Source organism: Thermogemmata fonticola (genome assembly GCF_013694095.1).
GTDB classification, from domain to species: Bacteria; Planctomycetota; Planctomycetia; order Gemmatales; family Gemmataceae; genus Thermogemmata; species Thermogemmata fonticola.
Genome location: NZ_JACEFB010000011.1, coordinates 1 through 115343 on the forward strand (window position 1 = coordinate 1; position 115343 = coordinate 115343).

At 61.9% G+C, this 115343-nt stretch carries 87 protein-coding genes (1 of these 87 running past the window's edge); 35 read left to right on the forward strand and 52 right to left on the reverse strand.

The genetic code is table 11. The features are described from left to right. Positions 1-548, forward strand: a 548-nt coding sequence (locus tag H0921_RS17985) for a hypothetical protein (RefSeq protein ID WP_228499671.1), incomplete at its 5' end; no start/stop codon positions are given. 57 nt (positions 549-605) lie between these two features. Beyond that, positions 606-1835 carry a site-2 protease family protein gene (locus H0921_RS13280; RefSeq protein WP_194538941.1) on the forward strand — a complete coding sequence of 410 codons (1230 nt, stop codon included), beginning with the start codon at positions 606-608 and terminating at the stop codon, positions 1833-1835. A 34-nt stretch (positions 1836-1869) separates the two neighbouring features. Here the strand turns inward: H0921_RS13280 and H0921_RS13285 are convergent, their stop codons facing one another. Beyond that, the gene (locus tag H0921_RS13285; RefSeq protein WP_194538942.1) at positions 1870-2382 is read right to left on the reverse strand and encodes a PH domain-containing protein; all 513 of its coding nucleotides are present in this window, start codon (positions 2380-2382) and stop codon (positions 1870-1872) included. Between the two features lie 246 nt (positions 2383-2628). Here H0921_RS13285 and H0921_RS13290 point away from each other — a divergent pair, with 246 nt between their 5' ends. The 4 genes from H0921_RS13290 to H0921_RS13305 all read left to right on the forward strand — a co-directional run bounded on the left by H0921_RS13290 (position 2629) and on the right by H0921_RS13305 (position 7334). Then, complete coding sequence (locus H0921_RS13290) at positions 2629-3801, forward strand: M24 family metallopeptidase (protein ID WP_194538944.1); 1173 nt, start codon at positions 2629-2631, stop codon at positions 3799-3801. Positions 3802-4254: 453 nt separating this feature from the next. Further along, positions 4255-4821: an acetyl-CoA carboxylase biotin carboxyl carrier protein gene (gene accB / locus H0921_RS13295; RefSeq protein ID WP_315851901.1), complete on the forward strand. Its 567-nt coding sequence runs from the start codon at positions 4255-4257 to the stop codon at positions 4819-4821. Positions 4822-4954: 133 nt separating this feature from the next. Next, positions 4955-6319, forward strand: coding sequence for an acetyl-CoA carboxylase biotin carboxylase subunit (gene accC / locus H0921_RS13300; RefSeq protein WP_194538948.1), 1365 nt, complete (start codon positions 4955-4957; stop codon positions 6317-6319). 319 nt (positions 6320-6638) lie between these two features. Next, positions 6639-7334 carry an HAD-IA family hydrolase gene (locus H0921_RS13305; protein WP_194538950.1) on the forward strand — a complete coding sequence of 232 codons (696 nt, stop codon included), beginning with the start codon at positions 6639-6641 and terminating at the stop codon, positions 7332-7334. Here H0921_RS13305 and H0921_RS13310 read toward each other — a convergent pair. Then, positions 7238-7894, reverse strand: a complete 657-nt coding sequence (locus tag H0921_RS13310; protein ID WP_194538952.1) for a protoglobin family protein — start codon at positions 7892-7894, stop codon at positions 7238-7240. The genes H0921_RS13305 and H0921_RS13310 overlap by 97 nt on opposite strands. Positions 7895-8109: 215 nt before the next feature. On the opposite strand from H0921_RS13310, the gene H0921_RS13315 reads away from it, so the two are divergent. The 3 genes from H0921_RS13315 (at position 8110) to H0921_RS13325 (ending at position 10447) form a co-directional block, all read left to right on the forward strand. Beyond that, the gene (locus H0921_RS13315) at positions 8110-8571 is read left to right on the forward strand and encodes an RrF2 family transcriptional regulator (protein ID WP_194538954.1); all 462 of its coding nucleotides are present in this window, start codon (positions 8110-8112) and stop codon (positions 8569-8571) included. Positions 8572-8877: 306 nt separating this feature from the next. Continuing rightward, positions 8878-9420 (forward strand): CAP domain-containing protein, encoded by a 543-nt coding sequence (locus H0921_RS13320; RefSeq protein ID WP_194538956.1) that lies wholly within the window; start codon positions 8878-8880, stop codon positions 9418-9420. 346 nt (positions 9421-9766) lie between these two features. Beyond that, entirely contained in the window at positions 9767-10447 is a 681-nt protein-coding gene (locus tag H0921_RS13325) for an SDR family oxidoreductase (RefSeq protein ID WP_194539076.1), read from the forward strand. 78 nt (positions 10448-10525) lie between these two features. Here the strand turns inward: H0921_RS13325 and H0921_RS13330 are convergent, their stop codons facing one another. From H0921_RS13330 to H0921_RS13355, 6 genes are all read right to left on the reverse strand, one after another. Continuing rightward, positions 10526-11245, reverse strand: coding sequence for an ABC transporter ATP-binding protein (locus H0921_RS13330; RefSeq protein WP_194538958.1), 720 nt, complete (start codon positions 11243-11245; stop codon positions 10526-10528). Continuing rightward, positions 11242-12105, reverse strand: a complete 864-nt coding sequence (locus H0921_RS13335; RefSeq protein ID WP_194538960.1) for a hypothetical protein — start codon at positions 12103-12105, stop codon at positions 11242-11244. The genes H0921_RS13330 and H0921_RS13335 overlap by 4 nt, the downstream gene beginning before the upstream one ends. 181 nt (positions 12106-12286) lie before the next feature. Continuing rightward, positions 12287-13405 carry a cyclic dehypoxanthinyl futalosine synthase gene (mqnC, locus tag H0921_RS13340; RefSeq protein WP_194538964.1) on the reverse strand — a complete coding sequence of 373 codons (1119 nt, stop codon included), beginning with the start codon at positions 13403-13405 and terminating at the stop codon, positions 12287-12289. Continuing rightward, a complete protein-coding gene (locus tag H0921_RS13345; protein WP_194538965.1) occupies positions 13402-14232 on the reverse strand; it encodes a menaquinone biosynthetic enzyme MqnA/MqnD family protein in 831 nt (276 codons plus the stop codon). The genes mqnC and H0921_RS13345 overlap by 4 nt, the downstream gene beginning before the upstream one ends. Positions 14233-14398: 166 nt before the next feature. After that, a complete protein-coding gene (locus H0921_RS13350; protein WP_194538966.1) occupies positions 14399-16396 on the reverse strand; it encodes a hypothetical protein in 1998 nt (665 codons plus the stop codon). 413 nt (positions 16397-16809) lie between these two features. After that, entirely contained in the window at positions 16810-19074 is a 2265-nt protein-coding gene (locus H0921_RS13355) for a protein kinase domain-containing protein (RefSeq protein ID WP_194538968.1), read from the reverse strand. Between the two features lie 40 nt (positions 19075-19114). Between H0921_RS13355 and H0921_RS13360 the strand changes: the two genes are divergently transcribed. Further along, entirely contained in the window at positions 19115-19252 is a 138-nt protein-coding gene (locus H0921_RS13360; RefSeq protein WP_194538970.1) for a hypothetical protein, read from the forward strand. A 214-nt stretch (positions 19253-19466) separates the two neighbouring features. On the opposite strand, the gene metK is transcribed toward H0921_RS13360, so the two are convergent. From metK to csx2, 4 genes are all read right to left on the reverse strand, one after another. Further along, complete coding sequence (gene metK / locus H0921_RS13365) at positions 19467-20732, reverse strand: methionine adenosyltransferase (RefSeq protein ID WP_194538973.1); 1266 nt, start codon at positions 20730-20732, stop codon at positions 19467-19469. A gap of 522 nt (positions 20733-21254) precedes the next feature. Beyond that, positions 21255-22133 (reverse strand): TIGR03000 domain-containing protein, encoded by an 879-nt coding sequence (locus H0921_RS13370; protein WP_194538975.1) that lies wholly within the window; start codon positions 22131-22133, stop codon positions 21255-21257. Positions 22134-22591: 458 nt separating this feature from the next. After that, the gene (thrS, locus tag H0921_RS13375) at positions 22592-24436 is read right to left on the reverse strand and encodes a threonine--tRNA ligase (RefSeq protein WP_194538976.1); all 1845 of its coding nucleotides are present in this window, start codon (positions 24434-24436) and stop codon (positions 22592-22594) included. A gap of 340 nt (positions 24437-24776) precedes the next feature. Beyond that, positions 24777-26063 carry a TIGR02221 family CRISPR-associated protein gene (gene csx2, locus H0921_RS13380; RefSeq protein WP_194538977.1) on the reverse strand — a complete coding sequence of 429 codons (1287 nt, stop codon included), beginning with the start codon at positions 26061-26063 and terminating at the stop codon, positions 24777-24779. A 112-nt stretch (positions 26064-26175) separates the two neighbouring features. On the opposite strand from csx2, the gene H0921_RS13385 reads away from it, so the two are divergent. Further along, positions 26176-26472, forward strand: a complete 297-nt coding sequence (locus H0921_RS13385; protein WP_194538978.1) for a hypothetical protein — start codon at positions 26176-26178, stop codon at positions 26470-26472. A gap of 179 nt (positions 26473-26651) precedes the next feature. Beyond that, complete coding sequence (locus H0921_RS13390; RefSeq protein WP_194538979.1) at positions 26652-28565, forward strand: kelch repeat-containing protein; 1914 nt, start codon at positions 26652-26654, stop codon at positions 28563-28565. A gap of 365 nt (positions 28566-28930) precedes the next feature. Here the strand turns inward: H0921_RS13390 and H0921_RS13395 are convergent, their stop codons facing one another. From H0921_RS13395 to H0921_RS13405, 3 genes are all read right to left on the reverse strand, one after another. Further along, the gene (locus tag H0921_RS13395) at positions 28931-30643 is read right to left on the reverse strand and encodes a TolC family protein (protein WP_194538980.1); all 1713 of its coding nucleotides are present in this window, start codon (positions 30641-30643) and stop codon (positions 28931-28933) included. A gap of 52 nt (positions 30644-30695) precedes the next feature. Further along, positions 30696-32168 (reverse strand): HlyD family secretion protein, encoded by a 1473-nt coding sequence (locus H0921_RS13400; RefSeq protein ID WP_194538981.1) that lies wholly within the window; start codon positions 32166-32168, stop codon positions 30696-30698. 207 nt (positions 32169-32375) lie between these two features. Next, positions 32376-34619: a peptidase domain-containing ABC transporter gene (locus H0921_RS13405; protein WP_228499680.1), complete on the reverse strand. Its 2244-nt coding sequence runs from the start codon at positions 34617-34619 to the stop codon at positions 32376-32378. Between the two features lie 270 nt (positions 34620-34889). Between H0921_RS13405 and H0921_RS13410 the strand changes: the two genes are divergently transcribed. Next, the gene (locus H0921_RS13410; RefSeq protein WP_228499683.1) at positions 34890-37208 is read left to right on the forward strand and encodes a S46 family peptidase; all 2319 of its coding nucleotides are present in this window, start codon (positions 34890-34892) and stop codon (positions 37206-37208) included. A gap of 168 nt (positions 37209-37376) precedes the next feature. Then, on the forward strand, positions 37377-38801 hold the full coding sequence (gene lpdA, locus H0921_RS13415) for a dihydrolipoyl dehydrogenase (RefSeq protein ID WP_194538982.1): 1425 nt from the start codon (positions 37377-37379) through the stop codon (positions 38799-38801). A 62-nt stretch (positions 38802-38863) separates the two neighbouring features. Here the strand turns inward: lpdA and H0921_RS13420 are convergent, their stop codons facing one another. Next, on the reverse strand, positions 38864-39727 hold the full coding sequence (locus H0921_RS13420; RefSeq protein WP_194538984.1) for a TIGR04283 family arsenosugar biosynthesis glycosyltransferase: 864 nt from the start codon (positions 39725-39727) through the stop codon (positions 38864-38866). Between the two features lie 77 nt (positions 39728-39804). Further along, positions 39805-41178: a tryptophanase gene (locus H0921_RS13425; protein WP_194538986.1), complete on the reverse strand. Its 1374-nt coding sequence runs from the start codon at positions 41176-41178 to the stop codon at positions 39805-39807. A 213-nt stretch (positions 41179-41391) separates the two neighbouring features. Between H0921_RS13425 and H0921_RS13430 the strand changes: the two genes are divergently transcribed. Next, positions 41392-41859 carry a GNAT family N-acetyltransferase gene (locus H0921_RS13430; protein WP_194538989.1) on the forward strand — a complete coding sequence of 156 codons (468 nt, stop codon included), beginning with the start codon at positions 41392-41394 and terminating at the stop codon, positions 41857-41859. 197 nt (positions 41860-42056) lie between these two features. On the opposite strand, the gene H0921_RS13435 is transcribed toward H0921_RS13430, so the two are convergent. The 3 genes from H0921_RS13435 to H0921_RS13445 all read right to left on the reverse strand — a co-directional run bounded on the left by H0921_RS13435 (position 42057) and on the right by H0921_RS13445 (position 46588). Then, complete coding sequence (locus tag H0921_RS13435; RefSeq protein ID WP_194538991.1) at positions 42057-42881, reverse strand: 3'(2'),5'-bisphosphate nucleotidase CysQ family protein; 825 nt, start codon at positions 42879-42881, stop codon at positions 42057-42059. Between the two features lie 2 nt (positions 42882-42883). Further along, positions 42884-45049, reverse strand: coding sequence for an ABC transporter ATP-binding protein (locus H0921_RS13440; RefSeq protein WP_194538993.1), 2166 nt, complete (start codon positions 45047-45049; stop codon positions 42884-42886). Between the two features lie 483 nt (positions 45050-45532). Beyond that, complete coding sequence (locus H0921_RS13445; RefSeq protein ID WP_194538996.1) at positions 45533-46588, reverse strand: glycosyltransferase family 4 protein; 1056 nt, start codon at positions 46586-46588, stop codon at positions 45533-45535. Between the two features lie 99 nt (positions 46589-46687). Here H0921_RS13445 and H0921_RS13450 point away from each other — a divergent pair, with 99 nt between their 5' ends. Further along, positions 46688-47665, forward strand: a complete 978-nt coding sequence (locus tag H0921_RS13450; protein ID WP_194538998.1) for a DUF58 domain-containing protein — start codon at positions 46688-46690, stop codon at positions 47663-47665. 381 nt (positions 47666-48046) lie between these two features. Here H0921_RS13450 and H0921_RS13455 read toward each other — a convergent pair whose 3' ends face one another. The 4 genes from H0921_RS13455 to H0921_RS13470 all read right to left on the reverse strand — a co-directional run bounded on the left by H0921_RS13455 (position 48047) and on the right by H0921_RS13470 (position 53236). Then, positions 48047-48562 (reverse strand): DJ-1/PfpI family protein, encoded by a 516-nt coding sequence (locus H0921_RS13455; protein ID WP_194539001.1) that lies wholly within the window; start codon positions 48560-48562, stop codon positions 48047-48049. A 243-nt stretch (positions 48563-48805) separates the two neighbouring features. Continuing rightward, positions 48806-49396, reverse strand: coding sequence for an ankyrin repeat domain-containing protein (locus tag H0921_RS13460; protein WP_228499686.1), 591 nt, complete (start codon positions 49394-49396; stop codon positions 48806-48808). A 182-nt stretch (positions 49397-49578) separates the two neighbouring features. After that, the gene (locus tag H0921_RS13465; protein ID WP_194539003.1) at positions 49579-51069 is read right to left on the reverse strand and encodes a DUF1501 domain-containing protein; all 1491 of its coding nucleotides are present in this window, start codon (positions 51067-51069) and stop codon (positions 49579-49581) included. 373 nt (positions 51070-51442) lie between these two features. After that, positions 51443-53236: a hypothetical protein gene (locus H0921_RS13470; RefSeq protein ID WP_194539005.1), complete on the reverse strand. Its 1794-nt coding sequence runs from the start codon at positions 53234-53236 to the stop codon at positions 51443-51445. A 480-nt stretch (positions 53237-53716) separates the two neighbouring features. On the opposite strand from H0921_RS13470, the gene truD reads away from it, so the two are divergent. Then, complete coding sequence (gene truD, locus H0921_RS13475; protein ID WP_194539007.1) at positions 53717-54793, forward strand: tRNA pseudouridine(13) synthase TruD; 1077 nt, start codon at positions 53717-53719, stop codon at positions 54791-54793. 295 nt (positions 54794-55088) lie between these two features. Here truD and H0921_RS13480 read toward each other — a convergent pair whose 3' ends face one another. Both H0921_RS13480 and uvrB read right to left on the reverse strand, forming a co-directional pair. Then, positions 55089-56633, reverse strand: coding sequence for a hypothetical protein (locus H0921_RS13480; RefSeq protein WP_194539008.1), 1545 nt, complete (start codon positions 56631-56633; stop codon positions 55089-55091). 113 nt (positions 56634-56746) lie between these two features. Next, positions 56747-58828, reverse strand: a complete 2082-nt coding sequence (gene uvrB / locus H0921_RS13485) for an excinuclease ABC subunit UvrB (RefSeq protein WP_194539009.1) — start codon at positions 58826-58828, stop codon at positions 56747-56749. A gap of 455 nt (positions 58829-59283) precedes the next feature. Here uvrB and H0921_RS13490 point away from each other — a divergent pair, with 455 nt between their 5' ends. Continuing rightward, a complete protein-coding gene (locus tag H0921_RS13490) occupies positions 59284-61920 on the forward strand; it encodes an Ig-like domain-containing protein (RefSeq protein WP_194539010.1) in 2637 nt (878 codons plus the stop codon). 23 nt (positions 61921-61943) lie between these two features. Here the strand turns inward: H0921_RS13490 and dtd are convergent, their stop codons facing one another. Further along, entirely contained in the window at positions 61944-62420 is a 477-nt protein-coding gene (gene dtd, locus H0921_RS13495; protein ID WP_194539011.1) for a D-aminoacyl-tRNA deacylase, read from the reverse strand. A 231-nt stretch (positions 62421-62651) separates the two neighbouring features. Further along, complete coding sequence (locus tag H0921_RS13500) at positions 62652-64124, reverse strand: hypothetical protein (protein WP_228499689.1); 1473 nt, start codon at positions 64122-64124, stop codon at positions 62652-62654. A gap of 674 nt (positions 64125-64798) precedes the next feature. On the opposite strand from H0921_RS13500, the gene H0921_RS13505 reads away from it, so the two are divergent. From H0921_RS13505 to H0921_RS13520, 4 genes are all read left to right on the forward strand, one after another. Further along, positions 64799-65992: a hypothetical protein gene (locus H0921_RS13505; protein ID WP_194539012.1), complete on the forward strand. Its 1194-nt coding sequence runs from the start codon at positions 64799-64801 to the stop codon at positions 65990-65992. A gap of 168 nt (positions 65993-66160) precedes the next feature. Further along, positions 66161-66886, forward strand: a complete 726-nt coding sequence (locus tag H0921_RS13510; RefSeq protein WP_194539013.1) for a hypothetical protein — start codon at positions 66161-66163, stop codon at positions 66884-66886. Positions 66887-67126: 240 nt separating this feature from the next. Next, positions 67127-68035: a hypothetical protein gene (locus H0921_RS13515; protein ID WP_194539015.1), complete on the forward strand. Its 909-nt coding sequence runs from the start codon at positions 67127-67129 to the stop codon at positions 68033-68035. Positions 68036-68189: 154 nt separating this feature from the next. Further along, positions 68190-68495 (forward strand): hypothetical protein, encoded by a 306-nt coding sequence (locus tag H0921_RS13520; RefSeq protein ID WP_194539016.1) that lies wholly within the window; start codon positions 68190-68192, stop codon positions 68493-68495. A gap of 156 nt (positions 68496-68651) precedes the next feature. Here the strand turns inward: H0921_RS13520 and H0921_RS13525 are convergent, their stop codons facing one another. Next, positions 68652-70487, reverse strand: coding sequence for an L-lactate permease (locus H0921_RS13525; RefSeq protein ID WP_194539017.1), 1836 nt, complete (start codon positions 70485-70487; stop codon positions 68652-68654). Positions 70488-70914: 427 nt separating this feature from the next. Between H0921_RS13525 and H0921_RS13530 the strand changes: the two genes are divergently transcribed. Further along, the gene (locus tag H0921_RS13530; protein WP_194539018.1) at positions 70915-71358 is read left to right on the forward strand and encodes a hypothetical protein; all 444 of its coding nucleotides are present in this window, start codon (positions 70915-70917) and stop codon (positions 71356-71358) included. A 279-nt stretch (positions 71359-71637) separates the two neighbouring features. Next, on the forward strand, positions 71638-72531 hold the full coding sequence (locus H0921_RS13535; RefSeq protein ID WP_228499692.1) for a hypothetical protein: 894 nt from the start codon (positions 71638-71640) through the stop codon (positions 72529-72531). Positions 72532-73081: 550 nt separating this feature from the next. Here H0921_RS13535 and H0921_RS13540 read toward each other — a convergent pair. From H0921_RS13540 to H0921_RS13575, 8 genes are all read right to left on the reverse strand, one after another. Then, positions 73082-73441 (reverse strand): hypothetical protein, encoded by a 360-nt coding sequence (locus H0921_RS13540; RefSeq protein ID WP_194539019.1) that lies wholly within the window; start codon positions 73439-73441, stop codon positions 73082-73084. A 5-nt stretch (positions 73442-73446) separates the two neighbouring features. Continuing rightward, the gene (locus tag H0921_RS17990) at positions 73447-74076 is read right to left on the reverse strand and encodes a hypothetical protein (RefSeq protein WP_228499695.1); all 630 of its coding nucleotides are present in this window, start codon (positions 74074-74076) and stop codon (positions 73447-73449) included. A gap of 449 nt (positions 74077-74525) precedes the next feature. Next, complete coding sequence (locus H0921_RS13550) at positions 74526-74966, reverse strand: hypothetical protein (RefSeq protein WP_194539020.1); 441 nt, start codon at positions 74964-74966, stop codon at positions 74526-74528. A 30-nt stretch (positions 74967-74996) separates the two neighbouring features. Beyond that, on the reverse strand, positions 74997-76262 hold the full coding sequence (locus H0921_RS13555; protein WP_194539021.1) for a hypothetical protein: 1266 nt from the start codon (positions 76260-76262) through the stop codon (positions 74997-74999). Positions 76263-76821: 559 nt separating this feature from the next. Then, positions 76822-77142 carry a hypothetical protein gene (locus H0921_RS13560; RefSeq protein WP_194539023.1) on the reverse strand — a complete coding sequence of 107 codons (321 nt, stop codon included), beginning with the start codon at positions 77140-77142 and terminating at the stop codon, positions 76822-76824. 116 nt (positions 77143-77258) lie between these two features. After that, positions 77259-78614: a bifunctional folylpolyglutamate synthase/dihydrofolate synthase gene (locus tag H0921_RS13565; RefSeq protein ID WP_194539025.1), complete on the reverse strand. Its 1356-nt coding sequence runs from the start codon at positions 78612-78614 to the stop codon at positions 77259-77261. Between the two features lie 333 nt (positions 78615-78947). Continuing rightward, positions 78948-79397 (reverse strand): hypothetical protein, encoded by a 450-nt coding sequence (locus tag H0921_RS13570; protein WP_194539027.1) that lies wholly within the window; start codon positions 79395-79397, stop codon positions 78948-78950. A gap of 301 nt (positions 79398-79698) precedes the next feature. Next, the gene (locus tag H0921_RS13575; RefSeq protein ID WP_194539029.1) at positions 79699-80796 is read right to left on the reverse strand and encodes a DUF1559 domain-containing protein; all 1098 of its coding nucleotides are present in this window, start codon (positions 80794-80796) and stop codon (positions 79699-79701) included. A 477-nt stretch (positions 80797-81273) separates the two neighbouring features. On the opposite strand from H0921_RS13575, the gene H0921_RS13580 reads away from it, so the two are divergent. Continuing rightward, positions 81274-82698: a DUF1501 domain-containing protein gene (locus tag H0921_RS13580; RefSeq protein WP_194539031.1), complete on the forward strand. Its 1425-nt coding sequence runs from the start codon at positions 81274-81276 to the stop codon at positions 82696-82698. Positions 82699-82766: 68 nt separating this feature from the next. Here the strand turns inward: H0921_RS13580 and H0921_RS13585 are convergent, their stop codons facing one another. Then, entirely contained in the window at positions 82767-83966 is a 1200-nt protein-coding gene (locus H0921_RS13585) for an aldose epimerase family protein (protein WP_228499698.1), read from the reverse strand. Between the two features lie 360 nt (positions 83967-84326). On the opposite strand from H0921_RS13585, the gene H0921_RS13590 reads away from it, so the two are divergent. Next, a complete protein-coding gene (locus H0921_RS13590) occupies positions 84327-84962 on the forward strand; it encodes a hypothetical protein (protein ID WP_228499701.1) in 636 nt (211 codons plus the stop codon). On the opposite strand, the gene H0921_RS13595 is transcribed toward H0921_RS13590, so the two are convergent. After that, positions 84954-85910, reverse strand: a complete 957-nt coding sequence (locus H0921_RS13595) for a DNA-methyltransferase (protein ID WP_194539033.1) — start codon at positions 85908-85910, stop codon at positions 84954-84956. The two genes, H0921_RS13590 and H0921_RS13595, sit on opposite strands and share 9 nt — an antisense overlap. A 329-nt stretch (positions 85911-86239) precedes the next feature. After that, on the reverse strand, positions 86240-87268 hold the full coding sequence (locus H0921_RS13600; RefSeq protein WP_194539035.1) for a sugar phosphate isomerase/epimerase family protein: 1029 nt from the start codon (positions 87266-87268) through the stop codon (positions 86240-86242). Between the two features lie 383 nt (positions 87269-87651). On the opposite strand from H0921_RS13600, the gene H0921_RS13605 reads away from it, so the two are divergent. Beyond that, positions 87652-88800 carry a serine/threonine-protein kinase gene (locus tag H0921_RS13605; protein ID WP_194539037.1) on the forward strand — a complete coding sequence of 383 codons (1149 nt, stop codon included), beginning with the start codon at positions 87652-87654 and terminating at the stop codon, positions 88798-88800. A gap of 123 nt (positions 88801-88923) precedes the next feature. Here H0921_RS13605 and H0921_RS13610 read toward each other — a convergent pair whose 3' ends face one another. Beyond that, a complete protein-coding gene (locus H0921_RS13610) occupies positions 88924-90567 on the reverse strand; it encodes a BBP7 family outer membrane beta-barrel protein (protein ID WP_194539039.1) in 1644 nt (547 codons plus the stop codon). A 745-nt stretch (positions 90568-91312) separates the two neighbouring features. Here H0921_RS13610 and H0921_RS13615 point away from each other — a divergent pair. From H0921_RS13615 to H0921_RS13630, 4 genes are all read left to right on the forward strand, one after another. After that, positions 91313-91612, forward strand: coding sequence for a MazG nucleotide pyrophosphohydrolase domain-containing protein (locus H0921_RS13615; RefSeq protein WP_315851903.1), 300 nt, complete (start codon positions 91313-91315; stop codon positions 91610-91612). Between the two features lie 24 nt (positions 91613-91636). Beyond that, entirely contained in the window at positions 91637-94126 is a 2490-nt protein-coding gene (locus H0921_RS13620) for a hypothetical protein (protein WP_194539041.1), read from the forward strand. A 2-nt stretch (positions 94127-94128) separates the two neighbouring features. Continuing rightward, entirely contained in the window at positions 94129-95064 is a 936-nt protein-coding gene (locus H0921_RS13625; protein WP_194539042.1) for an ABC transporter ATP-binding protein, read from the forward strand. A 417-nt stretch (positions 95065-95481) separates the two neighbouring features. Further along, a complete protein-coding gene (locus H0921_RS13630; protein WP_194539044.1) occupies positions 95482-96075 on the forward strand; it encodes a PilZ domain-containing protein in 594 nt (197 codons plus the stop codon). A 167-nt stretch (positions 96076-96242) separates the two neighbouring features. On the opposite strand, the gene def is transcribed toward H0921_RS13630, so the two are convergent. From def to H0921_RS13680, 10 genes are all read right to left on the reverse strand, one after another. Then, on the reverse strand, positions 96243-96806 hold the full coding sequence (gene def / locus H0921_RS13635) for a peptide deformylase (RefSeq protein WP_228499704.1): 564 nt from the start codon (positions 96804-96806) through the stop codon (positions 96243-96245). 212 nt (positions 96807-97018) lie between these two features. After that, entirely contained in the window at positions 97019-99145 is a 2127-nt protein-coding gene (locus tag H0921_RS13640) for an elongation factor G (protein WP_194539046.1), read from the reverse strand. A 290-nt stretch (positions 99146-99435) separates the two neighbouring features. After that, positions 99436-99912, reverse strand: a complete 477-nt coding sequence (gene rpsG / locus H0921_RS13645) for a 30S ribosomal protein S7 (RefSeq protein WP_194539048.1) — start codon at positions 99910-99912, stop codon at positions 99436-99438. A 78-nt stretch (positions 99913-99990) separates the two neighbouring features. Then, entirely contained in the window at positions 99991-100365 is a 375-nt protein-coding gene (gene rpsL / locus H0921_RS13650) for a 30S ribosomal protein S12 (RefSeq protein ID WP_194539050.1), read from the reverse strand. 369 nt (positions 100366-100734) lie between these two features. Next, positions 100735-105297, reverse strand: a complete 4563-nt coding sequence (locus H0921_RS17995; protein ID WP_228499707.1) for a DNA-directed RNA polymerase subunit beta' — start codon at positions 105295-105297, stop codon at positions 100735-100737. Between the two features lie 142 nt (positions 105298-105439). Then, positions 105440-109189, reverse strand: a complete 3750-nt coding sequence (gene rpoB / locus H0921_RS13660) for a DNA-directed RNA polymerase subunit beta (RefSeq protein WP_194539052.1) — start codon at positions 109187-109189, stop codon at positions 105440-105442. 954 nt (positions 109190-110143) lie between these two features. Continuing rightward, on the reverse strand, positions 110144-110557 hold the full coding sequence (rplL, locus tag H0921_RS13665) for a 50S ribosomal protein L7/L12 (RefSeq protein WP_194539054.1): 414 nt from the start codon (positions 110555-110557) through the stop codon (positions 110144-110146). 161 nt (positions 110558-110718) lie between these two features. Beyond that, positions 110719-111258 carry a 50S ribosomal protein L10 gene (gene rplJ / locus H0921_RS13670; protein ID WP_194539056.1) on the reverse strand — a complete coding sequence of 180 codons (540 nt, stop codon included), beginning with the start codon at positions 111256-111258 and terminating at the stop codon, positions 110719-110721. A gap of 24 nt (positions 111259-111282) precedes the next feature. Continuing rightward, positions 111283-112158 carry a 50S ribosomal protein L1 gene (gene rplA, locus H0921_RS13675; protein ID WP_194539058.1) on the reverse strand — a complete coding sequence of 292 codons (876 nt, stop codon included), beginning with the start codon at positions 112156-112158 and terminating at the stop codon, positions 111283-111285. Between the two features lie 196 nt (positions 112159-112354). Further along, positions 112355-113083, reverse strand: a complete 729-nt coding sequence (locus H0921_RS13680) for a 3-keto-disaccharide hydrolase (RefSeq protein ID WP_194539060.1) — start codon at positions 113081-113083, stop codon at positions 112355-112357. Positions 113084-113451: 368 nt separating this feature from the next. Here H0921_RS13680 and panD point away from each other — a divergent pair, with 368 nt between their 5' ends. The 4 genes from panD to H0921_RS13700 all read left to right on the forward strand — a co-directional run bounded on the left by panD (position 113452) and on the right by H0921_RS13700 (position 114972). Then, on the forward strand, positions 113452-113832 hold the full coding sequence (panD, locus tag H0921_RS13685) for an aspartate 1-decarboxylase (protein ID WP_194539062.1): 381 nt from the start codon (positions 113452-113454) through the stop codon (positions 113830-113832). Positions 113833-113910: 78 nt separating this feature from the next. Beyond that, positions 113911-114405: a dTDP-4-dehydrorhamnose 3,5-epimerase family protein gene (locus H0921_RS13690; RefSeq protein WP_194539068.1), complete on the forward strand. Its 495-nt coding sequence runs from the start codon at positions 113911-113913 to the stop codon at positions 114403-114405. Positions 114406-114541: 136 nt separating this feature from the next. Next, the gene (locus H0921_RS18555) at positions 114542-114739 is read left to right on the forward strand and encodes a type II toxin-antitoxin system HicB family antitoxin (protein WP_390622566.1); all 198 of its coding nucleotides are present in this window, start codon (positions 114542-114544) and stop codon (positions 114737-114739) included. Continuing rightward, a complete protein-coding gene (locus H0921_RS13700) occupies positions 114736-114972 on the forward strand; it encodes a type II toxin-antitoxin system HicA family toxin (RefSeq protein WP_315851904.1) in 237 nt (78 codons plus the stop codon). Before H0921_RS18555 ends, H0921_RS13700 begins: the two co-directional genes overlap by 4 nt. A gap of 231 nt (positions 114973-115203) precedes the next feature. On the opposite strand, the gene H0921_RS13705 is transcribed toward H0921_RS13700, so the two are convergent. Next, positions 115204-115343, reverse strand: partial view of a zinc ribbon domain-containing protein gene (locus tag H0921_RS13705; RefSeq protein WP_194539069.1) — the final stretch only. Its footprint extends 1771 nt past the window's final position; only the last 140 of its 1911 coding nucleotides appear in the window; the start codon falls outside the window, past its right edge — the gene reads right to left on this strand; the stop codon is at positions 115204-115206.

A 115343-nucleotide genomic window follows, 5' to 3' on the forward strand; every position in this document is an offset into this window, starting at 1 on the left:
CCGACCCCTTCTCCCACGCTGGGGCGGTGCCCTCATCCCCCGACCCCTTCTCCCACGCTGGGGTGGTGCCCTCATCCCCCGGCCCCTTCTCCCACGCTGTGGGAGAAGGGGAGGAAGAGGTGGGGGAAGGGGGGACGCTGTGGGAGAAGGGGAGGAAGAGGTGGGGGAAGGGGGGACGCTGCGGGAGAAGGGGAGATAATCGAGGCGCGGCTGGTTTGTGTCCTCACATTGTCGGGCGCCTCTGTCCTTGTCCGTTCTTATCCGTCATCGAGGATCGAAGATGGCGTTACTGGGGAGTATGGGGGCGGTCCCAACCGGAGCGGTCCCGTCGGGGGGAAGAGTTGGTACAAGTCTTATCCGTCATCGAGGATCGAAGATGGCGTTACTGGGGAGCAGCAGGGCGGTCCCAACCGGAGCGGTCCCGTCGGGGGGAAGAGTTGGTACAAGTCTTATCCGTCATCGAGGATCGAAGATGGCGTTACTGGGGAGCAGCGGGGCGGTCCCAACCGGAGCGGTCCCGTCGGGGGGAAGAGTTGGTACAAAAATGACGAAGGCTGCCGGTGGCAGTGAAGTGATCCCAACGATGGTCAAGGGAGCCGCGAACGATGCAAGGGGACATTTATTTGGGCCGGGTGCTGGGGATACCGTTTCGGGTGCACTGGAGTTGGTTTGTGGCGGTGTTGCTGATTGCTTGGACGCTGGCGGACCATTACTTCCCGCAGATGCTGCCGGAGCACGGGGAAGCGGGCCGGGGGTGGTTTTGGATGTGGGGTGTGGCGGCGGCGTTGGGGTTATTTGTGTCGGTGCTGCTGCATGAGCTAGGGCATGCGCTGGCGGCCCGATTTTACGGGATTGCCACGCGGGGCATTCGGCTGTTCATTTTCGGGGGCGTGGCGGAACTGGGGGGCGAGCCGCGCCGGCCGATCCACGAGATTGTCATCGCCGTGGCCGGGCCGGCGGTGAGCGTGCTGCTGATCCTCGTGTTTTCCTTCGCCGTCAGTCTGGTGGTGCTCGGCAGCGGGTTGACCTTCGTGGCGCTGGAAGACGGCAGCGGCTGGCAATTGCTCGGCGGCTCGCGCTGGGTTAGTGCCGTGGCCGCCCTGTTCTATTACCTGGCCATGATCAACACCGTCCTGGTGCTGTTCAACCTGATTCCGGCGTTTCCGCTCGATGGAGGGCGTGTGCTGCGCGGCGTGGTGTGGCTCGTGAGCGGGGATTATCTCGGCAGTACCCGCCTGGCAGCGATGGTGGGGATCGGTTTTTCCTGGCTGCTGTTTGTGGGCGGATTTTTCCTGGCGATGCTGGGGCATTTCCTGGCGGGACTGTGGTTTTTCTTCCTGGGGATGTTTTTGCAGAATGCGGCGACCTCCAGCGTGGCCTATGCCCAGATGCAGCAGTTGCTCCGCGGGGTGCGGGTGGTGGACATTCTCTGTCGGGACCCGATCGTCATGCCGGCGGGTTTGACCGTGCGCGAAGCGGTGGAGCTGTTCTTCCTGCGGCGGCCCTACAAAGCTTATCCGGTGGTCCAGGCGGATGGCCGCTTTGTCGGCATGCTCAATCTGGCGGATGTCCAGCAAGTCGAGCCGGCCCAGTGGGAGCAAACGACCGTGGGGGAACTGGCTGCGCGGGGGGAGCGCGTGCCGGCCGTGCGCCTGGATGAACCGGCGATCCGCGCCTTGCACAAACTGGCGGAAAGCGGCCAAAGCCGCCTGCCCGTCCTGGAAAACGGCCATCTCGTGGGTTTGGTCTGCCGGCGCGATCTGATGAACTACATGGAAATCCGGGCCGGATTGATCGCTCCGCGGGAGTGGGCTGTCTCCAGGGCCGAGGAGTAGGGCCGCGGCAGTTCCTGGGCGGCTGTCGCTTTGCTCAGGCGCCGCTTTTTCCCTCGCCGATTCTGACGGAACGGTCCCGATGGCGCAGGTGTTCCAAGCGCCGCACGAATGCCTCTGGCTGGCGCACGCCGGGCAAGATCAAGCGACGATTGGCCGCCTGAATCTCGATGGTGCCAATTCCCAGGCAGCGTCCGAATACCCCCCGGCGGATTGTCACCTGGCGAATCTCGTCCAGCGGCAGCGGCGGCTGATACGGATGCCAAAAGCCAAAATCGACCAGTAAAGCCCGATCTGTCAAGCGGTAGGTATAGGTGACGGTGCGGTAGAAGAAGAGGGCCGCTAAGATCGGCCAGACGGCCCAGGCCAGGAGGAAGACGGCCAGCGCCCCCATGCGATCCGCCAAGCCGGAGAGGTCTTCAAAGTACCACCGGCCCAGCCAGACGCCCCAGGAGAGGATCGCCGTCCCCGCCACAAGCACCGCCAACGCCCGCGGATCGTAGCCATACCAGGCCAGGTCCCGATGCGCCGGATCGGAAGAATCGGCCATCGATTCATTCTCCCAGAACGTACAATCGACCGAAAGCGTCTCTTCTATTCTCTCGATATTATTTGTCAGTGGGATGCCAGAGGATTGCGAATCCAGAGAACCGAGTCCTGTAAAAACAACCGAACTTATCAAGTTTTTTGTGGCAAGCCTCTTCTCTCAGGAATATAATTGGAATAGACTTGTCAGGAAGCGAGCGGCAAGTGTGTATGTTACCTTTCCCTGTCTCTTTCCAGAGGTGGTGATGCCATGAACTACATTCAACAGCGCCGTCAGACATTGACGCAAAGTTTGAAGAAGCACGGGGTCGATGCGTTTTTAGTCACGGCCGTGCCGAACGTCACGTATTTGACGGGTTTTACGGGCGATTCGAGTTATTACATCGCCACGCACCGGCACAATTACATTGTCAGCGACGCGCGCTACGAGGAGCAAATCCGCGAGGAGTGCACGGAGCTGGAAGTCATCATCCGCGGTCATGACAAGACGACATTGGAAGCGGCGGCGGAAGTGCTCAACAAGAGCGGGGCCAAGAATGTCGCGGTAGAAGGGAATCGGATCACGGTCGGGGAGTTGGAGCAGCTCAAGAGTTTATCGCCGCGGATCACTTTCGTGCCGATCAACGGCGAGGTGGAGTCGATGCGGCTGATCAAGGACCCGTCCGAGGTGGAGCAGATCCGGGCGGCGGTGCGGATCGCGGAGCGGGCCTTCCAGATGTTCACGGCCACGCTGCGGGAGACGGACACGGAGAAGGAGATGGTGGATGCCCTGGACGGGTACATCCGCCGGGCGGGGGGTCGAGCGCCGGCCTTCCAGCCGATCGTCGCCGTGGGCGAGCGCGGCGCGCTGCCCCATGCTCCGCCGACCAACAAGCAGTTGGGCGAAGGGAGCAAGCTGGTCATCGACTGGGGCGTGGACCTGATCTACAAGTGCGATCTGACGCGGACGATCCGCAGTCCGTTTACCACGATGCCGATGCGCAAGAACAAGTACGAGCGGGTGGGGGTGAACTTCGAGGAGGTGTACAACATCGTGCTATCGGCCCAGAATGCGGCCCTGGCGATGATCAAGCCGGGGGTGAAGGCCAAGGATGTGGACGCCGCCGTGCGCAAGGTTTTCGACTCGGCCAAGCTGCGGCGCGGCCCCAAGGATGTCAAACTCAGCGACTTCTTCACCCACGGACTGGGCCACGGCATCGGCCTGGAACTCCACGAAGCGCCCCGCATTCGCGCCAACTCCAACGACGTCCTCGATTCCGGCATGGTCATCAGCATCGAACCGGCGCTGTACATCCCCGGCTGGGGCGGCGTGCGGATCGAAGATAACGTCCTGGTCACCCACAACGGTTGCACCTTGCTGTCTTCCGTGGCCCGGCAGTTGCCCGCCGGCGTGGAACAGGAGACGGAAGAAGCCGTCGAGTGATAGCTCCCCTCCGTCCTGAGCGAACCGGAGCGATCGCGTGCGGGTTGCCCGGCGCCCTGTCCAAACCTTTCCGTGGCGGGCAGGAGCCTCGGGGACCTGTTTTGGCTGGATTCAGCCGCTTGGACCTTCCCCGCTGCCATGCACGGTCCAGTGGTGCCGTGTTCTGCGGCCGGTGGGCGGGGCCAGGCGGGTTCGACCACCGCTGCCGCCGAGGGTTCCGATCACTACACTAATGCCCCTAACGGGAATGCCGAAGTGAGGGTCAGGCGCCGCGCCTCCGCGACGGTCCAGGTGCTGCCCATGTGCACCGGCGGGCTGGCAGCGGAGGACAGCGGTTGAGCCGCCCGTGGCAGAGCCGGTGGTGTCTGCCCGACACAGCCGCGCTAGCCGAGACCGGCGGGCGGCCTCTGGCAGCGGAAGGCCTCCTCTGAGCGGATGTGTGAGGACGAGACTGTGGCGGAAAGTAATGACAAACACGAATCGCCCCGGCCGTTCGATGTGCGGACGGTGGAATATCTGCTCAAGCTGATGAGCGAGCATGATCTGAGCGAAGTGGACCTGCGGGAAGGGGACCAGCGCATCCGTTTGCGGAAAGGTCCGGCGCCCGCTTCGGCGGCACCGTATGCTGCTCCTCTCCTTCCTCCCGCTCTCGTTTCCGCTCCGACGGCGGCCCTGTCTGCGGAGTATCGGCCCGCCGCCTCGAATCCGCCCGCGGCGGTCGCCGATCCCCCGGCTTCGGCTCCTGCTTCCCCGCCTGCTCCCCCGGCGACGAGCCGCAAAATCCACGAAATCCGTTCCCCCATGGTCGGCACCTTCTACTCCAAACCCAAGCCGGACAAACCCGACTACGTCACCGTTGGCTCGCGGGTGTCGCCAAATACCGTCGTCTGCCAGATCGAAGCGATGAAGCTGTTCAACGAGATCACGGCCGATTGCAGCGGGACCATCGTGGAGGTGTGCGTGAACAACGGCGACTTTGTGGAATACAATCAGGTGCTCTTCCGGGTGGAGCTGGATTGAGAGACGGCCAAGCGGCGGCAAACCGCCTGGTTCGGTAAGGGGGGGCAGAGGCCGAGCCGGTCCAGGTCCGGCGGGCGGCTGAAGGGAGCGGACGCCAGAGCAAGTCGCAGCAGAGGAGCACAGGTCCTTGCCCATGTTCCAGAAGATACTGGTCGCGAATCGAGGGGAGATCGCCCTGCGGGTGATCCGGGCCTGCCGCGATCTGGGGATTCAGGTGGCGGTGGTGTATTCGGAGGCGGATCGGGGAGCGCCGTATTTGGAGCTGGCGGATCAGGCGATTTGCATTGGTCCGGGTCCGGCGCCGGAGAGTTATTTGAAGATTCCGCGGATCATCGCAGCGGCGGAAGTGGCCGGGGCGCAGGCGATTCATCCGGGCTACGGCTTTCTGTCCGAGAACAGCAAGTTTGCGGAGCAGTGTCGGGAGTCCGGGATCGAGTTCATCGGTCCGCCGGTCTCCGCGATGGAGAAGTTGGGGAACAAGGACAAGGCCAAGGAACTGGCCCGAGCGGCGCGGGTGCCCACGGTGCCGGGCAGCGACGGGATCGTCACCTCGGATGAGGAAGCGCTGCGGGTGGCGCGTGCGGCAGGATACCCGGTGTTGATCAAAGCGGCGGCGGGCGGCGGCGGCAAAGGGATGCGCCTGGTCCGGGAGGAAGCCGCCTTGCTGCCCCTGCTCCATCAGGCCCGCGCCGAGGCTGAGGCCGCCTTCAAGGATGGCAGCGTCTTCATCGAAAAATATCTGGAACGTCCCCGCCACGTCGAAGTGCAAATCCTCGGCGACCAGTACGGCAACGTCATCCACCTCTTCGAGCGCGATTGCTCCCTCCAGCGGCGGCACCAAAAACTGGTGGAAGAATCCCCCGCGCCCCACTTGCCTGACAGCGTCCGGCAAGCGATTTGCGAAGCGGCGGTGCGCCTGGCCAAGGCCGCCGGCTACTACTCCGCGGGCACCTGCGAGTTCCTCGTCGATCAGCAGTACAATTTTTACTTCATCGAGGTCAACGCCCGGATCCAGGTGGAGCATCCGGTCACGGAGCTAGTCACCGGCGTGGACCTGATCCGGGAGCAGATTCGCATTGCCGCCGGGGAGAAGCTGCGCTACCAGCAGGCGGACATTGTCCAGCGCGGCTGCGCCATCGAGGCGCGGATCAACGCCGAGAACCCGGAACAGGACTTCCGGCCCAGTCCGGGTACGGTCACCGTCTGGCGGCCCCCTGGCGGACCTGGCGTACGCCTCGACACCCACGTGGTCACCGGCTACCGCGTTCCCCCGAATTACGACTCTATGGTCGCCAAACTCCTCGTCTATCAGCCGACGCGGGCCGAAGCCTGCGCCGTCATGCGCCGGGCCTTACGTGAGTTCATCGTCGAAGGCATCCACACCACCATCCCCTTGCACCGGCAAATCTTCGAGCATCCCGCCTTCCTCGAAGGGCGCGTCTATACCACCCTCATCGAGCAGGAAATCCTCCGCCCGCGCCGCTCCGCCTCCGCCTAGTCCGCCGGCTTTAGGTTTGGCCGGCAGGGTCCCGGTGTGTCCCGCCCCGGGATGGGGCTTAGCCGTCATGGGATTAAGCTTCCCTCCGAGCGGGAGAGGAACACGCTTCTCCATTCCTTCACGTTTGCTCCACGGAAAATGTCCCTTCTGGATTCCTTCACGTTTGCTCCACGGAAAATGTCCCTTCTGGGGCTTCCGCCGCCGGAAGGTGTGAAGAGGCCGTGAGACTTGGATGGATTCTCGGCGCTCCGCCCGTCTTGCTCTCGCAGAAAGCTATCAGACCGTTGTAGGATGGAATAAAGCCGCCGGAGAAACAACGATGCGCTTTTCCCTGCTGATCTGGGATTTTGATGGCACGCTGGCGGATTCGTTAGCGCTGGCGCTGGAGTTGTTCAACCGCTCCTCGGCCGTGTGGGGGTACCGTCCGGTGACGGACGTGGAGGCGGTGCGGCATCTGTCGGCCCGGCAGTTTATGCGGCAGCATGGCATCTCCTGGTGGCGTCTGCCCCGGCTGGTGCGTTACTTTCATGCGGAGGCGGCGGCCTACGCCTCCCAATTGCGCCTGTATCCCCCGGTGGCGGAGATGTTACCCCCCCTGCGCGAGGCAGGCTTGCGCTTCGGCATCCTCTCGTCCAACAGCGAGGCGAACATTCGGGCCACATTGCGGGCCAACGGCCAGGAAGAGGCGTTTGAGTTCATCGCCTCCTGCCCGCGCCTGTTTCGCAAGGGTTCCGCCTTGAGACGGCTTGTCCGCCGCCTGGACGTGCCCCGTGAGCGCATTCTCTATCTAGGGGATGAAGTGCGGGACATCACCGCGGCGCGGAAGGCCGGCGTCGCCATCGCGGCGGTGAGCTGGGGGTTCCATGCTCTGCCAGTGCTGCGGGCCGCCCAGCCGGACTTCCTCCTGACGCATCCCCATCAGTTGTGGGACGTACTTGCGGCCGTGCCGGCGAGCGCGGAGCGCGCCCCTGGTGTTTCCCCCGGTGCCGCTCGGCTTCCCTCTCCCGCGGCGTAATGCCGGTGGATCAGATCATTTTGAATCCAGAGCAGTTTCTGGAAGGCCCGCACCAGCCGCTGCTCCGCCGCCTTTCCCAAACCCAGGCCGAAAATCGCCGCCGTCACGGCATCCGCCACGAATCCCATCAGGGCGTTCATCTGGACCTGCGGCACGTGAATGTTCGGATTTCCCGCCTGCCGCGTGTGAATCTTCCCCACCATGTCCAGGTATTCCACCATCTTGCCGTCGTAAGGACGCGTGACCAGGGCGCTGAGATAGCGGGCCAGGTGCTGCTTGCGATAGCGAATCTGGGGGTGGTCCATCGTCAGCTCGGCGAGAGACGGGGGCGTGGGGCCTTCATAGCCGTGCTGCCGGGGCAGAAAATGCCGCCAAGTGGCGTCCTGCTGGATCAGCTTGTCATACACGGCATCGACGAGTACCGGAACCAGCGGAGCCAAAGACGCCGCCGCCTCATGCAAAGCCGCCTCATCGTCTGGACCAAAACCGATAAAGTCGGCCAGATAACGATAACGGTACCCCAAGTCCCGTTCCAGGCGGGCTTCGTCGATCTGTCGCATGGCTGTCACTCCTTTCTCGGAAGGTGCAGGTGGGACCAGAACAACTCCAGGCGGGGACCCGAACCGCAGGCGGGATTTCCAGGTGCGGCGGGCCAAAGTGGAGGGAAAGAGGATATAGGAGTATTTTATCCTCTTTAGTGGGAGTGTAGCGTCGTATAATGGAAAGTCAAGGGGCAGGTGGTAGAAATCCGAAAAAAAAGTGGGGAGGCCGGTCGATGTTGTCTCAGACGGCGGAGTATGCTTTGCGGGCGGTGGTGTATCTGGCCTACGAAGCACCGGAAGCCCGCACGACGGAGCAGATTCATCAGGCGACGCTGGTCAAGCGGGCCTATTTAGCCAAGATTTTGCAGGGGCTGGCCAAGAAGGGGATTGTCACGACGCAGCGTGGGGTGGGAGGGGGCGTGGCCCTGGCGAAATCGCCGCAGGAATTGACCCTGCTGGAGGTGGTCAACGCCGTGGAGCCGCTCCAGCGCATCCGCACCTGTCCGTTGGGGATAGCCACCCACGGCAGCCGGCTGTGCCCGCTTCACCGGCGGATCGATGCGGTTTTGGCCGTCGTCGAGGAACAATTCGCCCGCACCACCTTGGCGGAAATTCTCTCCGAACCCGGCGCCAACATGCCGCTGTGCGAAACCCCTCGCCCGGTCAAACTCCAACTCCTCAAACGCCCGACCTGATCGGTTCCAACGTCCTCGCTCTCCCGGACCGGCCTATTCGGCCTGTGGGCCGTTTCCGCCGCCTGCTTTGAGCGGCTTCTGTGCTCCTCTCTGTTCCTTCATTTTCTCTCGTTTTCCCCGTTGTTCTCACATTTCCTCTTCTGCTACCCATTTTGGGGTGAGTCTCTCATTTGTCGCTCATTTTTGGACTTTTCTCCATGTGATGACTTTCCATTTTCGTCTAGTTTTGTACAATTGCATTTCCGTTTTTGGCTTTCCGTGACACGCGAAGTCAGGAAAAGGATGTCCACCCAGGAGGAAGCAGCCATGAGCATGGGAAAGCTGGCCGTGATGGCGAGGCTGGGGAAGCTGGTGGTGCTGGCCGGTCTAGCGGCGGGATGGTGGCTGGGGGGAGCGGCGGCGGTGCAGGCGGCGGAGGGGAACGGGGCCGAGAAGTCGGAGCGCAGCGAGGAGGAGGTACAACTGACGGAGGAGGAGCAGCAGTTGCTGGAGCTGACGAACGCCGAGCGGCAGCGGTGCGGTTTGCGGCCTTTGCGTCCCCATCCCCTGTTGATGCTGGCGGCCCGGCGGCATGCGCAGAACATGGCTCGCCAAGGCCGGTTGTCCCACACGCTCGATGGCAAGACCTTTGCGGATCGGGTCAGCGAAGTCGGCTATACCTATCGGCATCTGAGCGAGAACATCGCGTGGAATCCGGCGACGCCGTTGGCTGCCCTGCGCTGCTGGCTGGCTTCGCCGGGCCATCGGGCCAATCTGCTCGGACCTGGTGAGGAAGTCGGGCTGGCTGTGGCGACCAACGAGCGCGGCGAGCGTTACTGGGTCCAAGTCTTCGGCACCTCGGCCCGCTGAAGGCGGGGTTTTTCGCACCGGCGTTTTTGGTCCGCCGCTGGGTCTGCCTGCTGTCAACGCACTGCCCCCCGTTCCGCTTCCCCCGGCTGTTCGCCTTCCTTCCCTTGTCAAGAGGGCTGGATCGGGTGGAAGGGAAGGGTTTCGGCTCGACAGGGGCGGGGTTGGCCGCAGGGATGGCGGTGGGACTACAATGGGGTCGAAAGCGGGGGCGGGGAATGGCCCTGGCGACGGCCGCAGGGTGCCGGGCGATAGCCGCAAGCTGCCGCCGGATGCTGCTGGTCGAGAAAAAGCTGTCAGCAGGCAGGGAGCGGCACCTCCCCCGTCAAACGGAGAAGGGTCAAGCGACATGGGACGTGTCATTGTCATCACGGGTGTGACGCGGGGTTTGGGCCGGGCGCTGGCGGAGGAGTTTATCGCCGGGGGCCATGTAGTCGCCGGCTGCGGGCGGGATGCGGGGCGGATCGCGGAGTTGCAGGAGCGTTACGGCACGCCCCATCTCTTGGCCGCGGTGGATGTGCAGGAAGAAGCCGCGGTGCGCCGCTGGGCCGGAGATGTCCTCGCCCGCCTCGGCCCGCCGGACCTGCTGATCAACAACGCCGCCGTGATGGCCCGCCCCGCTCCGCTCTGGCAGTTGCCTGCCGAGGAGTTCCGCCGCTCGTTTGCGGTCAACGTGGCCGGCATGTTCTATGTCTTGCAAGCGTTTTTGCCCGCGATGGTGGAACGGCGCCGCGGTGTTATCGTCAATCTGTCCAGTACCTGGGGCCGCAGCACTGCGCCGCGCGTCGCCACCTACTGCGCCACCAAGTATGCCGTGGAAGGACTCACGCTGGCCCTGGCTCAGGAACTGCCCCGCGGCATGGCGGCCATCCCCCTCAATCCTGGCATCATCGACACGGACATGCTGCGCTCGATCTGGGGTGCCAACGCCGGCCGCTATCCCAAGGCCGAAGCCTGGGCCAAACGCGCCGCTCCCTTCCTCCTGCAATTGTCTGCCGATGACAACGGCAAGTCCCTAACTGTGCCGTGATCAAGCGCCGCTCATCCTGAAGCCGAACCTCTCTTGAATCGCGGCCCCGCGGAGGCGAAACTCCGAAGCGGAGAAGGATCAGGAGACCAGGGAAAAGAACAGCTCTTCCAGGTCGTTCTGACGGTAGTATTCCTGCAAGTCGCGGAGGGTGCCACAGGCGACGATCTGGCCGCGGGACATGATCGCGACCCGGTCGCAGAGTTTTTCCACCTCGCGGAGGATGTGGGTGGAGAAGAGGATGGTTTTGCCCTGGCCGCGGAGTTGTTGGATCGTCTGGAGCACGGCGCGCTGGACCAGGACATCGAGGCCGACGGTCGGTTCATCGAAGATGAGCACCGGGGGGTCATGGACCAGGGCGCGGGCGATCGAGACTTTTTGCTTCATGCCGGTGCTCATTTCCCCGCCGCGGCGGTGGCGGAAGTCGTTCATCTGCAAGGTAGCGAACAGTTCCTCCATGCGGCTGCGGAGGCGTTGGGGCGGTATTTGGTAAAGCTGGCCGTAGTATTCCACCATTTCCCAGGCGGTCATGCGTTCGTAAATGCCGGTGTTGGCGGAGAGGAAGCCGATGTGGCGGCGGACCTCGGCGGCTTGTTCCACCACGTCGAAGCCGGCGACACGCGCTAGGCCGCGGCTGGGCCGCAACACCGTGCAGAGCATCCGCAAGGTGGTCGTCTTACCCGCCCCATTGGGGCCGAGCAGCCCGAACACTTCCCCCGGTTGGACCGTGAAGTGCAGGTTCTCCACCGCAGCTTTGCTGCTGCCGCGAAACCACTTCGTCAAGCCCTGGACTTCGATCATTCCTGTTCCCCGCCTTCCCCACGCTTAGCTGCCGCCTCCCGTTCCCGCTGCCAACGGCGGTAATTGTCCCAACTCGCCGGCTCGATCGGAAAGGGGGGAGACATCTCGCCGTTCAGGTACAACTGCACCCAGTCGTGCTTTTCGCCGCTGTTATCCTCAACAGGGAAGAGCAGGAAGTCGCCGTAGTGGGACAGGGCCACTTGCCGGTCTTTCCGCCCCACTGCCACGACCAGGTCGCCCAATAGGGCTGCCTTCCAGGGCGGGCGGGTTGGCAGGTCCACAATCGTCGGGTCCGTGTGCGGATCGCCGTGGCGGATGTCTTGGAGGAACCGCTCGAACCAGCGCAACTGCGCGCGGTTGGGCCGGATGCGGAACAGCTCGCGCAGGTTGCGGTAGCTCTGCCACTGCCGCCAGGCGCTCAGCAGAAACAAGCCGATGAGGAAGGCCAGAATCGGATCGGGTCCAAACCCCACCTGAAATTTCAGGTACGCTATCATGCCGTTGAGTAAGGCGAAAGCCAGAAGAATCAGGGCGTCGCACAGCACTCCTTCCGCCGAGGGGAAGAACCACTTGTAGAAGGCGATTAGCAATTCCCCCAAGATGAAGAAGGCATAGATGGCCAGGATCAAGTCATTGCCGCCATTCTTTTGCGAGAGGAAGGCGAAGAAGGCCATGATCAGAGCGAAGACGAAGTTTTCCCGGCCGCTCCGCTGCACGGCCCGGCACAGATCGCGGTACATCAGGACGTGGACCAGCCGCTGGTGCAACTCCGCCGCACTCATCGAAGCGGCGGACTCCTTGTCGGAGGCCGCCTCGGAATCGCCTGACGCATCGGAACTGTAAGGAGTCCCCCAGGACATGGATGCTTTCCCCCTCATGCGGAGACAAGCCAACTGTGTTTGTGCTATTGTTTCCTCGGCCAGCCATTCTGGCAATCGGAGTTCTGCCGCTCCGGCGGGAGGAAGCGGCAGCAGCGGGCGGCGGGGAAGGACGGCAGCGGAGGGAGGACAGCGACGGGGAGGGCTGCCGCGGCGAGGCTTTTCACGAAGCCAGGGGTAAGGCAAAGGAGGGGGACGGCGGCGGGGTAGGCGGACGGGTGTCGATCAGTTCGTAGAAGACGTTGCGCTGACGCGGTTCCCAGCCGGCTTCCCGGATCGCCCGGCGGATTTCTTCGAGCGTGAGGTAATAGACCGTCCCAGCGGAGGCCACCACGTTTTCCTCGATCATGAGGGACCCCATGTCGTTGGCACCGAAGAAGAGGGCGATCTGGCCGATCTTGCCCCCCTGCGTGACCCAGGAGGATTGGATGTTGGGGATGTTGTCGAGGTAGAGGCGGGCGATGGCCTGGGTGCGGAGGTATTCAAAGGCGCCGACTTCTGGGAAGTGGGCCATTTTGTGCCCCGGCTGGAGCGTCCAGCAGATGAAGGCGGTGAAGCCGCCGGTCTCGTCTTGCAGTTCGCGCAGGCGGGTGAGGTGTTCGATCCGCTCGGCTTCCGTCTCGATGTGGCCGAACATCATGGTGCAGGTCCCTTTGCCGCCCAGTTCGTGCCACACCCGGCAGACTTCCAGCCATTCCTGGGTCAGGGCTTTGCCTTTGGTCAGCTCTTTGCGGACGCGATCGACCAGGATTTCGCCACCGCCTCCCGGCAGGGAGCCGAGACCGGCAGCTTTCAGGCGGGCCAGCACCTCCCGCAGCGGCAGCTTGTTGATCTTGTGGAAGTGCCAAATCTCCGGCGGGCTGAACGCATGCAAATTGATCTGCGGATAGCGCGCCTTGATGTCCCGCAGCAGCTCCTCGTACCACTCCAGTTTGAGCTGCGGGTGCATGCCGCCCTGGAGCAGGATCTGGTCGCCGCCTAAAGCGATGGTCTCCTCGATCTTGCGGTACAATTCCTCGCGGGGCAGGACGTAGGCATCCGCATCGTGGGACTTGCGGTAGAAGGCGCAGAAGTCGCAGACCGCCGCGCAGATGTTCGTGTAGTTGATATTGCGGTCGATGTTGTAAGTGCGGTACGGTTCGGGATGGAGGCGCAGGCAGACGGCATGAGCCGCTTGGCCGAGGCGGATCAAATCGCGGCAGCGGAACAGTTCCAATCCTTCTTCCGGCGTCAGGCGATAGCCATCGACGGCTTTGCCGAGGATACGGTCGAGGTCGTTCATGGCGCAGCTCCGGCGAAGGCCAGGGCGGGTAAGGAGGTTTGCAGCCGCCGTTCTTCCAGGGGCGGCGTCAGGCCGAGTTGGGCGGTCAGTTCCGCGAAGCGGCGCAGGCCGGCCAGTTCCCACGCTCCCAGGTCATAGCGGATGATATGGCTCAGGTAGCGGCGGCAGTAGCCGGCGTCCAGATGGAGCCGGGCGGCTTCCCGTTGAGCGATCAGTCCCAGGCGCGAGAGGCCGCGCTGCCGCGCCTGGAGGAACGGTTCGGCCACGTCCTCCAGAGGGATTTCCGGCCGCACCGCCCAAAGGGCATAAACCATCGGCAGGCCGGTCCAGTCGGTCCATTCCGTGCCCAGATCGTAGGCGTAGGGCCACCCCGGCAGGCAGGCGTGCATCGCCCGATCGCCGATCAAAAGCACAGCGTCGGCCTCCACGTCCTCCACCGTGTGGTGCAGAGGCAGCGGCTGATACTCCGCCTCCACGCCCCAGCGCTCTTGCAGAAGCACGCGGACCAGAACAGCACTGGTGCGGGACCCTTCATCCAGAGCCACGCGGCGGATGTGCGGCCACTTGACCCGGCTGAAAAGCGTCACGCTGAGGACCGGACCCCGCGAAGCGATGGCTATCCCCGGAATGAACGTGTAGTCCGGCGCGCGGAGAAACTCCACCACGGGAATCAAACCGATGTCCAGCGTCCCCGCGGCCATCGCATCGGCCAGGCGGCTTGGCACGTCCAGGATCAACTGCCAGGGAGGGACATAGCGGTCCAGCTCCTCGATCAGCGGACGGGCGTTAAGGTAGCTGACCGCCCCTACACGCACCTGTCGGGTCATGGTCTTGCACTCCCCATTCCAGGCTTGGTCTTTTCGTTATAAGAACCGCAAGCGGCGGTGAAAACACAACCGCCCGGCTTCGCCTCGGCGAGGAAGAAGGCGGGCAAGCCGGGGGAGGAGTTGCTGCATCAGGGGGGCTGAGGTCGCAGCGCGGTCGGGGCGGCTCTCACGGGCAGCCCGCTGGAGGACAGGGCGGACAAACCGGCACGCACACCGGGACGCACCGCTGCACGCACACCGTCACGGTGTACGGCTCCCAGCGGCAGGTCGTCACCGGCACCAAACGGCAGTGGCTTTCCGGTACCACTTTGCAGGTTGTGACAGGAACATAACGGATGCGTTCTTCACATTCCATACGGATGCGGCACTGGCGGACCACACACTGCCGGGGTTCACAAACCAGGCGGCAAACCACTCGAGGAACATATCGCACGCAGTGTTGAGGAACCAATTCCGTTGTACAACGCGTCTCATAACGGACATGGTTTTCCTGGACCAGGCGGCAGACGGTATACGGGACCACCCGGCAGCGGCTCTCCAACACCGTGAAGCAACGGCGCCGCACCTCGTGGCGGACGTGATCCTCCCGGACCAGCTTGCAGACGGTGTACGGCACCAGCGCCTTGCGCACCTCCGGCACATAGGAGCAGCGCCGTTGCGTCACCAGGCGGACGCACGTCTCCGGCACCACCCGGCAAACGGTATAGGGCCGGTAGCATACCCTTTGTTCACAAACCGTAGAGCAGCGATAGCGCGTCTCCGTACGCACCGCCGTCTCCGGAACCAGGCGGCATACCGTGTAAGGGATATAACACACCTTGACTTCAGGAACCAGAGAACAGCGGGTACGGGTCTCATAGCGGATGCAGTGTTGAGGAACCAGGCGGCAGACGGTGCGCGTACAAGGCCGCAGCTCCGTCCGGCAGACCTTGCGGCATACAGGAACCTGCACAGTGACGCATACAGGCTTGCACACCTGGCGACATTCACGGATGACACGACATTCTTCATGGGGAACCCAGATCGAGCGGCACACCACACGGCCCGGACATTGCACGAGCTGCTCTACAATCGGACCGGGGCGGTAATAGGTCGTGCAGGTGCAGGGGTCAAATACGCATTCCCCAGGCAATTGCACACATTGCTTGACCACTGGACCCGGCACATATTCCGACACCGTCACGAAACGCCCCGTGCATACCTTCTCCACACGTTCCACAATCTGCGGCTCGATGACATACTGAATCTGTGTCTGAGGGACATACTCGATCACATCATGATACGTGGTGACCGGTACGTAAAAAGTCTCCGTCTCATAAACTGGCTTTAGGACCGTGTAAGGAATAGCAACCTGGTATTGTTCCGTCACTGGACGATAATGTACAGAACGTTGCTCCCGATAATGCGTTTCCTGAATCGGCTTCCAAACAGTATAAGGCACCTGGACTGTGTAGGGTTCTACAACTTGTCTTTGGACGGTGTACGGCTGAGCGGCAATATGCTGCTCTTGAATAACTTTCGGCACAGTATAGGTGACGGGAATCTGGCACTCCTCGACCACGGGGCGCAGGACAGTGTAGCAGTGCTCGCGGTAATGGGTTTCCGCCACGGTGCGGTAGGTCGAGTAAGGAATGGCGACGACGTAGTCTTGGACCACCGTTCGCGGCACCGTATAAGTTTCCTGGCGGTAGTGGGTCTCATAGACGGGGCGGAGGACGGAGTAGGGGACGGCCACCTGGAAGGTCCGCGTCACCGGTTTCCACACCGTAAAGGCTTGCTGCTGCCACTGGGTCTCGTAAACAGGCCGCTGCACGGTATATTGGTGGATCGTATCATAATGTTCCACCACGGGCCGTTGCACCACATACTTCTGAGCTAGCAGTTGAGTTTCCTGGACTTGCCGCAAGATTGTGCAAGTCTGGACCTGATAGTGGGTCTCATACACAGGCCGGTAGCAGACCTGTTGATGGTATTCCAGGATCGGTTGGTAATGCACGGTCAGGCCGCTGACCGGCGGCGCGCATTGCTCCGGCAGCAAACAGGGTTTGGGATAGCGGCACAAGCCCAGATGCCCGGCCCAAGCCAGCGGTGCCGGCAGAAGCCATCCTCCAAGCGTCAGAAGGGCAGTGCAGAGCCAACGCTTCATAATCGTGGTCCCTCGCATGCGGGTCCTTCGCAAGGGCGGCGAATAGCGCCAGGCGATGGAGTCCTCCTCTTCTGTCAGTGTGCGCAATGCGCGGAGAACAGGAAGGCCACAAGGCTTTCTGCCGCCGTTTCCTCAAGCCCAGAATGCCGCACATTCAATCTTCCCGGCGCATCCCATGCCAGCGGCTCAGAATAAAGAATTGCTCGAATCGGCGATAATGGAATCATCGGCACTGTTCTTTGTCCTTGCAGAGGGCCTGTAGTTGATGCGAAGCGAAGGATCGGCAGAGTCGAAGATGAGGCGGCAGCGACGTTAAGGGGGCAGTTCGTCGCTGTGTGCCGGGAACGCTTCGGCCTGGGCAGGCAGGAGGTGCGGCCTGGGAGCGGAAGATTCGGCCTGGGTGAGGGACTTCAGGCCGTTGTGCCGAGGATTCAGCCTTCGCTGTGGATTTGCTCGAAGCGCGGGGCGGCTTCAAGGAAGGCGGCCAGGAGGTGGGGGTCGAAGTGGTTTTGCAGGTCTTGGGAGAGGAGCTTGACGGCGCGAGCATGGGAGAGGGCAGGGCGGTAAGGCCGTCGGCTGCGTAGAGCTTCGTAGACGCTCACCAGACTGACCACGCGGGCGGAGAGAGGGATTTCGTGGCCTTTGAGCATATCTGGGTAGCCGCTGCCATCCCAGCGTTCGTGGTGGTGGCGGACAATTTCCGCGGCCAAGGGGAGGAAGGGCAGCTCGCTCCCCAGCTTGGCGGCGACGCTGAGCATCACTTCGGCGCCGACGGTGACGTGGGTTTGCACCACGGCGCTTTCTTCTTCGCTGAGTTTATCCGGCTTGATGAGTAATCCGCGGGGAATGGCCACCATGCCGATGTCGTAGATGGGGGCGATGGCGGCTAACAGTTCCAGGTAGGCATCGTCTTTGAGGCGGGTGTATTCGCCTTGATCGACGACAGCACCGGCCAGGGCGCGGACGTAACGGATGATGCGCCGCCAGTGGCCTTCGCTCACCAGGCTGGTTTCGGCCAGCAGACGGGAGAAGGTCAGGGAGAGGGCCTCGGCAGGGGCGGCTCGCCGCAGGGCGGGAAGGGACGCGGGTTTGGCCGGCGCTTGCCGTTGGGTCAGGGCATTCGAGATGCGCTGGGTCGGCTGGCTGCTTTCGGAGCCGCTGCTTTGCGCCCGGCGCATGAGCAAGGCGCGGACGCGGGAGACGAACTCGCTCGGCTTGAACGGCTTGGCCAGGAAGTCGTCCGCCCCGGTGGTCGACAAGCCTCCGAGGGCTTCATCCGGCATCATGCCCGACATGAGGAGAACTTTGAGCCGGTCGCTGTCCCAGCCGGCGGAACGGACCTTGGCGATCAGCTCCGTGCCGCTCCAGCCCGGCAGATTGACATCGACGATCAACAAGTCCGGCGAGAAGCGGGCCAGCTCCTCGTAGGCGGATTCTGCATCGGCGGCTTCGCGCAGCTCGTAGCGGTCCTTGAGCAATTGGGTCATGAGCAGGCGGATGGAGTCTTCATCATCGACGATCAGGATGCGTTCGCGTTTGCTCGTGCGGGAAGCGGCCTCGCGGGAGAGGGTCGCGGCAGTATTGGGGAGCCAGAGGCAGAAGCCGGTGAGGGTGGACGCGACGGCGCGGGCGGAGGGGAAGCGCTGATCCGGGTCGGTTTGCATCAGACGGGCGACCAAGTCGGAGACTTCCTGCGGCACTTCGGGGCGGAGTTGGTGGACCGGCGGCGGCGAGGTGGTGAGGCGGCGGTGCAAATCCTGCAACGGGTTCCCCGTTTCCGGATAGGGTTCCACCCCGGTCAAGGCCCAGTAGAGCGAAGCGCCGAGGCTGAAGAGGTCGGCCCGGCCATCGACATTGCGGGGATCGCGAGCCTGCTCGGGGGCCATGTAGCCGATCGTGCCCAGGAGCGTCCCCGGTTCGGTGACGTTGCGCATCGGCATGCGGGCCAGGCCGAAATCCAGCACCTTCGCTTGCCAATCCGGCGTCACCAGGATGTTGGAGGGTTTGATGTCGCGGTGGATCAAGCCGTGGCGGTGGGCTTCGGCCAAGGCTTCGGCCACCTGGCGGAACAGATCGCAGGCGCGGTGCGGCGCCAGCGGCCCTTTCTCCCGTACCAGCGTGTACAGGTCCTGGCCGGGGATCAACTCCATGACGAAGTAATCGCGGTACATCGGCGTGGGGCCTGGCTGCTCCCAGCGCCCGGCGTCGAAACAGGCGACTATGTTCGGATGCTGCAACCGGGCCACGGCCCGCGCTTCCGCGTAGAAGCGGTGGACCATCCGTTCGTTCCCATCCGAGGCCCGGCTCATGACCTTCACCGCCACTTGCCGCCGCAGCGTGATGTGTTCCCCGCGGTAGACCGTCCCCATGCCGCCGTGGCCGAGCAGGTCCAGCAGCCGATAGGAACCCAGGAGCAACTCATGCCCGTTCCCTTTGCGGATGGCTTCCATCTGGAAGCGGGTGATCAGATGCCGCTGGTGCAAGGCGTGCAGCAGTTCGTCGATCGTCAGGGCTTGTTCCAGGCGGTGGCGGTCGCTTTCGGGCAGCTCCTCCCACTCCTCGTGCAGGACGATGTGCTTGTCGAGCAGCCAGTGCAGCAGCGTTTGAGGCAGGGTGGGCGCTCCTCCTTCCACGTGCACTGTCGTGGCGGGCGAAGCGGGTGATTCGAAGAGGATCGAATCCGGGTATGGCGACATGCCGGGGGCGCTCCGACTTCTTCCGGTGGGAGACCAACTCATGGCCGTATCACAATTTGGCTTACAGTTGGAGGAAAAACAAGCCGCGCAGCGGACGGAAAGTGCGGGGAGGGGCGAAAACGCTCGCAGATTTCACGCCGAGGTGAAATCCCGTGTCCGGCATCAGGCGGCGGCGTAAGAATCCTGGGAGATATTCGGCAAGCCGAGAAAAATTGGGCCGGGATAAACAGCACGGGAAGGCAGGTTCCCTTCCCAGCGACCGGTCCAAGGACGAATACAGTCTGCACCGGGCGGAGGGACCGGACTGCTCCGGGCATCGAGTCCGAGGAACCGGACTGCTCCGGGAATCGAGTCCGAGGGCGGCAGAAATGACGGGGAGTACGGGGAGGCCGTCAGACGCCGGCAGCCCGGCGGAGCGCCTCAGCCCGATCCGTTTTTTCCCACGTGAAGTCCGGCAGCTCCCGCCCGAAGTGGCCGTGGCAGGCGGTCTGCCGGTAGATCGGCCGGCGGAGTTTGAGTGTGTCAATGATGCCTTGGGGCGTGAGGTGGAAGAATTCGCGGATCAGCTCGATGAGGCGCCCTTCGGCGATCTTGGCCGTGCCGTTGGTGTTCACCCAGATGTTGAGCGGGTCGGGGTAGCCGATAGCGTAGCTGAGCTGGACTTCGCATTCGCGGGCCAAGCCGGCAGCGACGATGTTTTTGGCGATGTAGCGGGCCATGTAAGCGGCACTGCGGTCGACTTTGGTGGGGTCTTTGCCGCTGAAGGCGCCGCCGCCGTGGCGGCCCCGACCGCCGTAGGTGTCCACGATGATCTTGCGCCCGGTCAGGCCGCTGTCCCCGTGCGGACCGCCGGTTAGGAAGCAGCCCGTCGGATTGATATGGCAGGCGATGTCTCCCGCTTCCAGCTTGGGCGGCTTGTCCCCCGGCGGAATCATGACGAACCGCCCGCGGATCAGGTCCTCCCGTTCCCGCCGCAAGACCGGCTCGATCAGCTCGTGGATGATCCGTTCGCGGGCCTCATCGGTGAAATAGTCCTTATTCTGGCGGCAGGTCATCACCTCGCGGGTATGCTGGGTGCTGAGCACAACCGTATGGATGCGGTGCGGAGTTCCGTCGGCGTTGTATTCGACCGTCACCTGGCTTTTGGCATCGGGCCGCAGCCAGGGCAGCCGACCGCTCCGCCGCAACTCCGCGTGATACTCCACCAGCCGGTGGGCCAAATGGATCGGCAGCGGCATGAGGCTCTTCGTCTCGTTGCAGGCGAAGCCGAACATCATCCCCTGATCTCCCGCTCCGCCGCAATCCACCCCCTGGCTGATATGCGGACTTTGTGCGTGGATGTGGCAGTCGATCTGGCACGACTCCGCCGTAAAGCCAATCTCTTCCCGCTCCGCCTCATTACGGGCCACGTAGCCGATCTCTCGGATCACCTCCCGCACCAGACGGTCGATCGCTTCCCGTGTCAGGGGAGCCTGGGTGGTGATCTCCCCAGCCACCACGACCAGATTCGTCGTCACCAGGGTCTCACACGCCACCCGGCTGTTCGGATCATGCTGCAAGCAGTAATCCAGCACGGCATCGGAAATCTGATCGGCTACCTTGTCCGGATGCCCCATCGACACTGATTCACTGGTAAACAGATAACGCTCATCCGACACGATCACGCCCCCAACAACAACGGCCTCCCTGGACCGCAAAACCCGGCGACCCCGCTTTTGGTACGCTCGTTATACACAAACACCCTGCCCAAGGCCAAGTGCCCGGCGGATCCTTCCCCGCACTCGCGCCCCATGCGCCCCGCCTGCCTTTGTTCCCGCAGGCTAGCGGGCTTCCCCTCCATCCGTTCCCGCAGATCAGGAGGCCTGACTCCCCTTCTTCCCCCCGACTGTCGAAGCGCTGACGCTCCGCGGGGGATTCCACGTGTGCCGTCGGCCCAATCTCCTCCCTTTCCCATGATACGGCTCTCCAAATGAAATGATACGGCTCCCGCCCTCTCTTCAGGAGCGAGAGAATCAGGAGCGAGAGAAGCGAGAGCGAGGACGGAGGGAGTGGAAAAGCGGAAATCGATGGCCAGACGGTCTGATCCGGAATCCCCGCCCATTTCCTGTCCCGCATCCGGTTCTGGGCAAATACGGGGGATGCCGGTCCGGCCGGGGTCACTTTCCAGCGACAGGAAGATGTCACTTTCCGGCGACGGGAACGGCCCGGCCTTCGATGGCGGCGAAGAGCTTGCCGAAGGTCTCGGTGATGTCAGCCCCGGACTGGACGAGCACGCGCTTGGTTTCGCGGACGGTTTGCCCGGCCACGGTCAGTTCAGCAGTGACATCGTAATAGTAGAGCTGGCCGGGTTGCAGCGGCGGGGTGGTGAAGGCCCGCTCCGTCCCTTCCTGGGTCGTCAGGCGGCCATCGACATACAACTTCGCTTCCGCCGGCAGGACGAACTTCAGATGAGCGCCGATTTTCTTCCCCTCCTCTTTGGTGCCGTCCTTCTTCTCCTTATCGCCGGGTTTGGGTTCGATTGGCTTGGGCTGATCCGGCGTGCCGGGAGGCGGGGCTTGCGGCAGCGTGGGCTGGCCGTAGATGGCATACGGCGCGCCGTAGATGCCCGGCGGAGCGTAACCCCAGCCGCCGCTGGTGCGATGGCCCCACACCGTGGGCACCATGATCACCGACGGCCCAAACGCCGAGCCGATGCCGTAGTAGCCGCCGTAGCAGCCGCCGTGACAGGCCCAGGGCGTGCTCAGCCAAGCCCCATAGCCGCCGTAGCACGCGGCACTGCCGTAACAGGCCCCCAAGCAGCTACAACCCCAACCGCCGTCCACCACCGCATAAGCCCGATGGGCATACTTCCACGCTTTCTTGGCATGCAGCCAGCCGAGCAAGCCGCCGTGACAGCCCGTGCAGCCATAGCAGCCGGTACACCCCGCGCAGCCGTACAGCACCACCCCTGTGCACCCGGCACACCCCGCACAACCGGACACCACCACCGGAGCCGCTTCCGCCGCAGGCGCGGGATCGGCAGCCGGCGTCAGCGCCGCCAGAAGAACCACTCCATACATGGCGTCTCCTCCAGAAGAACTCTTGTAGCCGCAGTTGGTCCCATCTCCACCCGTCGGCCACACCTTCGATAGTAAATCTGCACAGCAGGCGAGTCAAAGGCAATCTGCGACAACTGGCGAAAATGCGTAAACCCCCGCAACCGCATAAACGGAACCGCGTTCCCGGAGAGCTTGTCCCACCACCACTTGCGGCTCTCCCAGCCGATCAAACCAAGCGATTGACTCGACGGGAATCGAGGGGCTTCCACCGTGAAGTCGTCTGCGCTGCGGCAACGGAAGCGATTTTCCGCTGCGTCCCTCGGTGGCAAGAAGGCCGGAGGGGGTTCCCGCTCCTAAACAGCTTGGCAATGCAGAGGGGTACTAAACGGAGGCGGAGGAACGAAGGATCAGAGTGGGAACAGCGGAAGCGGGGGGACGCCCCGCAGCGGCTTTCTCACCGCCCAGACTGGCGCGGCCGGCTAGCCGGGAAGCAGTTGGAGCGAGCGGCTGCGATTCATCTGATCCAAAAGGGCCTCGAACTCGGCGACAGGTTTGGGTCCGAGGTCCTCGCCGGTGCGCAGGCGGACCGAGACGGCCTGGGCCGCCACCTCCTTGTCCCCCACCACCAGAATGTAGGGCACCTTCTGCAATTGGGCTTCGCGAATCTTGGCATTCATGCGGGCGCTGCTCAGATCGGCTGTCACCCGGAAATCCCGCTCCGTCCAGCGCTGGGCCAAGTGGCGGACGTAGTCGAAGTGGCGGTCGGCGATCGGTACCAGCACCGCTTGCACGGGGGCCAGCCACACGGGGAAGGCCCCGGCGTACAGCTCGATCAGATAAGCCAGCATCCGTTCCATCGTGCTGATGACGCCGCGGTGGATCATTACCGGCCGCTTCGGGCGGTCATCGCTGTCCTTGTATTCCAGCTCGAACTGATTCGGCAGGTGAAAATCGAGTTGGATGGTGGAAAGAGTTTCCTCCCGGCCCATGACGTCCTTGACCTGCACGTCGATCTTGGGGCCATAGAACGCTGCCTCCCCTTCCGCCTCGAAAAACGGCAAGCCGTGCTCTACCAGCGCCTCCCGGAGCATCGCTTCCCCTTTGGCCCACATTTCGGGATTGTCCACGTACTTTTCCTTGTCGTTGGGATCGTGCTTGGACAGGCGGAAGCGGTAATCCTGAATGCCCAGGTCAGCGTACGCCTTCTTCATGAGGTTGAGCACGCCGGCGATTTCTTCCTTGATCTGATCCGGCCGGACGAACAGGTGGGCATCATTGAGGGTCATGCAGCGGACCCGCGACAGGCCGCCGACCACGCCGGAACGCTCGTAGCGGTACATGGTGCCCAGCTCGGCGATCCGCACCGGCAGATCGCGATAGCTCCGCGGCTTGCACTTGTACACCTGAATGTGATGAGGGCAGCACATCGGGCGCAGCACCAGCTCCTCCCCGTCGCCCACCTCCATCGGCGGGAACATGTTCTCCTTGTAATGCGCCCAATGGCCGGACTGAATGTACAGCTCCTTTTTGGCGAGGTCCGGGGTGTACACGTGCTCGTAGCCGGCTTTGCGTTCGTAGTCGGTGATGAACGTCTCCAAAATCCGGCGGATGGTCGCTCCCTTGGGTAGAAGCATGGGGAAGCCGGAGCCGAAGATCGGCTCGTTGGCGAATAGCTCCAGCTCCCGGCCCAGTTTGCGGTGATCGCGGCGGGCGGCCTCTTCCAGCCGGGCCAGATGTGCCTGCAAATCCGCAGCGCTGGCCCAGGCCGTGCCGTGAAAGCGCTTGAGCATCTTGTTCCGGCTGTCCCCGCGCCAATAGGAACCTGTCACCTGCAAAATGCGGAAGGCGTCCGGGTCCAGATGCCCCGTCGATTCCACATGCGGCCCGCGGCACAAGTCGATGAACCCATCATGCTGATACACGGTGATCACCACCGGTCCCCCGGCGGCATTGCCATACTCATCCTGCCCGCGCGTCAATCCCTCGATCAGCTCCAGCTTGTACGGATTGTCCCGGAAAATCTGCCGCGCTTCCTCCGCCGTCACCTCCCGCACGTGGAACGGGTGGTTCTCGCGGATGATCTGCCGCATCCGTTCGCTGATCCACTGGAGGTCTTCCTCCGTCGGGTTCACGTCCAGGTCGAAATCGTAGTAAAAACCGTATTCCACCGGCGGGCCGATCGTCGGGCGGGCCTGGGGGAAGCGCTCCACCACCGCCTGGGCCAGAACGTGGGCAAACGAATGCCGCAGCTTGTATAGCGCCGGATCGTAATCCTTGGGAATATACTTTTCGCTGGCTGCCTTCAGCTCCGCTTCACTGGCCATAATCGTCCCCTGCTCTTCGTCATTACTCCATGTCCTCAGGGCGAGAAGCGACCCATGCCAGGGGGCTGCCCTGCCTGCCGGACCAGCCGACGCAAGCACGGATCGAACTCTCCCCTCCAGAACCGGGCCTTTGCAGCATCACCATTCTATCCTGCGCCAGTCCGGCTTGCAGAAGATATAGCACCAGGGAACGAAAAGGGGACGGGTCCGCGCCGCCAGGTTCGTCAAATCGCAGCCTCGTCCTGAGCCGCCAAGGAGTGGGCGATCTCGGCGAGACAGAGGCGGCCCGGCCGAGAAAGCAGCCTCAGAGATTTCCAGGGCTTCACGACCGGTCAGGGCGTCACGGACGGCGGGGCAGAAGTTGCGGCAGAGCGCGGTAGAGGTTCCAACTCAGGCGAAGCAGCTTGCAGAAACGGCTGGGTTCGTCCAGGGCGGCTTCCACCGCCGGATCGGGTCTTTCTGGCGATGTGCCGTGGGAGCACGCATTGCGCACCCATTGCACTTGCCGCAAGGTGGCCTTGTATTCTTCATCCAAGCCAGCATAGTTGAACAGATATTCTTCAGCATTCTTCCGGCTGTCATAACGGGATGTACTCTTATAGCCAAAAACCAGGCGACATGTACGTATGAGAATCGCTTCATATGTCAAGATTATAGCATGGAGATAATTCTGATGTTTCAGTGCTTCCTGCGCATTGGCATAGTACCATTCGTCATCATAATGCCGGCTGGAGAGGAAGTTGCGTAGTTGCTGCTGGATGATCGCGGTGAGTGCCGGGCTGGCATGGCGGGACTGGCTGAGCCGATCGATGAGGTCTTGGATTTGGGTTCGCGCACGGGAAAGCTGATTGGTGTTTTCCAGGAACCAGACCTGCTCGGCGAGTTGCTGGTCCTCCTCATTCTGAAGGAACTGCTGGAGGAGTTGCTGGTAGTTGCCGGTCAGGTGGAAGACGGCCATCGCCTCGGTCAGGCCCTGCAATTCCTGGCAGAACGAGAGGCAGGCCACCGGCGTCTGATTCAGGGCATCCCGCGCCTCGAACACCCCGCTGTAATAGGAGACGGAACGGATGTCATGCGTCCAGCGCATGAGGGTAAGCACATGGGTGGCCAGCGTCGGCAGATGGCGGAAGCCGTGGCTGATGTCCAACACCACTTCGCTTTTCTCCGGCACCGCCTTCAGTAACACCTCCGCGAGCCGCTCCTGATCGAACGGCTCGATCAGATGCAAGGAGACCTGAGGCTGCTTATCGACCCCATATTGATTAATGAGGCTTTCCCAATGAGTGAGTATATCTTGATTGATAGTCTTAGATATGACATGATCATCGATTCTTATATATTCTTCTTCCAATTGATTTTGCACAGAATTATCGAGGAGCCGATACAACTCCGACCAGAGGGACGCGTTGGTACCTAGAATGATCCACCGTTCGACTTTTTTCTGGAGGCCGTTGATCAGGTAATCGAGGAGGGCCAAGCCGAAGAGGGAGGTAGCGCGGGTGAACGATGAACCGGGGGAGGAAGGGGGCGGATCGAAGCGATAGGTGGTCTGCTCGTATTGGGAACGGGGATTGTGGGGATCGCGTTTGCGGCCCACGCCGAGGAAACTGATGAGGGTCGTCGCCATAGGGTCAACTCCTGGGATGCAGCGCTGGGGCGGGGAAGCTCTGCGTTGTCGGTCGATGCTTCCGCGGTGAGGGATGCGGATATTTTCCGGTATCATATTGGCACGATTAGTGATGACCTCTCTCCTGCCGCAGTTTGGGAAGCCGTGGGGTCGGCAACTCCTTTCCCAAAAAACGGCTGCCATTACCCAGAATTACGTTGAGACGCACCACGGTATGACACCGATTCGCGCCCCGCTGTTTCCTGCCCAGCTCCTGAGCAAAATTGCCCGCGAGCGGCCCACGCCTTGCGGCAATCGCGGCCTCCGCCAGGCGAACATGGCCAGGGAGAGGTTATCCGCCGGGCTAGGGTATACTGCCAGTTTACCCCAACGGCAGGTACGGACAAAGCAAAATCTGCCTCAGCGATAGCCGAAGTGGATGAGCGTCACGCCCAAATGTTGGTTTGTTCCAGCGTACCGCCTGGAGGAGCGGCGTAGTTGCTGCTTCATTTCCCTCGCGGAAACGAAGGACTTGCGAAGAGCCGCCCGTTGTTTACCATAAAGTCTCAATGCTGGGGGGAAAGGTGAGGTTCGAGGGAGGGGCGGCCCATGGGACGACACGTGAGCTTAGCAGGGTTAGTTGCGATCCTGGCTGTGGGGAGCTATGCGCAGGAGCCGAGCATTTCCCAAGCGCCGAACACATGGGTCAAACGCAGTCCGTTGGAAGGCACGCCGCCGTCGCCGCGCTTAGGTTATGAGGGGGCCTGCGTCTGGGACAGCAAGCACCACGTGATGATTCGTTATGGCGGGCACAATCAGGGGGGCGGCGGGGAACAGCATTCGGAAGTCTGGACCTTCGATCCGATCACCGCCAGGTGGACGCTCAAGGAACCGAACACTTCCCCGCCGGGGATTTGTTGCGGTCAGCAAAACGTGTTTGACCCGATACGCGGCCGTTATATCCGCTTCCCGGCCTTTAGCGGGAGTCATGGCTGGCAGTGGTTTCGTGAGATTTATCTCAACGATTCCTCGGTGTGGACGTATGATCTGGAAACGAACCTGTGGCGCAACATGCGGCCGTTACCGTCGCCCCGACTGGCTCCGCTGCGCTGTGCGTCGTGGGATGCCGATGAGGAAGTCGTCGTGGTGTTCGGCGGGGAGGGGTCTCGCGAAGGGACCCTCGTTTACGACCCTTACACCAACGAGTGGAAGTGGATGAATCCGAAGATCGAGCCGGAGTTTCGCAGCGGCGGCAACATGGCCTATGACTCGGCCCGCAAGCTGCACATCTTGTTCGGTGCGCAATTCCTCGATGATCCCCACACCTGGGCCTATGACTTGAAGAAGAACGAATGGCGGGACATGAAGCCGGCAGTCATGCCGCCGACGAAACAGAATGATGCGGTGCTCGCCTATGACCCGCACAACAAAGTCATCCTGGCCGTGGTGAAAATCACCGAAACGCGCGAAGGCAAGAGCGTGGATCGCCTGGAAACCTGGGCATACGATGCGGGTGCGAACCGATGGACCAAGATGAACCCTCCCCAGGAACCGGACCCGTCCGGCGCCCGTGCTCGCCAGCTCATGTTCGCTCCGGAACTCAACCTGGCCATTCTGGAAAACCGCACCCATCCGCCCCAGGGCCGCCACGAACAACAAATCTGGACCTATCGCTATGCGGACGGCAAGCCTCATGAGCCACCGAAGCCCTCCCCGCGCAAGCGCACGCAGCCGCCCCTTGTGGAAGACGTTACCGTGTCCGTTGTGTCCGCCAAGCAGGTGGAGTTGTCGTGGAAGCCGGTAAAACTGCCCGGTGAAACGGACAACTTGGAAGGCTCCGCAATCGTCGGCTATCATGTGGAACGCGCCGTGGTGGAAGTGTGGAGCGAGGATCAGCTCAAGCGTCTCAAGTCGAGCACGCCGCCGCTCCCAGAGCCATCCGTGGGCGCCATTCGCCGCATCGGACAATTCGAGCGCCTCACCGCGATGCCGGTGAAAGGGACAACGTTCACCGATACGTCAGTGGACTTGCAAACGCCCAAGGTTGTCGCCGCCAAGCCGATCTACGAACGCCGATTTTATCCCGAGGAATTGGAGGACAATGGCAAGCCGTATCGTTTCGCCGTGTACGCCTACCGCATTCGTGCCGTCAACGCCCGCGGCGAATGGAGCGGCCCATCTCCCGCCTGCTTCACACTCCCTTCCTCGCCGCAGTGGGTGTTCGCCAAAGAGGAGGGGACCACCTGCCACCTCAAATGGGCCGCCAATCCCGAAAAAGGGATCCAGGGCTACCGTATCTACCGTATGGATGGCCGCTGGCAAAAGGACCCTGTTTCGCGACTCACAGCGCACCCTATTTCCAGGACGACTTACAGTGATCCGACCGCAGGCAAAGCTGCACGCCGGTACTATGTGGTCGCCGTGGACGCCCTTGGGCAAGAGGGTTTTCCATCCGCACCGGTGTGGTTCAACCGGGAGTGGCGGCCATTTTACTTGCCCTTCATTGGCGAATGGCATCAATGAAAGGACGGCTCCTGCCTTCCCCCCAGCCTGATCTGGGCCTACTCGGCTCGGTTTCTGCATTTGGTCGCTTGTTCAGAGATGGGGCCGAAGTCAAGGGATGGCGCCGAGGCGAGCGGTTAGGGCGTGAGCGAGGGGGAGTTCCCGCGGCGGAGTTGGGACCCACCTGGCGGGGTAAACACCTTGGAGGCTTCGCATTCGTGTGGCTGCTCTTGGTCATGCTGTTCCCAGGGGCAAGGAATGGTCAGCGGCATGAGTTGGGGTGTGGCCTGTACGCCTGCTTCGGCGGACATTTTCGGCAACGACTGGCGGCCAGGCGATGGCAGGCGCGCGGGCTGCCGAGGACAGGGTGGGGAGGTTCCTCCGGCTCAGCGCGGCGGGGACAGGACCTGGCTGAGGAGCGGACCGCGGGGTTGGTCTACTCCCAACACGGCCAGATAATTGGCGACGGCGTTGAAGTAACTCCCCAGGATGACGGCGACCTTGGTCTTGGCCTCCGCCGCGGCGATCTCTTGCAGGTTCAGCTCCACCAGTGAGATGCGTCCTTCGCGGAAACGCACGGTTTCGATTTGCAAGACCCGTTCGGCCTGTCGCTGTTCCTCCTGGGCTTGCTGGAGGCGCTGCCAGGTGAGGAGCAGTTCCGAGACGGCGTCCTGGACCTGGACGGTGATTTCGTCGCGGGCGTAGCGTTCCTGGGCAAGGAGTTGGGCGAGCTGGGCCTGAGCCGTCAGCGCCTGGCCGCGGGCATTGCGGAAGGGAAGGGGAAACTCCAACACGGCCCCGACTTCGCCGGTGGTGCGGTCCGTGGCGAAGGGTCCCGTACCGCTCAGGGTTTTTTTGGCGGCTCCGACGTCCTGGGCGCCTTGCAGCACGAGGTTGAGGTTGGGCAGGAGTTGATTGTTGGCCAGTTGCCATTCGAGGCTGCGCCGCTGTTTTTCCAATTGGAAGCGGATCAATTCGGGGCGTTGGCGTAGGGCCAATTGCACATCCGCCGCCAGGCCTTCCGCACGGGGCAGGGGGAAGGGGGTTTGCAGGAAGTTGGGGTCGAGCCAATGGCTAGGAGGAACGACGGGCTGGCCCTGTTCGTCGCGCAAAAACAGGGACAGGCGCAAAGCGGATTGTTGGACGAGCCGTTCGGCGGCGAGTAGAGCTTCGCGGCGGGAGGCCACGAGGCGGCGGTTGAGGGCCACCGGGGCTTCAGCGATCTTGCCGGCGCGGAATTGTTCGTCGAAGACCTGCTGGCGATCCACGGCCAGGCGGAGCAGCTCCTCGGCGATGCGATACTGAGCGCCCGCCACTTGCCAGCTCCAGTAAGCCTGGGCGGCGGCCCGGAAAAAGTCGAGGCGCGCCCGGCGGATGGTAGGTTCGGCCAGGTTCTCGGCGATCTGCGCGGCCCGCAAGCGTGCCCGCCGGGGATCGATCGCGCGGTTTTGCAAAAGAGGCACTATGACTCCGGCCTGCCATTCGCCTCCCTCGCCCGTCTTGCGGTCGCCGTAGTAGATCGGAAAGTTGCCCTGGCCCCAACGCCAGGCGGCAAAGGTGGACATGCCCCCGTAGGGAGAAGTCTGCTCGATGCTGGCCAGGAGCCGACTGCTGCTAAAGGTTCCCCCCTGCTCGGCGGAGCGGAGGCGGAGCACCGGGTCGAACTGCCCTTCCGCCGCGAGCCGCTGGCCGGCGGCGATTGTCCGTTCGAGTTCCACGGCATAAAGCAGGGGAAAGGCTGCCGCTACGCTTTCCAGCACTTCCTCCAGCCGCAGGGGTTCTTCGGCGGGTCGGGGGAAAGGCAAGACGGCGGGCGGTGAAGCCGGTGAAGGCGAAGGAGCGGGCCGAGTCGGTTCCACCGCCTCGGGGCGGTCTTCTGCCGGTCGCGGGGGCGGGGCTTCAGGCGGTTCCGCCGTTGGCGTGGTATCGTGAGGGGGCGCGGGCAGGGGAGCGGGCGGTGGAGGCGGAGGCAGCGTGGGAACAGGCAGCGGCTGGCGAAGGTAGGCATTCGACGGCAAAGGCGATTGCAGGGCACAACTGACCGGCAGGAGGGCGACAACGGCCAGCAGGACTAACCCGCCGCGGCGGCCAGCTATCACGGCTTGTCTGGCAGGAGGCCCGGAGGCGATCAGCCCAGCCGCCGGCCTCGCCTCACTTGCCCCGGCGCTGGACCGGTCCCAAGGGCGAAGCCGATTCCTCCGCCGGCTTGAGTTCGCGGACCAGCGGGAAGCCATTGAGCACGCGCCAGACTTCGTAGCCCAGCGGAACCTGCCGCAGGAGAATCCAGCCCTGAGCGCGCACTCCTTGGCGCAGGTATTCATACGCAGGCCATTCCTCCCCCGCTGCCGGTGCCACCAGAATGCGGAAGCGGCCATTGCCATCGGAAGTGGGGTCAATCAGGTACACTTCCCCCCGGAAGGTTCCCGCGGCCACCTGGGGAAACGAGGCCAACTGGACGGCAGGCCACCCCTCAAACTGGAGCAGAACCGGGGCCCCCTTGTGCACCAATGGCAGATCGTTGCCATCGATGTAAAGCTCGGCCACAATAGCGGGGTATTCCCCCCATGTCAAGGGGTCGTAGAAGCTGTAAGCCAGCCCTCCCAGCAGGGCCAGTTCCGCCGGCTGAATCGGCGGTTTGCTGGGATCTTCCAAATCGGGGACCAGCACCGCGAGGCGTTCGCCGGGACGCACCAGTTGCCCGCCGGCTTCAGCGTTCGCCAAAATGCGGAAGATGACGCCCGCCACGGGTGCATAGACGCGCTGGTTCTCCTGGCGCTGCACCTGGGACCGCACCATCAGATATTGTTGCCGGACGGCAGCTTGTTCGCTCAGGGCGGCCTTGAGGGCGGCTTCCTCCGTTTGGATGAGGGCGGCGGTGCGCTTGTCGGTGGCCTCCCGCTGAGCTTCGGCGGCTGCCAGCGTTTTCTCCGCTAGCTTGACCCGCGCTTCCGCCAGCGGCACCTGGGCCTTGGCCAGGTTGCGCTTCCGCTCGGCTTCTTCCAGTTCATCCTTCGACACCACTTTCCCTTCACCGAGACTGCTGCGGTATAAGCGCAGGGTCCGCTGATAATTCAGCTCTTCCCGTTGCAGGTCGAAACGGGCACGTTCCAGTTCCTGCTGGGCCACGAGCACTTGAGCCTGGGCTTGTTCCACGCGATAGCCTGCCTCCGCCAGCAGCACTTCCCGTTCCTGTTGCACATATTGCAAGCGGGACTCCTGGTCCTTGACGCGCCCATCCGCCAGGGTGAGGCGTTGCAAAGCGAGCAGTTCCTGCTCCCGCAGACGCTCCAGGATGAGCGGATCGTTGTCCACCAGGTCCACGAGCAACTGCCCGGCCCGCACCCGATCCCCCTCCACCACATGCCACTTTTTCACCCGCCCTTCGATGGGAGAGACGATGAATTGGGGGCGGCGCGCGGGATGGAAGGCGATGGTCTGTCCCCTGCCGGGGACCGTTTGCGTCCAGGGGACGAAAGCGGCGGCGGGGAGCAGCAGAAACAGCAGCAGGACCAGGCCGAAAGCCAAGCGGCGCACCGACCGCGGAGTTTGGCTCAGGCGGATGGCCGGTAGATGCAGATCGGGTTCGGCAGAGCGGATGGGAGAACGGAAGGCAGATCGGATCATCGTCATGTCTCCAGCTTGAGAGACGAGAGCGCGCGCACCCCAGGGGCTTTGGGCACGGCTTGGGGCCAACCCCGCGGGAGAACCGCCGCGCTTCCTCAATTATCCGTTGTGCATCTCCCCAGTCGGACCAGGGCGTCTTCTGTCTCCCCCAGCGGCTCCGAAGGCCCAGGTCCAGCTTCCTTAGCTTTCCCTAGTCCAGCGCAAGGATCAGCCGGCGCGGCTCTGGACCTCCCGCGGACTGCTACGCGCTGGCGGCAGCAAGGTGATAACGCGGTCGCATTGGCGCGCTACGGCTTCGGAGTGTGTGATCACAATCAACGTCCAGGGCGTGTCTGGACCCAAGAGAGTGGCCAGTGTCATGTCGCGGAATTGTTCATCGAGGTGGTCCAAGGCTTCGTCGATGATCAGGAGTCTCGGTTCTCCCAGCATGGCGCGGGCGAGCATCAGGCGGCTGGCCTGGCCTAATGACAGTGGCTTGCCATCACCCCAGAGCATAGTATGCAGCCCGTCGGGGAAGGCCATGATGGTGTCCAGCATGCCGACTTTGGCGAGGATCTCGTGGATTTGCATGAGGCTGATCTCTTCGCGCCCCATGCGCAGGTTGTCCAGCACGGTCCCTTCGATGATTTCCACCCCTTTGACCAGGGCCACATGTTCCCGCAAGGAATCGGGACGCAGGCTGCGGATATCCACGCCGTCGATTTCCACCCAGCCGCTTTGGGGGGTGCGCAAGCCGTAGAGCACGTCTGCCAGGGTGCTTTTGCCTGCGCCATTGGGGCCGACAATCGCCACCCGTTCCCCTGGACTGATGCTCAACGACAATTGTTGCAATGCTGGCCACTTCTGCCCGCTGTAGGTGAAGGAGACGCTATGCAGGGTGACGCTCGCCCCTTTGCTGTGCGCGACGTGATGCTCCCCGGTGAGGCTTTCGGACGGCAGGTCCTGGAGTTGGCCCAGTTTATCCATCGCCGCCAAGATGTCGTAGTACGCCTCGACGTATTTGATGATCTTGAGGAAAGTCGCCAGGATGAGATTGATGACGATTTCCGCCGCCACGAGTTCGCCAAGGGTGAGTTGCCCCTGGATCACCAAGGTGCCGCCCAGCGCCAGCAGAGCCACGTTGATGACGATATACAGCAGCACCAGGAAGGCGAACTGCCGCAGGAGAATGCGGAAGTGCTGCTTGCGAGCTTCGAGGTACTCCCGCGTCAAAGCTTCGGCCCGCTCCCAGGCCATGCGGGGACCTCCGGCGAGCTTGAAAGCCACGGGATGCCGCGCGATTTCTTCCATCCAGCCGGCCACCCGATACTTGGCGACGGATTCCCGAATGGCCGTGCGCACCGCGCCCCGTCCCAACACCACGACCCAAAACGCCAGCGCACCCAACAGCAGCATGTTGAATCCCAGGAGCAATTGATGATATACGGCCAGCAGGACCATGCCGATGCCGATCTGCAACAGCAAAGAGACGCCATCGAGCAGCAGCACTGCCGAGGACTTCTGCACGGTCAGCACATCGAAAAACCGATTGACCAACTCAGGCCCGTAGCGGTGGTCGAAGGCCTTGAGGTCCACCCGCGGCAATTTGTACGACAACTCCGAAGCCACACGAATGAATATCCGCCGCTGGATGTACTCCACGAGCAAATACTGCAACAGAATCAGAACCCCGGCGATCGTGAGCGCCACGAGTAAGCCCAGGCACAGCACGATGAGCTGCTGGATCAGCGTGCCGAAGGCCACGGTGTTGACCACGGCCATGGTCACAATCGGCACGGTGAGATTGAGCAGGCCGATCGCCACGGCAAAGGCGATGACCAGGCGGATGTCCGTCCGGTCGGGGCGCAACAGCCGCAGCAGCCGCTTCCAGGGATGCAGGCCGGTCAGGAAGTGGCCGTGCTCCTCCTCCTGCTTCGGAGCCGGCCACGGAGGAGTCGTGACGGCGATGGGAATCGGTTCCAGCCATTCCAGAACCACATCCGCGTCGCTGGCGCCTAGGATAGCCGCTAGCTCATCCGCGCTATGCCAGACCGGCTCTTCCTTATCCGAGGCGATGAGCAAGCCCCGGCTTCCCTCAGCATCTTCGATAATGAACCACCGCCCGCTCCCCGTGGGCGTGATCGCAAAAATGAGCAGGGGAACTTCCTCACGGTGGATGTAGGACAACGCCTCCCGGATCGAGTAGTGATGGGATTGCAGGCGAATCCCCAGTCCCTCGGCCGCTTGAGCCAAGCGGATGCGTGAGGCCCGCGGCAACGTCGGCTCGATCCGCTGCACCGCCGCCCGATAAAGCTGGGCGGCATGCTCCAGATCGAAAGGCAGATCGCAAACCTGCGCCAGATATTCCAGGATTCTGAGCGATTCGATATCCTGCGCCGAGGCTGGCTGCTGGGCTTTCAAGTCACTGAGCACCGCGATCTCCTCGGAGGGGGTTGTTCGTCGCCGTCGCATTCCGCACATCCTGCCTTCCCGCCACGGTTGCGACTCGCCGGGGTCGGCTTCCGAGTGCTTACCGAAGGCTTTTTGTACCATGATAACCTGGAGAGAGGGAGTTGTCCCACCGCCTTCCTTCCCTGTCACGGATTCCTGCCTGGCCTCGTCGTCGCTGCTGGCCTGCCGGCCGTTCCAGGCCGTACCATGACTCCAACCCAGGGGCTAGCCTCCCGCCTGGCGGGATTGTCTCTCTGAGGCGGCCGATCGCATGGGGAGCTGCGGTTAGCTATGACGGCGGCCGAGGCTCGATTTCGCTGGCGGAGCGGCAGGGGCGGACAAACGCAACGGGAACGCTATAACGTCGCCACCAGCGGGTTGTGGCCCACACCACGGCGGAGGGAAGGGGACCTCAGTCGCGGCGGGCAGGACGCAACCGTTCGACCTGTGGAGGGGCAGATCATGCGCTCCCGGTTCATCACCTTGGCAAAAAACGTGATTCTAGCAGTGGGATGGCTTATGATGGCGGAACCCGTCTATGGCGATGAGGGGATGTGGCTGTTCAACCAGCCGCCGCGGGAATACTTGCAGAAACAGTACGGTTTCGCCCCGGATGACGCCTGGTTGGAACATGTCCGGCTGGCCTCGGTCCGCTTCAATTCCGGCGGCTCCGGCAGCTTCGTCAGCCCCTACGGCCTGGTGATGACCAATCACCACGTGGCTTCGGATGATCTGGCCAAGCTGTCTACCCCGGAGAAGAACTACCTGCGTGACGGCTTCCATGCGAAAACTTTGGCGGAGGAGTTGCCTTGCAAGGGGCTGGAGCTGAACGTCCTTATCGGGATCCAGGATGTGACGGCGGAGGTGGAAAAGGCGGTGCCGCCGGGGACCCCGCCCGCCGAGGCGTTCAAGCTGCGCCAGGCCCGCATCGCCGAGCTGGAGAAAGCCGCCGCTGACCCAGACAAAAACATCCGCGCCGATGTCGTCACCCTTTACGCTGGCGGGCAATATCACCTCTACACCTTCAAAAAGTACACTGACATCCGCCTGGTTTTCGCGCCGGAAAAAGACGCCGCCTTCTTCGGCGGAGACCCGGACAACTTCGAATATCCCCGCTACTGCCTCGATGTGGCCTTTGTGCGCGTGTACGAGAACGGCAAGCCGATCAACAGCCAGCATTATCTGAAGTGGAGCGCCCAGGGGAGCCGGGAAGGGGAGCTGGTCTTCGTCTCGGGGCATCCGGGCCGGACCAACCGGGGCAATACGATGGCGGAGCTGAAATACCTGCGGGACACCGGCTATCCCTATCTGCTCCAGCGTCTCAACCGGCTGGAGGTGCTGCTGAGCGCCTGGAGCGCCCGCAGCGAGCGCAATGCCCAGCGTGCGGAAGATGAGCTATTCAGCATCCAGAACAGCCGCAAGGCGCGGATCGGCGGCTTGGCGGGCCTGCTCGATCCCAAACTGATGGCCCGCAAAGAGGCCCAGGAGAAACGCCTGCGGGACTATCTGACCCATTTGCAAGTGCGGATGCAGCCCCTGCCGCCTTGGCACGCCGAGGCCACGAAAGCCTTTGAGGTCATCGCCCAGGCGGAAAAGGTCCGGGCCGAGTTGATCCGGGATGTCACCCTGCTGGAAAACGCCGCCGGCTTCTATTGCGCCTCCTTCGGAATCGCCCGAACCCTCGTCCGTGCTGCCGAGGAGCTGCCCAAACCCGGCGGAGAACGCCTGCGCGAGTTCGCCGACGCTCGCCTGCCCAGCCTCAAATTCCAGCTCTTCTCCGATGAACCGATCTATGAAGACCTGGAGATCGTCAAACTCACCGATGCCCTGACCTTCCTGGCGACGAGTCTGGGAGCGGAGCACGAACTGGTTCAGAAAGTGCTGGCTGGCAAATCCCCCCGCGAACGGGCCTATGAATTGATCAGCGGCACTCGCGTCCGCGATGTGGAGTTCCGCAAGAAAGTCTTCGCAGAGATCGAAGAGAAGGCCAAGGCCGGCCAGAAGGTCGAGGTCAGCCGTTGGAACGATCCGATGATGGATCTGGCCCTGCTGGTCGATCCGGCTGCCCGCGCCGTACGCAAGCGCTTCGAGAATGAAGTCGAGGAGCCGAAGCGCCAGGCTTACGCCGCTTTGGCCAAGGCCCGCTTCGCCATGGATGGGGACCGGGTCTATCCTGATGCCACCTTTACCCTGCGTTTGGCCTTCGGCGTGGTCAAGGGGTACAAGGAAGATGGCAAGGACGTGCCGCCGTTCACCACCTTCGCCGGCATGTTCCAGCGAGCCGAGGAGCAGAAGCATCAGCCCCCCTTCGTGCTGCCCAAGCGCTGGCTGGAGCGCAAAAAGGCCCTCGATCTCCAGACGCCGCTGAACTTCGTCTGCACGGCGGATATTATCGGCGGCAACTCCGGCTCGCCGGTCATCAACAAAAAGGGGGAGGTCGTGGGCCTGATCTTCGATGGCAACATCCAGTCGCTGGTGCTGGACTTCATCTACGATGACGAGCAAGCGCGGGCCATCTCCGTCGATAGCCGGGGCATTCTGGAAGCGCTGCGCAAAATCTACGATGCCCAGGACCTGGCGGATGAGATCACCGGCGTCCTCAAGCGCTGACAGAGAAAGGGAAGGAGAGGAGCGGAGACAGGGCGAAGGTAAGGCGGAGGCGGGGGTCCAGCCGAGCGGCGGCGCAAGAGGGGCGGCGGAGCGCTGCCGGGGACCGGAGGGACCAATCAGGCCGTGGCGGAAGCGGCTGCCCCAGCTTCCCAAGGGAGTGACACAGCGATGGCGGAAACCCGCAGCACTCAGCTCCTGGTGATTGGCGCCGGACCCGGCGGCTACCCGGCGGCGTTGCATGCGGCCGATCGCGGATGGGCCGTCACCCTGGTCGATGAGGATAACCGCCTGGGCGGCGTCTGCCTCAATCGCGGCTGCATCCCCTCCAAGGCGCTGTTGCATATCGCCCGGCTCCTCCATGAAGTCCGCGCCTTGGCGGAACAGGGCGTGCGCTTCGAGGGACCGCAGATCGACCTGGAGCGCCTGCGCAGCTACGTCCAGAAGCAAGTCGTGGGCCGGCTCAATAGCGGGATCGCCCAGTTGACCAAGGCCCGCGGCGTCCAGGTGCTCACCGGTCACGCCACCTTCCTCGACCCGCACACCGTCCGGGTGCGTCCCAGCGTCGGCGAAGAGCTGACCTTGCGCTTCGAGCATTGCATCCTGGCTCCCGGCTCGCTGCCCGTGGTGCCTTCCGCCTGGCAGGTCGATCCCCAGCGCATCTGGGATAGCACGGCCGCCCTGCAACTGTCCTGCCTGCCGCCGCGCTTGTTGGTCATCGGAGGGGGGTACATTGGCTTGGAGATCGGCACCGTCTATGCGGCCCTGGGCAGCCAGGTGACGGTCGTGGAAGCCTTGGACGGCCTCTTGCCCCTGGCGGACCGGGACCTGGTGGCGCCGCTGGAGAAACGCCTGCGTCGGGAGTTCGCCGCCATTTACGTGAACACGCGGGTGGCCAGTGTGCAAGCGGCGGAGGAGGGGATCGCTGTGACCCTGGAAGGCCGGGATGTGCCGGAACGGCTCCTCTTCGACCACGTGCTGGTCGCCGTGGGGCGCCGGCCCAATACGGCCCATCTGAACCTGGACAAGGCCGGGGTGCAGGTCGATGAGCGTGGTTACATCCGCGTCGATGCACAACGCCGCACCAGCGTACCGCACATCTATGCCGTGGGCGATGCGGCGGGGGAGCCGGGACTGGCCCACAAGGCGACAGCGGAAGCACGGGTCGCCGTCGAAGCGCTCTTGGGGGAACCGGCGGCCTGGCAGCCCCGCGCGATTCCAGCCGTGGTCTTCACCGATCCGGAAATCGCCTGGGCCGGCCTGACGGAAAAGCAAGCCCAGGCGGAAGGGATTCCCCACGAGGTCCTCAAGTTCCCCTGGACCGCCAGCGGCCGCGCAGTAACCCTCGACCGCACCGAAGGGTTGACCAAACTCCTCGTCGAGCCGGACAGCAAACGCATCCTGGGCGTTGGCATGGTCGGCGTCGGTGTCGGAGATATGATCGCCGAAGGAGTGTTGGCCATCGAGATGGGCGCCGTCGCCCGCGACCTCCTGGAAACCATTCACCCCCATCCCACCCTTTCGGAAACCCTCATGGAATGTGCCGAGCTGGCTTACGGTGCCTCCGTCCATATCGCTCGTCCGAAACGCAGTTAGAGCTGCTCGTTGGAAACACCCAGCGCGTATAAGTGAGTGTTGCTTGTTCAACGGAGTGAGTGCTATCCGTGGGCTACGCCGTCCGAAGCGTGTCCCCGGTTCCTTCCAGGAAGTGCGGCGTGAGAAGAGCGGTTCTGGCCCCTTGGCTCTGATGTTTCTCGTTGCCTAAGCGCTTCTACGCCGGCGGCCGGCGGTGGGGCCGCGTAGTATTCCTGGTACAGTTTCTCTACGATGGTTTCGCCATGCCGGGCCAAACGCCGCCGGATGCGCCAGTTCTGCCACAGCACGGGGAGCAGTCCCCGCTTTTGGAAGCGGCGCGGAGAGACCGTCACGGGAAGATCGAGATAGGCGAGCGGTCCGCTTAGCTGCAAACGCCGGGATAGGGCCACATCTTCCAGAAACGGCCAGGGGGGAAAGCCGCCGATGGCTTCCAGGACCGAGCGGCGGAAGAACTGGGCCTGGTCGCCGTAAGCCAGTCCCCGGCGGGCGCGGCGGCGATCGGCCCATTCGACGAGACGATACCACCAGGCTGCACTGTCAAAGCGATGGCCCAGGCAGCCGCCCACAATTTCGGGATGATCGGCGAGCCGTTGGCGGACCCGTTCCAAAGCCACAGGGGGGAAGATCATGTCGGCATGGGCGATCAGGATGATGTCCTGCGGACAGAAATCCAGGGCGTAAGCGATCTGTCGGCCTCGGCCGCGCTGAGGACAGGAGAGAACCAGGGCGCCGCCTTGCTCCGCGATGGCCGCGGTCCCATCCGTGGAGCCGCCATCGGCGACGACAATGCACTCGGCCGGTGCGCTTTGCTCCTGAAGCGACTGGAGCAGCAGGGGCAAGCAATCCGCTTCCTGCCAGGTCGGCACGATGACAGCCAGGGTGAGGGTGCGTGAGGGTGAAGGCCGGTCTGTCATGGAGCGGTTCATCCTTCCTCCAGGGAGGGGGGAAATAAGAGAAAACAAGGATGCAGGGGGACGATAACACTTGTCGCGGTCCAGCCGGGTCAAATCTCCTCAAAGCGGGCGGTGAAATGCCGCAGTAGCGGGGGTGCGTCGATGAGGCGCAAGCCGCGGATGGACGAGCGGTCGGCGTAGACTTCCGCCACGGCTTCGATGACGTAGTCGATGTGGCTTTGGGTGTACACCCGGCGGGGGATGGCCAGGCGCACCAATTGCATCGGCGGATGGATCATGCGTCCCGTGGCCGGGTCCTGCCGTCCGAACATGACGCTGCCGATCTCGACGCCGCGGATCCCCGCATGGCGGTACAGGGCACACACCAGGGCCTGGCCGGGAAATTCATCCGGCGTCAAGTGTTCGCAGAAATCGGCGGCATCGATGTAAATAGCGTGCCCCCCCGGCGGCTCGACGATCCGCACCCCGGCATGCAGCAGACCTTCGCCCAGATACTCCACGCTGCGGATGCGGTATTGCAAGTAATCCTCGTCCAGCACTTCCTGGAAACCCTGGGCCATCGCTTCCAGGTCCCGCCCTGCCAGTCCGCCGTAAGTGATGAACCCTTCGGTCAGGATCAGGAGGTTGTTGGCCCGCTGGGCTAGCTGATCATCCCGCATGAGCAGCACGCCGCCGATGTTGACCAGCCCATCCTTCTTGGCGCTGATGGTGGCGCCGTCGGCCAGAGCGAACATGTCCCGGACGATGTCCCGCACGGAGCGGTGCTGCTGTCCTTCTTCCCGCAGTTTGATGAAGTAGGCATTCTCGGCGAAGCGGCAGGCGTCCAGGAACAACGGGATGCCGTAACGGTCGCAGACCTGGCGCACCGCTCGAAGATTGGCCAGGCTCACGGGTTGGCCGCCGCCGGTGTTGTTCGTGACGGTCATCATGACGACGGGGATGCGTTCCGGCCCCACCTTCTGGATTAGCTCTTCCAGCCGGGCCACATCCATGTTCCCCTTGAAAGGGCGGCGCAGGCGGGGCTTTTTCCCTTCTTCGCAGAGCAGGTCCACCGCCTCCGCTCCGGAGTGCTCGATATTCGCGCGGGTGGTGTCGAAGTGGCTATTGCTCGGCACGATCTTACCCGGCCCGCCGAGCAGCTCGAAGAGGATGCGTTCGCTGGCCCGGCCTTGATGCGTCGGCAGAACGTGGGGCATGCCGGTGATCTCCTTCATCACGGCCTCGAAACGATACCAGCTCCGCGCCCCCGCGTACGACTCGTCGCCCCGGAGCATCCCGGCCCACTGCTCGCTGGACATCGCCGCTGTGCCGCTGTCGGTGAGCAAGTCGATCAGCACCGCCTCCGCCGGTATCAAAAACGGATTGAAATAGGCGGAACGCAAAATCGCCTCCCGTTCCGCGCGTGTGGTCAACCGTAACGGTTCCACCATCTTGATGCGAAAGGGTTCGATGATGGTCTTCATTCTGGGTTCCTCGGCGCCCGCTCTTGCAGCCACGACAGGGTATGATCCATATTACCGGACTGCCGAGCGAGCCGATAGCCTGACCCCCGGCTGCCTGATGGACCGATAGCTTGCCGCTGGGGGTGGGCGAAGAGTCGATCGCCCGCCCGCTCCGGGCCGCTAAAGCAACGGAGCGCTCGCTGCCTTCGCCAACTTGCATGAGGGAGCCTGCCGATGATCCGCCTGCTCCAACCGCCGGATGTCCCCCCGTTGCTGGAACTCACCGCGCAGACGGATATGTTCCTCCCTCACGAACTGGACGCTCTGGAGGAAGTCTTTACGGACTACTTCGCCGCCCTGAAGGATTACGATCATCACGCCTGGGTTTGGGAGGCGGAAGAGCGCTTGCTCGGCTTCGTCTACTATGCCCCGGCACCGCTGACGGATCGGAGCTGGTATCTCTACTGGATCGTCGTGGCAAAGGAGTACCAGCGCCAGGGCTTGGGCAGCCGATTGCTCCAATTTGTGGAAGCGGACCTGCGCACCCGCGGAGCACGTCTGTTGCTCGTCGAAACGTCCTCCAAGCCGTCCTACGCTCCGACTCGCGCCTTCTACCACAAACACGGTTACACGCTTTGTGCTACCGTGCCGGACTTTTACGCCGATGGCGACAGCCTGGTCATTTTTGCCCGCCGCCTCTGAGACTCCGCGGCCTTCTGAGAGTCGCCGGTATGTTGAAGGCTTCCCCAGGTCTTGGCCCGCCTGGCTTCCCCTGGCTTTTCCCTCGGCATCGAACCGCTGACTGTTGCTCGGCTTGAGCCCCGAGGTCCGGTGACACAGGTTCGTCTTGGCTCTCCCTCGGCGCAGAAGGAGGGGGGGCATGGCAAGGCGAAACGAATTCAAGCGGAACGGAAGCGTGCCGTCAGGGGTTGGAGACGCTGAAGGGCCTCGGCGTGGCACAGGCCATTGGTGGCGAGCAGTCCGCGGCGCTGGGCGAAGTCGTCCGCTTGATAAGCGATGGGTTGGCCGAAGAGGTCGGTGACAGTGCCGCCGGCTTCAGTGACCAGCAAGTGTCCCGCGCAGATGTCCCAGTCGTGAAAGGTTTCGTAGGTGTTGGCGTAAACGTCGGCTTCGCCGCGGGCGACACGGGCGAGCTTGACGCCGCCGGAATAGGTCTCCTGAATGTGCTTGGGTGTGAGCAGAGCTGCGGCGCGGCTGACTTGGCCAGGTTTGGCCCAGGATTGCACCAGGATGCACTCGGAAAAGGGGCGGCGGGAGACCTGGCAGCGGACGGCGGTGGCATCCCCGACATAGGTCCAGCAGCCGCCGCCCTGCCGCGCGAAGGTGATCCGATTCTGGGCGGGTTCAGCGACGACTCCCACCACTGGCATTCCCTCGGCCAAAAGGCCGATCATCACGGAGAACTGGCCGTTTTTGCGGGCGAACCCCCGGGTGCCGTCGATCGGATCGACGACCCACGTCCGCGGGCCGCGCTGTGCCACAGTCTCGAAACCGCTGATCTTCTCCTCCGCGCAGAGAGCATCGTGGGGGAAGTGGTGGTGGAGCCGATCCAAAATCAGTTCCTGCGCCCGCCGATCGACGGGGGTGCTGATGTCGGCAGGGGCATCCGGAATGGCTGTGAAGGCCTGGTATTCCTGGCGGAGGCGCTCCGCGGCTTCCTCCGCCACCTTCAGAGCGATCGTCAATTCCCTATCCCAGGGCATGGCTACTCCTGTGGGTTGGATGCCGTCTCGGCGACCTGGGCTTCCGCCAGCAGTTGCAAGCGGCGGTAATAGTCGTTGCGCTGCCACAATTCCCGGTGGGTGCCCATGTCGCTGATCTTACCGTTGACGATGAGGAAGACCCGATCCACCCAGCGCAAGGTGGTCAAGCGTTGGGCCAGGACGAGGATGGTCCGTCCGGGAGCGACGCGCTGCAAGGTGTCGTCCAAGAGCACTAAGGTGTCCTCATCCACGGGCGGGCCGGGTTCCTCCACCACCAGAATGCTAGGATCGCGAACCAGGGCGCGGGCCAGAGCGATCCGGAAGGCTTGGCCGGGAGTCAGCGGCACGCCATGCTCCCCGATCACGGTTTCGTAGCCGTAGGGGAGACGTTCGATGAACTGGTGGGCATGGGCCAGTTTGGCCGCTTCGATGATCTGCGGCAGGCGGTACTGCGGGTCGCCGCAGCCGATGTTGTTCGCCACCGTATCCGTGAAGACCCATTCATCCTCCATCACGAGGGCGACTTGGAGGCGGAGGGATTCGTGCGTGACCCAGCGGATGTTTTTGTCTTCGATGCGGATTTCTCCTTGCGTCGGGTCGAAGAAGCGCGGCAGGAGGTAGGCCAGGCTGCGCAGGGCGCGGCGATCCGAACCGACGAAGGCGACTTTCGCACCTGCTGGAATGGCGAAGGTGAGATTTTCCAGCAGATAGCGGTCGCTGCCCGGTTCCAGGAGGGAGACATGGCGGAACTCGATGCGGCTGCGCAGAGGGGGGAGGTATTCGGCATCCACGGCTTCGGCGGCTTCCCCTTTGCGTTCGAGATACTCCAGGATGGCATCGGCGGCTTCCACGCCGCGCCGCCAGCGGGAGCGGACCCGGAACAGGTCCACCACCGCCGGCGCTAGACCCACCAAAGCCACTGCCAGCACGGCTAGACCCGCGGGACTGAACTCGCCTGCCAGTACCGACAGGCCGCCCAAATACAGCAATCCCGCCCCTCCCAACAGGGCCACCGCGTGGAGCATTGGCTCGGCCAGGGCATCCCCACGCAGCTTCCGCCAAGCCGCACGGATCAACGTACTCAGTTGCCGCTCGACCCGGTTCTGATTGAACCGCTCCAGTTGATAGCATTTGACCAGTCTCACCAAACGCAAGCTTTCCAGGAGCAAAGCCTGGGCGCTCTGAAGTTGCCGGCTGCCCTGACGGCCTTCCCGCCGGTAATACGCTGACAACTGGCCGCCCACCAGCCACACCAGAGCCGCCATCACCACGAAAGTCACCGCTAGCCAAAAATGCACCAGCAGGATCAGCAGGAGCAATCCCGCCAATTGGGGAATCGCACGCCAGGGCAGAGTCACCACGCTATACATGGCTTGGCCGGCCGTCTCCGCTTGCCGGGTGAAAAGCGCCTCCGCTTCGGCTGTACCCGCCGTCCGAATGGCCAGCGAACCCAAACGGTAGGTATGCAGATAAATCGCCCGGCGCAAGCGGGTAATGACGTCCAGCATCACCGCTGAGGCGAGGTAAGTCACGGTGGTACTGGCCAGACTCCGCAGGACTACCAGGGCGAAAGCAGCCAGAAACAAGCCCGTCAGATAGGGGAAATTGGGAATGCCGGAACCAGAGGGGCGCCAGGTCCAACCGTTCCACGCGGCCAGCCGTCCCAGGAAGCGGCCCGTCCAGCGCTGACGCTCTTGCACCACCACCGGCAGTACGCCCAAAGGGCCGGACGGCCCCATCCGGCTTTCCCCCAGCGAGGCCCGGTAAGTCTCCGCGGCCTCCGGCCCCACATGCTCCTCCAACGCCTGATAAGCCACCGCTCGCCAGATGCCCTCCCACTGCTCCAGGGGCAGCGCCGCCTCCAGACCCTGTTCCGCCACCTGCTGTTGGGCTTCGGCGGATACGCCAAACCGCTGCCCGCGCTCCAGCCGCTGCTCCGCGGACCAGCGCGACCATTCGTCCGCCAGCCGCGCTTGTTCCCCCGCGCTCAGATCGGCAAAGCCGGGAATGCGGCCCCGATCCGTGAGCAGCGCGACGAACAGGTACAGCCAGGCGACCAGGATCACCGTCACGATTCCCACCAGCACGGACCCTGCCCGCGCTCCCCATTGCTCCACCTTCGCCTTGCAGAAATCCCGGCTGAGTCGCTGCCACGCTGCCCCGTTCATGACTGACTCTTCTCCCCTCGCGCCTGGCCTCCTCTCCCCTTTCTCTACCGTTTGGTCTGCTCTCCGGCTTCCCCTTCCCCAGACTACCAAAACCGGCTGCGGGCGAAAATCCCACTTGCCCATAGCCAGGCTGGAACTCGCGGACGCAGGAGAATACAGCCGGTATCGCCCCTGACTCCGCTCCGCTACTCCCTGGCCGAACCGAAACTTGCTGCCGCATCGTTTATCCTCCAGAAGCGGGCAGGGATCGTTCACGCTCCCCCAACGTCCCGGAATGGTGCAAAGAAGAAGCACCGCTACGCACCGCTGCTTTCATGCCGGCGGAATTACGGGGGGGTGGCCAACTTCCGCCGCTGCTGCGGGTGATGGAAGACGGGCACCGGCACCCTGGGCGTTCCGCCGTGGACCATTTATGTGAAAATATGTACCATAAAATGGAAAATGTCAAATGAAATGATCAGATTTTCATAAATTGCCGGATTGTCAAGATGAATTCCGGGAGCGTTCAGCGGGGCCCTCACCAGGTGCAGGTCCGCGGGTCGGGACAAGCGCTTCGAGAAACTGGCGCGTGGCATTGGGCCAGGAGTAGCGTTGAGCATAGGCAGTGCAGGCGGCGGGATCGCCCCGCTGGAGGGCCAGTTGGATCGCCGTCTGAAGGTCGTCGTGGAGGGCGCCACAGCGGGGGTCGGTGATCAGATCGCGGGGTCCTGGTGCGGGGTAGGCGGCGACGGGTAGTCCGCTGGCCAACGCTTCCAGGATAACGTTGCCGAAAGTGTCCGTGCGGCTGGGGAAGACGAAGAGGTCCGCGGCGGCGTAAAGTTCGGCCAATTCCCGGCCATGACGATAGCCGAGAAAGACCGCCTCGGAATAACGCTGCTGCCACGGCTGCCGGGCCGGTCCATCGCCGACCAGCACCTTGCTACCCCTCAGCGGCAGGCGCAGGAAATCTTCCAGTCCCTTTTCCGCTGAGATACGGCCCACGTAAAGAAAGATCGGGCGCGGATACGGCAGCGCCGGCTTCGGCCGCGGATGGAACAGCGTGGTATCCACCCCGCGGGACCAGAGAGAAACGGGGGGAGTGAAGCCGCGCTGCTGCAACTCCTGGGCGAGCGTCGGCGTGGCGACCAGAAGCCGAGCCGCGGCCCCATGAAACCAGCGCAGATAGCTATAACTCAGCCGCGGCGGGATGCCGGCCAGAGTGTGGAGATATTCGGGAAAGCGTGTGTGATAGGAGGTGGTGAAGCGCCAGCCGAGGCGGCGCGCCACGCAGCGGGCCAGAAGGCCGAGCGGACCTTCTGTGGCAATGTGCAGATGGTCCGGGCGAAAGCGCAAGAGCCGCCGGGCGATCCGCCCGCTCCGGGGCATAGCCAGGGAGATTTCCGGATAAAAAGGAGCCGGCAGGCGGAAAAAAGCGGACGGCTCGATGACATCCACGGTATGCCCGAATTGCTGCAACAGGCGGCAGGTCGTGTCCAGCGTGCGGACCACACCGCTAACTTGAGGATGCCAGGCATCGGTGACCAGCGTGATCCGGGCCATACGTCGTCTGCCAGGAGGGGAAAAGAATCGGCGGGTGAGGGTGCCCCCCTGTCCCTCCCTTTATTCTCCCCGGATGAACTGGGGATGTAAAATGCGTGTATGACTGCTGAAAAATATCTGCGACCGGAAGTGATCCGCCAGGTGGGCCGCCTGGACCTCCGTGCCAAGTTTATTGTGGAAGGGTTCCTCAGCGGTTTGCATGCCAGTCCCTTTCACGGTTTCTCAGTCGAATTCTCAGAGCATCGCAAGTATAACCCCGGCGACGACATCAAGACCATCGACTGGAATGTCTACGCCAAGACCGGCAAGTATTTCGTCAAAAAATACCGGGCGGAGACGAATGTGACAGGTTGGCTGGTCATGGACCTGTCGCAATCGATGGACTGGAACGGTCCGCTGGAAGCGCGGAGCGCTGGGGTCAAGGTGGATGCCTCCGTGCTGGGTGCAGCGGCGACGGAAACGCTGACCAAGTTCGAATATGGCATCTGCCTGGCTGCGGCCCTGGGGTATCTCATGATCCAGCAGCAGGACCCCGTCGGACTCGTCGCCTTCGACACGCAACTGCGCACGGTCGTTCCCCCCAAAAGCAAGCGGACCCAGCTTGGCACGTTGCTCTCCGTGCTGGCGAATCTGCGGCCGAGCGGCCCGACCGACATCGCCGGCAGCCTCATGCAACTGGCGGCCTTCGTTCGAGGCAAGAGCCTGATCATGCTCTTCAGCGATCTGCTCCCCACCCGCGACGACTGGCGCAGCGAAGCCGAAGCTGTCATCCGCAGCCTCTACCGCCTCCGCTACGCCGGCCACGAGGTCATCGTCTTCCACATCCTCGATGTTCTGGAAGCCCAATTTCCCCTCGCCGGACTGATCGACTTTGCCGATGTGGAATCCGAGGCGCACCAGGAAGTGGACGCCCAGGGGATCCGCGAGGATTACCTGCGGTTTGTCGAGGAGTTCCGGGGTTACTATCAGCGGGAGTGTGCCGCTGCCCGCGTCGATTACGTGCCGATAGACACCTCGGTCGGCTTCGACCGGGCACTGCTGGATTATCTGATCCTGCGCCAGCAGCGCTTCGGCTGAACGCCCCCGCTTCCCACTTCTGTTCTGGACCAGCCCCTTCGGCGGCATGGACAAGAGGTTTTTTGTGATGATGTGCGTCTACTGTAAGGAAGCGAGCAAAGCGGTACCTTCGACTTGGTACATCGACAATGCCACGAGTGAGAACGGGCCTATGATTCCGGCTCCGCAGGCGAGGCTTCGCCGGAGTGAGGACCGAACAGCCGAGGCTTGAAATCCCTGGGGTCTGAAGGGGAAATTGGCTCAGAACCGAGGGAGGCAAGCGAGACGGGGCGGTCCGCTCGTAGCTGCCCCCCTCCGAGGGGCGCGAGAGAGGGTCAGGCGGTCATGGCCGCGTCGAACGGTGGATGCCAATGGGTTGCCAGGTGTGATTGGACACGTGGTTTAGACGTGCTGATTCCAGCGAGAGGGGTAAAGCAGGCGGGGCAGGAGCAGGGGCAAGTCTTCGCGGTCGCGGCAGGTGAAGAGCTGGCCATCCACGACGACTGCCTCATCCCGATAGGCAGCCCCCGCGGCCCGGACGTCATCCCGAATGCCCGGCGTGCACGTCACTTGCCGTCCGTCGAGCACTCCAGCGCTGATGAGCAGTTGGGGGCCGTGGCCGATGGCCGCCACAGGCAAGCCGTCTTGTACAAATGTCCGTGTCACATCGACGGCCTCTTCCCGCAACCGCAGCCGTTCGACACACGTCCCATCCGGGATCAGGAGCAGATCGTAATCGCTGGGATTGACCTGATGGATGGTGGTATCGGGTTCGATGCGGTAATTGTGCATGCCCACGAGCACATGCATGAGGGGGGAAGCCAGGCAAACTTCCCATCCCGCCTCGCGGAGCCGGTACCAAAGGTAATGCACGGTCACGTCTTCAAAGCCGTCATCGAGCAACACCAACGCTTTCATGATGTGGTTCCCCCCCTGAATGATGCCGTTTTCCCCGTGAGCGGGGCAGGTTCCCCACGACCAGCCCCTGAGATAACCATCGATAACTCCTGCTAGCCATTTTAGTGAATGTTTTGGAAGGGCGAGTATTGCGCGGCCATGTTCCGGGGCAGGGAGTCTTTGGCGGGGGTGGGAGCGGCTGCGGAGGCCCTTTGCGGGAGCAATCCGGGCCGGGTCGATCACGTTGGCAAACAGTATTTCTCGTTATTTTTTGCGGAAGGGATTGGGGGGCAGATCGACTTTTTTGATGGATTGGAGGAAGTCCAGGATTTTACCGCCGTCATCGGCGAGTTGGGCGTGGAAGTGGAGGGTGAAGCCGTGGGGTCCTTTGGCGTCGATCAAGGCGGGTTGCAAGGTGAGGAAGGTTTTGACCACGTCGATTAGTCCCATCATGGTGGCGCAGAAGATGTCGATGCGGGCACCGTGGGCCAGGAGGTACTCGGCGATATCGCGGCGGCCCATGTGGGAAGCAGCACCGAGGGCGGATTCCCAATCTCCGCCGCCCCAGTCGATGGTGGCGTTGACCAGGGCGGGCTGGCGGGTCAACAAGCGCTGAACCATGGGCAAATCGCTGTGAGCGAAGATCACGAAGTCCTGGACGAGCAGGCGGGGAAGCGGGGAACGGCGCCAGGAGGGGGTGAAGCTGGGCTTGGGATAGTCGCGGACGAAGGGTGGCTCGACGGGAACCGGGGTCGGGGGCGGGGCCAACTCCGGTTCGGCGGCTGTGAGGGCGTCCGCTCCCAGCACGACACTGCTGGCGCAGGTGATGGTGAATTGGCGGCGGCTCCAGGCCATGGCGGTTTCCTCCTCTTGCAGACGGGCGGGGGTTATGCCTTTTCCAGCGGGGGCAGCAGGTCTCGTTGCGCGCAGGACGCCGCTGCTGCTTCATCATAGCCGTGCTGAGGGTGGGAAGCCACGCTTCGGCAGAAATGGAGTTGGGGGAAATCGAGGCGCGGAGCGGAAGCCAGGCGGCGAGGTCAGCCGAGGGCGTCGTGGAGGACGGAGCCGGTGGGGAGGAGGGGAACCGGGCGTCCGATGCGGTCGCGGAGCGTCGTTTCCAGGTCGAAGCCGAGGAGGTAGTAGGCGGTGGCGAGGATGTCCTTAGGCGAGACAGGCCGATCGACGACGGTGCCGCCGATGCGATCGGTTTTGCCGATGACTTTGCCCCGGCTGATGCCGCCTCCGGCAAGCAGGACGGTGTAAGCCTGGGACCAGTGGTCGCGTCCGCCGCCTTTGCTGGAGTTGAGTTTGGGGGTGCGGCCATGTTCGCTGAGGACCAGGACGAGGGTTTCGTCGAGCAGGCCGCGTTGTTCCAGGTCGGTGAGGAGGGCAGCGAAGCCGCGGTCGAAGCCGGGCATCAGTTCTTCGCGCAAGCGAGGGTAGTGTTCCCAGTGGGTGTCCCACCCGGAGCCGGCCAGGCCGTACTCATCCCAGAAGACGGTGACGAAGCGGCTGCCGGCTTCGATGAGCCGCCGGGCGGCCAGGCAGCTTTGGCCGAAGAGAGTATGGCCGTAGGTGTCGCGTACTTTGGCCGGTTCCCGCCGCACATCCAGGGCTTGGCGTACCTGGGGTGAAGTGAGCAGGGTGTAGGCCATCTCGCGGAAAGGGTCGCCGCTGTCGATGCGGTCGCGGACGCGGCGGGCCTGTTCCAACTGTTCGAGCAAGGAGCGGCGGCGTTCCAGGCGGTCCAGCGTGATGTCAGGAGCCGGAGGCGGTCCGAGCGTGAAATAGGCGTCCGGATCGATCCCGACGTAAGGTTCCGCGAAGGTTTCGCTTTCGTTGTTGAGCGTCTTGGTGATGGTGCGATTGGCTCGGCCGTGGAACTGGGTGAAGTGGGGGGCATAGGGCCGGCCCAGGAAGGCAGGATAAGGTCCGGCACGCGGCACTTCGCCCCGCCGCTGACTGCTGAAGGGGAAGGGAAGGGCGATGTTGTCCGGCACGGGCTTGCGCCGGGCGGCGGGCGAACGCTGTTGTTCCAGATAGGCCACCACCGACCCGATGAACGGCCAGTGCCGGCTGTCATTCGGCGCCAGTTCCATGGCGACGTCAATCTGGGGCACGCCGGTGGTGGCATAGGCTACGCCGTGGATCGGATACGGGTGGGTCACCGAGCGCACGACTGTCAGCAGGTGCATGACGCGGCTGGTCTGCGGCAACAATTCGCAAACATCGCAGCCGGGAAGCGTCGAGCGGATGGGGCGGAGTTCGCCGCGGACCTCGAGGGGAGCGTCCGGCTTCATATCCGCCAGTTCGAGCTGGCTGGGGGAGCCATAGAGAAACAGCAGAATGCAAGACTTCGCCCGGCCAAAGAATCGTCCGGCCGTATGGGCTGCTAGACTGGCTGCCGAAGCCGACCCCCAGCGCAGGGCCTCCGCCAAAGTCAGGCCCGCCGCTGCTCCAACCGTCAGCCATTCCCGACGCGTGTAACCGTCACAGAACCGTTTCGGTTGACCCAGCAATTGCAACATGATGACACCGACTCCACGGATCGACACTTCTCGACAACGGGATGCCGTAAAAAGGGACACCGGCAGGGCGGGCAGTTTTCTCCCGGTCGTTCCGCACGGAGAGACTATCCGAACAACCTGTTCTTATGATGCCGGATGATACGGGATGGGGCAAGTCAAAAAATGCGGATACTTTCAGTTGAAGCCGTCTCTTTCGACTGGAAGCACCCAAGGGGGCGCCCGTTGCCCTCTCTCCGAGGAAGGGGGGTCGGAGAAGGCTCGGCAGAATACCAGGGTGACATGGCGGCGTGGACAAGGGGAGGGAGAAGGCCGTCTGCCGGCAAAAGGCGGGGCGCTGGAGCGGAGGGGGCGATCCTCCGGTTCCGACGTTCAATCAGACGCTCAAAGAGGGCGCAGGAGTATAGGAGAACTCATGGGGCGGAGTGATAGGTTCTTCCTCGCCGCCGCGGTCCTTGAAGATATGGAGTGCTCGCAAACGGGACAGATCGAGGTATTTGGGTTCCGGGTACAGTTCGTGGGTGAAGGGGTTGCCGGGGGCATAGTCGTGGATCATGACGCGGACTTTGGGCAGGCCGCGGAAGTGGAGGTCTTCTGCGCGTCGGCGTCCGCCGTGGACATCGTACAACTCGGCCAGGATGCGCAGGACGCGCTCGACGTGTTTGAAGGAGACGCCGTCTTCGACGAAGATGATGTCGATGTGGGTGGCGCGGAGCAGGGCGTGGGCGTGCTGCCGGGCGCGGCGGGAAAGAACGGTATGATACGGCGGACCCACCAGGCTGGCGCGCCCTTCCTCGGAGTTGGGATCGGATTCTTCCCGACCGGCACTGTCGAGGAACCACCAGTGCGGGGCAAGCCAGAAGGCGCCGCCTCCCGGTCCACGGTAGGGGGCCAGCCGCTTGAAGAGTTTGTGCAAGCCCCGGAAGAGCTGGCGGCGCAGTTGGATGACATCCCGCCGTTCTAATCGTTCTCGTACCTCGGGCCGTTGCAGGTCCTCCACACTTACGCGCAGGGGCCAAGGCGGGTCGAAATCTGTCGCTTGGGATTGCTCCGGCGGGACAATAAGGATGGGAACATCCCCGCTCTGGCGCGGCGCCGGATGGCGGCGGACATACCAACCCCAGCGGCGGATAAGAGTGGCGGCGCGGGCGATGGCCAGCGGGTCGGTACCGCCGATGTGGACCGTCGGCGGAGTACGGCGAGCGGGATCGTGACGCCGGGACTGACACCAGAACGCCAGGGTGACGGCCCACAAACCGGGCAAAAGCCAGGCGGCTACTGCTCCCAATAGGCCCGTCAGCGGCAGCGGGTCCTGACCTGGCGGCGGCCCCCACAGGCGATTGCCGCAGGCTGTCACCAGGATATCCGCTGTCAACAGCAGGAGCAGGAAAGCGACGAGAGTCAACAGGCGGCGGATGGGCAGCGCGCGAATCCCGCGGCGGCTTTGCCAGACTACGGCCGCTTCATCCCGTCCCAGCAGCAGGCCGACCGCTGCCGTGAACAAGAGCAATCCGCCGTTGATCAGCAGAATCCAGCCGCAGGGTGCTTCCCAGGCCAGGGCGGAGATGAGCACGGCATACGCCACCACCGCGGCCAGTTCCACCCCTCGCCGGTCCGGATCGCCCAGGCGGGTTTTGAGCAGCCGATCCAGCACCGTTACCGGCACATAAACCCCGAAAAAAGTCAGCAATAGCAATAGCAGCCACAGGATGCCCAGCGCGGCCAGATATAAGGTGTAGGAACCGTACACGCCAAGCAGGCGCCAGCCCGCCTCGGGAGCCAGATACCAGAGTAGTCCTGCCAGCATCCCCCAGAGCACGAGACCGGCGATCCCCCAGGTGATCCAGCGCGGCACGGCTTGGGGCAGAGGCGGTTCGCCCCGCAGGTCCAAGCCTAGCTTGTATTGCCATTGGCTCGCCTGGTAGCCCCATTGGCCGCAGAGTTCCAGCAACCCCTCCAACCAGGGCAACGGCGTACGCCGGTGCCGGATCACCACCGTGATGAGAGCCACGTTGAGGGCCAGCAGCCCCAGCAGGTCCTGGAAATCGTGCCGGGCAAAGCGGCCGGCCACTTCCAGCGCCAGCACGAAGCCGCACAGCACTAAGGTGAATCGCCCGCCGTTGCGCAAGAAGCGGCGACTCCCCGGCCAGACTCGTGTCAACAGTTTCATACCCGCCCTGCCCGTAAGCCCTGGACCTGCCCCCAGGAAGACTCTCTCTGCTGCTAGGTGTGGCCTACATCATTGTGGCCCGCATTGAGAATCCTTGGCGAAGCATTGTTGTGGCCTACATCGTTGTGGCTTGCTGTATCGCGGTCTGCATCGGAGAAGTTTGCGCTTGCTGGCCCCCCTACTCCTCCCAATGGAACAACCTCGGGATGGCTTTCGGGAGAAGATGGGGGATGGCCGCCTTCCGCCGCGTTAGCTTTCCTCTTCTCCCTATTCCGAATCTGGTCTCCGAACGTCCCTATTGTATCACTTTGGCCAGCCGCTACGGGGGGTGGATCGGAGAAAAATGCTGTCCCCTAACCAAGCGGAGGGAAAGTTGTTTCCGGCGGCATTCCCTGTTTCCAAGTGCAGTGTTGGCTCATGACCGTTTCCCGGTGCAGTGCAGGGTCATGACCGGCGGGGCGCCGGGGTGGAGGAAAGGGCATGGAGAACCAAGGCAGGCGGAGTTGGCCGTTGTGGACGGCAGCGTGGCCGGGAGTCGGCGGGCGCATCCGGGAACGGCTGGAGGATTTTGAGGTCGAGGAGGTGGCGGCTTACGAGCCGTGCGGGCAAGGCGAGCATCTGTTTCTGTGGGTGGAGAAGCGGGGGGTCGGCTCGGAGTATCTGCTGCGGGCGGTGGCGCAGTGCCTGGGCATTCCGGTGGGTGCGGTGGGAGCCGCCGGGTTGAAGGATCGCTACGCTATCACGCGGCAGTGGCTGTCGGTGCCGCAGGAATGTGCCGAGCGCCTGGGTCGCCTGGAGGCGCTGCACGCCGAGGGGATATACCTGCTGCGGGTGGCACGCCATCGCAACAAACTCAAGCCGGGGCATTTGCGGGGGAATCGCTTTTGCATTTTCATTCGGGGAGCTTCGGCGGCAGCGCCCTGGCAGGCCATTTTGGAGAAGATCCGCCGGGAAGGCTTGCCGAATTACTACGGTCCGCAGCGTTTCGGGCGGGAAGGCAGTACCCTAGCTTTGGGTTGGCAGTGCCTCCGCGGCCAACTCCGGCGGCGCCTCCGCCCGTTCCAATTCCGCTTGGCCCTGTCCGCGGTCCAATCCCATCTCTTCAACGATTACCTGGCGCGCCGGCAAGAGGATGGCTTGCTCCACACCGCGCTGGAGGGGGATGTGATGGCGCACTGGCCGGTCGGCGGACTGTTCCGGGTGGAGGATGTGGCGGCGGAACAGCGGCGGCTGGAAGCGCGCGAGATCGTGCCGGCCGGGCCGATGTTCGGAACGCGCACCTACCCGGCGGCGGGAGTGGCGGCTCGGCGGGAAGCGGACGTACTGCGGAGCTATGACCTCACACCGGCGGTTTTTGCGGGCTTCGGCCAACTGCTCTCGGGCACGCGGCGACACAACCTCATCTACCTGGACGATCTGCAAGCCGAGTGGGAAGCAGAGGGATTGCGCCTGCGCTTTACCCTGCCGGCAGGGAGCTACGCCACGGTGCTGCTGCGCGAAGTCATGAAAAACGACGCTGTGGAAGCGGTTCCGCCGGATGAAGCCGAGGAGGAATGACAGGCCGAAATCACTGTCTGGTGCGCTCGGCATTCCGCTGCCATCCTCGGTTTTCGTTGGCCTTCGTTCGGCAACTCTGGCATTCCGCTGCCATCCTCGGTTTTCGTTGGCCCCTGGGCTACTTTCCTGGGTACCCCCCGCTACTCTGCCGCCGCGATCGGCCGATCTTGTCCACCTCTGCATCGTGCTCTCTGCAACCCGGCGGGGTGCTTCCCAGAGCTAAGAACCGGGGGAAACTCACGAGGCGGGCCGGCTCACTTCCTCCGATCCCCTTCGGTTTTCCGACGATGACTTGTCACTTCCCTTTCTCCCCTTCCGCCTTCCAGACGATGACGTATTGCAAGGAGTTGAGGGAATCGGGTTTTTCCCCTGCTGGCGGGGGGGCTTCCAGGATGAAGCCATCCGGGGTGCGGCGGTAGAGGAAGGGCTGGCCGGTGGAGGGGTCGTTCGGGATCGGAGTGGCCGTGATGTCGGCGAGTCGCTCCGGGAGTTGGCCGTGATGGGTTGCGGCGTGCCAGCGGATGGCTTCGAGGGTTTGCAGGGCGGCGATCCGCCGCTGGGTGCGGGCAAAAGCGTAGCTGGTCTTCCACACCGACTTCAGGGTGAGGGCATAGACGCTCAGTAGCGCGTCATCCTGGCGCCGTACGCGTTGTTGTACCTGCTGGTCGAGCTTGGCGAAGCGCGCTTGGGCCTGATGGTACGGCAGGCGGAAAGCCTCAAGGGTGGCATCCCACCATTGCCGCAGGAGGAGCAGATTGCGCAGGAGGAGGGCTTGGGCGTCGGGCATCTCGTCCACAGCCTGGGGCGGTTGGCCGAGTTGCAGGAGTTCGGCACGCGCCGCGGGGGCTTGCTGGGCCGCAAGCTGGAGAAGCTGGGCTTCCTGAAAGGGCGGCGGACCCGCCGGGTTCCGGTGGAGGATGGCGTACATAGCGACCAGGTGGCGGCGGGCTGTCTCCGGCGGAAGTACCCCTTGGAATACTTCCTTCCATTGGGGCCGAGCCAGGCCGATGAACTGCGCCTCGCCTTCGAGCATGGGCCAGGGGTGGGGCCAGGGTTGCGGCAATTGACTCAGCGCCAGAGAAAGGTTGGGGGCGGCGGGGCGGCTGAGCCAATCTTCGATACTGTCCCACGCGGAAGCCAGGATGGCGAGGCCCACCAGTGCGCGGATCAACGTCGGGCTTTCGGCAATGTCCCGTCCCAAGCGGAGATGGGCCTGGAGTGTTCGCCAGGCATCCTCGGCTTGCCCCCGCGCGAGATGCAGGCGGAATTGCAGGCGGAGCAACTGACCCAGTTGCCGGTATTTGCCGAGTTCTTCCAGAAACGGCGTGACGTCTCCCTGGAGGAGGAACGGTTCAAGCTGCCAGTCGCAGGCGGTCAAAGCCGTGGCGTGCCGCAGGGCGAGCAAGGAGGGGCGGTAGGGTTGCAGATGGGCTTGGAGGGCGTCACCTTCCGGGGCCAATTGTTCGAGCGGCAGGGACAGCCAGCGGTCGATCTTGTCGGCCCGTTCCTGAGCTTCCTGGGGGTTGTGCGGCGGCGGAGGCAGCAGAGCGATGGCGCGGAGATATTCCAGGGCAGCATTCCCCCGGACCTGTTCGCTGGGGGGGACGAAGAGGGTGTACTTGAGGGGCGGAACAGGGGGCGGAGCGGGACCGAGGGTGAGTTTCCGCCCTGGGGGTTTGGCGGGCTTGGGGTCTGCCGGGGTCTGCTTGCCTGCTGGGGCCTCTTGAGCCGCCGCGGCCTTCCCTTCTCCTCTCGGCCCAAGGCCGGCGAGCAGGATTGCCAGCATTCCCGCGCCCAGCCCCAGGCCGAAGCCAGCCGCCAGCCGTCGTGTCGTGATCATGAGGCGGTTCTCCGAGGGGAGGATCGAGATTCGTCACTCTGCTATTCGCCAGGATGCTGCCGATATTGGGGCTACCTTTCGGTCGGGCAGGTGGGAAGAATCCGGGAAATACCCTATCCGGACCGGCGGCGGGAACGGGCGGAGCGTTTGCGCGGCAGGGACACCGGAGCGGTTTTGTTGCCGAAGACGCTCGGCGGTGCGGCCTCCCCGAGCCGTTTCTTCAATTCGCCTTCCAGACGGACGATCTGGTCTCGCAAGGTCTGGGCGCGTTCAAAGTCCAGCACTTTGGCGGCTTCGAGCATCTCCTGGTGAAGCTGCTGGATGAATTCGTAGGTGACGTAATCCTCTCCCGCGGAGGAACCGACAGCGGCTTCCTGGGCGATCTTGTGGGCTTCGATGATCTCCTCGATGGCGTTGCGGATGGCCGACTGCACGGTGCGGGGTGTGATGTTGTGCTGGCGGTTGTAGGCCAGTTGCAGTTCTCGGCGGCGCTGGGTTTCCTCTACGGCCCGGCGCATGGATTCGGTCACGCTGTCGGCGTAGAGGATCACCTCGGCGTTGACGTTGCGGGCCGCCCGCCCGATCGTCTGGATCAGCGACTTTTCCGATCGTAGGAACCCTTCCTTGTCAGCGTCGAGAATGGCGACCAGAGAAACTTCCGGCAGGTCGAGTCCTTCACGCAGTAGATTGACCCCGATGAGGACATCGAAGTGTCCCTCCCGCAGTTCGCGGAGGATTTGGATGCGTTCGATGGCATCGAGTTCGGAGTGAAGCCATTTGCAGCGCAGGCCTTGATCGCGGAAGTAGGTGGTCAGGTCTTCGGCGAGGCGTTTGGTCAGGACGGTGACGAGGGTGCGTTCTCCACGGGCGATGCGGCGGCGGATTTGCTCTTCCAGGTCCTGGACCTGGCCGCGGGCTGGCTTGATGTGGATGAGGGGATCGACCAGGCCGGTGGGGCGGATGATCTGCTCGACAACGGCACCGCCGGTGCGCTCGAGTTCGTAGGGTCCCGGCGTGGCAGACAGGCACAGTACCCGGCGCATGCGGGCCTCGAATTCCTCGAAGCGCAGCGGACGATTGTCCAACGCACTCGGCAGGCGGAAGCCGTGCTCCACCAGCGTTTCCTTGCGGCTGCGGTCCCCGTGATACATTCCCCGCACCTGCGGGATGGTCACATGCGATTCGTCGATGATCAGCAGGTAATCTTCGGGGAAGAAGTCGATGAGGGTGTAAGGCGGCTCGCCGGGCTTTCGGCCGGAAAAATAACGGGCGTAGTTTTCGATGCCGGAACAATAGCCGACCTCGCGGAGCAGATCGAGGTCATAGCGAGTCCGGGCGCGCAACCGCTCCGCTTCCAGCAGCTTTCCCTGCCCTTTCAGCTCGGCGTAGCGCTGCTGGAGTTCCTCCTCGATTCCTGCGATGGCCAGGCGCAGGCGGTCCTCCGGTGTGACGAAGTGCCGGGCCGGATAGATCGCCAATTCGTCCAGACTGTGCAGCACTTCTCCCGTCAGAGGGTGGATGATGGCGAGCGTGTCGATCTCATCGCCGAACAGTTCGATGCGATAGGCGACTTCTTCCGACGCCGGCCAGACGTCGATAGTGTCCCCGCGCACGCGGAAGCGCCCCCGCTCGAAGGCCACATCGTTGCGCTGATACTGGATGTCGACCAAGCGGACCAGAAGCTCCTCGCGTTCGATCCACTCTCCCCGCCGCAGGTACACCGTCATCCGCTTGTAGTCCGAGGGCGAACCCAAGCCGTAGATGCACGACACACTGGCGACAATGATGACATCTTCCCGGCTGACCAGGGCGGTCGTGGCCGCCAGGCGCAAGCGGTCGATATTCTCGTTGATCGAGGCGTCCTTTTCGATGTAGATGTCGCGCTGGGGGATGTAGGCTTCCGGCTGATAGTAGTCGTAATAGCTGACGAAATAGTGGACGGCGTTGTGGGGGAAAAACCCCTTAAATTCCTTGAAGAGCTGGGCGGCAAGGGTCTTATTGTGGGCGAGTACCAACGTGGGCCGCTGTAAATGGGCGATGACGTGAGCGGCGGTGAACGTCTTTCCGGTGCCGGTCGCTCCGAGCAGCACCTGGAACGGGCAGCCCCGGTCGAAGTTCTCGCACAACTCTCGGATTGCCTTGGGTTGGTCTCCCGCTGGCGGATAGGGGGTGACCAATTGGAATCGCGCGGCCATGGGAGCATCCTGGCTCTGCTGAGGGTCCCGTCCGCGGGAAAGGAAGCAGCTCCTGTCCGGCTAGCGGACTGTTTCGTGATCTATTGTAGGGGGGAAGGGGGAGGTGTGCCCCCCTGGGAAGGCGGCCATGCGGAGGCGGCTGAGGTGTGCGCGGAGGAAGCGCCAAGCGAGAAGGAATTCTCGACCGAAACGCGAGGCGGCCTCAAACTGGTATATCCGATAGAGCTGGCAGGACCCCGCCGGCTTCAGTGGCGTCGGTCGAGGAAAGAGCGCGGCAGACCGGCCAGGATCGGGTAAACTGATAGTGCTGGCCGTTGGCGAGCCGGAGCGTTCCTCGCCGTGGGGTCGGAGCGTTCCTCGCCGTGAAATGTGGGATGCTGCGAGGGGGGCTTTGCACGCAGGCCCGCAAGCGAAGTTCGGTCACGTCCCGATCATTCTTCTAGGAGGGCACGAACATGAGTCGTGAAGGCCACCAGTCCGGTTTGCGAGTGCGCTTGCAGGCGGAGGCGCTGGAGGATCGAACCACGCCGGCGGGAAATGTGACCGCCTTCGTCTCCGGCGGTATCCTGTTCGTGCAAGGGGACAGCGCCAGCAATCAAGTCTGGCTCAGCTCCTTGAGTGAGGATACGGTGGCCGTCACGGCTCTGGGGGATACCCGCGTCAATGGCACCTGGCTGCCGCTGACCTTCAGCGGGGTGACGCTGGGCTGGGTCATCACGATGGGCCAGGGGAATGATCAGGTGTACATTTCCCGGACGCGAGGGAACATCGGTGTTTTCCTCAACACCGGGGCGGGGAATGACCACATCACCCTCAATCGGGCGCAGCATGCCGGGCCGACGGTCATTCGCAGCGGGGCGGGGGACGACCTCATCTCGCTTGGCATGGGGCAGTATGCCGGGAGTGTGCTGGTTAACGCAGGCGGAGGGAATGATCGCGTCTTCGTCTCCGGGGTAAATTTCCGCAATGAGACTCAGTTCGACGGCGGGCCGGGGTTCGATCAATTGGGATTGGATCAGAGCCGCTTCGGCGAGTCGCCAGCCATTCGCAACTTCGAGCAGGTCTTTACGGCCTTGATGCCAACGGCGGTGGATGACAGCGTCTCGGTTCCCGACAACGGGCGCATCACCATCTCCGTGCTAGCCAACGATCTGCCGATCGGCGGGCCGTTCCAGTTGGACTCCATCCGTATTGTCACCCAGCCGCAGCAGGGCACGGTGACCGTCAACAGCAATGGGACGATCACCTACGTGGCTCACACCACGGTGAATAGCGACAGCGACAGCTTCCAGTACACGGTGCGCAATCAGTTGGGCGGGGAGTCGAACGTGGCTACGGTGCATCTGCGCCTGCCGGTAGCTTTGCGCCCGCCAACACCCACCATCAGCACCACTGCTAGCAACCCGACCAATTTGGCCAGCATCCCCTTCCGCGTGACCTTCAACAAAAACGTGACGGGCTTTACTGCCGGTGACATTACGGTGACCAACGGCACGCTCTCCGGTTTTACCACCGTCAACGCTCAAACCTACACCTTCAACGTGGCTCCCACCGCGGATGGCCCCGTGACTATCAACATTCCCGCCGGTGCGGCGACGGACAGCGGAGGCCGGCCCAGCACCGCCGCCTCTTTCAACATCACCTCGGACCGCACGGCGCCGACCGTGAATCTGACCACCACGGCTAGCGATCCCACCAATCTCGCGGCGATTCCTTTCACAGCGACCTTCAGTGAGAACGTGACGGGCTTTACTGCCGGTGACATTACGGTGACCAACGGCACGGTCCAGAACTTCTCCGGCAGCGGCAGCACTTACACCTTTGAGGTGGTCCCGACCAGCAATGGGACAGTGACCGTGTCGATTGCGGCCAATGTGGCTCAAGATGCCGCCGGGAACAACAACACCGCTTCCAACACTGTCACCCTCACCTCGGATCGCTCGGCTCCGACCGTGACCCTGAGCACGACAGCGACTAGCCCCACCAATCTCGCGGCGATTCCTTTCACAGCGACCTTCAGTGAGAACGTGACGGGCTTTACTGCCGGTGACATTACGGTGACCAACGGCACGGTCCAGAACTTCTCCGGCAGCGGCAGTAGCTATACGTTTGAGGTGGCTCCCACCGCGGATGGCCCCGTGACCGTGTCGATTGCGGCCAATGTGGCTCAAGATGCCGCCGGGAATAACAACACTGCTTCCAATACTGTCACCCTCACCTCGGATCGCACGAAACCGACGCCCACCGTCAGCACCACCGCGGCGAGCCCCACGAGCGACAATCCCATTCCCTTCACCGTCACCTTCGATGAGAATGTGACCGACTTCACCGCCGGCGATGTGCTCGTCACCAATGGCAGTATCATCAACTTCACCCAGGTCAACGGGTCCACCTACACCTTCGACGTGGTGCCAAATACGACGGGCAATGTGTCCGTGACCGTGCCCGTTGATGTTGCCGAGGATGCGGCCGGGAATAAAAACAATGCCTCCAACACTGTCACGGTCAATTTCACCGGTAACGTCGTGACTACGACGATCACCACGACAGAGTCCGACCCGACCAACGCCAATCCCATCCCCTTCGCCGTGACGTTCAGCGAAAATGTGACCGGTTTCACTCTCAGCGATATTCAGGTGATCAACGGCACAGCCCAGAACCTGACCGGCGGCGGTGCGAGTTACACCTTTGAGGTGGTACCGGGCGGAGATGGGCCAATTGTGATCGACATCCCCGCAGGAGCGGCGACCGGATCGTCAGGCACCCCCAACAGTGCTGGCACCTTCATCATCACCTCCGATCGCACCGCGCCGACGGTAAACATCAATTCCACTGGTATCAATCAAATTTCCGGGACGGCCAGCGATGCCAACACGATCACCCAGGTGGAGCTGAGTATTTACAACGGTATGAATTACTGGGATGGCACTGGGTTCAACAGCTCCACGGAAGTGTTTGTCACTGCCAGTGGCACGAATAACTGGAGCTATACTTTCATGACTCCTGGTACTTACACCGTGCATGCTCGTGCGACGGATGCCGCAGGCAATGTCGGGGACGACACGGAGACGGTAACTGTCAGTACAATCTGAAACACTCCCTGGAAGGTTACCAGTTAGCGAGAAGGGGTGTCTGGAGATGGGTCGGGCCGCGGTGGGGATTCGAGGATGAAGGTGACCGGTCCGTCGTTGATGAGTTCCACCTGCATATCGGCGGCGAAGCGGCCCGTAGCGACCGGGACCCCCCAGGCTCGCAGGGCTTGGATAAAGGCTTCGTAAAGGGACTGGGCCGTCGCTGGCTCTGCCGCCTGGGTGAAACTTGGCCGGCGCCCTTTGCGGCAATCGCCGTAGAGGGTGAACTGGCTGACGACGAGCACAGCGCCCTGCACGTCCTGGACATCGCGGTTCATCTTGCCCTGAGCGTCGGGGAAGCCGCGGAGGTGGACGACTTTTTCCGCCAGCCATTCGGCGTCCGCCGTCGTGTCGCCCTGCCCCACACCCAAGAGGACTAGCCAGCCGCTGCCGATCTGACCGGTCACTTCCCCTCCGACAGTGACGCGCGCTTGCCGGACCCGCTGGAGCACCGCCCGCATCGCTTCCTCCGCTTCACCTTGGCCTTGTTTTCTTGGCTTCGGTCCGTTGTGTGTCGATTCGTTGTGTGTCCTCTGCCTCGGCTTCGCCTCGTCTTCTTCCGCCCCGCTTCAGTCTATCGAGACTCTCCGTCCCCCCACCGGCGGATACCGCGGGAACGAGGGCGGCTCCAGACGTTGCGTGGGGTTTGGGGTTGGCCCTCGCATGGGCATTCGGATCAGCTCTGGCTTGGTTTACTGGACAGGCCGGGCGTAGTCACCCCGCATGAAGCCGCTGTCGGCGGGGGGATCGTATCGGATGTCGCGCAGGTCCGGTGTTTCCAGGCGGGCGGAGCGGCGCACGCGGGATTCCAGGGCGTAGTCGAGGATGCCGCCGGTGAGGAGGGTGCGTTCCACGGGGTAGGGGGGCTGGCCGGTTTCCAGGAAGCGTTCGATGTGGCGGGTCAGGGCTTCCAGGAAGGCCGCGCCCGGCGGCGGCGGGAGATAGAACAGGCAGGAGGCGATTTGCGGCGGTTGAGCCAAGCGGGCGGCGAAGGTTTCATCCGCGACATGGCCGTCGAGTTGCAGCACGGCGGCCTGCAAGCCGTCGAGGTACTCGATGAGAAAGGCGATCGGGCCGGGAACAAAGTTGCCCCACGTCGTGGGCCGGGCGAAGCGGCGGCAGTTGGCCCGAACGTCGCCGGCGTTGCGGGACAGGCTCCGGCCCAAGGCGTGCTCCAGCAACTCCCAGGACCATCGCCCCTCCTCGGCGGCTTGCCAGACCGCGTCTCCTTGCAGGCAAGTCACGGCCCGGACGCCCTGCGCTGCTCCATCTTTCCCAACGGGGCGGAAGCGCCGCTCCACCATGCATTGCAGCGCTTCCAGGGCGTGAATGCCGTAAATTTCCAATTCCCCGCGCGAGGCCACGAGGGCTTCCTTCATCCCTGTACCCAGAGGCAATTCCAGTTCCGGCCGCCGCCAGGTCACCGGCAGACTGGACCCCGCCATCAGGGGGAAGCCCATTTGACGGGCCGTCATTACCATTTCCGCCGCCTGACGCCGGTCGTAACTCAGATGCTTGTCGCAAAACACCGGCACGCTCCGCCCGCTTTTCTCGAACACCGCCACGATCTGCCGGAAATAGTCGTAACGAGGATAGAGCTTCTGGCCTTTGGCGTTGTACGGGTAATCCCCATGCTCCGCGATGAGCAGCACCCCATCGACCGCCAGCTTGCCCGTACCCAAGGTCAGGGCATCCTCGATGGTCGGCGACAGGCGGAAGCCGTGTTCCTGGGCCAGCTCCCGGCTCAGATCATTCTTTCGCACCTGTTCCACATAGAGGCTGGCGACTCCGAAGGAGGGAAAGTGATAGCCGTCGTCACGCAGGTAGCCGTCCAGGAAGCGCCCGGCGATGTGATAAGCGTGGGAGAGGTAGTGATAGATAGTCGTGAGGACGGCCAGTTTCTTCTCGGCGGGGCGAGGCCGTTTGGGAGGCCGGCTGCGGGGGAACGATGACAGACTCGAAGCATCTCTGCCACTTGCCGGACCGCCACCCTCGCTTCCATTCTTCTCCGGACTCCAGGAGGCCGCGGCCCCGGCCAGGACCACGCCGCTGCTGAGCACAAACTGCCGCCGATCGGGAGAGTCGGAATCGGACCCCCGAACGGGTATCGGCTCGGCTTTCGCGTCGCTGCTGGATCGGACGGGAAACGGAACTTCAGGGGGCATGCCATCTTCCTCCTGGGTTATCGCCCTGGAATCCCACAGAGCAGGAACCAAGGCCGCTGAAGGATTGCTCAGAATGATGGCCGGCTAGCTCGGCACACCAGCCGGGCAACGCCTTAGCATACCTCATGGCGGGACAGCGATCTCGCACGCCAACCGCCGAGCGGTGAACCCGCGGTACTGCTCTGCTGGCCATTGTGGTCGAGTGCACCCGCGTTGGACAGCAAAAAATCGCCGCTTCGTGGCAAGTGGGCCTTGAATGAGGAGTCGGCCTCTGGTGAGTGAGGGGATCGGCTTTGTGTGGAAGACTTAGGAGGCAGTGGATCTGGTGGGCGGGGCAGAGTTTGGCTTAGCTTGGAAAGTACGAATAAAGAATGGCGACTTTTCTGCGAATAGTGAATTGATGCGGAAAGCGGAATGGAAAAGGTTTGCGGCGATCTGTTGGCAGGGCGAAGTGGGAGGGGGGCCGGCCAGGTCCTCAGGGCTTCCGACTCCCCTGGCGCAAGCGCCAGGGCTTGAACAATCGGTTCTTTCACAGCCAGATTGCCCGGATTCGCCAGAAGCGGAGCTTGTCAAAGTCTTAGGCATCGGTCACAATCGGATATAGCGGGACTGCGCCAACGGGGTGGTGAAAGGTCCGGTGTTTTCGGGTGTCCCCGCCGGGGGGAGTGCCACTCATGACGGTCTTCGGCAAGGTACTGTTGATTTTCAACCTGCTGCTGGCAATTGGCTTCGGCTATTTGGCCACCCAGGATTGGCAGCGCCGGCAGACAATCCAAGCTGCGGCCCTGCGTTATGACCTTCTGGTCCAGGGTTTGCCCTTGGGAGCTGAGCCGGACGCCCCCAAATCACTTCCCGCCGATCCCGATGATCCGGTACCGCTGCGTGTGCTCGGCGTGGGGAACATACCGGTCTTCAGTGTCAGCAAGAAGTATTTGGAGGCGTATTTCCAAGGGGCGCAAGGGGGCAGCGACCTGGGGGGTCCTGCGGTGCCGAATCAATTGGCTGAGGTGCAGCGTGTGCGCAGCCGCATCGAGCAGTTGCTCAGTGCTGCGGAAACCCCGCAGGCCAAACTCCAGCGCCTGCGGGGTTGGCTGCTATACCAGGCGGAAACCTTCGAGGAACATCAGGCCATCCTTGACCTCTTGCGGCAGGGGAACGTCGAGGAGTTGCAGAACCGGCTTTATGCCCGCTTCGATGCCGTGCTCAAACCCTCCCAGGCGGGTGCCATCCCCCCTCCCCTCACCGATGAAGAGTTGGCCGGTAAAACTCCTGAGGAACAAGCCGCCTTAGTCCAATCCCGCGCCAGCCAGCTTCAGCAGAGCTATGCTCAGTCTCTCGACGAAAGTGAGCGCCGCATGCGCCTCGCTCATCTGCTGATCCATTTGGACCCCAGTGCCGACTGGCAGAAGCGAGTCGCCGCCGTCGTAGGTTTGAGCCGCTATACCTCGGCCCTGGTGGCTCAGACCCGGCGCTTCGAGGAGATGTCCCGCCTGATGGAGCAGCTCCTGGTGGTGGACCAGCAGGCGTATCTGGAACGGTTACAGCCGCTCATGCGGGCTGCTCAGAACGCGACAGACGTGACCAATCGCCAGGCGGCCTTGCGAGCCAAGTGGGTCGAGCAGTTCCGGCGCGAATCGGATGCCGTCAACCAGCGGGAAACCCAACTGCGGGAACTGACTAATGCCCTGGCTCGCGTCAAGGCGGAAGTCGATGCCTTGCTGGTACGCCAGACGGGGATCGAAGACCAGATGCTGGCCATTCAGCGGGAAGTGGCCAATGCCCTGGAGGAAGTTTACCGGCTGGAAGCGGAACTGGTGGCGCGAGAGAAGCAGTTGCTCCAGCAAATGGGCCGCTCCTTCGGTCCTTGAAGTATCCCTTGGTCCTGGGACTGGGAGCTGGATCCAGGAGGGAGGCGGCGCGCAGAAGGCGGTCGTTCACGACGGGCCGAAATGGGGAGGCGCTCGCGGGCCGAAGGCAGAGTCGACGAGTCCTGGCGAGAGGAACAGGGACCCAAGCAACGCGCGGGAATCCAGGCCATGACAGCGATTGGTAAGTTTCTGGCGGTGCTGAATCTGTTTGTGGGGATCGGCTTGGCGACCTGGTCAGTCAGTGTCTTTGCCAACCGGTTGCCGTGGTACGATCCCTTGCCCCCTGCGGAGACGATCCATCCCGGCCACAAACCGGCCAACTTCGCCTACCTGCGGGAAGAGCTGGACAAGCACGTGCGTGCCGCCCAAGCAGCCAGCCTGCTCTGGACCCAACAACGGCAGCGCTTCGAGCAATTGGAACAGTTCCGCAACAGCCGCCTGCGAGGGTACGAAGAATGGATCGGCTTCGCCAAAAACGGCAACCCGCGGGACAATGGCATCGGCTTCTACGAGCCGGTGTACGATCCCGCAACGGGCTTGCTGGACCTGACCCCTCCCAGCCCCACCGTCCGCCGCACTCCGATCCTGGGAGTGGACAATCGCCCCCTGCGCGGCGCCGACACCCTTCAGGATCAGTACATCCGTGATGCCAATGAATTGATCAAACTGGCGCGCCAAATCGACGAGCTGCGCAATCGCTTCCGCGATCTGAGCACGGAAATCCTGCAAACCGAGGATCGCTTGCGCCGGATGGTGGAAATCCGCGATTCCGTTCAGGCGGAGCTGTTCTACCTGATGGATGCCCAATGGGACGTTTACGAACTGCGGGAGACGGCCCTGCGGCGCCAACGGCAGTTGTCCCAGCGTCTGGCGGAATTACGCCCGAACCCCTGAGAGCCACGGGGCCTACTACTTGAGCCAAATGACTTGAAATGACTTGAGAGGGAAAAAAACATCCTGTAACCTGGAAAAGACGTGGGGAGCTGGGGAACAGCTCATATGCCTTGAACTTGTGAAGCTGTCGGAGAGTCCGCTGGGCAAGCCAGTGAGGAGATAACAAGCGAATCCGAGATTGTTGGATCCAAATGCTTCGAGGAGATCACGCCGTCTCAGTTGTGCCGAGGAGAGACCCCCATGACCTGGCTTGGGAAAATACTCGCCTTCTTCGTTTTGATCGGTGCTGTGGTGTGGATGTACCTGTCGGTCCAGGCATTCGTGCTGCGGACGAATTGGAAGGTGGAAGCCGATCGGTGGCGGCAGGCCTACGAGCAGATCCGCTCAGCACGGGAAGCTGAGTATCAGCGCTTCCGGTCGACCGAGGAAGCCTTGCGGCGGCAATTGCTGGCCGAACAGCGCCGCACCAGCGAGTTGCAAAAGTCTGTCGCCGAGTTGACCAATCGCGGAGCGCGGGATGCGGATGCGACCAAGAGCTTGCAAAAGCTCTACGAGGAGGCGGATGTCAAGGCGGTGCAACTGCAAGCGAGCCGCGATGCTTTGATCAAGGAAGTCAGCTCGGTTCGGGTGCGCAACGAGCAGTTGGAAAGTGAGCGGCAGCGTTTGATCGTCGCTGCCGAGGAAGCCCGGCGTGAGGCAGTGCGGGCCAGAATCGCCGAGCGGGCTGCCCAATTCGTCGCCGAGCAGAACGCCGCTCTGGTCGAAGAACTGCGGGAAAAAATCCGGCAGCTTAGCCGTTCTCTCCTGGCCGGTGGCTCTACTCAACCTCCGGCATTGCGAGAAATCGATAAGCCGCCGCCTCCGCCATTGCCCAATCTCCGCGGGGAAGTCACTGCTGTGTCAGGGGATCTGGTCGTCCTGAGTATCGGCTACGAAGCGGGGCTGAACGTCGGCACGGAGCTGGAAATCTATCGCCTTGAGGGAGAAAGCCGCTATCTGGGGACTGTCAAAATTACCAGCTTGGCCAATCTTTATCCCAAGCAAGCCGTGGCCACCTTCATCCCGGCCCGCAATGTGCCCTTTGCCCGCTTGACCCCGGCGGAGAAACCCCGCCCCGGCGACCTGGTCCGGCCGATCGAAAGCCGCTGAGCTTCCCTGGTCCCAACGGTTCCCTCTGCCGAAAGAGAATGGTCGGGGGTTTCTCGTACCTGCGGATTTTCGCCCTGAATATCGACTCCCGAATAACCTATAACCTGCAAACCGTTGCTTCGAAACAACCAGCAGCGCTCCAGGAGCAAGACACATGGCCAAGAAAAAGAAGAAGAAAAAAGAAGAGCTGGATGAGGATTATGAAGTCGCCCCCGCTGCCGAGGTGGAGGATGGAGCCGAAGAAGCGGCGCCCTCTCTTCGCCGGCCCCAACAAGCCAAGCCGCGCAACGATGCCTACGTCATGATGCTGGCCATCACCTTTTTGGCCCTAGTGACGGGTTGCGTGCTGATGTACCTCGACGCTGCCCAGTATGAAGGAAAAAATCCGCCCCAGGCGGCAATCCCTGCCGTGCCGGAGTTGGGGAAAGCGGCGGCACCCGCAGGACCCGCTACGAAATAGCTCCTTCGGACCAGGGAGTTTTTTCCGGGTTATTGCTGGCGATTCCCGCTGCTCTTTGACGCCGAGCGTTCCGCTGCCCAGGGGTGGGCCGGACGCTCCGCAATGTTCTCCCCGGACCGCTTCCCCTTCACCTGCGGACGGTCGGCGTGACTTGGATCACTTCGGCACCATTAGCGTAAACGGCCAGAGGAAAGCTTGGACAGCCGTCATCAACCCGACGACGCAAGCGAGCAGGACGCTATGCCAGATGACGGCTTTGAAGATGTCCGCTTCCCGGCCGACCTGATTGGTGCCCGCTGTGGCGACACAGATGCTCTGCGCGTCGATCATTTTGCCCATCACGCCGCCGGTACTGTTGGCCGTGCAGATGAGGGTTTGCGCTTGTTCCAAGCTCAGGTGACGCAGCGCGGTGCTGCCGTGAGTATTCCACACCTCTGTGGCGGTGATCTTCTGCAAACTGCCGAAGAGGGCATTGCTGCCGGCGTCCGTGCCGGTGAGGAAGACCCCTAGCCAGCCGAGCATGGCGGCGAAAAAGGGATACAGCACCCCCGTTTCCGCAAAAGCTACCCCCAAGGTGGCATCCATGCCGGCGTACTTCGTGACATAGCTCAGTCCCAGCATGCAGGCGATCGTGGGGATGGGAATGCGCATCTGATAGATCGTCTTGCGGAAGACGGCGAGCACCTGAGCCGGGGAGAGTCGCAGCAGCACCATCGACAAAAGGGCGGCGCAAAAGACCGGCGTTCCCGGCGCAGTCAGCCAGGTGATCTTGAAGAGGGCGGCTTCCTTCCTCTCGTCGCCAACGGCATCCGGGGGGACCAGCCGCTCGGCCCGTTCCACCCTTTTGTGCAGCGTCGGCACCGGCACTTCCCAGTAGGAAGGGACCACGCCGAGGTCCAACGGCCCCTGCTTTTCCATCTGCCGGGCGATGCCGGAGAGGATAAGAAACAGGGCCATCAAGCCCCAGGGCATCCAGGCGCGGAGGACTTGGCGCGTTTGCAAGGGTTCGAAGCGCTGGGCCAGTCCCTGGCCATTGGCGAGCCACTCGCTGACCTGTTCTTCCGCCTGGACGACGTTTGGGTCCGCCGGAGAGACCGGTTCAGCCGTCTGGCCAGCGCCCACCTGTTCCTGGGGGAAGCGCCACTCCTGCCGAGGCTTCCAGACGAATTTGAGGAAAGCCGCCAGGCAGGCCATGGACAGGATCGCCCCGCAGATGTCGGTCAGGGGCCAGATTGGCGGCAGGCCGTAAGCATGGGCTGTAGCAAAGAAAAACTGGGCCAGGGCAAAGGAACCGCCCCCCACCGCCAGCGCGGGCCAGATCGCCAGGGTTTCCCGCCAGGTGCACATCGTCTTGACCATGTACAGCGGAATCAGGCACGACAGGATCGGTAACTGATGCCCGCACATAATGCTGATGGTGTCTCCCGACAGTCCGGTGACACTGGAAAGCGTCAGGATCGGAACGCCCAGGCCGCCGAAACAGACCGGCGAGGTGTTGGCAATCAGGCAGATAACCGCCGCTTGGAACGGAGGCACTCCCAGGCCGACGAGCATGGCGCCGCAGATGGCCACCGGCGAACCTGCCCCTGCCGCACCCTCCATGAACGCCCCGAAGCAGAAACCGATCAGCACCGCCTGCACCCGCGCATCGCCGCTCAGGCCCCCAATGGAACGCCGGATGATGCTGAACTGCCCGCTGATCAACGTTGTGTTGTACAGCAGCATGGCAGCAAAGACGGTCCAGCCGATCGGCAGCAAGCCAAAGGTCATACCATGGACGAAGGCCCAACTGGCCATCGCCAACGGCATGTCATAGGCCAGCCAGGCCAGCAGCACCGCGGTGATCGCTCCCGCCGCTCCGGCCCACGGCGCCAGCCATCGCCGCCCCACCAGCAAGTAAAACAACACCAGCACCGGCAGGCCAGCGACCACCGTGGACAACAGCCGGTTCCCTAACGGGTCCAGATTCTGCACATACACGGCCCAGAGCATGGAGAGAGACCTTTCTTCTGTGCCGAGGATTCCCAGGTCAAGACGAATATCTTCCTCCACCTTGTCCGTGATAGGGCCAGGTGCTCTTCGATGCTAGCCTTTTCGATCTTTTCCGGCCAGCCGGCTGTTTTTGACTCCAACTCGCCGGCTGTTCACGCAGGTTGACCCAAACGTTCCCACCGTACCTATCGGGCTGTGTCCTGGACTGGCCCGGCCTGCGCCAGCAATCTCCTAGATATTTTGTGTGGATTTCCCGGACTGTCCCGATAACGGATTTTGTCCATTTCATCCATCTTCCATCAAGTTCTCCGCGATCACCTGCCGAAAATCGATGTCGAAGCTCCGGAAAGCGGGGTACACCGGCGAGGCAGTGGCGCTTCAGCCGGAGCCTGCCTTCCCCGTCGATCCCAACCTTGGAGATGACCTCATGAGTCGTGCCCGTCAGGTTCTTGGCTTGTTTCTGGTAACACTGTTCGGAGTTTATGGCTGCACGCAAGGGCAGATCGGGGGCCGCGAGAAAAGCGCACTGGAAGCGAAAATCCAGCGGCTGGAAGAGGAGGTGCGCAGCGCGCATACGGCCCAGCAGCAATTGCGGCAGAAATTGCTCGCCGCCGAAGAACGGCAAGTGCAGTTGCAGAAACAGTTGGAACAGTGGCAGGCCCAAGCGGCTGCGGAACGGGAAGCCCTGCGTGCGGAGCTGAAAGTCCGCACGGCCGAACGCGATGCCCTGGCCGCTCACTATGACAAGTTCCGCAAGGACCTGCGCGATCTATTGCAGCAGGCGGAAGCAACTCTGCCGGGGATCAGTCCTGCGGTGGCGCCGCCGCCGAGTGCTGTCAGTGCCCGCTCGGCAACTGAGCCGCTCCCCTAAGCCTTCCTCCCGCCTGGCTCCTTGTCCTTGGCTCCCACCGGCCCCGTCAGCTTGCCACGCTGAACAGGCAGCCAGCCTTCACCACCTTGTTATAAGGACCCGGCAGGGCTAGGCTGGAGCAAGGGCCTAGATGGGCCAAATCTGCACCGCAGGGTACCGGTGAGCGGTACTCTGTGGCTTTTTTTCTGCGAGGGGATTATACTACGTCCCGTTACTGAAGTCCTGCCTCGATGCCGCCTTCCCCGATCATTCCCTTGGAATTTCCCCGGAGAGCGAGCTATGCGTTCGGCTGCTTGGACGATTCCTGTTGCTGGAGCGGTGCTGCTGCTTGGGCCTGCGAGCGCGCTGGTTTCCCAATCTCGAAGCGTTTCGCCTCCTGGAGCCAAAACCGTCAGTAAGCCATTGCAGCTTTCCTGGCAGAAAAACATTCTGACGATCCGCGGCCCTCACGTACCGGGGGAAACTGTGGAGGTGCTCTACCTGGAAGCCTACTGCCGGCCGGGGTCCACGGATCGGGATTGGAAGGAGACGGTCATCGGCCACACCACCGAGCTGGTGGAAGCGGCGGCGGACGGTTCCCGCTTGCACCTGCGGTGCACCTTGCGCGACGGCGTGCGGGTGGAGCATGACATCACCGCCGGGGTGGATGAAGTCACCTTCCGCCTCCAGGCTCACAATCCCACCGACCGGCCATCGCAGGCCCATTGGGCACAGCCCTGCATCCGCGTCGATCGCTTCACCGGCGAAAAACAACACACCTATCTGAACAAGTGCTTCATCTTCCTCGAGGGTAAGCTCACCCGCATGCCCACCCCGCAATGGGCGACCAAAGCCCGTTATGTCCCCGGTCAGGTGTGGCGACCCCGCCATGTTCCCATCACTGACGTCAACCCACGCCCCCTCAACCCTCTTACCCCTAGCCACGGTCTGATCGGCTGCTTTTCCGCGGACGAAAAAATGCTCCTCGCTACGGCTTGGGAACCGTATCAGGAACTATTCCAGGGTGTCATCGTTTGCATCCATGCCGACTTCCGCATCGGCGGGCTAGCCCCTCACGAGAGCAAGACCATCCGTGGCAAAATCTACATCCTCCCCAACGACATTCCCGCTCTGCTCCGCCGCTACCAACAGGATTTCCCGGAACATGCTGACAAAAAGCCCCCAGCTCCGTAAGAACCTCCCCCACCCCAAACTTTTCGAGAACCGCCCCCAGCCCAGAACCTCTGGCGAAAGGATAGACCATACCAACGACTTGTCCACCGAGATAGCCTGTGACGTTCCCGATCAACTGTGTCATCGGAGTCCACCAATCGGCCAGGCCAACCCAGATGCCGAAGGTCAGGGTGTCGGCCATGCCGGCCGCTGCGTTGCTCAGGTCCTGGAAGCTAGGTAAGTAACTCCCCAGGCTGTTCGAGGATGAACCCAATGAAGCTATTAGGTGAGCGGCGTAGAAGGCGCGTTTTTGGGCCAGTTGCAGCACGGTCGGCCCTGAGGAGGGAACGGTGGGCAGATTTCCGGCGGTATCGGGACGGAGCCACAGGGAGGCCGCCACAATAGACTGGGGTGGCCGAAGGGCGGCCGCCTCGGCGTGAGGGTTATCGGCAGAGCCAGAGCGGCCTTGATAGCTCGGAGCTAAGTGAGCTGATCATGCAGAATCTGAGCAAAATTTATAAAATATGTACTTGAATTTATTCGATTAGAACTATGGTCTTCATGACTTACACTACTTGAGGCCATCCAACCTGGATTTCAACTGATCACATAAACTGAATAGCTCCTGCCATGCTATGTCCGTTTTTATCTGTTCGGCCGTTATCGTCTTGTCACATATACTCCCAGAAAGGGAAAGCCATTTTTCACGGATCTTCTTACTCAGGTTCAACGCGACATCATCAATCAGGCTACTCTTACTAAGTCGAGCTAGACTCATATCATGAAAGAAGGAATGAACTCCGATATCGAATTCTTCAAATAAGTTATAAAATAATTCATCATCTGAATAACTATTCAGATTGAATGTGCAGCATTTAGCTATTGTATCATAATAAAGTTTATATAATTCTTTTGCCGATATCTCATTCATGTAAATTATTCCTCTATTCGAATAATTCGGGCCTTGTCACCTGGCAGAGGTTTGTAGTCCTTGCCAACAACCTTTACCTTTCCTGTGGTGCCGCTGGAAAAACCCCAATATCGTCCCACATGCCTCCCTCCTTCATGATAAAAAACTACTTTGTCATCCTTGGTAAACTTCCAACCTGTACCTGTGACCCCATATTTTCCTTTTGTCCACCCATCACCAAGAATAGCAGCAATCTCGTCAGCAGACTTACCGAACAAAACAGCAGGATTGTTTACTATATCATCGAACGAACTAGCCACGGCTCTTACCGTGGCTGCGGTAGCGGTCAACGGTGCGTGCGGCGCGGCCGTTGAGGATGGGTGGGTCGGTGACTTGGACCACACTCTCATCCACCAACCCTTCACCGTCGTCACAATCATCTGACGATACTTGATGATCGTGTAAACGCCATAGCTACCCCCTATAAGTCCCACACTCAACTCATAGTATTGTCCTGTTCCTTCTCCTGCGACCGCCTCCACGCCCTGAGCGATCAGGCTGGCATGCTCCTCACCATCCCAGACCTTCCACAGACCGGTGATCACCTGATCTGCACCCGCCACCAACACTCCCAGCCCCACCGGAATGGTCACCACACCCCCCACTCCCACCCCAAAAATCGTCCCGCCACCGGCTACTGCCACTCCACTGACACAGGTGCCTACTCCTCCCACAGTCTGCAACACCCCTTCGAGACGCGTGCCGAGGTGGTTGCGGAACCAGAAGTCCCGTACTCCTTCCCACTGACGGGACCACCACCCAGGTTCGGATAGTGGGGGCGGCGAGAAGGTGAGCTGCGGGTAGGTCTCGTAGAAGGCGCGTTTTTGGGCCAGTTGCAGCACGGTCTGCCACCCCTCTGGAACGGTGGGCAGATTTCCGTCGGCATCGGGACGGAGCCACAGGGAGGCCGCCACAATAGACTGGGGTGGCCGGAGCAGCGAAAAATGTTACCAGGAATGCAACCTGCTACCGCGCAACTGTCATGTGGAGTGCTCTGGATTCCTCATTGAGTAGCACAATTCCGGATACTATTAGAATTTTGCTTCTAAATTATACCCTTACCAACATTACGCCAATTAGGAGAAGGCCAGAATACTCGCCATGCCATATCCATATCAGGTTCTTCTTCATATTCCTCCAAATTGACATGATCAAGATAGTTATCTCCGTATAGACACATCCCTAACAGTCTGAGAAACTCCTGAGCTTGGTCGCAATGAATAAAATCCAGGTCTTGAGCCTCGGCACGGAGGTCTTCGAACGGGGCATTTTTGGTGATCATATAATATTCAAATGCCCAGCGGATGTAGTCCTGTTGCTCTTGGGTTAGCAACCGAAGATACGGCTCAATGAAGAAAACCGCAATCCTATTCACATCTATGATGTTGCAGCAATCATAGTCTGTGAAAGAAACATTGTCCCCGAGATGGATACCTTCCAATATATGAAAAATATCAGCAAAAACGTAATAATTTGCCTTTTTCATGATTGATATAAATTCATAGTTTATATTGAATTACCGAGCCCCAAATAATGGAAAGACAGTTTCCGGTAGTCCATACCGATTCAACACAACAATTACACGAGATAAACCACTCCTATACTCTCCTGTTCCCTGCGCAAATCCCTCCCCCACCGGACGACACATATCCAGCCTAATCCTCACTTTATTTGGAGCCACCCCACTTGGATATTCGGCCCTGAATACCTGTTGAGCCTTTGCAATCGCTTCCTCCATCGCCTCATAACTCGTAAAACGTGTCGAATCAACCATCGCTGGTCTACCACTATACATCACTACCTTACCCGTCCACGGGTCGATCCCGTGCATCGCTCGATTCTTCAAAGCCTCCAACGGAACGTCCGGCGAGTGACGAGCCAAAAAATGGGCCCCCGGAACTTGGCCATTCAGTTGGACCAAACGCCACTGAGCCTGGACCTCTAGAGAATGTCGAGCCCATTCAGCCCGGAGCGCTGCGGCCGTTGCCTGCAGTTCTGCCACCTGAGGGGCCACAGCATTGTACGCACGAGCACTAGCCCACTCATAAACCACGGTCTGACCTACGCCGATCACCCGTCGTCCACTCTGAAGGACCGGGATGACAACCACACCGTCCATGAGCAAGTTGAAGGTGCCACCATACCACGTCCGCTCACCCTGGAGCATGCCGGCAATATGCGGATTGAGCGGCTGGTAGCCGTCCACGAGGATCAGTCCCCCGCCATCGATCACCGCCTGTCCGGTTCGCACCACTGGTTGCACGAACAGGTGGTCGACTCCGTCGGCCAGTCCTTCGATTACCGCGGCTCCGTAGTAGAGCAGCCAGCCCGACTCGCGAGAGACTCCCAAATGGAGACCGGTAGAAGGCTGCGAGTAGGAAGTGGAAGGTGCAATGAACTGCGGGTAGGTCTCGTAGAAGGCGCGTTTTTGGGCCAGTTGCAGCACGGTCTGCCACCCCTCTGGAACGGTGGGCAGATTTCCGTCGGCATCGGGACGGAGCCACAGGGAGGCCGCCACGCCGGTCGGCTGACCATCGCTGCCCAGGGTCATGACCATCAGGCTGAGGCCGCTGGGGTCTTGCACCCAGCCGTCGAATCCGGTCAGGGCGGCCAACGCCGCAGGCACCGCACCAGCCTCCACATAGTTGACATTCGGACCGGCAAGGAGACGGGTGGACAATCCCAAGGCCAGCGAATCCCCGGTAGGAACTAAACTCCAGGCTTGCGCCCACAGTTGACCGTTGCCATCATTCCACACCACTGCCAACCGCGGCAACGTCAAGACCGAACCAAGCTGCGGATCTGAAGGGCTGACTATGAAAGCATTCCCTTCCGATGATCGCCCAACCGCGGGGACAGTGAGAGATTGGCCGGAACTCCTGGATGTGCCAGAGTCGTCTGGGTCGATAACGTCTTCTGTGAGATCATATTCATTACCGTCAATTGGGTCATATACATTGGCATCATCTATATTATCTATGTCACTGTTGATTACTGTATAAATGATCGATGTGAATAGATCAGAATTTGAATTATTGATCCAGGAGTGAAGCCAGCCTACCCACGGGTCGGTATGAATAGCGGTGGCAGCGCCGGTGACAATATCCGGAGTGTTTTCAGCAGATGGATCGTAAGTGTTATCCGTCGAGACAACGTCTGCGGAGTTATGATTATACGATGATATCCAGAGATTTTGATATTGTATTGTTATGTCGATCCACCAGTTTGGTATCCAGGAAAGGCTATCGGTGATGGTGATAATATCATGGTCATCATCGTAATAGAAACCGAATATGTCGAAGTTGTTGGAATTGAGGTTGTTGTCAAGCTGGCCTGTGAGATCAGAATTTCCAGTTGTGGTTTCTGGGGATGGTATGGGGGAGGTGGGGTGGGTGGGGGTTGCGAGTGGATCGGCTATTAGGAGTGGATGAGGACGGGATAAGGAAGTCTGTTTCCTGAGGGTTGGGGTCGAGCAGGGCGGCATTGGGGACGGTGCGGTCTTCGAGGGGTTCAAGGTAAAGTCGGGCGGGGCGGAACGACGGGGCGGCAGAGATGAGCCGATGGGTGGCTACACTCTTGCGTCCTGGTCGATAGGAGGAGCTATTTCCCCCCGTACTGACCTTCAGTTTACTGATCCATTGGCGGAACAGGAACGGAACCATCGGGGCGACTCCTATTGTTAGTAAGAGATGAGATTGCGGAACACGGTGACTGTCACACGAATCCTTAGGTGGATTATAGCACATCGCCAGTGCGGTATCAAGAAACCGGTGCTGACTTATCCCGATTTCTGTGTTGTGGATATGGGGGTGCCAAGCGGTGGTAGGGGTGTTGGAGGTGAGGGGTTGAGGAGAATGTTAGCGGAAGAGCGGGCTGTTTTTTGCAGTTCGCCGGCGAGGAAGACGCTGCCGGTGATGCAGAGCAGATCCTCTGGAGTAACGGCGGCCCAAGCGGCCTCCCAGGCGGCCTGAGCGGAGGAAAAGAGGCGGAAGTTGGGTCGTGGATTCTGGGCGGCCAGCAGTTCGGCCAGGTGTTCGGGGGAAACACAGCGGGGATTGTTCCCGTAGCGGGTCAGGTAGAATTCATCGAAGTAGCCGGAGAGCAACTGAAGCATCTGCGGGTACTGTTTGTCGGCAGAGACCGCGAAGATGACATGGCGGCGTCCCGGCGTCGGAAACTGGCGGCGCAGGGTGTCCAGCAAGGCCTGGATGCTCGGCACATTGTGGGCAGTGTCCAGAATGACGGTGGGATGCCGGCGCAAGCATTCGATCCGCGCTGGCCAGGCTACCTGGGCCAGACCCTGGCGGACCGCGGACTCCGGCAAATAGAGGCCGGCTTGTCGCAGGCGTTCCAGGGTCACTAGGGCTACGGCAGCATTATCCCGCTGGTGCTCCCCGCATAGTCCCAGACGATAGCGTTGGGCGGCCTGGCGCTCGATTGGCCCCACCTCGAACAAGGGGGCGTTCTGCTCCTCCGCCACGCGGCGGATCACCGCGCGCGGCCCCGCTTGCTGCTCCCCGCTCACCACTGGCACCCCCCGCTTGACAATCCCGGCCTTCTGATAGGCGATGGCTTCCAGTGTGGAACCTAACTGATTCATGTGATCGTAACCGATGTTGGTGATGACGGCGACCAGCGGCCAGCAGACATTCGTGCTGTCGTAGCGGCCGCCTAACCCCACTTCGATGATGGCCAGGTCGCAGCGGCGGTAAAGGAAGTGAAGGAAGCCGACAGCCGTGCTGATCTCAAAGAACGTGACCGGCGGGCCTTGCCGTTCGACCGCCTCTACCGCCGGCCGAATCTCATTCAGGCGAGCCGTCAATTCCGGGGCCGATATGGGGATTCCGTTGACTTGCACCCGTTCGGAGACATGTTCCAGGTGCGGCGAGGTGAACAATCCCACGCGGTATCCCGCTGCCTGGGCCACCGCGGCCAACATGGCGCAGGTCGAACCTTTCCCCTTGGTTCCGGTGACATGGACCAGGCGCAGCCGGTCCTGAGGGTTGCCGAGCCGCCGCAACACGGCCCGCATCCGTTCCAGTTTCAGGTCCCGCGGTGTGGCGGCGCGCACCTCGTAATTGATCCGCCCGAACCACCAGGCCAGCGCTTCCTCGTAAGTCATTGTCTTGTCCACAGCCTCTGGCTCGCTCCCCTCGTTTCGGCTGGACCCGCTCCTGCCATCCCGGCTTATGGATGACAATACGACTTTGCGGCTATTGTCCCATAGCCTCCCGCTAGAATGGCCGGTGGTCTGGGGGAAATGAGCCAGTCCCAGGGTTCCCCTGCCGTATCACGGGGTCGAAGGCCGCCGCATCACCGGGTCAATGTCGAAGAGGGAAAGAAAGCGGCAGCGCTGCTGTCGGAAATGGAAAGCAAAGCGGAGAGACTGGGGAAAGCTGGGGACGGGGGCGGAGCACAACGCGGGGAACTCCGCCCTGGGCAAAGCAGCAGGCTTTTCCGCGGAGGATCAACGTTTCTTCTTGGATTCCAATTCGATAATGATCGGTTTGCCATCGCCGAGCACGGTGTAGGAGAGGATCGTCTCCGCCGGGCTGCTGTAATAGGGCGGGAATTCGTCTTTGAGGTCCGATTCGATGATGGCACCGACCGGTTCTTCACCGCTCATGTTTTTCAGCACGCCTTTGTTGACGATGACTTTGTATTTTCCGGGCGCGAGACCGGGTTTGCCTTGTTTGGTGTCCGCGATGACGAAGCGGCCATCACTGCCGGTTTCGCCGAAGCCACCGAAGCCCTCTGTTCCCTTTTCGGGGATGAAGGTGACTTTGACACCGGGGAGCGGTTTGCCATCCAGGCGCACTTCCCCGTTGACTGGCACGCGTGCGCCGCCAGAGCCGCCACATCCCGCCAGCACCAGAAGCAATCCGCCGCACACACCCCACACACTGCATCGCATCATAGACGAACTCCTGCTTCGACTTCTTTCAGGGTTGTTCTTTTTCTGCATTTTGTTCCGGCTACTTCCCTGCCGGGGTTTTCTGACTTTTGTTTCGGGTACTTCCTTTCCTGGAGGATGCTATTCCGGCGGTATACCCGAAGGCCATCACGAAGAGACCGCCAAGCCGTTACTCCGAGGGGGAGCAGCCAGCAGGTCAACAAAACCCCTGCCCGCCAGAAAAACACGCAGGGCAGGCCAGGGGGAAGGTTGGTGTTCCTGCGAGGCCGAACGGGTGCCGCGCCCCTTCCCTTCGACCAGGGGTTCAATCGAGGTTGACGATAGACCCGTCGCTGATGAGAGCCACGAGACGGAGGGTAGTAGCCGGGATTGTTTCGCGCACAAAGCGGACGGAGCCATCGCCCATGGCGAAGTTGGCGCCGCCCGGATGCAGGCTACCGATGCGTCCCCAATCGCCAAGACGGCCAGGCCGCGGGGGATTCGGGCCGCCCGGCGTCCCGCAGGTCGTCCAGGTGGCGATGAGCGACCAGTCATTGATTCCTTGACCGGAGGTGGTGCGGGCTGGGTCTAGACCGGTTTGCACCCAACCGCGATACCCCCACACTGGCCCCCAGCCGTTGCACCGCGGCTCTACCGTTGTTTCCCCAATGAGGAAGGTGTTGCTGGCGCCATCTTTGGCGTCGTTGACCGTGACGCGGCTGTTTTCCCCGAAGTAATAACGGAGATTCACTGCGGCGCTCCGCCACCAGTTGCAGGTGCTGAAGTCACTCCCCGCCACGGTGATGAAGTCGTAATTGGTACGTTGGCCGGGCAAGCCGCCAGACGCAGGACCAATCGCTCCATAGCGGTTCGGATGGTTCTGCGGAGTGCTTTGCCGCGGGCCGGAATCGGAAGGACAGGCGAACACCGACAGATAGGTGTTCATGAGCAGCATGTTCTGGGTGGGAGTCCCCGGAGCGCTTGTGTTGCCGTTCCACGGGGGGCCGGTGTAGATACCGTTCTGATTGCGAATGGCGCCCGCATTGTCCCAGATCACATCGCAGAAGGGAAGTTGCAGGTTCATTTGTTGGATCAGACCCTGCTGCTCGATGTAGGGCAGAACCAGAATCCAGCCGCTCATGTTGAGGACCTGCCGGTCGCCGGGACCGCCCGGTGCGGAGAAGCAGAAGCCGTAACCGACTCCCGCTGGCGGCAGCGTCTGATGCGCCGACTCGTAATTGTGGCAGGCCAATGCCAGTTGCTTCAGGTTGTTCTGGCAGCGCATGCGGGCCGCGGCTTCCCGCACCTTCTGCACGGCGGGCAGCAACAGCCCGATCAGGATCGCTATGATTGCGATCACTACCAGCAGCTCAATGAGCGTAAATGCCTTACGCTTCCGCGAGCAGAACACACGGCGCTTCATGGCAAAACCTCCGGAACCAAACATAAGGGGATGAAAAAAACCTGGGCGAACCGATAAGGCAGGAGGAGGGAAACGGTCTGGAAGGTTCCCGACCTTCCTGATAACACTGGTATTATCCTACCGCTTGATACGGCCCAGATGCAATATGCATTTTGTCACAACTCATAGTTTTTTCAGTCCTGCTCGGTTTTGGCAGAAGGTCGGGGAGAATCCCGAACGGTGCAGGATCGCTAGTTTTGCTGGCGGAAAAATGTCGCCGCCTCTTTCGTGGGTCATGACAGACTTCTGCCGTCCGAGGGACTCCCTCCGGGACTAGGAAGAGGGCGCTACCAGGGGTTGACCTGGTTGCGCTGCGGTTTTCTGCTTGTAGGGGGCAGGGTAGGGGAGTAAAGTGTAGAGAAGAATCTGGAGGTCGTGTGAGGCGGAAGGTGGCGGAGAGCGGTGGTTTATTGAGAGAATTCTGAAGAGGGGGCGGGAATGCGTCATCATCACGAGCATGCTTTCGGTTTTTTGCATGCGGAGGCCAAGGAAGGTTTGACCCTGACGCGGCGGAATCTGTTCAAAGCCAGTCTGGCAGGCGTGGGAGCGCTGACGTTGCCGCGGTGGTTGCAGGCCTGTGCGCAGGGAAAGGCATCTCGCTCGAAAGCTCTGATTTTGCTCTGGCTGGCTGGCGGACCAAGCCACATTGACATGCTCGATCCCAAGCCCCACCGCCCGCCGGAGAATCGGGGGCCATTCGGCGTGACCCGTACGCGGCTTCCCGGTGTGGTGATTTGCGAGCATTTGCCGAAACTGGCCGCGCGCCTCGATCGCTTTTCCCTGCTGCGCTCTGTGGATTGCCGCGGCAGCAATCACGAGCCGAACACGGTGATGCAGACGGCCAATCGCCGGGCCGAGCCGCGCACCAATCCCGAAGCGGTTAAGTACCCAGCGATCGGTTCTCTGGTGGCGAAGTTTTACGGCTCGAATCATCCCGCCGCACCGGCCTATGCCGCCTTCATGCGTTCCCGCACCCACCTTGCCTTCGCGGGGTATCTGGGGCAGAAATACGATCCGTTTCTGGCCAACGAGGCCGCTCGCTTGCCGATCTACGATTTGGTCGGCAACGACACCGGCAAGGTGTCCCGTGGAGCATTGTTGGAATTACCCGTGGGAGTGGATGCTGCCCGGTTGCAGGATCGGCAGCGGCTGCTCCAGCAATTCGATCGCTTGCGGCGGGATTGGGAGTCCAGCCGGGCTGGGGAGGCCCTGGAGAGTTACACGCAGCAGGCGGTGACTTTGCTGACGAGCAGCCGGGTGCGGGCGGCCCTGGACCTGGAGCAGGAACCGCGGGTGATCCGGGATCGGTATGGTTCCCATCTGTGGTGCCAGCAGGCGTTACTAGCCCGCCGCTTGGTCGAAGCCGGTGTGGCCTTCATCACCTTGGACCTGAGTTATCACACCGCCAGCGGCACTTGGGACACCCACGGGGATAACATCCCGCCCTACGGCGGCATCCGCAAGGGATTGGGGCCGCTCCTGCCTCTGTTCGATCATCTGGTCACGACCCTGGTGGATGATCTGGAGCAGCGCGGCCTGCTGGAACAGACCCTGGTGGTGGCGATGGGGGAGTTTGGCCGTACGCCCCGCATCGGCACCCAGGGAAGCACCGATGGCCGAGATCACTGGCCCTACGTCATGACCGTTCTGCTGGCTGGCGGCGGACTGCGCCACGGCCAGGTCATCGGCAGCTCCACGCCGGATGGAGGTGCCATCCAAGAGCGGCCGGTGACTCCGGGCGATCTGGCCGCCACCATCTATCGCCACTTCGGCGTCCCTCTGGAGAGCACCTATACCGATCCCGCCGGCCGGCTCCTCCATTTGTTGCCCGATGGCGGCGAGCCGATCCGCGAGCTGTTCTGACCCGGCTGCTCATGGGCGGATGCCGTTGATCCAGCCTCTCATGGCCGATTCCCGCAGAGTCTGGCTCCTCACTTGCGGACGCCGAATTTGTAGATCGTTGTCTGTTTGTAGATTTCCCCCGGCTTGAGGATGGGGTTGGATTTGTCCCACCACTGCGGCTGGTGGATGGAGTCGGGGTATTTTTGCGGCTCCAGGCAAAAGCCGGCGTATTGCTGGTACACCGCCCCGCCTTTGCCCTTGAGGGTGCCATCGAGGAAATTGCCGGTGTAGAACTGCAAACCGGGTTCCGTGGTGTACACTTCCAGGGTGCGTCCGCTGCGGGGATCGACGATGCGGGCGGCGAATTCCGGACGCTCGGTCGGTCCTTTGTCCAGGACGAAGTTGAGGTCGTAACCCACGGGCTGCCCCCCGGCTTGGGCCAGGTCCTTGCCGATTGGCTTGGGCCGCGTGAAGTCGAAAGGCGTGCCGCTCACGGGGGTAATTTTGCCTGTGGGGATCAACGTGTCATCTGCCGGGGTGTAGTGGGCAGCGGCAAAGTGCGCCTCGTGCTCCAGAATCGTCCCCTGATCGTGACCAGCCAGATTGAAGTAACTGTGATGGGCGAGATTGCAGAGCGTCGGCGCATCGGTCGTGGCGCGATAGTCGATGATCAGCTCATTGGTGTCAGTCAGCGTGTAGCGGATGGTGACAGAGAGGCGGCCGGGATACCCTTCTTCGCCGTTGGGACTAGTGTAGCTGAACTGGATGCCGGGGCCGACATTGTGGACGAATGGTTCCGCCCGCCACAGCTTCTTGTCAAAGCCGTTATTGCCGCCGTGCAGGTGATGGGGACCGTTGTTGGTGGCTAATTTGTATTGCTTCCCTTCGAGAGTGAAGACGCCTTTGGCGATACGATTGGCACAGCGCCCGACGTTGGCTCCGAAGTACGGATGCCCGCGCAGATAGTCGTCCAGCTTGTCGAAGCCCAGCACGATGTCCGCGAAGCGCCCCTCTTTGTCCGGGGTGCGGATTTCGGTGATGATGCCGCCGTAGTCGGTGCAGCGCACCACCAGGTTGTTTGCGTTGATCAGGGTATAACGGGTCACGGGCAGGGCCGGCCCTTTGCCCGTTGCGGGGAGTTTCCCCCACGGCTCCTGCTCGTAAGCCGGACCGAGACGTTGGGTAGCACCGGCTCCGGCCCCCACCATCAGACAACCCACTCCCCAGGCCACACACACGGTGGCCATAAGCTGTCCGGCCCAGCACCGGCTCTGACCAAGGCCCATCATGCCCGATTCCTCCGCGGAAGTATGGAAGGGTCTATCCACCAGCCTTGACGGCGGGGACAATGCTATGCCTGGAACCGGCTCTTGGCGAGCACCCCCGGCTAATTCCCGCCAGATTTCCCAAATGGACCAGGCCGTACACATTTCCCCTATTGGAACGTATACGGACGTGCGAGCGTTGCTTTGAGGTACCAGATATCTAAGAAGGATGCCCAGGGGGTAGGAAGCAAATGTGTCGTGTTGGGAGGTGGTCCGCATTGACACCGATAGGGCCAATTTTTGAAAGCGAAACTTACTTGTGTTTTATCGAATGCGAAAAAAAGAGAGCTAGTCCCTGTGTTGATAGATCACAAGGAGAGCCAAATGTCTAACGAAGAGATGACTGCCTGTACTCCTCTCCCTGTGCGAGCAGATGATTTCAATGTTCAAGCTATTCTTCCATATGGCCTAGAAGTCCGACACATCCGCCAAGCGATGGAGGCATTCATTGACTTCTTAGGGTTTATCAACTGGGAATTGCATCGCAAGGGCATTCGCAGGCTTGAATTGTTAGTAATGCCTGCCACTTTCAGTAGCATCGTAAGCGAATTCATAGCTGGGACTCTACCGAAATACTGTAGTTCACTTGTCAAAAATCGCCATCACAACGGGTATCCCGACCTATTGCCAAGAGGGTACTATTCCGGAGATTCTGTGCTTCGGGGGCAAGAAGGGATCGAAGTCAAAGCATCAAGGTACAGGTCCGGCTGGCAGGGGCACAATCCCGAGGAGGGCTGGCTGATAGTGTTTGTATTCGATGCAAACAGTTCACGCGATGAAGTCCAAGATGTTGAGCTGAGGCCCTTCCGATTTGTCGAAGTGGTGGGAGCGAAGCTCAGAAAGTCGGACTGGAGATTTTCGGGCCGTTCTGGGACAAGCCGGCGGACGATTACCGCTAGCGTACAAAGGAGTGGATTTGACAAGATGCGGGCGAATTGGATTTATCGCGTTTCAGAATAGGCTGGGTTGGTCGGGGTGAGCTATCATTTCAGGGTCCCCAAGTGGTACCTCCAGTTGCTGCAAGCGAGGAATTGCATCCCGAGCCATTTTGTAGAAGTCGCGATTACGTTCGATGCCGATCGCAGTTAGACCGAGTGCTTCCGCCGCAGCTATAGTCGAGCCACTGCCGGCAAAAGGATCTAAGATGACCCCCTGGCCCAATGGCAAAGATGCATGACAGATTCTCCGCAAGAAGGACTGCGGTTTTAGGCTTGGGTGGGGGGCGATTTGCCGCTCGTGGCGAGGTGTCCGTTCACTGGCGATAACATCTTCAAAAGGTTTGCCTTGAGCGGTTCTCCGGAGACCGCCGGTTTGAAAACGTCGGAGGCATTCACCGACGGTCATCTTCGCGGGAAGCGGTTTGCGAAATAGCCCCCAGGGTTCATAGCACCCTTTCGGCATCGAGGAGACACCGGGAAACTCGGTTTCCGCATTTTTCGGGCGATCACCGCCTCTTAGGGTGCGCACCAGACGAATAATCTGTCCCCGAAACTCCAGACCACCTGCGACTAGCGCTTCATAAAGCAGAGGAGCAATAAAAGCATGGGTGGCGATGAATACGTGGGCACCCGGGCGCAAGACTGGCAGGAGCAATCGAGTCCATTCTGTGAAATAATGTCGTAAGTGTTGACGGGCATTTGTATCCAGGGCCGTAAACCTGGGGAGCGGAGCTCGCTCATGGCCATCAAACGTGGGAGGAATCCGCCACACACCCCCTTTGCCGTTCGCGCGTTTGGCGAGTTGCTCTGGTTCGTATTCTTTGATCCCATAAGGTGGGTCTGTCACAACGGCATGAATACTATCCCGTGGGGCGCGACGTAGCCACTCCAGGCAATCGGCGTAAACCAGAACCGACTGGCCAACCCGAACGTGCTCGAAACCTAAAGCCAGAGAATGAATTGTCTCCATTGTTGAAGGAATTCTATCCCTATACAAACATTGACGCAAGAGCGGATAGTTTACCGCTATAATGTACTTTGCATGGGAAAGTTGGGCTGTACTAGCGAGTCGGAAACAGTTGTAGTTTAGCCACTTCTGTCCCATATGTTTGCTCTGGAGGTTGTAAGAGAGGTTACAGGGAAGAACCAAGGCGAGGGGCTTGGAAAGTGAGAGAGTGTCAACAATGCCCCCTAGAGACAGGCGGAGGCGGTGCTGGTCCAGGGAGTGGGAGTAAGGCGGTGCTGGTCCAGGTAGGTGTGGGTGAAGTCGATGAAATGGCAGGTAAACTCAAGAACAGCTTAGGAAGCCAGGGAGTTGGCCAGGGCTTTCATCTTCTCCAAGCCGGTTTGGGCCACCGCTAGCGGGTCCTGTTTCCAGTACGAGCGGTTGAACAGCTCCAGGGAAAGGTAGCCGGTGTAGCCGAGGGTCTTGAGGGTTTGCAGGACCTGCCGAAGGGGAGCGGTGCCATCGCCGGGATAGACACGGTCGGCATCAGTAATCTTGTCCCGCGGGATGTTGGGATAGTCGTTGAGGTGGAAGATGCCAATGGCGGTGGGGGCGAGCAGTTTCAGGCCGGCGAAGTCAGAGCCGCCCTTGTAGAGGTGGTAAATGTCGGGAAGGATGGCGGCATGGGGTTGCATGGCTTCCGCGGCGATGAACAGGGCTTCACCGAGCCGCCGGAGCGTACGGGAAAACCCCCAAATTTCCACAAGGGGAATGACGCCGAAGCGGCGGCCCTGTTCGACCAGGGCGTGGTAGCGCTCGGCAGCGGCGAGCAGATCAGTGACAGGATCGGAGCGGCGGGGATCATCGCGGGGACTGCCGCCGCCGGTCGCACCGACGGGAGGCGCAGCCACATGGGGGCAACCCAGTTGGGCGGCCCAATCCATGTAGCGCCGGGCTAGCTCCAGGCCTTTTTTGCGCCGGCTTTCATCGGCCACAATCCACTCGGCAAAGCCGATCAGATCGGGCACTTTCAAGCCTGCATCGTCGAGCCGCTGGCGCAATTCCCGCAGGGTTCCCCCGCCTTGCAGATAAGCCTCCACCTCGTGGGTCCACGGTTCGAGAGCGTCGTAGCCGGCCTGCTGGGCAATGCGGATCAAATCCGGCAGAGGGCGCGAACGCCCTTGCGCATCCCGGACCGTGCTGGTGTTAAGGCAGAAGCGGAAGGCCGGTGCTGGGCGCGAAGACGGCGCCGCTGGTGCCGGAGGCGAGGCCGCGGGAGGCGAGGATGGAGAAGCTGCCGCCGGAACTGCCGCACTGCCCCAAGCGGCGGCTCCGACCGTGGCGGTCAACCATTGCCGTCGATCCCAGCGAACCTCGGTCATGGCGTTTTCTCCTCGGATTGTGTGCACCTTACCCCACCCGCCACCCTCCGTTTTACAAACTCACTCTGGAATGGATTAGGGTGAAAACCTTACCGGCGAGTCAGGTCTGAGCGAACAATTACGGCCACCCGCACAACAACGGGCCGGAAACAGCAGGGTTGCGCTTCAGAATGAAAAAAATCTGGGAACTTCGGAAAATCCCGACGATCCAAGGCAAAAGTATAAGCTATGGTTACGAGCAGGAAGTCTGGCCGCTGCGGCAGTGCGGATCGACTTTGCCCTCCGTGCTTGAAGCTCAAGTATGGACCCAACAGTCGGCGAGTCTACCCTCTGAAGTGCGAGCACCAGGATAGCTGCTAGTAGGAGGCGTGGAGGTTACCCCTGTGCCCACCAGTACCCGTTTACCCAGTCCTCTCAACGCTCCTTTCGTACAGGCGATTTTGCGTAGCGGTTTGCTGCGGCCCGATGACTTGCTGCCGGTCCTGGCCGAGCTGAATGTGGACCCCGCGAAGCTGCCGCCGTTGCAACTGGCCACGCATCTGGTCCGCAAAAAGTTGCTGACAAAGTTCCAGGCGATGCAGCTCCTCAATGGCCGGACGCGGGGGTTTATCCTGGGGCAGTACAAGATTCTCGATGGTATTCGCCAGGACCGGGTCGGAATGGTCTTTCTCGCAGAGGACACGCAGCAGCAGCGGCGTGTCGCCGTGAAGGTGTTGCCCACGGATCGGGTCTCTGACCCGACCATCTTGCGGGAGTTCCTCAAGGAGGTGCGAGCGGCGGCGCAGGTCAGCCATCCGAACATAGCGCGGGTGCTAGATATCGGCCACTGGCAAGGGACGCACTTTGTGGTCACCGAGCATGTTCCGGGTGTGACTTTGGACCGCCTGGTGACGGAGAAAGGACCGCTGCCTCCCCATACGGCAGCGCAGATTGTGGCCCAGGCGGCGGTGGGACTGTACGCCGCTCATCAATTGGGCTTGGTCCACCGCGACATCAAGCCAGCCAACATTGCTCTGCTCCCGGATAATCGGGTCAAGTTGCTGGATTTGGGATTGACCCACATGCTGGAGAATCCCTGGGCGCGAGTGACGCGGCGGATCAACACCCGCGAGTATGCCGAGGAAATCGCTCACATAGCGCCGGAGCAGGCCTGGGGTTGCGAGATCGACGCCCGCAGCGATGTTTACAGTTTGGGTTCCACCTTCTACTATTTACTCACCGGTGAGGTTCCGTTTCCAGGTCTGGCACCGGAGATGATGGCGGAGCGGCAGATTCGCGGTGTGCCCTCTCCCCGGCAGAAACGTGCGGAAGTGCCCCTGGAAATCGATACAATCGTGCAGAAGATGGGGGCCAAAGACCCCCACGCACGCTATGCCTCGGCCCGCGAGGTGCTCATCGCCATGCAAGCCTGGCTGCCGCTCGCCCAGTGGCTGTCCCTTGGCATTGCCCCGCCGCCGCCGGTAGAGGCCCACGTCTCCGCCCCGCCTCCCCGAAAGAAACGGGGCTTCTTCGCCTGGCTTTTCGGGCGTTGATGGCCTTCCGCTGTTTCAGGGGGTGTGCATAAGGTCCTGCTATTTCAGATGGGGTGTCGCATCCCTCTTGCCACCTTGACCGCTAATCGGCATCTTCCTCCATCCCTCCACCTAACCTGGCACTCAGAAGCGGACTTCCATACCGAAGCTGAGACCCTGGAGCCAGTAATCGCTGGTGCGGAAGCCGCTATAGATTGGCGGCTGCTCTCCCGGCAGCAGGGTCACGGGGGGACGGAAGATGGGGTTGATCCGCGGGTCGATCTGTTCCCCCGCTCGCACGACGTTGCTCAAGTACATCCAGTTGTAGGCGACGTAGAGGCGGGCGCTTTCCGTCAGTTGCACGCCGCCGCGCACGTTGACTTCTGGCAGCACGGCAAAAGTGGTTTGCTGGTAGCGGCCAATGTTGGACGGCAGGGCGAAGCGGCCGATCGCCGTGGCTGTAGGCAGGCCGCCGAGGGGCGTCAGCACTGTTCGCCCGGAAATCTCCACCACCTGTCGGACTCCGCCGAGAGCCACCGAAGCCCGTCCTGCCAGGAACCAAACCCCCAAGCGGCGCTCGCCAGCAATTCCCAACACCCCGCCGTGGAAGTGATTGAAGGTGCGGAAACGGTCCAGGGCTTGCAAGTGATCGCCGGGATTGAGCGGTGCCGCCGCCGCGCTCAGCGCTGTCGTGTCCTCCTTGATGCTGACTTCATCGAATAAACCGAAATAGCGGTAGCCCGCCAGGAGGTCGAGTTTGCCGCCGAGATCATTCCAGAGATTGAACAGCGCATTGGTGCCGCCGCCGATGACGAAACTTTCCACCTGCACGTCGATGGCGCCGCGCTGGACGCCGGGATAGGCCACGAGGATGGCGTCATCCATCCCGGTGACGGCATTGATGAAGGGGCGGGCCAGAATCTGATTGCCGTTGGCATCGGAGGCTGCTGTCAGGCCCTTTTTGCTGTTGCGCAGGAAGAAGAAGTCGCCCTCCAGACCGACGATCCGATTGAGATCGAGCCAGGTTCCCCCGCTGAGGCGGAAGCCAGGGCGGAACTCATTGTTGACGCGGTCGAGGGGGAAGAGAATGCGGGTGTCAGGCGTGAACAATTTGCCGGCCAGATTCTGGGGAGTGATCGGATCGCCGGTGGTCATCATGGGGGGAAGGTGTTGGCCGGAGCCGGCCCACATGAGGATTTCCAGGTTCGTCCACAGGACGCCGCCGGGGTCCGGACTGGGAGCAAGGGCGGGGAAGGCGGCCTCCGGCTCTGGACCCAACTCCGGGGCGGCGGATTGCAGGCGAATGCCCCGCGGGAACGGCACGGGCGATGGAACAGCCGAAAAAGGAACGGGCGAAACCGGAGGAGGAAGGGAAGACAGTGCTTCGGGTGGGGCCGGGCGGGCAGGAGTGGCTTCCTCTGGTCCAAAGGTGGAAAACCCTGACGGCATGGCGGCTACTGGCTTTGGCCGATCCAGGGGTCCGACGGGAAGCGAGGAGAGCCGGGCCAAACGGGGCGTGCGTTCCCGCGAGCGATAGCCAAGCTGAGAGTCGCTCGTGGAATAGGGCCACAGCCCAGGGTTGGCTGCCATCTCCGGTCGCCGCCAGAGAGACGAGCCAGTAGCGGGGATCCCTTCCGCCGAGGACGGCCAAGTGTCGCGCGGGGCTGGTGCCGCATAGAGTCGGATGCCTTCCCGCTCAGGCATTTGTCCCCAGGCGGCGGAGGTCCCCAGACCCAACAGACCCGCCACGGCCTGACCCCAGATGCCCCACCGTTTCAGCCACAGCATCCGCCCTTGGCCTCCTGCGCGGCTTGGAAACGATTGCCCCCTCAGCTTCTGCCTAATGCGTGCCAGCACGCTATGCCCTCCCTGCTTGCCGGAACCGTCTATCCGTCATTGTCCCTGGAGGCCAGCCGATCGCTGTTTCGGTGGCCGAGCATCTATACGGTCCTATCGGCGTAGCCGTTGTGTTCGCGCCATCCGGACCGAGAGGATAGAGGAGTCCTCGGAGTTCTGCTCTGCGGCATGTTCGGTACAAAGTCGCCTGATTTCCTAGTTTGACAGCGGCCTAAGGATTAAGCGGCCTAATGATCAATGTGCTGAAGTGAGTGGATTTCCTCCGGGTGGGTCGGACTGTTCCAGGTCTGAACCCACCGCATCGGCGTTATTCCGCGGAGAGCACCCAGGTTGTTCGGGGGTTGTAAACCATCGGTGCGTTGGGCAGGTCGGGCAGTGGCACGACCGGTTGGCCAAGGTGATACCAACAGGAACCTCCTAAATGAACTCCCTCAGGGGTGCGGTCGTAACCGATTCGGCCCTGTTTGGTTCGCGCGGCGGATCTAGGCTTCCTCCGGATTGAGAGGGTGGGAAGGGAGGGGAGATTTGGCCGGGTGGGGAGGCCGGAGATAGAATCCCCATGCCGAGGCACGAGGGCGACTTGGGGGGAAGAAAGGCTTCGCAGGGGTAGAAAAGCTCCGGCGCAAGCTGGGGAGGGACAGGCTGCCAAGGAACGGCACGTAGCAGGACCAGCACCGTGACTTTGCGCGAGTTGCAAGAGATAATTCAGGCCACCTTCGGGAGCAAAGATGCCCGCCGAGGGGTGGAAGGGACATTTATGTGGTTCATGGAAGAAGTCGGGGAGCTGGCGGCGGCTTTGCGAGCGGGAGAGGACCGAGAACATCTGCGCCACGAATTTGCCGATGTGCTGGCCTGGCTGGCGACCCTGGCCAACATCGCTGGCGTAGATTTAGATGAGGCCGTCGAGCAACTCTATGGCTCAGGTTGTCCCAAGTGCCGGTGTTGCCCCTGTGCCTGTGTGGCGGCCAAACCCTAACGCGGATTTCGGAGCAGGATGGGCATGGCGGAAGATCGCCGGGGCGGGGGAAGGTGGGTGCTGCTCAGTCTAGCCCTGCTGGGTTGGCTCAGCGGCGGTATGGGAACAGGTGTGACCGCTGCGGCCCAGGAATGGCCGATCCGCATCACCGCTGCCCGGCTCGGCTTTCCCACCGAGGAGGAAACTCCGCTCGCTCGCTTTGGACAGTGGACCCCGCTGGATGTGACTTTCCAGCTTCAGGCCGCTGTGCCCGAAACGGTAGAACTGGTCCTTTCCGCGCCGGATAGCGACGGGATTACTACGATCCAGAGGGTGCCGCTCCCGCTGGAAAAGGCTGAAGCGGGGCGTGCCCTCAGTACTCTGGCCTTGGGAGCTTGGGCGTATGTTCGCCCGATCGGCGGTACGGATATCCTGATCGAGGTGCGCGGTGCGGAAAGCGGCCAACTCCTCTCCGAACCGTTCCGCCTGCGTTTGGGCCGCTTGCGAGATACGCTGGCCTACAGCGTGCTGTTCCTGGGTTTGAAGCCGCCGCACTTTGAGCTGCCCAAGCCTGCTGGGGGGGATGCTGCCAGTGCGGGGGGGTTGCGCGGGGGCCGCGTGCTCACAGCTACTCTGACCGCGGTAGAGCAATTGCCCGGCCACTGGTTCGGCTATGAGACGGTAGACCTGGCCGTCCTGTTTCTCGGCGAGGAATCGCGGGAGTTTGTGGAGCAACTGTGGTCCGCCGGGGCAGCGCCGCTTGTGCGGCAACGGCGCGAGGCCTTGCTGGAGTGGGTGCGGCGGGGAGGCCGGCTGGTGGTGGCGGGCGGCTCGCTGGCCGATACCGTGGCTCGGCTGCCGGACCTTCAGGAAGTCCTGCCGGTGGCGATTCGGGGCCAGCGCCCAGCGGATGTGCTGCTGCTGCACTGGAACGCGCCGCTGTCGAGTCAATTCGGCGTGTTTCACGGCGCGCTGGGAAGTAAGCAGGGCCGCTTCCCCGTGGCGGACTGCGTCCGCAAGCCGCACCCAGCGGTCCGGGTCCTCATCCCGCCGCCGGAACGCCAGCATGATCCGAGCCTGATGCTGGTGGCAGTCCAATGGCCCTTCGGCTTGGGGCGCATTACCTGCATCGCCTTCGACCTGCATGGCCCGCCATTCACCGAGTTCCCGCTACGCAGCGAGTTCTGGGATTGGGTGCTGCGGGAAGGGGGGGCAGCGCGGGCCTCCGTCGGCAGTGAAGGAAAACCCAAGCCGCTCGACGCCGACGTGAGCGAAGAAGAAGATGAGCTAGCCGCCGCCCTACGCGCCCATGCGGACACCTTCGAGGGCATCCCGGTTATTTCCTTTGGCTGGGTGGCAGTGCTACTGGTTCTGTACCTGCTGGTGATTGGTCCGTTGGAGTATCTGCTGCTCAAGCGGCTGATCGGGCGGCAGGAGTGGACGTGGGTGACTTTTCCCATCATTGTCTTGACTGTGACGGTGCTGGCATTCCTGTCCGCTTCTCGTTGGAAAGGCCAAGAGTTGCGGATCAACAAGCTGGATGTGGTGGACGTGGAGGTGGCGGCAGGACGGGTGTACGGGACCACGTGGCTGGGCCTATTCAGCCCCCGGATTGAGCATTACACGCTGAGTGTGACGGGGCAGCCGGATTGGGTCGGCACAACGAGCGATACGGTCATCGGCTGGTGGGGTGCTCCCCGCGGTCCGCGCGCCGGTTTGCTCCGCCGCCAGTACCAGTGGTCGCCGTGGCGCGATCAGCCCCTGGGGGTGCTTCAGGAAGTGCCGATTCAGGTCTGGTCCACGAAGGCATTTGTGGTCAACTGGAGCGGGCGTTGGCCGGCGCAGGAGCCGCGCGTGCGCTGTTCCTTGGAGCACCCCCCTGCCGACGGACGGGCTGTGATCGGAAGCTTCACCCTGGACCTTCCCGTGCCGGTGCTAGCGGACTGCGTGCTCTTCTACGCAGGGCAGGCTTACCCTGTGCCCGGCGGTGTGGTTCTGCGTGGACAGAAGGTCCAAGTGGTGCTCGACGGCGGAACGCGAGCGGATCAATGGTTGCAGCGGGAAAGCCGCTTGGAAGAGCTGCTCTGGCGTGCTCCGGTTTACCGGGAGCGCCTTGGTCCGGTTCGGGGAGCTGCCGGGGGAGCTGTGCCGGCTCCAGTTTCGACTTCCGCAATGACTGAGGAACGCTCGGCCTCGACCGCGATACCTCTGCTCGGCTTGCTCTTCCACGAGGGGTCCTTGAGCTTTGCTGAGGGTGTGTTCCCCCGCAATGCTTCCCTGCGGCGGCTGGACCAGTCGTGGCGGCTGCATCCAGAACATACCAGCGAGATTATTCTGGTCGGCCGGACCGTCCTCCCTGTGGGTGATGCCGAAAGCCAGTTGTGCGGGCCGTCCTCCCCTTCCCTCCTGTGGTGGCGCCAGCCCCCGGACGGAATGGCGACGCGCACCCCTTTGACCGGCCGGGGCCGGCAGGAAACTTGGGTCCGCCTCTACTTGCCCATTGCTTCTTCCTCGACCGTTGCAGGACAGCCATAGCCATGATCGAATGCCGGGACCTGACCAAAAAATACAACGATTTGTTCGCCGTGGACCGCCTGACGCTCCGCCTGGAGCAAGGGGATGTGTATGGCTTCATCGGCCCCAACGGTTCCGGCAAAACCACGACCATGCGGATGTTGGCCACCTTGCTCAATCCCAGTTGGGGAGAAGCCACGGTCTGCGGCTACTCTATCTACACGGGAGCCAAACAGATTCGCCGCCTCATCGGTTACATGCCCGATTTCTTCGGCGTCTATGACGACATGAAGGTGACGGAGTACCTGGAGTTCTTCGCCGCCGCCTATCGTATCGATGGTCCGGCCCGCCGCCGCCGTGTCGAACAGGTCCTCGATTACGTCGATCTGGGCTACAAACGCGATGCCCTAGTGACCAGCCTCTCCCGTGGCATGACCCAGCGCCTGGGACTGGCCCGAACCTTGCTCCACGATCCGCAAGTGCTCCTGCTCGACGAACCGGCCAGCGGTCTGGACCCCCGCGCCCGCATCGAAATGCGGGAACTGATCAAACGCTTGCGCCGGGAAAACAAGACCATCATGGTTTCCAGCCACATCCTGCCCGAACTGGCCGACATCTGCAACAAGATCGGCATCATCGAGCGGGGCAAGCTGATCTGGAATGGGACCGTCGAAGCTGCCATTCAGGCGGTGCGGGGCAAATCTGTCTTCACCGTGGCCGTGTTGCATGACCGCAATGCCGAAGCTGCCGAACGCCTCCGTTTGTTCCCCGAAGTCGAAAGCGTCACGCCCGATCCCAAAACCCACGCCCTCGATGTCCGCCTTAGAGACGGATACGAGGACGGCAGCTTCATTCCGGAACGCCTGCTGCAAGCCGGCTTCCGCCTCCGCCTCTTCAAGGAAAAAGAAGTCAACATCGAAGACGTCTTTATGCGCATCACCAAGGGCATCACAAGCTAATCTGGTTCCCCCGCGCCGGCGGTGCCAGCCCCGGCCTCCCGCTCGTTCTCCAGGATACCTCTGGATTGCACTGTTTCCCTCACTCCCCCCTCATGATCGTGCCGGGCTTTTCCCTTTGATCCCTCCGCATTTTTCGGCTGGCGGCGAAAGCAGGCAGGACGGTCTTTTCTGAATCATTTCCGATTGTGTGCTAGGTTTTTGAATGAAGTGAAAAACGAGAGACACGGGGGCCATTCCAGTTACGGGGGCCATTCCAGCCTGGGAGCAGTCCCTGGAGGTGTGTGGTGCCTGTGCAGTTGCTGGAGCTGTTCGGGGCTTGCCCCATGTCGGCGAGGTACCGGGGCATTTCCAAGAGGAGCCTCGTTAAGCCGGACCGGCTCCACGGAGGAATGGCTCCGATTGGGGGATGGCCGCTCGATGGCGGCTTCGGTGTCCCATCCGCGGGCAGCGATTTGGGCGGAGGTGGCAGGGGTGTGGGGGACGATGGACTTGGATGCATTCGTGCAGTGGTGGCAAGATAATGCCCTGGCTATGGGGGTAGGACTGGGGGTTGCCCTGCTGATCTTGGGGTTCTACGCTTGGCGGCGGCGGCCCTCGGCCACAGAACGTTTAGCGAGTGCCGCAGAAGCTGCGGCAGCCAGCCAGAAGATGGATGCTGCCACCGAGGAAGCCGCCCTGGAATGGGCGCCCCGGCAATTGGCCCTGGCTGAACGGCGCGCCTCTATCCGCAGGGGCGGGGCCGTGGTGCGTGTAACAGTTGCCTCGCCCTTGTTCCATCGCGGGGTGACGGATGGCTTCGTCTTGGATCGTTCCACCGGCGGTTTATGTATTGCTCTGGCCACAGAGGTGCCGCGGGGAGTGGTGCTCAAAGTCCGAGCCGCTCATGCCCCGGATACCGTCGGTTATATCAACGTCATCGTTCGCAACTGCCGCCGCCAGGAGGAATACTACGAAGTCGGTTGTGAGTTCGAGCAAACCCCGCCCTGGAATGTTTTACTTCTCTTCGGCTGATGGAGCGATGCATAGTTTTGGCTGATTGGGGGCTGCATCCGGCGTAGCCCCTGGAGCGCCGGAACCCGTTCCCCCTCCATTTGGGCAATGGGCAGATCAGGTAGAGGGGTGGATGAGCGAGCGCTCCGACGATCCGCTGGTCGTGACGCTATTGGTTCGGTTGAGGATTAGAGCCGGGGGGCGAGATCGGCAGGCAGCAGCCCTTTGCGTTTTTCCTCCTCGAATTCGGCGACGAATTGTTCCAGTTCGCGAGCACTGCGTTCCCGCCCCAGCGATCCCATCCGGTCGATGAAGAGGATGCCGTGGAGGTGGTCGATTTCATGCTGCCAGACGCGGGCGGGCAGATCGTGGCAGAGCATCTCGTAAGGTTCGCCTTGCAGATTGTAGGCTTGCACTTTGACCGTCTTGGCCCGGCGGACGTTCTGGTACAACCCCGGAAAGCTCAGGCACCCTTCACGCCCCACCACCGACCCTTTGCTTTCCAGAATGACCGGATTGATGGCGACGAACTCGTTCTCCTTGTCTTCGGGGTCCGCGGAGAAGTTGAGGACGATGAGTTGCCAGGGGAGAGCGACCTGGGGAGCGGCCAAACCGAGGCCTTCATGCTCATACATCAGTTCGAGCATGCGGGCGGCTACCTGGCGTACCTCGGCCGTGATGGCGGTGACCGGTTGGGCTTTCTGACGCAAGGCCGGATGCGGATATTTGACAATCTTCAGTGATGACGTCATCACGGTTTGTCCTGAAGGCATAAGGCAGGGGCGTAGCATTTCCTCTCTCAGCATTATAGAAGCGCAAGCTGGAGAGCCTCTGGGGCTTGGCGGCGTCATGAGTCCGCTGGTAGGACGGCTTGCGTTGACAGGACTGGTGAGGCGACTCGCTTGGGTGCCTCGATCAGCGGGGAGGCGGATGCATCTCGTCGTTCGGAAATCCCTGGCGGCGGCTATTCGCCGAGCAGTTCCCGGAGCACTTCCGGCGGGGCCGGTTCATAGCTGTAAGGTTCGATGGTCACCGCCGCGCGTCCCTGACTGAGGCTGCGCACTTCGTTGGCGTAGGTGAAGAGCCGGGCCAAGGGCACGCGTGCTACGACTTCGGCACGGTCGCCGGTGGGGCTGAGTTCCTGCTGGTCGATTTCGCCGCGCCGGGCCGCCAGATCGCCCAGGATGTTCCCCAGGAACTGCTGGGGCGTGGTGACGGTGACTTTCATGATCGGTTCGAGCAGGAGGACGTTATCCTGGGTGGCCAATTGGTAGGCGCGAATGGCCGCGGCGACAAAGGCGTCCTCGGAGGAGAGTTGGGGATCGAAGCGGGCCTCCAGGATGCGGGCCTGGGTATGCATGAGGGGATAGCCCAGCTCGCCGGTGGTCAGGGCCTCGCTCAGGGCGCGTTGGGCTGCCGCGAGGAAAGCCGGGGGGATCGGTTGGGTTTCGGTATCCACGGCACAGGTTACTTCCACGGGCTTGTCGCTTTTGTGATTGGTGAAGGCGACGGTCAACTCGGCGAAAGCAGGCTTGTCCCCCAGGCGGTCGATGCGGGCGGTGACAGTGCGCGCTTCCCGCAGCATCTCCCGGTAGCTGACCCGCGGCTTGCCCACCCGCACCTTGAGGCGGAAGTCCCGCTCCAACCGGTGCTTCTTGACTTCCAGATGGAGGGTGCCCATGCCGCTCATGAGCGTCTGCCCCGTCTCCTTATCCGTGCGGACTTTGAACGTCGGGTCCTCCAGTTGCAGCACTTCCAGGGCGAAGGCCAGCTTGTCCTTGTCGGCGCTGCTTTCCGGTTCGATGGACTGGCTGACGACGGCCTCGGCGAAGGTGATCGGTTCCAGCAGGATCGGATGGGCGGTCTCGCACAAGGTATCGCCGGTGACGCTGCCTTTGAGGCCGATGACACAGACGATGTCGCCGGCCGGTCCCCGGTCGATTTCCTCCAGGCCGCGGGCGGGGTCGGCATGCACGTGGTAGAGCTTGGGGATATTTTCCTTGATGTCCTTGCCGGGGTTGTAAGCCCGCATGCCCGGTTTCATCATGCCGGAATAAACGCGAATGAAGAAGCGATTGCCGCTGGGGTGCCAGGCCGCTTTGAAGACCAGGCCGCAGAAGGGTTCCTTGACATCCGGTTTGCGGCGAATCTCCTTGTGGGTTTTCGGGTCCCAGCCGGTCACTGGGGGGCGGTCCAGGGGGCTGGGCAGATAGTAAACGACGGCATCGAGGAGCGGCTGAATGCCGATGTGCTCGCGCCCCGAACCGCAGAGCACCGGATAGATGCGGCGGGCCAGGCAGAGTTCCCGTAGCAGCCGCCGGGTCAATTCCGGGGGCGGATCCTGCCCTTCCAGCAATGTGGAGGTGATGAGGTCCTTGTCATCATAACGGGTGAGGGTGTCGAAAAGGAACTCGCGCCACTGCTGCACCTCCTCGGCGCATTCCGGTGGAATGGGGGCCGTATGGATCGTCTTGCCCAAGTCGGCAGGATCGAAAAAGAGGGCTTGTTGATGGATCAGGTCGATGACTCCGCGGAAGGGCTGGCGGCTGTCGGCGCTACTGCCCGAACCGATGGGAATGGCGACCGGGACGGCCTGTCCGTGCTCCTGGGGGTGGGGAGTCAAACGCGTGCGGATGCTTTCCAAGCAGCAGCGGAAGTCCGCCCCCACGACGTCCATCTTGTTGATAAAGACCAGCCGGGGAACCTGATACTTGTCCGCCTGCTTCCAGACCGTTTCCGATTGGGCTTCCACCCCTTTCTGCGCATCGAAAACCACGATCGCTCCGTCCAGCACGCGCAGAGACCGTTCCACCTCGGCGGTGAAATCGACATGGCCCGGCGTGTCGATCAGGTTGATCGTGTGGCCTGCCCAGTGAAACGGGACGCAGGCGGAGTAGATGGTGATGCCCCGCTGTTGCTCTTCCGGATCGTAATCGGTTTCGGTCGTCCCTTCGTCCACTCCGCCGAGTTTATGCTTGGCCCCGGAATAATAGAGCAGATGCTCCGTGGTGGTCGTCTTGCCCGCGTCGATATGGGCGACGACACCGATGTTGCGTAGGCGGGCGAGGTCCACATTCTCGGCATGCGCCATGGCGGCTGAATCCCCTCAATTCCCTCACAGGCTCATGTCATCATCGTATAAGACGAGCGGAGAAAGGGAAAATCGCCCTGCGCCTGAGGTTTTTCCGCGCCACAACTCCACGGAAGGCGGTTCCACGGAAGCAGGTACGGGATACCAACAGGAGAAAATCCCAGCGCAGTTAGAGGAGCGGCGGTTGGGATCGACTGGGATCGGGCTGTGCCGTTGGGGTAGGATATCTGCCTGCTACAGCCCCGCAAGGAAGGGCTAGACGCCTCAGGAAAAGTGCGGGGGAGGCCGGTTCACCAAGCGAAGTGGCTGAAGGCCTTGTTGGCTTCGGCCATTTTGATGGTCTGTTCGCGTTTGGCCATCGCGTCCCCCTGACGCTGGTAGGCTGCTAGCAGTTCATCGGCGAGCTTCAGGTAGGTCGGCCGGCCGGTTTTCGCCCGGACCGCCTGGATGATCCAGCGGATAGCCAGGCTTTCGGCCCGCTTCGGCTTGACCTGCATCGGTACTTGGTAGTTAGCGCCGCCGACACGCCGGGAGCGGACTTCCAGCGTCGGTTTGACGTTCTCCACGGCCTGCGTGAAGATCTGGAGCGGGTCCGCATCCGGCATCCGCTTGCGGATCTGATCCAAAGCCTGATAGAAGACGCGGGTGGCCACCGATTTCTTGCCATCCCACATCAGGCAGTTGATGAACTTGCTGACGAGCAGCGAGTTGTAGCGCACATCGGGAACAAGCTTTTCGTAGCTGGCAGTCCGTTTTTTGGCACCCATAGGCGTATTCGGGGGTTAGAACACCGGGAAAAACTATCTCCGCCGCCTGTCCAGGAAAGCGAGGCTTCGGCCCTCGCATTACTTCTGGTTCTTCTTGGCTCCATACTTGGAGCGGGCCTGCTTGCGATCCTGGACGCCTTGGCAGTCGAGGACGCCGCGGATGATGTGGTAGCGGACGCCCGGCAAGTCACGAACGCGGCCGCCCCGGACCAGCACGATCGAGTGCTCCTGGAGATTGTGGCCTTCGCCGGGGATGTAAGCGGTGATTTCCACACCGGTAGACAAGCGCACACGGGCCACCTTCCGCAGCGCCGAGTTCGGCTTCTTCGGCGTCATCGTCTTGACCACCGTACACACCCCCCGCTTCTGGGGGCAGCCTTCCATCGCAGGATGGCGAGGCTTTTTGTGTTGCGGGACCCGTGGCTTACGGATCAGTTGATTGATCGTTGGCATGAGCCGGACATCCTTATGTTGCCTACGTCTGCTCTGATCGTATTCCCAGGCCGCCTGCCAGGGCAAAGCGCTGGTTTCTCATCTCCGGGGAAGCTGGCTTCTCGTCCCCAGGAGTATCCAAGCCGGAAGTCGATTTTCCGGTTGCGGGACGGAAAACATCCGCAGCCTTCACACCGTGGGACAGAGTATCGTATGCACCGGGAGGTGGGGCGGACAGAGGGGGAGACGAAAAAAGGCCTCCCCCCAGGCTACCGGTTTCCGAGCCGGGCCATAGGAGCGGCGGAGAGGGGGGAACAGCAAGCGGGGAAGCCAGCGGAGTAGCATCCGGGTGCAGCACGGCGGGGAGGGCGGGAACCCACTTGGGCTGGTTCAGGCTCCGGTGACGGTGTGCGGGGTATCGATGTCATCGCTGGGGCCGCTGGCGGCGGGCGCCGTCAAGCTCGCGGGTGTTTCCAGCAATTCCGGAGCATTGATGCGCACTTCGGCTTCGACATGGGCCTTGAAGCCTGTACCCGCCGGGATCAGGTGGCCCAGAATGACGTTTTCCTTCAGGCCGACGAGGTGATCGACCTTGCTGGCCAAGGCCGCTTCGGTGAGCACCTTGGTCGTTTCCTGGAAGCTGGCAGCGGAGATGAAGCTGTCCGATTGGACGGCGGCCTTGCTAATCCCCAGCAGTTGCACGGTGGATTGGGCCGGGGTGGGCGTCGTGCAAGTGGGCAGCTTCTTCTTGCCGCCGGCCTTGCGGAGGTTGTCCCGTTCTTCCTCGAAGGCGTCCTTGCGCACCACCTGGTCCCGCTTGAAGGAGCTGTCGCCGGGATCGACGATCTTGACGCACTCTTCGAGTAGGCGGCGGTTGACTTCCTTGAAGGCGAAGCGGTCCATGACCGATTCCGGCAGCAGGCCGGAGTCGCCGGGATCGGTGACTTTCACCTTGCGGAGCATCTGGGCGATGATGATTTCGATATGTTTGTCGTCAATATCGACCCGCTGGGAGCGGTATACCGCCTGGATTTCCCGCAGGATGTAATCTTGGACGGCTTCCGGGCCGCTGATGCGTAGGATGTCGTGGGGCGTGAGCGGTCCCAGATCGAGCGGTTCTCCCGCTTTGACGAATCCGCCATCGGGAACGCGGCGGTTGGCGCTGGCCCGGATGTAGTGGATGCGGGCTTCGCCGATTTGTTTGCCGGTGGCAGGGTCCACGGGGATGACTTCCACGATGCGCTTGCCCCGCTTGCGTTCGCCATAGCGGACTTTGCCGGAGATTTCGGCCAGGACGGCGGAGTTGCGCGGCCGGCGGGCTTCAAAGAGTTCCGTGACGCGGGGCAGACCGCTGGTGATGTCCTGGGTTTTCTCGACTTCCTTGGGGATTTTGGCCAGGATGGTGCCTGGAGCGACCCGGCTGCCCTCGGTCACCTGGAGGATGGAGCGCTCCGAGAGCGGATAGCCCCGCAGCGTTTGCCCGCGTTCATCGACAATGTCGATGGTGGGGTGCAGCTCTCCTTTGTACTCCATGATGGTGTAGCTATCCAGGCCGGTGGAGGGGTTGCGCTCTTTGCGCATGGTCACGCCTTCCTTGATGTCGCGGAAGCGGACCAAGCCGCCGACTTCGGCAAGGATGAGCTGGGCGTGCGGGTCCCACTTGCAGAGGATGGTACCGGGGAGCACTTCTTCCCCTTCCTGCACGAGGATTTCCGCACCGTTGGGTACGGTGTAGCGTTCGGTGACCGGTCCATCCTTGTGCTCGCGGTGCAGGACGATCTCGCCGTTATGGGATTCCAAGGCGATCCGTTGGCCCTGTTCGTTGACGACGACCTTGAAGCGCTCCAGAGTGACGATGCCGCCCTTTTTGGCTTTGTGCTCGCTTTCGCTGGCAATGCGTGTGGTGGCGACGCCGCCGATGTGGAACGTGCGCATGGTCAACTGGGTGCCCGGCTCGCCGATGGATTGAGCGGCGATGATGCCGACGGCCATTCCTTCCTCGACCAGGGTACCCGTGGCCAGGTCCATGCCGTAGCAGAGGCGGCAGACGCCCAGGGGAGCCTCGCAGGTCATCGGACTGCGGACCAGGACGCGGTCGAAGCCGGCCCGTTCGATCTCCTTGGCGATCTTCGGTGTGATCAGTTCGTTCTCCCGGACGAGTACCTCCTTGGTGGTGGGGTGGCGGATGGTTTCGGCGGCGACGCGCCCGCGGATCACTTCCGACAACGGGCGATCGATTTCATCCCCCTTGTAGGTGACAGTCTTGCTGATGCCCTTGGTGGTGCCGCAGTCGTGCATGGTGACGACGACATTCTGGGCCACGTCCACCAATTTGCGGGTGAGGTAGCCGGAATCGGCCGTTTTCAGGGCGGTATCCGACAGGCCTTTGCGGGCGCCGTGAGTGCTGGAGAAGTACTCCAGGACGGTTAGCCCCTCGCGGAAGTTGCTCTTGATGGGGGTTTCGATGATTTCGCCGTTGGGTTTGGACATTTGCCCGCGCATGCCGGCGAGCTGGCGGATCTGTTCGGTACCGCCGCGGGCGCCGGAGTGGGCCATCAGGTAGATGGGGTTGAGGTAAGGGACGAGTCGGCCGCTGGCATCGGGCCGCCGGTCGTTGGCCAGCTCTTGCATCAGCAGGCGGGTGATCTTCTCGCGGGCGTCGGTCCAGGCTTCGTTGATCTGGTTGCGCCGTTCGCTTTCCGTGCACAAGCCGCGCTCGTAGTTCCGGCGGATTTTTTCCACCGCTTTTTCCTTCTCCTGGATGATCTTTTCCTTTTCCTTGGGGGTCTTGAGGTCGCTGGCGGCAAAGGAGAGGCCGCTGCGGGTCGATTCGCGGAAGCCGATCTCCTTCATCCGGTCGAGCAGGGCGATGGTTTCCCGCCGGCCCAGCAGTTCGTAGCAGTCGGAGATGATGCGGCTGAGGTATTTGCTGACCAGGGGCAGGTCGTAGAAAGCCATCTTGGGATGGAGGATGTCGTTGAAGATGACCCGCCCGGCGGTGGTGCGGACCAAGCCGTTCGGCTTGCGGGGCATTTCGTCGGCGCGGGGATTCCCCTTTTCATCTTTGACTTCCGTGATGACTTTCTTGGGATGAGTGATCCCCTGGGGTTCCCGCAGCGCCGGCGCGCCGGCCCGCTGATTGTGGCGGCGGATGCGCGCCAATTCCTGGTGGAAAAGGGTATCCGGGACGAATTCGCCGGTGCGGAAGCGGCTGTCCCCGGCGTCGGTGATTTCGATATAGGCCATTGGCAGGCGGACGTGGATTTTCGCATGCAGTCCCACCTTCCCCTCGGCATAGGCCTGGAAGACTTCGGCAGGGCTATGGAAGATCATGCCATCGCCCGGTTCCACCGCTTCATCTTCCGCGCCGCGATTGGCCGTCAGATAGTAGCAGCCCATGACGATGTCCTGGCTGGGCGTGATGACGGGGTTGCCGTGGGCCGGGCTGAAGATGTTGTTGGTGGACATCATCAGGATGACGGCTTCGACCTGGGCTTCGATGGACAGGGGCAGGTGGACTGCCATCTGGTCGCCGTCAAAGTCCGCATTGTACCCTTTGCAGACCAGGGGGTGGATGCGGATGGCGTTGCCGTCAATGAGGATCGGCTCGAAGGCTTGGATGCCGATGCGGTGCAGAGTCGGAGCGCGATTGAGCAACACGGGGTGGTTCCGGGTCACCTCTTCGAGGATGTCCCAGACCACGTCGTCGCGCCGTTCGAGCATTTTGCGGGCCGACTTGATGGTATCGGCGTGTCCCAGTTCCTTGAGGCGGCGGACGATGAACGGCTGGAACAGTTCCAGGGCGATCCGCTTGGGCAGGCCGCACTGGTGGAGCTTCAATTCCGGGCCGATGACGATGACCGAGCGGGCCGAGTAGTCTACCCGCTTGCCCAGGAGGTTTTCCCGGAAGCGCCCTTGCTTCCCTTTGATCATGTCGGTGAGGGATTTGAGCGGGCGGTTGGACGAACCCAGCACCGGGCGCTTGCACCGGCCGTTGTCGAAGAGGGCGTCCACTGCCTGCTGGAGCATCCGTTTTTCATTGCGGATGATGACATCCGGCGCGTTGAGGTCTACTAGCTTCTTGAGGCGGTTATTGCGGTTGATGATCCGGCGGTAGAGGTCATTCAGGTCGCTGGTGGCGAAGTTGCCGCTTTCCAGAAGGACCAGCGGGCGCAGGTCCGGCGGAATGACCGGGATGCATTCCAGCACCATATATTCGGGCCGGTTGCTGGAATCCCGCAGGGCCTCGACCGTCTTGAGGCGCTTGACCAGGTCCTTGATCTTTTGCTTGGAAGCCTTATCCTCCCCTTTCTTGAGTTCCTCGTTGAGTTTCTCCCGTAGTTCCCGGGACAGTTCGACCAGGTTGAGGCGTTCGAGCAGTTTTCGGATCGCCTCCGCTCCCATGTCCACCTCGAAGGTGTCGCCGTAGTCCGCCCGGTACATTTGGTATTCCTCCTCGGTCAGGAGTTGCTTCTCCTTGAGAGGAGTGTCGCCCGGATCGATCACGACGTAGTCCTGGAAGTAGATGATCTTTTCCAGGTTGGCGGCTTTGATATCGAGCAAGGCGGCCAAGCGGGAAGGCGTGGCTTTGAAGAACCAGATGTGGACGACGGGAGCGGCCAGCTCGATATGCCCCATGCGCTTGCGGCGGACGCGGGAATGGGTCACTTTCACCCCGCAGCGGTCGCAGACCATCCCCTTGTACTTCTGCCCCTTGTATTTGCCGCAGGAGCACTCCCAGTCCTTTTCCGGCCCGAAGATGCGCTCGCAGAACAGACCGTCTTTCTCCGGCTTGTAAGTCCGGTAGTTGATCGTTTCCGGCTTCTTGACTTCGCCGTGAGACCAGGAGCGAATGTCCTGCGGACTGGCTAGACTGATCCGCACGGCACCGAAGTCATTGATCCGTTCGTAGGTGGTGTCGTCGCTTGCCGCTTTGTTCGGATAGATCGTCATATGTCAGGCTCCCGTGGGTTGGGTGTCGCTTGGAGGAAAGTTCGGCGTATCCGTCAGGCGGTGGGTTCTCCGCGAGAGAGTTTCTGGCCGCGCCAGGCGGGAAGGCAGGGAGCACTTCCCCCCTCGCGGGGAACCCGGAGTCTCAGGTCCGTTTCTTTTCCAGGCTCATGTTGAGAGCCAGGCCGCGGATTTCGTGGGTCAGAACCTCGAAGCTGGCGGGGGTACCGGCTTCCAGGGTGTTTTCCCCCTTGACCATGCTTTCGTAGATTTTGGTGCGTCCTTCGACGTCGTCGGATTTCACGGTCAGCAGCTCCTGGAGGGTGTAGGCCGCCCCGTAGGCTTCCAAGGCCCAGACTTCCATTTCGCCGAAGCGCTGGCCGCCGAAGCGGGCCTTTCCACCCAACGGTTGCTGGGTGATGAGGGAGTAAGGGCCGGTCGCGCGGGCGTGGACCTTGTCATCCACCAGGTGGTGCAGCTTGAGCATGTAGATGTAGCCGACGGTGACCGGCTGGTCGAACGGTTCGCCGGTGCGGCCATCGTAGAGAATGGTTTTGCCGGTTTCGGGCAGTCCCGCTTCGGTCAGGGCCTTGCGGATTTCCTCTTCCGTGGCGCCGTCGAAGACCGGGGTGATGGCCTTGAAGCCGAGCTTGGCCGCGGCCCAGCCCAGGTGCGTCTCGAAAATCTGCCCGACATTCATACGGCTCGGCACCCCCAGGGGATTGAGGATGATATCCACCGGCGTGCCGTCGGCCAGGAAGGGCATGTCCTCCTCGGGCAGGATTTTGGAGATGACTCCCTTGTTGCCGTGGCGGCCCGCCATTTTGTCGCCGACGGAAATCTGCCGCTTGGTGGCCACGTACACCTTGACCATTTGCTGCACGCCGGTGGGCAGCTCATCCCCGCGTTTGAGCGAGTTGAGCTTGCGCTCCTGCTCGTCGATGTAGAACTGGATGCGTTCCCAGTGCCGCTGGTAGATTTTTTCCGCCTTTTTGCGGTGCTCGCTGGTGCGGATGTCGAGTTTGGCCAGGTCGAAGCGGCGGGCCTGTTCCGCCACGACCTTATCGTCCTTATCGCTCCCCAGTTGCTTGCCGGTCTGCGGATCCTTTAGCTCTTTCTTGTCCAGCACCTCTTCCAGGGCCTTGATAAACTCGCGGAACTGGGAGGCGATCTTTTCGGTATAGGTCTGGGTGATTTCCCGTTCCTGGCGTTCGAGTTCCTTCTTTTCGGCCTCGCTCATGCAAGCTCGGCGGCTGAACCGATGGGTAGCGATGACGATCCCTTCGATGCCGGAGGGGACTTCCAGCGATTCGTTTTTGACGTCTTCGCCGGCCCGGCCGAAGATCGCATGCAGCAGTTTCTCTTCGGGGGTCAGCTCGCTGCGGCTCTTGGGCGCCGTTTTGCCGACCAGAATGTCGCCAGGACGCACGTAGGTTCCCACGCGGACGATTCCGTTCTCATCCAGGTTGTTGAGCATGCGCTGGCTGACGTTGGGGATGTCGCGGGTGAATTCCTCCTTGCCGAGTTTGGTTTCGCGGATTTCGGCGGTGAACTCCTCGATATGGATCGAGGTATAGGTGTCATTTTTGACCAAGCGTTCGGAGATGATGATGGCGTCCTCGAAGTTGTACCCTTCCCAAGACATGAAGGCGACGAGGATGTTGCGCCCCAGGGCCAATTCGCCCTTGTAGGTGGCAGGTCCATCGGCGATGATCTGCCCCTTTTTCACCTTGTCGCCGGGTTGGACGATCGGCTTCTGGTTGAGGCAGGTCTTTTCGTTGAGGCCGTGGAATTTCCGCAGAACATACTCGCGGACGATTTTGTCCTTTTCCTCGATGTGGATGCGTTCCGCATCGACGTAGACGACGACGCCGTCTTCGAGGGCTTTGAGGACCATGCCGGAGTGGCGGGCGACTTCCTTTTCCAGTCCGGTGGCGACCAGCGGCGGTTCGGGCACAAGCAGGGGGACGGCCTGCCGCTGCATGTTGGACCCCATCAGGGCGCGGTTGGCGTCGTCATGTTCGAGGAAGGGGATCAGACCGGCAGAGACGCCGACCAATTGTTTGGGCGAAACGTCGATGTATTGCACTTTGTCGGCTTCGATGACCTGGAGTTCGCCATGGACACGGGCATTGACTCGCTCGGCGGTGATCCGGTCGCCTTCGGTGGGGGTATCAGCGGGCGCGAGAACGACGTTGGCCTCCTCATCGGCCCGCAGCCGGACGATCTCATCGGTGATGCGGCGGTTCTTGACGCGCTTGTAGGGCGTGATGAGGAAGCCATAGTCATCCACTTCCGCATAGGTGGCCTGGTGCAGGATCAGGCCGATGTTGGTGCCTTCGGGGGTTTCGATGGGGCAGATGCGGCCGTAGTGGGAGATGTGCACGTCGCGGGCTTCGTGGCCGGCGCGCTTGCGGTTGAGGCCGCCTGGTCCTAGGGCCGAGAGACGGCGTTCGTGCGTCAGTTGCGACAGCGGATTGGTCTGGTCCACCACCTGGGACAGCTCGCTGCGGGCAAAAAAGTATTCGATTGCCGAGGAGACCGATTTGGGATTGATCAGGGAACGCGGACTCATGTCCTGGGCATCCCGGATGGCCATGCGCTCCTGAACTGTCTTTTTGAGTTTGAGGAAGCCTTTGCGGAGTTCATCGGCGGCCAACTCGTCGATGGTCCGCAGCCGGCGGTTGCCGAGGTGGTCGATGTCGTCGATCTGGGCGTGCTTGGCATCGGCACGCAGATCAAGGAGGTATTTGATGGCGTTGACCAGGTCGGTGCTGAGCAGCGTCAGCTCCGTTTCGGGGATATTCTGGCCAAACTTGCGGTTGATGCGGAAGCGTCCGACCCGTCCCAAGCGGTAGCGGTTGGCATCCTGGAACTTTTCGTGGAACAGTTCGCGGGCCTTGTCGAGCTGGGCTGGGTTGCCGGGACGGAGCCGCTGGTAAATTTTGAGCAGGGCCTGCTCATGGGACTCGGTGCCGTCCTCCAGGATCGAGTTGAGCACGATTGGGTCTTTCGGCGGCGGCACGGCCAGAACTTCCGTCAGCGCGGAAGCGAGAATTTTATCGACGGCAGCGGCAGTGAAGGGTTTGCCGGCGTCGAGATAGACTTCACCGCTTTCCGGGTCGATGATGTCATCGGCGGCGTACATCGGGGGAATCTGCTGGTCCGGCTGGCCGAGCAAGCGCTGGCGGGCAGCCGCGGCGTCCTTGAGCTTGATTTTCTCGACGGGCAGGAAAGCCTTGATGATGGCCGCCGTAGAGCCGTAGGCTGGGTCCATCGCCCGCAGCAGCGTAAAGGCCGGAAACTTGCCGGACTGATCCACCCGCACCTGGAAGGTGTCTTTCTTGGTGCAACTGATTTCGATCCAACTGCCGCGCTCCGGAATCACTCGGCAGGAGTGGAGGGTTTTGTCCCCTTCCCGCGTCGCGGTGAAATCCATTCCCGGCGAACGATGGAGCTGGGACACGACCACCCGTTCGGAACCGTTGATGATGAATTCCCCGCCGCCGATCATGATGGGCATGTCGCCCAGGTAAACTTCATCTTCCCGGACGCTGCCGTCCGGCAGGCGCAAGCGGAGCCAGACTTTGAACGGCCGGCCGTAGGTCAGCTTGAGCTGGCGGCATTCGTCCGGATCGTAGCGGGGCTTGCCCAATTCGTAGCGGACATATTCCAGCACAATTTTTTTGTCATAGCTTTCGATGGGGAAGATTTCCCGCAGGACGCCTTCGATGCCGATCGGCTCCCGTTTGTCCCAGGGTACGTCAGCCTGGAGGAAGCGGGCGTAAGCGCGCTGTTGCACTTCCGTCAGTGGGGGAACTTCCAGGGCATCGCCAAAGCGTCCGAAGTCGCGGACATGGGTGGGGATAATGATCCGTTGTGCCGGGATGGCCATAGGTCCAACTCCTTGTCTTCGTCCAGGGTGTCCTTGTGTTGTTAGGCTAGCGCCATTCAGGTTCTGGGTGCCCAGGCTGGGCCGAGCGGGGCCAGGAACACAAGGCCTATCTTTAGGCCAGTCGGATATCGGGCAGAGGATGGCATGAGGGTCATCAGTAGAGAGAGAGTCATCTTGTCGGCTTTAGGTTCGCTATCAGATTTCCAGGGGGTCAGACCGCCGGATAACCAGGACCCGCGGCCGCGTGGCCCCCCGGCGGTACTGGGGGTTGCACGGACCGCCGCGGCGGGTTATAGCTGAAGTACTCCGCCTGGCCCGCCGGCGGCCTTGGCATTGGCGGATGGGACTATCGTCCAGGTCCGTACTGTTCCCACCGCCCTAGGGCTTAGCCCGGAGGCATTCCCTTGACGGTGTGGAACACAACCCGGCGGATAAGATGGAAGGAAACATCGACAGGCCAGACGACAAAATGGCTCATGCGAGTGGATTGCGTGCATTGTCACCACTGGCTTCGTGGCTCGGCCCTTGACGCATGTGCCACCCCCTCCTGGGGTTTCACAGGACGCACTCCGGGCCGCGCTAAGGTCGGGATCCCGCCAAGTGTATTATCCTATCCCGCCCCTTAGGTCTTTGTCCAGAGGGAACGGAATAATTTTTTGTCAAGAGGATGAGAGAAGGCGGCGGGCGCTTTCCCGAAGAGGAGGCCTGCTCCGCCTTCACCAGTACCGCCAATCTCCTCGCTTGCTGGCCGAACAGCTTGGCCGATAACGAGTTCTGGGTTGTCCGCTAACCCTGGGATGGGTAGGGACAGACCCTGCCGTTGGGTTTGGCTTTCGCCTGCCAACCCTTCCACTTTCGCCCTGCGAAGAAGGGGGGAGGGTACTTTCCGTCCGTCCCGGTCCTTCTCCCCAGGATGCTGGCCCAATCGGGCGGGTCGGGATGGCCCTGCGCAGCTCATCCGGCAGGCTTGATCGTGACTTTGGCGCCTGCCTCTTCCAGCTTCTTCTTGACTTCCTCGGCGGTCTTCTTGTCCACGTTTTCCTTGATCGCCTTGGGAGCACCTTCGACGGTGGCTTTCGCCTCGGCCAATCCTTGACCCGTGAGTTCGCGGACCACCTTGATGATGCCCACTTTTTTGGCGGCGTCGAAGCCGGGTTCGAGGATGACGTTGAACTCCGTCGGTTCGGCAGCAGCAGCCGGTGCCGCACCGGGGGCGCCGGGAGCACCGGGGGCGGTCGGGGCCGCTACGACGACTCTCCCGCCGGCTGGCTCGATCTGATACTTTTCCTTGAGGTAATTCTTCAGTTCGACTGCTTCGGCCAAGGTCAATTTGGCCAGCATGTCGCCGAGTTCCGCAATACTGGGCATGTTCGTCCTTCCTTTCCGTGAGTACGCCGGGTGAAGCGGCCCGGCTGAGGGTTACAGGTTGCGTAATAGCGGATGGTTTGTCAGCCACGGCACCCCTGATCCTGCGGTCATGTCGTCTCGGTGGGCAAAACTCACTGTTGGCCGAGAGCAGGTCTGGGTTATCAAGCCGTGGGTGCTTGGCTCTTGGCTTTCTCTTCGATGGCTTGCAGGATGCCGGCGATGGCACTGCTGGGGCTGGTCAGGCACTGGACCAGGGCACTGCCCGGTCCCAGAATAGCCGCCAGGACTTCCCCGATGGCTTCTTCCCGCGTGGGCAAGGTTTTGGCCACTTCCAGTGTGACGGGCTGTCCATCGGCGATGACGGTCTTTTCCTTGAGGCGCTTGGGGGCCTTGGGGTCCTTGTGCAACTCCCGCAGCAGGTCATCGACGGCCCAGCCTAGCTCCTTGATGCTCTTGCCGCCCCAGACGACAAGGGTCGGTCCGGGTCCGGGATCGAGCGGGACGCCGTTTTCTTGGAACACCATGCGGGCGAAGGTGTTTTTGACCATTCGGACCCGGATGTTCCGCTCGCGCAGTTTCTTGCGCATTTCGTAATCGCTGCCGGCATCGAGTTTGAGCGGTTCCAGGAGCACCATGTCCCGCACGCCGTGGAACAGCTTGCGCAATTCGTTCAGTTCCAGTTGCTTGACTTTCTTGCTCATCGGTTGTGTCCTCCCACGGCGGGATTAGAGCGCCAGGCGGATACCGGGGGACATGGTGGCGGATAGGACAACACCCCGGATGAATTGTCCCTTCACACCTGCCGGTTTGGCTGCCCGCACATGCTCCAGGAACGTCTGAATGTTTTCCACCAGTTTTTGCTCGTCGAAGCTAAGTTTTCCCACGCCGGCGTGAATTTGGCCGGTCTTGTCTGAGCGGTATTCCACTTTGCCGGCTTTGAACTCGCGCACGACACTGGCCAGGTCCGCTGTGACGGGAACAACGGTTCCGGCTTTTGGTGTCGGCATCAAGCCGCGGGGCCCCAGAACTTTACCGAGGCGGGACACTTGGGCCATCATGTCCTGCGTGGCGATGGCCACATCAAAGTCCAGGAAGTTTTCCTTTTGAACTTTTTCGACCAGGTCCGCCCCGCCGACGATGTCAGCGCCCGCCGCCTTGGCCTTGGCTTGATTGTCCCCTTGGCAGAAGACGGCCACCCGTACAGTCTTGCCGATGCCGTGCGGCAGGGAAACCGCCCCGCGCACCATTTGATCCGATTGCGTGGGGTCGATGCCCAGGTTGATATGCAATTCGACGGTTTCGTCGAATTTGGCCCGCTTGAGTTTCTTCAGCTCAGCGATGGCCTGCTTGAGCGGCATAGGACCAGCTTCCCGCAGGCGGTTCTGAATGCTGCGGAGAAGGTTGCGCAGCTTTTTGCCACGGCGGGGCGCCACTCCTGGTTTCTTCTTACGGGTGGTGGCTTCGGCTCCTTCCGCGGCTGGGGCGCTCGCGGTTGCAGGGGTGGGGGAAGCGCCGGCGCCGGAGGCGGGGGGCGGGCCGCCACTACCACTACTGGCACTACTGGCGGGGGTCGAGGTCGGTTGGGTGGTGTCGGTACTCATGGGGAAAATCCTCCTGCGGGGGTCGCCGGGGGGTAGAAAATGCCGTGGGACGGCAAGACCGGCTACATCCCCTCCCGCACCTCTGCCGGTGCGGTCCTGTGGAGACAGAAATTGCTATAGCTCGGCGGCCTCTCCGGCAAGCCCCCTGCCTTCCCTGGGCTTCCTCAAACGCAGGGGGAAGGACCGGTTAGGCCGATCAAGGGGAAAGTTCCTTGAGATAAATGTTGCGGAATTCCACCCGGACGTTGTAACTCTGAAAGCCGACTTTGCCTTGGGTCCGCTTCAGGCCGGGATGGCGCTCGAATTTGCTCTTGTAGTCGTCCAGATTGGCTCGGACCAATTCCTTGCCGTTGTGTTCAACGATCACGTGCCGCCCTTGGCAGACAATGCGGACGCTATTCCATTCGCCGATTGGTTTATTGCTCGCGGGTTTGGCGGGCTGAACATCATAAATGGAACCGGTGTGCTGGTAGTCCGCGAGTTTGCCGGGCCATCCTTCGTCGTCGATCAGTTGGATTTCCATGCCGACGTAAGCAGGATCGCCTTTGTCTGGGGCGCGCAGAGCGATGCCGCTGTTGCCTCCCTTTTTCGTCCAACGGTACTCGCAGCGCAGTTCAAAGTTGGCGAAGTCCTTCTCAGTCAGGAGCCAGCCTCCGCCGCCTCCTTCGCAGACGAGGACACCGTTTTCCACCTTCCACACATCTGCTTTGCCTGTGGGTTTCCAGCCGCTCAAATCCTTGCCGTTGAACAGCGATATGAAACCTTCGGGAACAGGGGTCTGGACGGTGCCAGAAGCGGGGACTTGGACTGTGACAGGGGCTTGTCCAGCCGCGGAAGCGGGAGCGGCGATCGGCTTCCCCGCGGATTGAACCAGGTTCGCAAATAGTCCTGTGGCCAACGCCAGCAGAAGAATGCGGTTGGTCATGGGGCAACTTCCTCCAAAGGGGACGGCAGTGGGGGGCAATTGGGAATCCGGCGGGGGGCTGTCTTGGAATGCGTCCCCCGGTTGGGATGCGTAATCCTTTCCTGCTGCCAGGAATACTTTAGGCCATACAATGGCCTGCGGACAGCGAGAAGGGGCCGGCCAGGGAAGGGGCAGGCGAGACTTGCTACCCCCGGACCTTCTGCTTCCAGGAATGCCTGTCGTCCCGACTTGTGAAGCTGCCGGATTAGGGAAAAGGAAGAGTGCGGGGTCGGGAGCCGCTGTGCTCAGACTCGTCGGCAGCCCCGCCTTGCCTTGGATAGGAGGCGGTCGCGCCAGCCATACGCTCAGACTCAAGGGAGCCAGTAGTCATGCGGCGGATCATGCTCAAGTCCAAAATCCACCGAGTGACGGTGACGGAAACCAACGTAGACTACGAGGGCAGCTTGACGGTGGACAGCGATCTGCTGGAAGCCGCAGATATTCTGCCCTACGAACAGATCCACGTCTGGGATGTGACGAACGGCCAGCGGCTGATCACCTATGCCTTGCCGGCGGAGGCGGGGAGCGGCACAGTGTGCGTCAACGGAGCTGGTGCCCATCTCATTCGTCCGGGGGACAAGATCATCATCGCCACTTACACCGAGATGAAGAGCAAAGCCGCCCGCCGTTACCAGCCCCGGATCGTTCTGGTGGATGACCACAATCGCCTTCAGGAAACAGAAAAGGCAGGCAAAGGCAAAGGCGGATGAGGAGCGGAGTTCCTACGCTGAAGCTGCTCCTGTACTGAAGCTCGATTGAGCGGAGAATGTGGCAACAGAGGGGGGGATATGAACGTCGAAGTGCCCAACTATGTGGAGCGCGGGCCGATCCACGACGTTTGGTGGATTCCTCTAAAAGTCCGCACCGATAGCCGGGGTTGGTTGGTGGAATTGTTCCGCCAGGATTTGCTCGATCCCAAGCATCATCCGGTCATGGCCTATGTGTCGATGACCCGGCCCGGTGTGACCCGCGGACCCCACGAACACCGGGAGCAGACCGATTACTTCTGCTTCCTCGGCCCCTCGGATTTCGAGGTCTATCTGTGGGACGCCCGTAAGACCTCTCCCACGCATGGCGCCAAGGAGGTGCGGCGCGTCGGCGCTTCGGCTCCCTATGCCCTGCTCGTGCCGCCGGGAGTCGTCCATGCCTACAAAAATGTCGGCTCCGTGGAGGGGTTGGTCTTTAATGCCGCCAATCGCCTCTACGCTGGCTGGCTCCGCCAAGATCCTGTGGACGAAATCCGCCACGAACAGGACCCCCATAGCCCCTACCAGGTGGCCTGATGGAAAAAGAGGTTATCCCTTTATGCGCCGACGTATGCGAAAAGGGTGCTAGAATTGTGTTTGGGATCTATCCGTTTTCCAGGTAAGAGGTGGTGCGATATGGCAGTCTACAATTTCACAGTCGTGATTGAACCTGATGAGCAGGGCTTTTCACGCTTATGTACCCGCTTTGCCTGGCTGTCATACGTTTGCGGATACGATTGACGAGGCTCGCAGAAACATTCTGGAAGCCCTTGAGCTTCATCTTCAAAATCTGCTTGAGGACGGTGAGCCTATTCCGGTGGAACGCGAGCCAGTATTCATTACCCGTCTCTCCATACCGGTAGCTGTGTGAGTATAAGTGAGAAGCTGCCGCGAATAGATTGCCAGGAGTTGATTCGGGCATTAGAGCGTGCTGGTTTCGTATGGAAACGGCAAAAGGGCAGTCACCCGCATATGTGGCGAGAGACGGATAGAAAACGTGTGACCATCCCTGTTCACAAAGGGAAGATCGTGCCGCCAGGGACTTTACGTGCCATCCTCCGTGATGCCAACATCAGTATTGAGGAGTTCCGCACACTGCTTTAGCAAAGCCGCCAAACATTTTGCTTTAGCCAACTGTTTCCTTGTTTTGCCCCGTCGCAGCAATTGAGCCAGGTGGTGCTGAGACTCGCGAGTTGAAACGACATTTCTCCAACGGGGTACAGGGACTCCTCCCTCCGATGGAGTTGACTTCGGATGAGGTAGAAGTAGTGGGGGCAGTGTTCTATTATGTTCGCCCGGTTAGGGGTGCGGTTCTTGGGTGTGGAAAGGTGGGGATTAGCGGTCGTGCAAGCCCAAGGCGATGCCGGCCAGACCGAAGGCGTAGACGGCCTTGGGGGACCAGCCGAGGATGGCCCGCTGTTCCTGCTGCAAGTCGCCGCTGCAGCGGGTATTGTGGCGTGCGATCCAGAAGCGCC

Excerpts from the sequence above, each read along its gene's own strand:
- H0921_RS13465 (WP_194539003.1), bottom strand. The coding sequence starts at position 51,069 with ATGTTGCAATTGCTGGGTCAACCGAAACGGTTCTGTGACGGTTACACG.
- H0921_RS13515 (WP_194539015.1), top strand. The coding sequence starts at position 67,127 with ATGACCTGGCTTGGGAAAATACTCGCCTTCTTCGTTTTGATCGGTGCT.
- H0921_RS13450 (WP_194538998.1), top strand. The coding sequence starts at position 46,688 with ATGACTGCTGAAAAATATCTGCGACCGGAAGTGATCCGCCAGGTGGGC.
- H0921_RS13310 (WP_194538952.1), bottom strand. The coding sequence starts at position 7,894 with ATGCGACAGATCGACGAAGCCCGCCTGGAACGGGACTTGGGGTACCGT.
- rpoB (WP_194539052.1), bottom strand. The coding sequence starts at position 109,189 with ATGGCCATCCCGGCACAACGGATCATTATCCCCACCCATGTCCGCGAC.
- def (WP_228499704.1), bottom strand. The coding sequence starts at position 96,806 with ATGACGTCATCACTGAAGATTGTCAAATATCCGCATCCGGCCTTGCGT.
- H0921_RS13410 (WP_228499683.1), top strand. The coding sequence starts at position 34,890 with ATGACGGCGGCCGAGGCTCGATTTCGCTGGCGGAGCGGCAGGGGCGGA.
- H0921_RS13285 (WP_194538942.1), bottom strand. The coding sequence starts at position 2,382 with ATGGCCGATTCTTCCGATCCGGCGCATCGGGACCTGGCCTGGTATGGC.
- H0921_RS13435 (WP_194538991.1), bottom strand. The coding sequence starts at position 42,881 with ATGCCCTGGGATAGGGAATTGACGATCGCTCTGAAGGTGGCGGAGGAA.
- H0921_RS13455 (WP_194539001.1), bottom strand. The coding sequence starts at position 48,562 with ATGAAAGCGTTGGTGTTGCTCGATGACGGCTTTGAAGACGTGACCGTG.
- H0921_RS13530 (WP_194539018.1), top strand. The coding sequence starts at position 70,915 with ATGAGTCGTGCCCGTCAGGTTCTTGGCTTGTTTCTGGTAACACTGTTC.
- H0921_RS13500 (WP_228499689.1), bottom strand. The coding sequence starts at position 64,124 with ATGCCCCCTGAAGTTCCGTTTCCCGTCCGATCCAGCAGCGACGCGAAA.
- H0921_RS13290 (WP_194538944.1), top strand. The coding sequence starts at position 2,629 with ATGAACTACATTCAACAGCGCCGTCAGACATTGACGCAAAGTTTGAAG.
- H0921_RS13345 (WP_194538965.1), bottom strand. The coding sequence starts at position 14,232 with ATGACCCGACAGGTGCGTGTAGGGGCGGTCAGCTACCTTAACGCCCGT.
- H0921_RS13350 (WP_194538966.1), bottom strand. The coding sequence starts at position 16,396 with ATGCGAGGGACCACGATTATGAAGCGTTGGCTCTGCACTGCCCTTCTG.
- truD (WP_194539007.1), top strand. The coding sequence starts at position 53,717 with ATGGAGAACCAAGGCAGGCGGAGTTGGCCGTTGTGGACGGCAGCGTGG.
- uvrB (WP_194539009.1), bottom strand. The coding sequence starts at position 58,828 with ATGGCCGCGCGATTCCAATTGGTCACCCCCTATCCGCCAGCGGGAGAC.
- rpsG (WP_194539048.1), bottom strand. The coding sequence starts at position 99,912 with ATGGGTGCCAAAAAACGGACTGCCAGCTACGAAAAGCTTGTTCCCGAT.
- H0921_RS17995 (WP_228499707.1), bottom strand. The coding sequence starts at position 105,297 with ATGACGATCTATCCGAACAAAGCGGCAAGCGACGACACCACCTACGAA.
- H0921_RS13430 (WP_194538989.1), top strand. The coding sequence starts at position 41,392 with ATGATCCGCCTGCTCCAACCGCCGGATGTCCCCCCGTTGCTGGAACTC.
- rplA (WP_194539058.1), bottom strand. The coding sequence starts at position 112,158 with ATGAGTACCGACACCACCCAACCGACCTCGACCCCCGCCAGTAGTGCC.
- H0921_RS13460 (WP_228499686.1), bottom strand. The coding sequence starts at position 49,396 with ATGGCCTGGAGCCGCCGCCAATTCACCATCACCTGCGCCAGCAGTGTC.
- H0921_RS13440 (WP_194538993.1), bottom strand. The coding sequence starts at position 45,049 with ATGAACGGGGCAGCGTGGCAGCGACTCAGCCGGGATTTCTGCAAGGCG.
- accC (WP_194538948.1), top strand. The coding sequence starts at position 4,955 with ATGTTCCAGAAGATACTGGTCGCGAATCGAGGGGAGATCGCCCTGCGG.
- H0921_RS13420 (WP_194538984.1), bottom strand. The coding sequence starts at position 39,727 with ATGAACCGCTCCATGACAGACCGGCCTTCACCCTCACGCACCCTCACC.
- H0921_RS13320 (WP_194538956.1), top strand. The coding sequence starts at position 8,878 with ATGAGCATGGGAAAGCTGGCCGTGATGGCGAGGCTGGGGAAGCTGGTG.
- H0921_RS13575 (WP_194539029.1), bottom strand. The coding sequence starts at position 80,796 with ATGAAGCGCCGTGTGTTCTGCTCGCGGAAGCGTAAGGCATTTACGCTC.
- rplJ (WP_194539056.1), bottom strand. The coding sequence starts at position 111,258 with ATGAGCAAGAAAGTCAAGCAACTGGAACTGAACGAATTGCGCAAGCTG.
- H0921_RS13625 (WP_194539042.1), top strand. The coding sequence starts at position 94,129 with ATGATCGAATGCCGGGACCTGACCAAAAAATACAACGATTTGTTCGCC.
- H0921_RS13335 (WP_194538960.1), bottom strand. The coding sequence starts at position 12,105 with ATGTCCTGGGGGACTCCTTACAGTTCCGATGCGTCAGGCGATTCCGAG.
- H0921_RS13585 (WP_228499698.1), bottom strand. The coding sequence starts at position 83,966 with ATGATGGGCCTTGGTCAGAGCCGGTGCTGGGCCGGACAGCTTATGGCC.
- H0921_RS13325 (WP_194539076.1), top strand. The coding sequence starts at position 9,767 with ATGGGACGTGTCATTGTCATCACGGGTGTGACGCGGGGTTTGGGCCGG.
- H0921_RS13580 (WP_194539031.1), top strand. The coding sequence starts at position 81,274 with ATGCGTCATCATCACGAGCATGCTTTCGGTTTTTTGCATGCGGAGGCC.
- H0921_RS13480 (WP_194539008.1), bottom strand. The coding sequence starts at position 56,633 with ATGATCACGACACGACGGCTGGCGGCTGGCTTCGGCCTGGGGCTGGGC.
- H0921_RS13640 (WP_194539046.1), bottom strand. The coding sequence starts at position 99,145 with ATGGCGCATGCCGAGAATGTGGACCTCGCCCGCCTACGCAACATCGGT.
- H0921_RS13535 (WP_228499692.1), top strand. The coding sequence starts at position 71,638 with ATGCGTTCGGCTGCTTGGACGATTCCTGTTGCTGGAGCGGTGCTGCTG.
- H0921_RS13590 (WP_228499701.1), top strand. The coding sequence starts at position 84,327 with ATGTCTAACGAAGAGATGACTGCCTGTACTCCTCTCCCTGTGCGAGCA.
- H0921_RS13560 (WP_194539023.1), bottom strand. The coding sequence starts at position 77,142 with ATGGTTCCGTTCCTGTTCCGCCAATGGATCAGTAAACTGAAGGTCAGT.
- H0921_RS18555 (WP_390622566.1), top strand. The coding sequence starts at position 114,542 with ATGAGCAGGGCTTTTCACGCTTATGTACCCGCTTTGCCTGGCTGTCAT.
- H0921_RS13595 (WP_194539033.1), bottom strand. The coding sequence starts at position 85,910 with ATGGAGACAATTCATTCTCTGGCTTTAGGTTTCGAGCACGTTCGGGTT.
- lpdA (WP_194538982.1), top strand. The coding sequence starts at position 37,377 with ATGGCGGAAACCCGCAGCACTCAGCTCCTGGTGATTGGCGCCGGACCC.
- H0921_RS13680 (WP_194539060.1), bottom strand. The coding sequence starts at position 113,083 with ATGACCAACCGCATTCTTCTGCTGGCGTTGGCCACAGGACTATTTGCG.
- panD (WP_194539062.1), top strand. The coding sequence starts at position 113,452 with ATGCGGCGGATCATGCTCAAGTCCAAAATCCACCGAGTGACGGTGACG.
- H0921_RS13405 (WP_228499680.1), bottom strand. The coding sequence starts at position 34,619 with ATGCGACGGCGACGAACAACCCCCTCCGAGGAGATCGCGGTGCTCAGT.
- H0921_RS13470 (WP_194539005.1), bottom strand. The coding sequence starts at position 53,236 with ATGAAACTGTTGACACGAGTCTGGCCGGGGAGTCGCCGCTTCTTGCGC.
- H0921_RS13385 (WP_194538978.1), top strand. The coding sequence starts at position 26,176 with ATGACCTCTCTCCTGCCGCAGTTTGGGAAGCCGTGGGGTCGGCAACTC.
- dtd (WP_194539011.1), bottom strand. The coding sequence starts at position 62,420 with ATGCGGGCGGTGCTCCAGCGGGTCCGGCAAGCGCGCGTCACTGTCGGA.
- H0921_RS13600 (WP_194539035.1), bottom strand. The coding sequence starts at position 87,268 with ATGACCGAGGTTCGCTGGGATCGACGGCAATGGTTGACCGCCACGGTC.
- H0921_RS13490 (WP_194539010.1), top strand. The coding sequence starts at position 59,284 with ATGAGTCGTGAAGGCCACCAGTCCGGTTTGCGAGTGCGCTTGCAGGCG.
- H0921_RS13690 (WP_194539068.1), top strand. The coding sequence starts at position 113,911 with ATGAACGTCGAAGTGCCCAACTATGTGGAGCGCGGGCCGATCCACGAC.
- H0921_RS13525 (WP_194539017.1), bottom strand. The coding sequence starts at position 70,487 with ATGCTCTGGGCCGTGTATGTGCAGAATCTGGACCCGTTAGGGAACCGG.
- H0921_RS13540 (WP_194539019.1), bottom strand. The coding sequence starts at position 73,441 with ATGAATGAGATATCGGCAAAAGAATTATATAAACTTTATTATGATACA.
- H0921_RS13355 (WP_194538968.1), bottom strand. The coding sequence starts at position 19,074 with ATGTCGCCATACCCGGATTCGATCCTCTTCGAATCACCCGCTTCGCCC.
- H0921_RS13550 (WP_194539020.1), bottom strand. The coding sequence starts at position 74,966 with ATGAAAAAGGCAAATTATTACGTTTTTGCTGATATTTTTCATATATTG.
- H0921_RS13620 (WP_194539041.1), top strand. The coding sequence starts at position 91,637 with ATGGCGGAAGATCGCCGGGGCGGGGGAAGGTGGGTGCTGCTCAGTCTA.
- H0921_RS13610 (WP_194539039.1), bottom strand. The coding sequence starts at position 90,567 with ATGCTGTGGCTGAAACGGTGGGGCATCTGGGGTCAGGCCGTGGCGGGT.
- H0921_RS13445 (WP_194538996.1), bottom strand. The coding sequence starts at position 46,588 with ATGGCCCGGATCACGCTGGTCACCGATGCCTGGCATCCTCAAGTTAGC.
- H0921_RS13360 (WP_194538970.1), top strand. The coding sequence starts at position 19,115 with ATGGCCGTATCACAATTTGGCTTACAGTTGGAGGAAAAACAAGCCGCG.
- csx2 (WP_194538977.1), bottom strand. The coding sequence starts at position 26,063 with ATGGCGACGACCCTCATCAGTTTCCTCGGCGTGGGCCGCAAACGCGAT.
- H0921_RS13305 (WP_194538950.1), top strand. The coding sequence starts at position 6,639 with ATGCGCTTTTCCCTGCTGATCTGGGATTTTGATGGCACGCTGGCGGAT.
- thrS (WP_194538976.1), bottom strand. The coding sequence starts at position 24,436 with ATGGCCAGTGAAGCGGAGCTGAAGGCAGCCAGCGAAAAGTATATTCCC.
- H0921_RS13520 (WP_194539016.1), top strand. The coding sequence starts at position 68,190 with ATGGCCAAGAAAAAGAAGAAGAAAAAAGAAGAGCTGGATGAGGATTAT.
- H0921_RS13315 (WP_194538954.1), top strand. The coding sequence starts at position 8,110 with ATGTTGTCTCAGACGGCGGAGTATGCTTTGCGGGCGGTGGTGTATCTG.
- H0921_RS13370 (WP_194538975.1), bottom strand. The coding sequence starts at position 22,133 with ATGTATGGAGTGGTTCTTCTGGCGGCGCTGACGCCGGCTGCCGATCCC.
- mqnC (WP_194538964.1), bottom strand. The coding sequence starts at position 13,405 with ATGAACGACCTCGACCGTATCCTCGGCAAAGCCGTCGATGGCTATCGC.
- H0921_RS13570 (WP_194539027.1), bottom strand. The coding sequence starts at position 79,397 with ATGATGCGATGCAGTGTGTGGGGTGTGTGCGGCGGATTGCTTCTGGTG.
- H0921_RS13630 (WP_194539044.1), top strand. The coding sequence starts at position 95,482 with ATGGCGGCTTCGGTGTCCCATCCGCGGGCAGCGATTTGGGCGGAGGTG.
- H0921_RS13390 (WP_194538979.1), top strand. The coding sequence starts at position 26,652 with ATGGGACGACACGTGAGCTTAGCAGGGTTAGTTGCGATCCTGGCTGTG.
- rplL (WP_194539054.1), bottom strand. The coding sequence starts at position 110,557 with ATGCCCAGTATTGCGGAACTCGGCGACATGCTGGCCAAATTGACCTTG.
- H0921_RS13330 (WP_194538958.1), bottom strand. The coding sequence starts at position 11,245 with ATGATCGAAGTCCAGGGCTTGACGAAGTGGTTTCGCGGCAGCAGCAAA.
- H0921_RS13505 (WP_194539012.1), top strand. The coding sequence starts at position 64,799 with ATGACGGTCTTCGGCAAGGTACTGTTGATTTTCAACCTGCTGCTGGCA.
- rpsL (WP_194539050.1), bottom strand. The coding sequence starts at position 100,365 with ATGCCAACGATCAATCAACTGATCCGTAAGCCACGGGTCCCGCAACAC.
- H0921_RS13425 (WP_194538986.1), bottom strand. The coding sequence starts at position 41,178 with ATGAAGACCATCATCGAACCCTTTCGCATCAAGATGGTGGAACCGTTA.
- H0921_RS13280 (WP_194538941.1), top strand. The coding sequence starts at position 606 with ATGCAAGGGGACATTTATTTGGGCCGGGTGCTGGGGATACCGTTTCGG.
- H0921_RS13400 (WP_194538981.1), bottom strand. The coding sequence starts at position 32,168 with ATGATCCGATCTGCCTTCCGTTCTCCCATCCGCTCTGCCGAACCCGAT.
- H0921_RS13510 (WP_194539013.1), top strand. The coding sequence starts at position 66,161 with ATGACAGCGATTGGTAAGTTTCTGGCGGTGCTGAATCTGTTTGTGGGG.